Origin of the sequence: Streptomyces sp. CB00316 (assembly GCF_001905595.1) — a bacterium.
Lineage (GTDB): Bacteria > Actinomycetota > Actinomycetes > Streptomycetales > Streptomycetaceae > Streptomyces.
In genome coordinates this window covers 226931-333856 of record NZ_LIXI01000010.1, presented here as the reverse complement: position 1 = coordinate 333856, position 106926 = coordinate 226931, and the positions used below count along the sequence as shown (strand labels likewise).

Annotated in this window: 81 protein-coding genes and 7 pseudogenes (1 of these 88 running past the window's edge); 41 read left to right on the top strand and 47 right to left on the bottom strand. The window is 70.5% G+C overall.

The window, feature by feature from the left end:
• On the top strand, positions 1-328 hold a 328-nt coding region (locus tag AMK21_RS26870), incomplete at its 5' end, for an integrase core domain-containing protein (RefSeq protein ID WP_143194884.1).
• Positions 329-355: 27 nt separating this feature from the next.
• On the opposite strand, the pseudogene AMK21_RS37215 reads toward AMK21_RS26870, so the two are convergent.
• Together AMK21_RS37215 and AMK21_RS26860 are read right to left on the bottom strand one after the other, a co-directional pair.
• Positions 356-678 (bottom strand): annotated as a pseudogene (locus tag AMK21_RS37215) (transposase family protein); the annotation flags it as partial.
• The gene (locus AMK21_RS26860) at positions 663-956 is read right to left on the bottom strand and encodes a hypothetical protein (RefSeq protein WP_073881769.1); all 294 of its coding nucleotides are present in this window, start codon (positions 954-956) and stop codon (positions 663-665) included. The gene AMK21_RS26860 and the pseudogene AMK21_RS37215, both read right to left, overlap by 16 nt.
• A gap of 479 nt (positions 957-1435) precedes the next feature.
• On the opposite strand from AMK21_RS26860, the gene AMK21_RS26855 reads away from it, so the two are divergent.
• Together AMK21_RS26855 and AMK21_RS26850 are read left to right on the top strand one after the other, a co-directional pair.
• The gene (locus AMK21_RS26855; protein WP_420712524.1) at positions 1436-7639 is read left to right on the top strand and encodes an RHS repeat-associated core domain-containing protein; all 6204 of its coding nucleotides are present in this window, start codon (positions 1436-1438) and stop codon (positions 7637-7639) included.
• Positions 7640-7769: 130 nt separating this feature from the next.
• Positions 7770-8408 (top strand): hypothetical protein, encoded by a 639-nt coding sequence (locus AMK21_RS26850; RefSeq protein ID WP_073881768.1) that lies wholly within the window; start codon positions 7770-7772, stop codon positions 8406-8408.
• 40 nt (positions 8409-8448) lie between these two features.
• On the opposite strand, the pseudogene AMK21_RS26845 reads toward AMK21_RS26850, so the two are convergent.
• A pseudogene (locus AMK21_RS26845) lies at positions 8449-8814 on the bottom strand (transposase); the annotation flags it as partial.
• Positions 8815-8927: 113 nt separating this feature from the next.
• Between AMK21_RS26845 and AMK21_RS26840 the strand changes: the two are divergent.
• A complete protein-coding gene (locus tag AMK21_RS26840; protein WP_073881766.1) occupies positions 8928-9683 on the top strand; it encodes an IS5/IS1182 family transposase in 756 nt (251 codons plus the stop codon).
• Between the two features lie 238 nt (positions 9684-9921).
• On the opposite strand, the gene AMK21_RS26835 is transcribed toward AMK21_RS26840, so the two are convergent.
• Both AMK21_RS26835 and AMK21_RS26825 read right to left on the bottom strand, forming a co-directional pair.
• Complete coding sequence (locus AMK21_RS26835; RefSeq protein WP_073881765.1) at positions 9922-11214, bottom strand: IS256 family transposase; 1293 nt, start codon at positions 11212-11214, stop codon at positions 9922-9924.
• Between the two features lie 433 nt (positions 11215-11647).
• Complete coding sequence (locus tag AMK21_RS26825) at positions 11648-12586, bottom strand: hypothetical protein (RefSeq protein WP_073881764.1); 939 nt, start codon at positions 12584-12586, stop codon at positions 11648-11650.
• A 129-nt stretch (positions 12587-12715) separates the two neighbouring features.
• Between AMK21_RS26825 and AMK21_RS36330 the strand changes: the two are divergent.
• From AMK21_RS36330 to AMK21_RS34920, 3 genes and pseudogenes are all read left to right on the top strand, one after another.
• Positions 12716-13238 (top strand): annotated as a pseudogene (locus AMK21_RS36330) (transposase family protein); the annotation flags it as partial.
• A 114-nt stretch (positions 13239-13352) separates the two neighbouring features.
• Positions 13353-13778 (top strand): hypothetical protein, encoded by a 426-nt coding sequence (locus AMK21_RS34925; protein WP_143194883.1) that lies wholly within the window; start codon positions 13353-13355, stop codon positions 13776-13778.
• A 43-nt stretch (positions 13779-13821) separates the two neighbouring features.
• Positions 13822-14664, top strand: coding sequence for a hypothetical protein (locus tag AMK21_RS34920; RefSeq protein WP_143194882.1), 843 nt, complete (start codon positions 13822-13824; stop codon positions 14662-14664).
• Between the two features lie 627 nt (positions 14665-15291).
• Here AMK21_RS34920 and AMK21_RS26805 read toward each other — a convergent pair.
• Positions 15292-16821: a helix-turn-helix domain-containing protein gene (locus AMK21_RS26805; RefSeq protein WP_073881761.1), complete on the bottom strand. Its 1530-nt coding sequence runs from the start codon at positions 16819-16821 to the stop codon at positions 15292-15294.
• A gap of 157 nt (positions 16822-16978) precedes the next feature.
• Positions 16979-17830 (bottom strand): alpha/beta fold hydrolase, encoded by an 852-nt coding sequence (locus AMK21_RS26800; RefSeq protein WP_073881760.1) that lies wholly within the window; start codon positions 17828-17830, stop codon positions 16979-16981.
• A gap of 195 nt (positions 17831-18025) precedes the next feature.
• Between AMK21_RS26800 and AMK21_RS26795 the strand changes: the two genes are divergently transcribed.
• The 3 genes and pseudogenes from AMK21_RS26795 to AMK21_RS26785 all read left to right on the top strand — a co-directional run bounded on the left by AMK21_RS26795 (position 18026) and on the right by AMK21_RS26785 (position 22072).
• Positions 18026-20812, top strand: coding sequence for a hypothetical protein (locus tag AMK21_RS26795; RefSeq protein ID WP_073881759.1), 2787 nt, complete (start codon positions 18026-18028; stop codon positions 20810-20812).
• Positions 20813-20893: 81 nt separating this feature from the next.
• Positions 20894-21215 (top strand): annotated as a pseudogene (locus tag AMK21_RS36325) (hypothetical protein); the annotation flags it as partial.
• A gap of 266 nt (positions 21216-21481) precedes the next feature.
• A complete protein-coding gene (locus tag AMK21_RS26785; protein ID WP_073881758.1) occupies positions 21482-22072 on the top strand; it encodes a hypothetical protein in 591 nt (196 codons plus the stop codon).
• A gap of 211 nt (positions 22073-22283) precedes the next feature.
• Here AMK21_RS26785 and AMK21_RS26780 read toward each other — a convergent pair whose 3' ends face one another.
• From AMK21_RS26780 to AMK21_RS26765, 4 genes are all read right to left on the bottom strand, one after another.
• Positions 22284-22928, bottom strand: a complete 645-nt coding sequence (locus AMK21_RS26780) for a hypothetical protein (RefSeq protein WP_073881757.1) — start codon at positions 22926-22928, stop codon at positions 22284-22286.
• A gap of 17 nt (positions 22929-22945) precedes the next feature.
• Positions 22946-23983, bottom strand: coding sequence for a TniB family NTP-binding protein (locus AMK21_RS26775; RefSeq protein WP_073881756.1), 1038 nt, complete (start codon positions 23981-23983; stop codon positions 22946-22948).
• The gene (locus tag AMK21_RS26770) at positions 23980-25497 is read right to left on the bottom strand and encodes a transposase family protein (protein ID WP_234422061.1); all 1518 of its coding nucleotides are present in this window, start codon (positions 25495-25497) and stop codon (positions 23980-23982) included. The genes AMK21_RS26775 and AMK21_RS26770 overlap by 4 nt, the downstream gene beginning before the upstream one ends.
• A gap of 362 nt (positions 25498-25859) precedes the next feature.
• The gene (locus AMK21_RS26765) at positions 25860-26612 is read right to left on the bottom strand and encodes a TnsA-like heteromeric transposase endonuclease subunit (protein ID WP_073881754.1); all 753 of its coding nucleotides are present in this window, start codon (positions 26610-26612) and stop codon (positions 25860-25862) included.
• Positions 26613-26928: 316 nt separating this feature from the next.
• Between AMK21_RS26765 and acnA the strand changes: the two genes are divergently transcribed.
• Positions 26929-29646, top strand: a complete 2718-nt coding sequence (gene acnA / locus AMK21_RS26760) for an aconitate hydratase AcnA (RefSeq protein WP_073881753.1) — start codon at positions 26929-26931, stop codon at positions 29644-29646.
• Between the two features lie 97 nt (positions 29647-29743).
• Here acnA and AMK21_RS26755 read toward each other — a convergent pair whose 3' ends face one another.
• Positions 29744-30304 (bottom strand): FxLYD domain-containing protein, encoded by a 561-nt coding sequence (locus tag AMK21_RS26755; RefSeq protein ID WP_073881752.1) that lies wholly within the window; start codon positions 30302-30304, stop codon positions 29744-29746.
• Between the two features lie 45 nt (positions 30305-30349).
• Here AMK21_RS26755 and AMK21_RS34915 point away from each other — a divergent pair, with 45 nt between their 5' ends.
• Complete coding sequence (locus AMK21_RS34915; protein ID WP_143194881.1) at positions 30350-30550, top strand: hypothetical protein; 201 nt, start codon at positions 30350-30352, stop codon at positions 30548-30550.
• Positions 30538-31155, top strand: coding sequence for a histidine phosphatase family protein (locus tag AMK21_RS26750; RefSeq protein ID WP_073881751.1), 618 nt, complete (start codon positions 30538-30540; stop codon positions 31153-31155). The genes AMK21_RS34915 and AMK21_RS26750 overlap by 13 nt, the downstream gene beginning before the upstream one ends.
• Before the next feature lie 60 nt (positions 31156-31215).
• Here the strand turns inward: AMK21_RS26750 and AMK21_RS26745 are convergent, their stop codons facing one another.
• Positions 31216-35088 carry a GH92 family glycosyl hydrolase gene (locus AMK21_RS26745; RefSeq protein WP_073881750.1) on the bottom strand — a complete coding sequence of 1291 codons (3873 nt, stop codon included), beginning with the start codon at positions 35086-35088 and terminating at the stop codon, positions 31216-31218.
• A 511-nt stretch (positions 35089-35599) separates the two neighbouring features.
• Here AMK21_RS26745 and ngcE point away from each other — a divergent pair.
• The 9 genes from ngcE (at position 35600) to AMK21_RS26700 (ending at position 47740) form a co-directional block, all read left to right on the top strand.
• Complete coding sequence (ngcE, locus tag AMK21_RS26740) at positions 35600-37045, top strand: N-acetylglucosamine/diacetylchitobiose ABC transporter substrate-binding protein (protein ID WP_073881749.1); 1446 nt, start codon at positions 35600-35602, stop codon at positions 37043-37045.
• A gap of 49 nt (positions 37046-37094) precedes the next feature.
• Positions 37095-38015 carry a carbohydrate ABC transporter permease gene (locus AMK21_RS26735; protein WP_073881748.1) on the top strand — a complete coding sequence of 307 codons (921 nt, stop codon included), beginning with the start codon at positions 37095-37097 and terminating at the stop codon, positions 38013-38015.
• On the top strand, positions 38015-38965 hold the full coding sequence (locus AMK21_RS26730; RefSeq protein ID WP_073881747.1) for a carbohydrate ABC transporter permease: 951 nt from the start codon (positions 38015-38017) through the stop codon (positions 38963-38965). The genes AMK21_RS26735 and AMK21_RS26730 overlap by 1 nt, the downstream gene beginning before the upstream one ends.
• A gap of 237 nt (positions 38966-39202) precedes the next feature.
• Positions 39203-40402, top strand: a complete 1200-nt coding sequence (locus AMK21_RS26725) for an ROK family transcriptional regulator (protein ID WP_073881746.1) — start codon at positions 39203-39205, stop codon at positions 40400-40402.
• 120 nt (positions 40403-40522) lie between these two features.
• Positions 40523-41635, top strand: a complete 1113-nt coding sequence (locus AMK21_RS26720) for a sugar ABC transporter substrate-binding protein (protein WP_073881745.1) — start codon at positions 40523-40525, stop codon at positions 41633-41635.
• A gap of 275 nt (positions 41636-41910) precedes the next feature.
• Complete coding sequence (locus AMK21_RS26715) at positions 41911-42699, top strand: ATP-binding cassette domain-containing protein (protein ID WP_026241920.1); 789 nt, start codon at positions 41911-41913, stop codon at positions 42697-42699.
• The gene (locus AMK21_RS26710; protein ID WP_073881744.1) at positions 42696-44006 is read left to right on the top strand and encodes a sugar ABC transporter permease; all 1311 of its coding nucleotides are present in this window, start codon (positions 42696-42698) and stop codon (positions 44004-44006) included. The genes AMK21_RS26715 and AMK21_RS26710 overlap by 4 nt, the downstream gene beginning before the upstream one ends.
• A gap of 164 nt (positions 44007-44170) precedes the next feature.
• A complete protein-coding gene (dxs, locus tag AMK21_RS26705) occupies positions 44171-46084 on the top strand; it encodes a 1-deoxy-D-xylulose-5-phosphate synthase (RefSeq protein ID WP_073881743.1) in 1914 nt (637 codons plus the stop codon).
• 189 nt (positions 46085-46273) lie between these two features.
• On the top strand, positions 46274-47740 hold the full coding sequence (locus AMK21_RS26700) for an amino acid permease (RefSeq protein ID WP_073881742.1): 1467 nt from the start codon (positions 46274-46276) through the stop codon (positions 47738-47740).
• Here the strand turns inward: AMK21_RS26700 and AMK21_RS26695 are convergent.
• Together AMK21_RS26695 and AMK21_RS26690 are read right to left on the bottom strand one after the other, a co-directional pair.
• Positions 47737-48156, bottom strand: a complete 420-nt coding sequence (locus AMK21_RS26695) for an NTP pyrophosphohydrolase (RefSeq protein ID WP_073881741.1) — start codon at positions 48154-48156, stop codon at positions 47737-47739. The genes AMK21_RS26700 and AMK21_RS26695 overlap by 4 nt on opposite strands.
• A 37-nt stretch (positions 48157-48193) precedes the next feature.
• Positions 48194-49273, bottom strand: a complete 1080-nt coding sequence (locus tag AMK21_RS26690) for an LCP family protein (protein WP_073881740.1) — start codon at positions 49271-49273, stop codon at positions 48194-48196.
• Positions 49274-49460: 187 nt separating this feature from the next.
• Here AMK21_RS26690 and AMK21_RS33900 point away from each other — a divergent pair.
• A pseudogene (locus AMK21_RS33900) lies at positions 49461-49990 on the top strand (NAD-dependent epimerase/dehydratase family protein); the annotation flags it as partial.
• A gap of 192 nt (positions 49991-50182) precedes the next feature.
• Here the strand turns inward: AMK21_RS33900 and AMK21_RS26680 are convergent.
• The 5 genes from AMK21_RS26680 to AMK21_RS26660 form a co-directional block, all read right to left on the bottom strand.
• A complete protein-coding gene (locus tag AMK21_RS26680; RefSeq protein WP_073881739.1) occupies positions 50183-52312 on the bottom strand; it encodes a 3-hydroxyacyl-CoA dehydrogenase NAD-binding domain-containing protein in 2130 nt (709 codons plus the stop codon).
• Positions 52309-53535, bottom strand: coding sequence for a thiolase family protein (locus AMK21_RS26675; RefSeq protein ID WP_073881738.1), 1227 nt, complete (start codon positions 53533-53535; stop codon positions 52309-52311). The genes AMK21_RS26680 and AMK21_RS26675 overlap by 4 nt, the downstream gene beginning before the upstream one ends.
• A gap of 276 nt (positions 53536-53811) precedes the next feature.
• A complete protein-coding gene (locus AMK21_RS26670) occupies positions 53812-55086 on the bottom strand; it encodes an HRDC domain-containing protein (protein ID WP_073881737.1) in 1275 nt (424 codons plus the stop codon).
• Positions 55087-55202: 116 nt separating this feature from the next.
• Entirely contained in the window at positions 55203-55865 is a 663-nt protein-coding gene (locus AMK21_RS26665) for a response regulator transcription factor (protein ID WP_003965521.1), read from the bottom strand.
• A 213-nt stretch (positions 55866-56078) separates the two neighbouring features.
• Positions 56079-56738, bottom strand: coding sequence for a DUF3000 domain-containing protein (locus AMK21_RS26660; protein WP_073881736.1), 660 nt, complete (start codon positions 56736-56738; stop codon positions 56079-56081).
• A gap of 92 nt (positions 56739-56830) precedes the next feature.
• Between AMK21_RS26660 and hemE the strand changes: the two genes are divergently transcribed.
• Complete coding sequence (gene hemE, locus AMK21_RS26655; RefSeq protein ID WP_073881735.1) at positions 56831-57916, top strand: uroporphyrinogen decarboxylase; 1086 nt, start codon at positions 56831-56833, stop codon at positions 57914-57916.
• Between the two features lie 31 nt (positions 57917-57947).
• Here the strand turns inward: hemE and AMK21_RS26650 are convergent, their stop codons facing one another.
• On the bottom strand, positions 57948-59336 hold the full coding sequence (locus AMK21_RS26650) for an FAD-dependent oxidoreductase (protein ID WP_073881734.1): 1389 nt from the start codon (positions 59334-59336) through the stop codon (positions 57948-57950).
• A gap of 67 nt (positions 59337-59403) precedes the next feature.
• Positions 59404-60405, bottom strand: coding sequence for a DUF4349 domain-containing protein (locus AMK21_RS26645; RefSeq protein ID WP_073881733.1), 1002 nt, complete (start codon positions 60403-60405; stop codon positions 59404-59406).
• A gap of 126 nt (positions 60406-60531) precedes the next feature.
• On the opposite strand from AMK21_RS26645, the gene hemG reads away from it, so the two are divergent.
• Together hemG and hemQ are read left to right on the top strand one after the other, a co-directional pair.
• Positions 60532-61995 (top strand): protoporphyrinogen oxidase, encoded by a 1464-nt coding sequence (hemG, locus tag AMK21_RS26640; RefSeq protein ID WP_073881732.1) that lies wholly within the window; start codon positions 60532-60534, stop codon positions 61993-61995.
• Between the two features lie 4 nt (positions 61996-61999).
• Entirely contained in the window at positions 62000-62728 is a 729-nt protein-coding gene (gene hemQ / locus AMK21_RS26635) for a hydrogen peroxide-dependent heme synthase (RefSeq protein ID WP_073881731.1), read from the top strand.
• Between the two features lie 142 nt (positions 62729-62870).
• Here the strand turns inward: hemQ and AMK21_RS26630 are convergent, their stop codons facing one another.
• The 6 genes from AMK21_RS26630 to AMK21_RS26605 form a co-directional block, all read right to left on the bottom strand.
• The gene (locus AMK21_RS26630; protein ID WP_073881730.1) at positions 62871-64436 is read right to left on the bottom strand and encodes an alpha/beta hydrolase; all 1566 of its coding nucleotides are present in this window, start codon (positions 64434-64436) and stop codon (positions 62871-62873) included.
• Between the two features lie 142 nt (positions 64437-64578).
• On the bottom strand, positions 64579-65610 hold the full coding sequence (locus tag AMK21_RS26625) for a TIGR04222 domain-containing membrane protein (protein WP_073881729.1): 1032 nt from the start codon (positions 65608-65610) through the stop codon (positions 64579-64581).
• A 5-nt stretch (positions 65611-65615) separates the two neighbouring features.
• On the bottom strand, positions 65616-66911 hold the full coding sequence (locus tag AMK21_RS26620) for a DUF692 domain-containing protein (RefSeq protein WP_073881728.1): 1296 nt from the start codon (positions 66909-66911) through the stop codon (positions 65616-65618).
• 110 nt (positions 66912-67021) lie between these two features.
• Positions 67022-67768, bottom strand: coding sequence for a DUF4142 domain-containing protein (locus tag AMK21_RS26615; protein WP_199863294.1), 747 nt, complete (start codon positions 67766-67768; stop codon positions 67022-67024).
• 136 nt (positions 67769-67904) lie between these two features.
• Positions 67905-68630 carry a haloacid dehalogenase type II gene (locus AMK21_RS26610; RefSeq protein WP_073881786.1) on the bottom strand — a complete coding sequence of 242 codons (726 nt, stop codon included), beginning with the start codon at positions 68628-68630 and terminating at the stop codon, positions 67905-67907.
• Positions 68631-68665: 35 nt separating this feature from the next.
• Positions 68666-69418, bottom strand: a complete 753-nt coding sequence (locus AMK21_RS26605) for a peptidyl-tRNA hydrolase (protein WP_073881726.1) — start codon at positions 69416-69418, stop codon at positions 68666-68668.
• A gap of 71 nt (positions 69419-69489) precedes the next feature.
• On the opposite strand from AMK21_RS26605, the gene AMK21_RS26600 reads away from it, so the two are divergent.
• Entirely contained in the window at positions 69490-70164 is a 675-nt protein-coding gene (locus AMK21_RS26600) for an AIM24 family protein (protein WP_073881725.1), read from the top strand.
• A 111-nt stretch (positions 70165-70275) separates the two neighbouring features.
• On the opposite strand, the gene AMK21_RS26595 is transcribed toward AMK21_RS26600, so the two are convergent.
• The 5 genes and pseudogenes from AMK21_RS26595 to zapE form a co-directional block, all read right to left on the bottom strand.
• Positions 70276-70767, bottom strand: a complete 492-nt coding sequence (locus tag AMK21_RS26595; protein ID WP_234422057.1) for a hypothetical protein — start codon at positions 70765-70767, stop codon at positions 70276-70278.
• Positions 70768-71066: 299 nt separating this feature from the next.
• Positions 71067-71780: a polysaccharide deacetylase family protein gene (locus tag AMK21_RS26590; protein ID WP_234422060.1), complete on the bottom strand. Its 714-nt coding sequence runs from the start codon at positions 71778-71780 to the stop codon at positions 71067-71069.
• A gap of 254 nt (positions 71781-72034) precedes the next feature.
• Positions 72035-73439, bottom strand: a pseudogene (locus AMK21_RS26585) (alkaline phosphatase PhoX).
• Positions 73440-73610: 171 nt separating this feature from the next.
• Complete coding sequence (locus AMK21_RS26580) at positions 73611-74036, bottom strand: OsmC family protein (RefSeq protein WP_073881723.1); 426 nt, start codon at positions 74034-74036, stop codon at positions 73611-73613.
• 110 nt (positions 74037-74146) lie between these two features.
• Positions 74147-75241: a cell division protein ZapE gene (zapE, locus tag AMK21_RS26575; protein ID WP_079181262.1), complete on the bottom strand. Its 1095-nt coding sequence runs from the start codon at positions 75239-75241 to the stop codon at positions 74147-74149.
• 37 nt (positions 75242-75278) lie between these two features.
• Between zapE and AMK21_RS26570 the strand changes: the two genes are divergently transcribed.
• The 4 genes from AMK21_RS26570 (at position 75279) to msrB (ending at position 78678) form a co-directional block, all read left to right on the top strand.
• The gene (locus AMK21_RS26570; RefSeq protein WP_079181261.1) at positions 75279-76139 is read left to right on the top strand and encodes a pyrimidine reductase family protein; all 861 of its coding nucleotides are present in this window, start codon (positions 75279-75281) and stop codon (positions 76137-76139) included.
• Between the two features lie 205 nt (positions 76140-76344).
• Positions 76345-76797: an indole-3-glycerol phosphate synthase gene (locus AMK21_RS26565; protein ID WP_199863293.1), complete on the top strand. Its 453-nt coding sequence runs from the start codon at positions 76345-76347 to the stop codon at positions 76795-76797.
• 68 nt (positions 76798-76865) lie between these two features.
• Positions 76866-78260 carry a UDP-N-acetylmuramate--L-alanine ligase gene (gene murC / locus AMK21_RS26560; protein WP_073881719.1) on the top strand — a complete coding sequence of 465 codons (1395 nt, stop codon included), beginning with the start codon at positions 76866-76868 and terminating at the stop codon, positions 78258-78260.
• Between the two features lie 10 nt (positions 78261-78270).
• Positions 78271-78678 carry a peptide-methionine (R)-S-oxide reductase MsrB gene (gene msrB, locus AMK21_RS26555; RefSeq protein WP_073881718.1) on the top strand — a complete coding sequence of 136 codons (408 nt, stop codon included), beginning with the start codon at positions 78271-78273 and terminating at the stop codon, positions 78676-78678.
• A gap of 111 nt (positions 78679-78789) precedes the next feature.
• Here the strand turns inward: msrB and AMK21_RS26550 are convergent, their stop codons facing one another.
• Entirely contained in the window at positions 78790-79263 is a 474-nt protein-coding gene (locus tag AMK21_RS26550) for a hypothetical protein (RefSeq protein WP_073881717.1), read from the bottom strand.
• A gap of 391 nt (positions 79264-79654) precedes the next feature.
• Here AMK21_RS26550 and AMK21_RS26545 point away from each other — a divergent pair, with 391 nt between their 5' ends.
• Entirely contained in the window at positions 79655-80497 is an 843-nt protein-coding gene (locus AMK21_RS26545; RefSeq protein WP_073881716.1) for a DUF6461 domain-containing protein, read from the top strand.
• Between the two features lie 229 nt (positions 80498-80726).
• On the opposite strand, the pseudogene AMK21_RS26535 reads toward AMK21_RS26545, so the two are convergent.
• Positions 80727-80931 (bottom strand): annotated as a pseudogene (locus AMK21_RS26535) (helix-turn-helix transcriptional regulator); the annotation flags it as partial.
• 152 nt (positions 80932-81083) lie between these two features.
• Between AMK21_RS26535 and AMK21_RS26530 the strand changes: the two are divergent.
• Entirely contained in the window at positions 81084-81548 is a 465-nt protein-coding gene (locus AMK21_RS26530; protein WP_073881715.1) for an ATP-binding protein, read from the top strand.
• 36 nt (positions 81549-81584) lie between these two features.
• Here the strand turns inward: AMK21_RS26530 and AMK21_RS26525 are convergent, their stop codons facing one another.
• The 3 genes from AMK21_RS26525 to AMK21_RS26515 form a co-directional block, all read right to left on the bottom strand.
• Complete coding sequence (locus AMK21_RS26525) at positions 81585-81944, bottom strand: hypothetical protein (RefSeq protein ID WP_073881714.1); 360 nt, start codon at positions 81942-81944, stop codon at positions 81585-81587.
• A gap of 99 nt (positions 81945-82043) precedes the next feature.
• Positions 82044-84140 (bottom strand): DUF6571 family protein, encoded by a 2097-nt coding sequence (locus tag AMK21_RS26520; protein ID WP_234422056.1) that lies wholly within the window; start codon positions 84138-84140, stop codon positions 82044-82046.
• Positions 84141-84283: 143 nt separating this feature from the next.
• Positions 84284-86722, bottom strand: a complete 2439-nt coding sequence (locus AMK21_RS26515) for a GTPase-associated protein 1-related protein (protein ID WP_079181260.1) — start codon at positions 86720-86722, stop codon at positions 84284-84286.
• Positions 86723-86949: 227 nt separating this feature from the next.
• Between AMK21_RS26515 and AMK21_RS26510 the strand changes: the two genes are divergently transcribed.
• The 3 genes from AMK21_RS26510 to AMK21_RS26500 are packed head-to-tail and all read left to right on the top strand — an operon-like array spanning position 86950 to position 89577.
• Entirely contained in the window at positions 86950-88431 is a 1482-nt protein-coding gene (locus tag AMK21_RS26510) for a hypothetical protein (protein ID WP_073881712.1), read from the top strand.
• Positions 88432-88460: 29 nt separating this feature from the next.
• Positions 88461-88790, top strand: coding sequence for a hypothetical protein (locus AMK21_RS26505; RefSeq protein WP_073881711.1), 330 nt, complete (start codon positions 88461-88463; stop codon positions 88788-88790).
• A 1-nt stretch (position 88791) separates the two neighbouring features.
• Positions 88792-89577: an inositol monophosphatase family protein gene (locus AMK21_RS26500; protein ID WP_073881710.1), complete on the top strand. Its 786-nt coding sequence runs from the start codon at positions 88792-88794 to the stop codon at positions 89575-89577.
• A gap of 88 nt (positions 89578-89665) precedes the next feature.
• On the opposite strand, the gene AMK21_RS26495 is transcribed toward AMK21_RS26500, so the two are convergent.
• The 8 genes from AMK21_RS26495 to AMK21_RS34535 form a co-directional block, all read right to left on the bottom strand.
• Positions 89666-90997, bottom strand: a complete 1332-nt coding sequence (locus AMK21_RS26495; RefSeq protein ID WP_073881709.1) for a protein kinase domain-containing protein — start codon at positions 90995-90997, stop codon at positions 89666-89668.
• Positions 90994-91893, bottom strand: coding sequence for a protein phosphatase 2C domain-containing protein (locus AMK21_RS26490; RefSeq protein ID WP_073881708.1), 900 nt, complete (start codon positions 91891-91893; stop codon positions 90994-90996). Before AMK21_RS26490 ends, AMK21_RS26495 begins: the two co-directional genes overlap by 4 nt.
• Positions 91890-92552, bottom strand: a complete 663-nt coding sequence (locus AMK21_RS26485; protein ID WP_018514556.1) for a vWA domain-containing protein — start codon at positions 92550-92552, stop codon at positions 91890-91892. The genes AMK21_RS26490 and AMK21_RS26485 overlap by 4 nt, the downstream gene beginning before the upstream one ends.
• A gap of 85 nt (positions 92553-92637) precedes the next feature.
• On the bottom strand, positions 92638-92784 hold the full coding sequence (locus AMK21_RS35555; RefSeq protein WP_199863292.1) for a hypothetical protein: 147 nt from the start codon (positions 92782-92784) through the stop codon (positions 92638-92640).
• 61 nt (positions 92785-92845) lie between these two features.
• Positions 92846-94495, bottom strand: coding sequence for a TRAFAC clade GTPase domain-containing protein (locus AMK21_RS26480; RefSeq protein ID WP_073881707.1), 1650 nt, complete (start codon positions 94493-94495; stop codon positions 92846-92848).
• On the bottom strand, positions 94492-97059 hold the full coding sequence (locus tag AMK21_RS26475) for a GTPase-associated protein 1-related protein (RefSeq protein WP_073881706.1): 2568 nt from the start codon (positions 97057-97059) through the stop codon (positions 94492-94494). The genes AMK21_RS26480 and AMK21_RS26475 overlap by 4 nt, the downstream gene beginning before the upstream one ends.
• Positions 97056-98327, bottom strand: coding sequence for a TRAFAC clade GTPase domain-containing protein (locus AMK21_RS26470; protein WP_073881705.1), 1272 nt, complete (start codon positions 98325-98327; stop codon positions 97056-97058). Before AMK21_RS26470 ends, AMK21_RS26475 begins: the two co-directional genes overlap by 4 nt.
• Position 98328: 1 nt before the next feature.
• Complete coding sequence (locus AMK21_RS34535; RefSeq protein ID WP_073881704.1) at positions 98329-100572, bottom strand: tetratricopeptide repeat protein; 2244 nt, start codon at positions 100570-100572, stop codon at positions 98329-98331.
• A gap of 685 nt (positions 100573-101257) precedes the next feature.
• Between AMK21_RS34535 and tdh the strand changes: the two genes are divergently transcribed.
• The 3 genes from tdh (at position 101258) to AMK21_RS26450 (ending at position 104546) form a co-directional block, all read left to right on the top strand.
• Positions 101258-102286, top strand: a complete 1029-nt coding sequence (gene tdh, locus AMK21_RS26460) for an L-threonine 3-dehydrogenase (RefSeq protein WP_073881703.1) — start codon at positions 101258-101260, stop codon at positions 102284-102286.
• 93 nt (positions 102287-102379) lie between these two features.
• Positions 102380-103579, top strand: a complete 1200-nt coding sequence (locus AMK21_RS26455) for a glycine C-acetyltransferase (protein WP_073881702.1) — start codon at positions 102380-102382, stop codon at positions 103577-103579.
• 43 nt (positions 103580-103622) lie between these two features.
• On the top strand, positions 103623-104546 hold the full coding sequence (locus AMK21_RS26450; RefSeq protein ID WP_073881701.1) for a LysR family transcriptional regulator: 924 nt from the start codon (positions 103623-103625) through the stop codon (positions 104544-104546).
• Positions 104547-104664: 118 nt separating this feature from the next.
• Here AMK21_RS26450 and AMK21_RS26445 read toward each other — a convergent pair whose 3' ends face one another.
• Complete coding sequence (locus AMK21_RS26445; protein WP_073881700.1) at positions 104665-105057, bottom strand: VOC family protein; 393 nt, start codon at positions 105055-105057, stop codon at positions 104665-104667.
• Between the two features lie 80 nt (positions 105058-105137).
• On the opposite strand from AMK21_RS26445, the gene AMK21_RS26440 reads away from it, so the two are divergent.
• Entirely contained in the window at positions 105138-105785 is a 648-nt protein-coding gene (locus tag AMK21_RS26440) for a nucleoside/nucleotide kinase family protein (protein ID WP_107429996.1), read from the top strand.
• Positions 105786-105911: 126 nt separating this feature from the next.
• Positions 105912-106926, top strand: the 5' portion of a protein-coding gene (locus AMK21_RS26435; protein WP_073881699.1) for an aminopeptidase P family protein. It continues 125 nt past the right edge of the window; only the first 1015 of its 1140 coding nucleotides appear in the window; the start codon lies at positions 105912-105914; its stop codon lies off the right edge, out of view.

The following is a 106926-nucleotide window of genomic DNA, read 5'->3' as shown; positions in this document are numbered from 1 at the left end:
GCAACGACCGGTTGAATCCGGTCAGTACACGAGTTCCCGGCTCGCCGAGCACCTGGACGCCGCCGGCATCGCGGCCTCGATCGGCTCGGTCGGCGACGCCTACGACAACGCCCTCATGGAGAGCACGATCGGCCTGTTCAAGACCGAGCTGATCAAGCCCCGACGTCCATGGAAGACGCTTTCCCAGGTCGAACTCGCCACCGCCGAGTGGATCGACTGGTACTGCCATCGCCGACTCCACGGTGAGATCGGGCACATCCCACCAGTTGAATACGAAACCAACTACTACCTCGCGACCGCGGAACCCCAGGTCACCACCACAATCTGAAGTCTCTACAGAACTCCGGAACGGTTCAGTAGTTGAGCACCGCAGTTTGCGGAGGAGTCGCCAGGACTTGAGAGTCGCCATGGCCTGTTCGCCGAGGCAGCGGATCTTGGCGTGGCTGCTGTTGTGATGGCGCTTCCATCTCTTCAGGCGGCGACCCCCCGGAACGAGATGCGCCGGCTCTGGCACGCCTTGTCCGCCCAGCACTTGAGGCCCGCATTGGTGAGTGCGTCGACGATGCCGTGAGTACGCGCGGCGGTCAGGTCGTGCGTTGAACCTGGAAGCGCGGGCGAGGCCCACAGCAACCGCCCGAACGGGTCTGTCAGGACCTGGACGTTCATGCCGTGGCGTTTTGTGTGTCGCCGTCCAGCCGCAGCCACGACGACGACCGCCCACTGCCGGCGTTGCGGGTGCGGACTTCCAGCGTCACGGTGACTGTTGCGGCCGGGTCGGTCCAGGTGATGCCGAGCATGCTGAACGGCTTCGCGTTGCCCTGCTTCAGTGCCCCGCTGCGGCCATCCCCGCTCGCCCGCAGCGGGGCGGTGCGGGTATCGGCCTTTACCGGGCCGGGCTTGGCGTCCGCTGTGGTGCTTCCCACGGGGCTGCCGGTCGCGGACTGGAACACCAGCACACCGGATATACCCGTCGCCACGACAGCAGCCGCGCCCCCCTACGATTCTTCGCCGCTTCACGCAACCCCACCCCCTTCAACTGATCCGTCCGCACCCAAGCGGGCCAGAGCCCAGTGGCCTGCGCACGGCGCGCGCCTGAAGGGAACACACGTCTCTCGCACGAGCCCCTCGTGCGTGCTCACACCAGGCTGATGCGCTCCTTTCACCAGCGCATCCAAGTGCTAGCCGTGCACCAGACCAGATAGGCAAGAGATGAATGTCACTTCACTTTTAGGGACCTTGAAGTCGATCTTGCCGCTCTTGTCTCAGTTCTCTGCCTTTTCTCCCCCGATACCTTCACATCTACATCGCATGAGTGATGGAGATGTGTCTACGAGATCGAGGGATCGTGACGATTCATATACCTGCGCCGGAGAAGCGCGGGCGGCCTTGGTCCGGGGGGAGTCTGCGCTACATAGCGGGGAGTCTTGCCGTGGCCCTGTCCGTTACGTTGCTCGACGGCACCATCGCGATGGCCACCCAGCGCCAGGTGCCTGCCGCACCGGAGAAGCCGACTGCCGTCACGCAGGCTGCGGACATTCCGTCCGCTCGTGTGGCCGCCCGTCTGTCGGGCAAGCGGGTGGAGGTGCTGTCGGAGCGTACGGAGACCTCCACGACCTGGGCGAACAAGGACGGTTCGCTCACCACCGAGCTGACGGCCGGTCCGGTCCGCTTCGAGGACGGGGCGACCGGCGAGTGGCGCGATGTCGATCTGGACCTGGTGGCGGTGGCCGGCGGCGCGGTGGAGCCGAAGGCGCACCCGGAGGGGTTGAAGCTCTCCGGCCGCACTGGAACCCTGGCCGCTTCGCTGAAGGCGGCACAGGCGGCGAAGGCCACCGATCTGGTGACCCTCGGCGAGGGCGACGAGCAGATCACGCTCCAGTGGAAGGGCGGCCTGCCCGCCCCGAAGCTGGACGGTAACCGCGCCGAGTACGTCAACGCCGTGCCCGGCGCGGACGTCGTGGTCGAGGCGACGCGTACCGGGTTCGAGCAGTACGTCGAGATCAAGCAGAAGCCCACGACCGACGGCTACACCTACACACTGCCGCTGAAGGCCAAGGGCCTCAAGGCCGCGCAGCAGGCCGACGGCAGCGTGGTGTTCACGGACAAGAAGAACAAGAAGACCGCGGTGATGCCCGCGCCGGTGATGTGGGACTCCACCGTCGACGAGGCCTCCGGTGAGCACACCCGCCGCGTTCCGGTGGCGATGAAGGTCGTGAAGAGGGGGACGGCCATCGACCTGGTCGTCACGCCCGACCCGGAGTTCCTCGCCGACCCCGCCACCAAGTACCCGGTCATCGTCGACCCGTCCACGTCGGCGCTCTCCAACGTCTTCGACACCTATGTCCAGCAGGGCGAGACCCGCGACTGGTCCACCGACACCGAACTCGACCTGGGCAATCCGGGCACGAAGAACGCCGACGGCACCCCGCGCACCGCCCGGTCGTTCATCTCCTGGAACACCGCGCCGATCTCCGACGCGCTGGTGATGGACGCGAAGTTGTCCCTGTGGAACTTCCACTCCGCCAACTACACCGGCACGTCCTGCCCCACCCAGCCGTGGGAGGTGTGGTCCACCGGGGCCGCCTCCACCTCCTCGCGCTGGACGGCCCAGCCGGCGTGGACCGCGAAGAAGGCCACCTCCTCGGAAACTCTGGGCAATCCGTCCTGCTCGACCCAGCCCGACGGCTGGATTAACGCCAACGTGACCACGATGGTCCAGGAATGGGCCTCCGCGAAGGCATCCCGCTCCCACATGGGCCTGCGCGCTACTGACGAAAGTGTCACGGGGCAGTGGAAGCGGGTCAACTCTGCCAACGCCGCCACCAACCCGCCCAAGCTGGTCGTCACCTACAACTACCGGCCCCGCACCGGCACGAAGCAGGAAGCCGGTCCGCCGTTCTTCTCCTACGGCGGCGCCTACACGGTCAACACGGTGCGCCCCACCCTGCGCGACACGTTCGTCGACCCGAACGGTGACAAGATCCAGGGCGCTTACCAGATCTTCGACGACGCCACCAACACCCAGGTCGGCGAGGTCCTGCGCTCCGGGTTCGTGGCGTCGGGGCAGCCGGCCCCGGTGACCGTCCCGGCGGGGGTGCTGGCCAACGGGAAGACGTACAAGTTCCGCAGCAGCCCGTACGACGGGACGCATTACAACCTGGGCTGGTCGGAGTGGAAGACCTTCACGGTCGACACCACCGCCCCCTCCGCCCCCACAAAGATCGTCTCGACCGACTATCCGACCGGGCAGTGGGTCAAGGGCGCCGGCCAAGCCGGCACTTTCACCGTCACCCCGCCTGCGGGTAGCGACCACAACTGGCTGGAGTGGTCACTGGACGGGCTGACCTGGACCAAGGTCGCCACCGGCGGAACCTCCGGCACCAAGGCCATCAGCGTCACCCCGCCGAAGGACGGCACCCACACTCTCCAGGTGCGGGCGGTCGATAAGGCCGACAACAAGTCCGAGGCCATCGACTACACCTTCCACGCTGGTCCGGGTGGCTTCGTGCAGCCCGCCGAGGGTGTGCGCACCGCGCGCCGCCTGCCGCTGGTCGCGGAGGCGGACGGCGGAAAGTACGACAAGGTCTCCTTCTCCTGGCGCCGCTCCGAGGCCGACCCGTGGGCGCGGATCCCGGCCGGGAACGTCACTTCCGGCGGAACGCCGCTCACCACCTGGCCGGTGGCCCTGCAGAACGGGCGCAACGCCGACCTTGTCTGGAACGCCGCCGACACCGTGAACCCCGACGGCACCGTCCAGATCCAGGCCGAGTTCACCGGACCGAGCTCCGCCACGGGCAGCACCCAGCCGCTCACCGTCGTCGTAGACCGCAACGCCCAGGGCGCCGCGCCCGGCCGTGTCGGGCCGGGCGCGTTGAACCTGCTGACCGGTGAGTACACGCTGTCCGAGTCCGAGGCTTCCCACTTCGGGATGTCGGTCAGCCGCACCGCCTCCTCGCTGACCCCCGATCTGGGGGCGGAGCAAGACGGACAGGTACCGGTCTTCGGCAAGCAGTGGTCCGCGGGGATGAACGCGGAAACGACCGAATCCGACTACACGCACGTCCGCAGGATCTCCGACACGGCGGTGGCCGTCGTGACGGGTGCTGGCGACTCCGTCCACTTCACGGCGAACGCGGCGAAGACCGCCTGGATCGCCGAGCCGGGGTCCCCCAAGCTGACCCTGAAGGGCACCGTCACGGGCAGCTTCACGCTGACCGACACCGACGGCTCGGTCACAGAGTTCAGCAAGCTCGACGCGGCGTCCACCGTCTGGAACGTCTCGTCGACCATGCTCGACGGCAAGGACGACTCGACGGTCACCATGCTCTCGGAGACGGTGACCGTGGACGGCAAGAAGCTGGCCCGTCCACACCGTGTGATCGCGCAGGACTCGGCCGTGCCCGCGGCGACGTGCGCAACGACGCCAGCCACCAAGGGCTGCCGCGTCCTGGAGTTCGTGTACGCGACCTCCACCACGGCGACGGGCTCGACCCTCGGTGATTACACCGGTCAGGTCAAGGAGATCCGACTGTGGGCGACCGCGCCGGGTGCCGCCTCCGCGACGGCCAAGACGGTCCAGTCGTACGCGTACGACAACCAGGGCCGACTGCGGGAGACCTGGCAGACGCAGATCTCGCCCGCGCTCAAGACGAGCTACGGGTACGACGCCGCGGGCCGGGTTACGACCTACACCGCTCCCGGGCAAATGCCCTGGACCCTCACCTACGGCAAAGCGGGAACCTCTCCCACAGCCAGTGAGGGCATGCTCCTCAAGGCGTCCCGCGCCGCGCTGAAGCCCGGCACGGTCGACACCGTCGAGGGCCAGGCCGTGACGAGCGTCGTCTACGAGGTACCGCTGACCGGCTCCGCCGCGCCGCACAAGATGGGCGCCGCCGACGTGAAGGCATGGGGACAGGGCCAGGCCCCCACCGACGCCACCGCCGTCTTCCCCGCCGACTCCGTGCCTGCCGGTCACATCGGCAACCAGCTGACCGCGGCCGACTACCGGCGGGCCGGCATCCACTACCTGGCCGCTTCCGGCGACCTGGTCAACGTGGCCGCCCCGGGCGGCCACATCTCCGCCTCGGAGAACGACCGCTTCGGCAACACCGTGCGCGGGCTGACCGCGGCTAACCGCTCCCTCGCTCTCGGCCTCACGGTTGAGGACCGGGACATCCAGGCCGACCTCGGCATCGCCCAGCTCACCAGTGCGGAGCGGGCCGAGCTGCTCTCGTCCCGGTCGGTCTACAACGCCGCCGGCACACGCAAGCTGGAGGAGTTCGGACCACTGCGCCGAGTCGAGCTGACCGCCGACCTCAAGTCGGGCACCACTGTGCTGGTTCCCGCGGGTACCTCCGTGACCGCCCGGCCCTGGACGGTCAACGAGTTCGACACGGGCCGTCCCACCGACGGGACCGCGACGATCAAGGACCAGGTCACCAAGACCAGCACCGGTGCCCAGGTCCGTGAGCACCCGACCGTACACGGCGAGACCCGCCAGACGCAGACCGTCTTCGACTGGGCCAAGGGCGTCTCGGTCAAGACCATCCAGGACCCCGGTGGCCAGGCGCTCACGACCGAGACGGTCCACGACGCCCAAGGCCGGGTCGTCAAGCAGCTGATGCCCGGCTCCAACGGCACCGACGCGGCCACCCGGGTGACCACCTACTGGTCCGCGACGGGCGTCGGCGCCTGCCAGGGCCGCCCTGAATGGGCGGGCAAGGCATGCTCTACCGGCCCGGCAGGCGCGGTCACCGGTGGCGGTTCCAACCCGGCGCACCTGGTGACGAGCACCACCGAGTACGACTGGTGGGGCAACGCGGCGAAGACAGTGGACACCGCCAACGGCGTCACCCGTACCACCACGACCACGCACGACGTGGCGGGCCGCCCCGCCCAGGTCTCGATCACCGGTGGCGTGGGGGTGGCTGTTCCCCAGGTCTCCATCGAGTACGACCCGGCCAACGGCGAGGCGGTCAAGTCCGTTTCCTCCACTGGCGGGACGATCACCCGGGTCTACGACAAGCTGATCCGTCTGATCTCCTATACGGACGCCGATGGCGGCCGGACCCAGGTGCAGTTCGATGCCCTGGACCGTCCGCTCAAAGCCACCGACTCCGTGCCGTCCACCGTGAACTTCTCCTACGACCACGCGGCCGAGCCGCGCGGTCTGCCGACGAAGACCAGCGACTCCGTGGCCGGCGACTTCACCGCGGCATACGACGCCGACGGCGGCGTGGTGAGCGAGAAGCTGCCGGGCGGCTACTCGCTCGCTCAGACCAGGGACACAGCAGGTTCCGCGATCGCGCGAACCTACACGCGCGACAGCGACGGGATGGTCGTGTTCTCCGACCGGACCAGCGAGTCCGTGCACGGCCAGGTGACCGCGCAGGCGGCCTGGTCCGACCAGAAGTACACCTACGACAAGGTCGGTCGCCTCAGCACCGTCAAGGACACCGCGGACACCGTCTGCACCACCCGCTCCTACGGTTTCGACCAGCGCAGCAACCGCACCTCCCTGACGGCCGCGACCGGTGCGCCCGGCGCCGACTGCCCCACCACCGGAGGAACCACCAAGACCCACACCTACGACTCCGCCGACCGAGCCAGGGACGCGGGCTGGACGTACGACGCCTTCGGCCGCACCTCAACCTCGCCCGACCACGGCACGATCGGCTACTACGCCAACGACCTCGCCCACCAGCAGACCGCGAACGGCAAGCGACAGACCTGGCAGCTGGACTCCGACCTCCGCTTCCGCTCCTGGAAGGCCGAGACCGGCAGCGGCAGCAGCTGGACCCAGACGGCGTCCAAGCTGAACCACTACGACAGCGACAACGACAACCCGCGCTGGGTCGTGGAGGACACGGCAACCGGCGCGGTGACCCGCAACGTCGAGACCGTCACCGGCACGCTCGGAGCGACCACCGACAAGACCGGCAACACGGTGCTCCAGCTCACCAACATCCACGGTGACATTGCGCTGCAGCTACCGCTCGACGCCGACAAGGCGCCGGTAGCACTCGACAACGACGAGTACGGCAACGCGCGCTCGGGCCAGCCGCAGGCACGATACGGTTGGCTGGGCTCACAGCAGCGCCCCGCCGACACACCCAGCGGCCTCATGCTCATGGGCGTCCGCCTCTACGACCCGTCCCGCGGCCGGTTCATGCAGACCGACCCGGTGTACGGCGGTTCGGCCAACGCCTACGACTACTCCAACGCCGACCCGTGCAACTCCACGGACACCAACGGCCTGTACCCGAAATGCGGCACCCGTCGCATCCAGAACGGCTACGGGATGCGCATCATCACCAGTAAGCGTGGTGGCGGCATCGCGAAGAACGGCTACCGGTACATGGGTTACTACATCAATGTGCAGGTGACGGGCTTCGCCAACCGCTACCTGGCGAGGAACGCCACCCAGGCCGAGACCTGGGGCGTCAAGCCGGGACGGAGCAACAAGATGGTCAAGCTCCAGAGCAAGAAGAGCTGGTACACCCCGCTGAAGCTCCAGTGGGCGGTCCACTACAACATCCAGGTGAAGCCCGGCACCCGCATTTGGTCGGGCGGTATGGTCGCGGTCTTCGGCTACAACGGATACGTCTCGAACATGACGGACAACTGCATGGCCAAGTGAACTGCCTGGCCTGGTGTTGAATGGGTGGCGCGTCCCACAGGGGTGCGCCACCTCCGTCTTTTCCGTACAGTCCGCAGAGGGCCGTACGCAGCCCGGAGGTGGGGAACGGAGAGTGATGGAAGGCAAAACGATGAGGCGACCGCTGGCCGCAATCGCCCGGGAGGCCCTTAGCTCCGGCCCCACGGTGGCCGCCGCTACCGGCCCGGTCGTCGCGGATGTCTGGACCGAGGACGACCTCGGATTCGTCCTGCTCGTCCACCGCAGAGACGACGGGTACCTCGCGGAGGAGCTGTTCTACTCCCTGCGCAGCTCCGACGAAGACACTGAAGCGGCAGGCTGGGCCGACTGCGACCACCTCGGCGGCGGACTGCTGGGTTTTGATCCGGCGGACCCAGCGGCGCGAGAGGAGATCCTCGCCCGCCGCGCGATGGCGGTGGTCACCGAATCCGAATCCCTGGTGCACACCGGCAGGGTGCCCGAGGACGACGGCGACGAACTCGTCCGTGTTGCGGAGCTCTTCGTCACCCCGGAGGCCGAAAGCCTCGAAGTGGAGAACCTGACCAGGCCCTCCCGCCACATGCGTCGTCTCTTCTTCCCATTGGCCCTGGTCGTCCTCCTCCCCGGTGACCGCCTGCGCATCCGCGCGGTCCGTGCATCCGGGACCGGGTACACAGCCGTCGGCGACGACCTCGAGCTGGCGCACCCGCCAGGTCCGGCGCCGGACGGCGGCAGCCCAGGCTGGTATCTGACGGGTCCGCAGCAGCCTTAAGAGGGCGTTTGAAGTAGGCGGATTACCCCTTGATGCCCTGTTATCTTCCTGTGGTCTCGCCCGTTATGCGCCTGGCGGGGTTGTCGATCGAGGCGATGTGGATCATGGCTTCGGAGCTGGTGGTGAGGGTCTCGTAGTCGCGCGCGAGGCGGCGGTGCATCATGATCCAGCCGATACTCCGCTCGACCACCCAGCCGCCTTTTCGCGACGTGGAAGCCGCGCTATTCGGGGTTATGGTTGACGACTTCGACGTCGTTCCGAGGCGGGCGCCGTGCTCGACGACGGCGTTCTTGAAGCCGGTGTCGACCCAGCTTTTCGCGATGGTCGGGTAGGCCGCTTTGGCCTGGTCGAGGAGGCGTATTCCCATGGCGTTCTCGGAGAGGCCGGCGCCGGCGACGGTCACGGATCCGATTCCAACCTGACGACGGTGTCCGTCACTTGGGCGGCTCTGCGGCGCGATGAAGCTCCCGGTCGGAGGTGTCACGACCAAGATCCACCGCGCCCCACCAGGAGCTGCGCGTGCTTGTCTACCCGTGGTCAATTGATCTGTCCAGCCGCACGCTGCGCTACCTGAGCGCTCAACTGCATGCCCGGCGGCGGGAGGTCGGAACGCGCTGGCGGCGTCTGCCCGCGGGCCGACAGGCCCTGCTCGCCTTGGCCCACCTGCGATGCGGCGATACCTATGCCCAGCTCGCCGCCGGGTTCCGCATCGGCATAGCGACCGTCTATCGCTACATACGCGAGGTCATCGACGTTCTGGCCGCCCTCGCCCCGACCCTGACCGAGGCGATGAAGATCATCCGGACCAAGGCGTTCGTGATCCTGGACGGCACCCTCCCGCCGATCGACCGGATCGCCGCCGACACCCCGTACTACCCCGGCAAACACAAGCGCCACGGCATGAACGTCCAGGTCCTCACCGATCCGTTCGGACGGCTGCTGTGGACGTCACCCGCCCTGCCCGGGTCCGTCCACGACCTGACCGCCGCACGGACCCACGGGATCATCGACGCGCTCGCCGCGGCCGAGCTGAAGTGCTGGGCGGACAAGGCGTACCAGGGAGCCGGCCACCCCGCCCGCGTCCCGTTCCGAGGCCGCCGCCTCAAGCTGTGGAAGCGTCGGCACAACAGCATGCACGCCAAGATCCGCTGCCTCGGCGAGCAGGCCATGGCCACTCTGAAGGGCTGGCGCCTTCTGCGGAAGCTCCGCTGCAGCACCAACCGCATCACCGCGATCGTCCAGGCCGTTCTTGCCCTTCACCACGCGTTAGCGTGAGGTTGGAAAAGGCTCACTGGTTCAGCAACAACAAGGCCAAGGGACGCGGCTGGTTCAAGTGCAGTCTTTGGACCTGCTACCTCGACCCCGGTGACATAATCGTGGTCACCTGGGAGGCAATGGCCACGCTGTCTGGGAAGAAGCACGCCTGGAGCGCGGGGCAGACATTCTCCGGCGGGGGGCGCTATCACCGACCGTGGGTCTGTCAAACGAACGGTGTAACTCGGGCTGTTGAGGGTTACTGGCGTGCTGCGGAGAGTCGGCCGTCGAAGGTGATGTCGAAGGCGTTCAGCGCTGTCTTCCAGCGCATGGTCCAGCGGGCTTGGCCCTTGCCGGTCGGGTCGAGCGACATGATCGCCATGTAGACGCACTTCAGGGCGGCCTGCTCGTTCGGGAAGTGGCCGCGGGCCTTGACCGCCCGTCGGATCCGCGCGTTGACGGACTCGATCGCGTTGGTGGTGCAGACGATGCGGCGGATCTCGGTGTCGAAGCGGAGGAAGGGAGTGAATTCCTCCCAGGCGTTCTCCCAGAGCCGGACGATAGCCGGATACTTCTTGCCCCACGTGTCGGCGAACTCGGCGAACCGCTCGAGGGCCGCGTCCTCGGTTGCCGCGGTGTATACGGGCTTGAGGACACGCGCGATCTTGTCCCAGTCCTGGCGGGCGGCATAGCGGAAGGAGTTCCGCAGCAGGTGGACCACGCAGGTCTGCACGATGGTGCGGGGCCAGACGGTGTCGACGGCGTCGGGAAGGCCCTTGAGCCCGTCGCAGACGAGCATGAGGACGTCGTTCACGCCGCGGTTCTTGATCTCGGTGAGGATATGCATCCAGTGCTTGGCGCCCTCGCCGCCGTCACCGGCCCACAGCCCGAGGATGTCCCGTCGGCCCTCGGCCGTGACCGCCAGAGCCACGTAGATGGGGCGGTTGGCGACCGCACCGTCGCGGATCTTCACGTGGATGGCGTCGATGAACACCACCGGATAGACCGCGTCCAGGGGCCGGTTCTGCCATTCGGCCATGCCCTCGAGGACCTTGTCCGTGATCGTGGAGATCGTCTGACGGGATACGTCGGCGCCATAGACCTCGGCCAGGTGGGCCTGGACCTCGCCGGTCGTCAGACCCTTCGCCGCAAGGGAGATGACCATCTCGTCCACGCCGGACAGACGCTTCTGCCGCTTCTTGACGATCTTCGGTTCAAAGCTGCCTTCCCGGTCCCGGGGCACGGTTATCTCCACCGGGCCGACATCGGTCAGCACGGTCTTGGCGCGGGTGCCGTTACGTGAGTTGCCGCCGTTCTTCCCTGCCGGATCGTGCTTGTCATAGCCGAGGTGGTCGGTGATCTCGCCCTCGAGGGCGGACTCCAGGAGTCGCTTCGTCAGCTGCTGGAGCAACCCACCCTCGCCGGTCAGCTGAAGGCCCTCGGCCTGAGCCCGGCCCACCAGCTCGTCAATCAGCCGGTCGTCCACAGACTTCGCCGGCACCGCCCCGGACGGCTCTACCGACTCGGCCTCTGTCACGTTGTTGCTGGTCATCGATGCATCTTCCATGATCAGGAGTTACACCGAACGTTTTACAGTCCCGGTCCCGGACCCTGAACGGCCTGACGAAGCAGGGGCACAGTCACGACGAACTCGCCCGGCAGATCCTTGCCGTGCAGTTCCACGGCTACGATTCGCAATCGTGGCGGCCGATCCCGTACACACTGCCCTCCCAGTCCTTCGCCTTCTACCTGGTGCGCCGCGCCATGTCCCGTGACGCGGTGATCGTCCTCGGGTGCATCGCGGCCACCTGGAAGATCGCCGTGCCGGAGCTGGCGTCGTATCCACATGTGGTGACGCCGAAACAAAACCGGAGCGTGCAGATCAGCCGGGGCAACTTCAGCCCTGAGGACTTCGAGCGGATCGAGCACGCCCTCAAGAGCTGGGCGCGCACCGCGGTGCGGTGCGCGCCCAGGGGGAGGGGCGGTCAGAGGCCGGCACGCGCTTCGGCCAGCTTCACGTCCGCCGCACGCATCTCCCCGCATGCCTGCGGGTGCTTCTGATCCATCTCCTCAAGCCGTACCGGCGACTTGCACAGAGCCGTGGTCGCCTTCAGGTCCAGTTCGGCGTCGAACTCGTACGGCTTTTGCGAACCGATCGGCGCCGGTCGCGGTGACGACTTCACATGCGCCATCGCCGCGATCTTTCCTTCGACCCCGCCGAAGTAGATCCACAGCCGGTCGCCGTCCCTCATTCGCTTCAGCGGCTTCCCGAGCCACCACTCGGTCGGACCGGAGTCTTCGCGCGCCAGCCTCGCGACCCGCGCTGGGGTGGAGGGGCCGTTCTCGATCGTGTCGCGCTCCGGGTCCAGGCAGTACAGCCAGTCCCGAGGGCTGACGACCTGGTAGACGGCGCGTCCGCCTCGGTTCGGAATCTTTTCCAGCACCTCCTGCTCAGTCAGCGCCCGCAGCAGTGCGCGGGCCCGCTTGTCGTCGATCTCCCAGCCGTAGCTGTTCATGGTGGCGACGACGCGGGCCGCGTCCCACTCTCCGTCCTCGCCGGTCACCCGGCTCTCCAGCACATCCACCTGGGTCAGCCGTGTCTGATTGCGTGGCCGGCCGTGCCGTTCCAGCAGGTCGTACAGCTTTGCCGCGCCCATGCTCGCGGCGATGCCGAGGGCGCTCCGGTCCACGGTGCCGCTTTCGTCGACCGCCACGATGGCCCTTTCCCGCCAATCCTCCAGGCCCTCAAGCAGTCTGGTCACGGCTTCGATGTCCCGCCACAGATCATGAGGCGCAGCCTGCTCCGACAGCAGCACCTTGTCTTGCAGTGCGGCGCGCACCACTCGAGCGAGCTGGTCGGAGGAGATCACGACGCTCTCCTGGCTTCCGTCGTCACCGAAATTAAAGCCAACCCGCGTCGCCATGGCGACTCCTTTTCTCTGAATTGGAGAGGAGGTTACATCCTGCTTCTGTCGGCGCGCCACCGCTTCGACGGCACTGGGCAGTTGGGGCGTCCCGAAGTGACCGGTTAGGCCGCGGGCGCGGCCCGGCGTGAGGCCATCGAGGTCCTGGCCGCCCGCGCCCCGACCATGGCCGAGGCCATGAAGACCGTTACAGCCAAGGCGTGCGTCATCCTGGACGGCACACTGCTGCCCATCGACAAGATCACCGTCGACACCCCGTACTACTCGGGCAGACATAGACGGCGCGGCATGAACGTTCAGGTCCTCACATTCGGCCGACTGCCGTGGGCTTCCCTGGTCCTGCCCGGCTCCACCCCAAGACCTGACCGCTGCCCGCTAGCGCGGGATCGTCGACGCACTCGCCGCCACGGGACTCAAGTTGTGGGCGGGACAGGGCGTACCAAGGCGCCGGACGGCACATCCGAGTCTCCTTCCGGGGCCGTCGGCTCCAGCGCTGGAAGCGACGGCGCAACAACAGCCACGCCAAGATCCGGTGCGTCGGCGAGCAGGCCATGGCCGTCTTGAAGGGCTGGCGCCTCCTGCGGAAGCTCCGCTGCGGAACCAACCCGACTTCGTGAAGGCCGTCCTCGTCCTTCACTACGCCTCAACGTGAGGTTGGAAAAGGCTCAGTATCTAGAAGAGGCTCCCCGCCGCTACAAGGCCAGCTAGGCTTCTCGGTCAAGTAGTCGCACGAAGCTGGCGGAAGCACAACTTAAGGGGAACTCTCGTGCTAGACCCTGTAACCGCTGCAATTGTGAGTGGCGCGGCCGCCAACCTTGCCGCCACCGGCATCAGCTACGGCGTTTCTCGTTTCAGTGACGGAGTGCAGAGCGCACGCGGACGTCTTTGCAGGGCCCTTAGTCGTGCCACCGATGAAGATCAAGCCGACGCTCTGAATACATACGACAGCGCAACGGCTCAACTGGTATTGCGCTTGACCGGAGAGCAAGACATTCCTCTTGCAGAAGCTGAACTGACCACCCTGCTGAGGCTGATTCTCACCAGCTATGCCGAGCGCTACCCACAGGCTCGACCAGCCATTCAGAGTCTCGCCGCCCCAGCGGCTGATTCTGCGTCGATCACACAAACCGGGTACGACCGGGCAACAGTCGTCGGCAAGGTTGATGGTGGCCTCACCATCAACCACGGATAGAACCTCAGGGGATGTGACCAACGAGCTCGTACACGGACCCAGCATGAAAGTCATTCACTGGCCCTACATCCGCGATCACCTCGATGCCATCGGGGAGCACAGTCCGGATCTTGCCGGAACTCTCGAGTGGGCGCTCTATACGGATGAAGAAGAGAAGACGATCAGACTCACAGGAGATGATCGCGATCGCGACGAAGGGCAGCGGCACCAGTCTTGCGACACGGTGGTTGCCATCCGTCAAGCAGCCGAACTGCTCGGCACCCTATCCGAACTTCAAAAACTGGCGCGAAATACCCTCAAGCAACAGGATTTTGGAGATATTGAGCAACATAGAGAGGGTATTACTTCCGAAATTACCGCGATCGCCACAGGTGCAGCAGGTACCCTCACTGCACGCATGATCGACTTCTCTCCAGCAGCGCTGCGTGCCGAGGTTGCTCAGCTCTACAAGCATGGCCCTCGAGAACTGATTCGCGCGAGCCTCGCTACGGTGTTCGAAGATGCGCGCATTCTGCGTGATCTTGCCCGCGAAGCGGCGGGACCGTTCCAGGCCAGCACTGAAGGTGAAGCCGCGTATATCGCCCGCATCACCCGTGCCGAGCTGGAAAACAGCGAGAACTCCCTGGCCGACGCTTGGGCGTATCGGCTCGCCTTGTACGTGGTCGCCTACCCCGAGGCCCTGCCCACTCTTGTCGATTTCACCGACGGTTCCCTTCTCTACGAACATCCTGGTGGGGCCCCAACCAGAGTGAACCTTCGGCCTAGTGGTGATGAGCAGGAAACCGCGCCCATCCATCAGACCGCGAACCACCGAGCCGCCTCGGTCGGAACCGCTCAGACCGTGAATATCAATCACTACAGCCCTACCGATGAGAAGGACGCTTAGTCGCTGTAGCTACGGAGCCAGATGAGTTGGAATTGCATCCTGCCCTGACCTCGCTCCTCGCGACGGGGCAGTCGCGCTAAACCGCTGAGCCCTCGGATTCTAATTCCGCTCGCCGACGGAGATCCGCACGGGTTTGCTGCGCGGTGGGCGGTAGGACAAACGACTGTTGCTCTGGCAGTGCCTACCTCGGGGGCTACGCGATGCGAAACCGGTCCAAGTCTGCGGTTGAGTCTGCTTTCCTGACCGTTCAGGACCCCGCGAAGCACATGGGCATCTCGGTGAACACCCCCCTACATCTGGCGCCACAGTTGACAAGGGCCGCCCTGCTTAAGGATGGGGACGTTGGGCAGATGGCGGGTCCCCTCGTCGATCAGACGTGGTCGTCTTGACGCGACCGGCATCGGACGTCGCGAGGTCGCTACGGCGACAACTCTGCGTAAAGAGTGATGGCCTATCAGGTTATTCTGACGCACCGTCATGCAATCAAAATCATCTTGCACGTGCGTTGCACAAGGTGCTGAAAAGCAACAGTGATCAGTGAAGGGCCGTGAAGGTAAGTATTCGCAGGTCAGATGGCACGTTGCTGTGTTGTGCCCCCTGGGCTCAAGGGGCACAACACCCCGCCCCTCAGATGTCCCGGAAGATCTCGATCTGTGCCCCCACCGAGTTGAGCCGCTCCGCCAGCTCCTCGTACCCCCGGTTGATGACATAGACGTTGCGCAGTACGGACGTCCCCTCGGCCGCCATCATCGCCAGCAGCACCACCACGGCGGGCCGCAGGGCGGGCGGGCACATCATCTCTGCGGCGCGCCAGCGGGTGGGGCCCTCGACCAGGACCCGGTGCGGGTCGAGGAGTTGGAGGCGGCCGCCGAGGCGGTTGAGGTCGGTGAGGTAGATCGCGCGGTTGTCGTAGACCCAGTCATGGATCAGGGTCTGGCCGTGCGCGGAGGCCGCGATGGCGGCGAAGAACGGGACGTTGTCGATGTTGAGGCCGGGGAACGGCATCGGGTGGATCTTGTCGATCGGCGCCTCCAGCTTGGAGGGCCGGACCGTCAGGTCCACCAGCCGGGTGCGGGCGTTGTCGGCCGCGTACTCGGGGGTGCGATCGCAGTCGACGCCCATCTCCTCCAAAACCGCGAGCTCGATCTCCAGGAACTCGATCGGCACCCGGCGGATGGTGAGTTCGGACTCGGTCACCACCGCGGCGGCCAGCAGGCTCATCGCCTCGACCGGGTCCTCGGAAGGGGAGTAGTCCACGTCCACGTCGATCTGCGGGACCCCGTGCACGGTGAGTGTCGTCGTGCCGATGCCGTCGACCCGGACGCCCAGCGCCTCCAGGAAGAAGCAGAGGTCCTGGACCATGTAGTTGGAGGAGGCGTTGCGGATGACCGTCGTGCCGTCGTGGCGGGCGGCGGCCAGCAGCGCGTTCTCGGTCACGGTGTCGCCGCGCTCGGTCAGCACGATGGGACGGCCGGGGGAGACCGAGCGGTCCACCTGCGCGTGGTACAGCCCCTCCGTGGCGGCGATCTCCAGGCCGAACCGGCGCAGCGCGATCATGTGCGGCTCGATCGTGCGGGTACCCAGGTCGCAGCCGCCCGCGTACGGCAGGGTGAACTGCTCCATCCGGTGCAGCAGCGGGCCCAGGAACATGATGATGGAGCGGGTGCGGCGCGCGGCGTCGGCGTCGATCGCCTCCATCTCCAGCTGTGCGGGCGGCACGATCTCCAGGTCCACGCCGTCGTTGACCCACCGGGTGCGCACCCCGATGGAGTTCAGCACCTCCAGGAGCCGGAACACCTCCTCGATCCTGGCCACCCGGCGCAGGACCGTGCGGCCCTTGTTCAGGAGCGAGGCGCACAGCAGCGCGACACAGGCGTTCTTGCTGGTCTTGACGTCGATGGCGCCGGAGAGTCGGCGACCGCCGACGACCCTCAGGTGCATGGGCCCGGAGTAGCCGAGCGACACGATCTCGCTGTCGAGAGCTTCTCCGATGCGGGCGATCATCTCAAGGCTGATGTTCTGGTTGCCGCGCTCGATGCGGTTGACGGCGCTCTGGCTCGTGGCGAGCGCCTCGGCCAGCTGCGTCTGTGTCCAGCCCCGGTGCTGCCGGGCGTCACGGATGAGCTTGCCGATGCGTGCGAGGTAGTCGTCTGACATGGCGGCAGGTTATCTCAGATATGAGATGAGGCTGGTGTGGGGGTGTGCCGTTCGAGTGAGGAGTGAGGGGAGTGCAACGGTCGCCCGCGCCGCCATCGTCCCCCGGGCGGGGCGATGGGGCGCGGGACGTGCGGCCGTACGGGGCGCGGGGGCCGGATCAGCCGGCCCGGGCCGCCAGCCACTCCAGCGCCTCCACGCCCGCGCCGAGCACGGAGATGTGCCCGTCCGCCGGGCGCACCCGCAGTTCGGCCGTCTGGCTGCGGTCGGCGAGCCATCGGCTGTGGGCGGCCGGTGCTATCCGGTCCTGGCCGCCGTGGAGCAGGAGCAGGGGCGCGGTGACCCGTACGGGGTCGAAGCCCCACGGGGCGACGTACGCGAGGTCGTCGGTGATCAGGCCGTCCGGCCCGCCCTCCAGGGCCGGCCCCACCACCTGGTCGAACCAGGACCACGTACCGGCCAGCGCTTCGTGGTCGGCGGCGGTGAACATCTCCGGGTCGTACCCGGCGCCCGCCTCGTACGCCTCCTTCGCCGCACGCCCCTCGGCCGCCGCCCGCAGGGAGGCCGCCGAGGACGGCACCATGCCCGCGAACCAGTCGAGCCCCTCGGCGTCGTACGGGGCGAGCCCCGCTGCCGTCGCCACCCCGGTGACCCGGTCGGGCAGCAGCGCGCCGCAGGCCAGCGCGTGCGGACCGCCGCCGGAGTGCCCCAGGACGGCGAACCGGCCGATGGCCAGCGCGTCGGCGATGGCCCGCACGTCGGCGGCGGCCGACGCGATGTCCCGGCCGGGGAGCGGGGACGAACCGCCGTAGCCGGGACGGTCGTACGACACCCAGCGGACGGACAGCTCCGCGGCGGCGGGGAAGAGCGGCGCGGGCGGTGAGCCGATGTTCGGTGTGCCGTGGTGCCAGAAGACGACGAGCCCGTCGTCCGGGCCGCCGTCGCCGCCGGTGTCGTACACATGGACCCTGCGGCCGTCGCCCAGCCGCAGATCGCTCTCCCTGACCCTCACTCCGCCACCCTTCCGTCACGCAGAACGCATCCGCCGCCCGACCCTACCGACCGCCTGCGACAGCGGGCCCCCGGATCACTCCGCCCGCAGAGGCAACCCCCAGGTTCGCCTCCCCGTCTCGATCTCCGAGAGCGCGTTCGAACCGGAACAGACCACCGGAACGGACGCGCGCACGAACAGGGTTGAGGAGGAGCTTTGATACGTGGCCGGAGAGCATGGGCCACCGCGATAGCGGTGCTGACGGTGGCGGGGGTGGCGCCGACGGGGGCGTACGCCGCCCCGGCGCCGCCGGAGATACCCGGCGCCACCGCGACACCCCAGCCCGGCGACGCGCTGCCGCCCGGCTGGCGCATCGCCGGTGAGGACGGGCAGAGCCACCTGGAGTGGCGTGCGCCCGAGCCGGTCCCCATGGGCGACGCCCGCGTGGAGTTCCGCGCGAACGGCGAACTCGTGGGCGTACCCGAACCGCAGGACGACGGCCGGACCTTCCGGCTCCCCATGGACGAGGTCCGCACCGCCGACCTCGGCGGCCTCGCGGTCGAGGCGGCCGGGCGCCGGCTCGACGAGGCTCCGGGCGCGGGCGCCCGCCAGGCCAAGCCGCCCGCCCCGAAGCTCCCGCCCAAGCTGCCCGCGGGAGCCGTCGACCCGGGCAAGCCCGGCAAGTACGCCACCACCACCGGTGAGTACAACCTCGCCTCCGTCAAGCTCCCGGGCTTCCCCGCACCGGTCGAGATGCGCGGTGTCGTCGTCGCCCCGAAGAAGGCATCCGGCAAGCGCCCGATCGCCCTCTTCCTGCACGGCCGCCACTCCACCTGCTACATCCCCGGCAAGAACGAGGAGACCTCCGGCGACTGGCCCTGCGCCAAGGGCAGCAAGCCGATCCCCAGCCACCGGGGCTATCTGCGCGACCAGAAGCTGCTGGCCTCCCAGGGGTACGTGACCGTATCCATCTCCGCCAACGGCATCAACGGCCAGGACTGGAACGCCGAGGACGGCGGCGCGCAGGCCCGCTCCTCGCTGATCCGCAACCACCTCGGCCGCTGGGCCGACTGGGCCGCCAAGCCCTCCTCCGCGCCCGCCGCCGTACGCAAGGGCCCGAAGACCGACCTGTCCCGGGTGCTCCTCGTCGGACACTCGCGCGGCGGCGAGGGCGTCAACCGCGCGGTGATGGACAGCCTGTACAAGCCGTCGGCCGCCCAGGACGGCTACCGGTCCAAGGCCCGCTGGAAGATCCGCGGCACGGTCCACATCGGCCCCACCATCTTCGGCCAGAACCCGGTGCCGGACGTCCCCTCGCTGACGATCCTGCCCGGCTGCGACGGTGACGTCTCCGACCTCCAGGGCCAGGTGTTCACGGACGGCACCCGAGGTGTCAGCCGGGGCAAGGCGCTGCACAGCTCGGTCTACATGGTCGGCGCCAACCACAACTACTTCAACAGCGAGTGGACGCCCGGCCAGGCCCAGGCACCGGCGAACGACGACTTCTGGCGCGAGCCCGAGTCGCCCGACCCGCTCTGCTCGCCCGGCGCCGCCGGACGGCTCTCCGCCAACCAGCAGCACAAGGCGGGCGCGACCTACATCGCCGCCGCCGCACGACTGTTCGTCGGCGGTGACGACCGCGTACGTCAGCTCGTCGACGGCACCGGCCGGCGCGCCCCCTCCGCCGACCCGGCCCGCGTGCTGACCCACGCGGTCGGCGGCAACCGGGGCGCCGGCTTCCTCCCCGACGACCCGCGGGGCGCGCTCAAGGTCAGCGGCGCCAAGCTGTGCGACGCCGTCGCCCCCGGCCGTACCGCCTGCCTGAGCGAGAGGGACCCAGGCTCCTCGCCGCACTTCGCGCAGTGGCGCCCCGAGCACGAGGCCGGCCGCCGCGCGGTCGCCCTGGACTGGAAGAAGCCGGGCACGGTCGCCCGCGTCACCTTGAAGAAGCCGGTCTCGGTCAAGGGCGCCAAGAGCCTCGCGCTCCGCGTCGCCGTACCCCCGAACACCCGCGGCACCCGCTTCGACGTGCATGTCAAGGACGCCACGGGCAAGCGGGCCAAGCTGGGCAGCGTCCGGATCGACGGCCTCCCCGGCACCGACCGCACCACCTCGTACTGGGCCCGGGAGGTCCGCGTCCCGCTGACCGCCGCGACCCGCGCCAAGCTGAACCTCGGCAAGATCGCCTCCCTGGAGCTGACCCCGAAGTCCCGCTCCGGCAAGGCCTGGCTGATGGACGCCTGGTCGTGGCAGCCCGGCACGCCCGCGGTGAAGGCCGCGCCCCTCGCCCGCGTCGACATCGGCCGTCTCACGGTCAAGGAGGGCGACTCGGGCTTCCGGACGTACCAGGTGCCCGTCCGCACCACCGGCAAGAACGCCGGAGCGGTCCGGCTGTACGTCGTCGACCCGGAGACCGGCAAGTCGGCCGGCCGGCTGGTCAAGGTCGGCCCCGGCACCGCCGGGATCAAGGTCAAGGTGAAGGTCGAGGGCAACAAGCGCTACGGCTGGGACAAGCCCCACGACATCCTGGTCAAGGCGGTCCGGGGAACGGTCATCGGCGCCGACGCCGGCGGCGTCATCGCCGTGAACGACGACCCGATGCCGAAGGTGAGCATCAAGCCGGTGACGGCCGACGTCACCGAGGGCGCGCCGCTGACGTGGCGCGTCTCCCTCTCGGAGAAGGCGGACATCGAGATCTGGGCCCTGGCCCAGCTGGTCCCCGTCACCGGCGGCCGGCCGGAGCTGTCCACGGCCGACGTCGACCAGGAGTGGCTGTCCCAGCTCGTGGAGAGGATCCCGAACCCGGCGGTCCCGCTCTCGAAGGTCGAGTACGGGACGCTGTGGACGACGGTCCCGGCGGGCGAGAAGTCCGCCGACCTGACCGTCCCGACCATCCGTGACCAGGTGAAGGAGCCGGCCGAGTACGTCCGCTTCCAGCTCACGGACGACGAGGGCGCGCCGCTGGGCCCGCCCTTCGAGGGCATGGTCCGCGACGCGCCGTAGTCCTGCCTGCTGTACCGCGTCCGGCCCCTCCGCGACCCTGTGGAGGGGCCGGACCTCTGTGCAGGCCGCAGGGCTGTCCGCCTCAGCGTGGTCAGCGAGCTGGTCGCCCTCCTGACCATCGGCCTGGTCCGTCCGTGGGGCGAGGTCGTACCGTGCTGGATCCCGCTGATCGGCGGGCGGAGGGTCCGCCCCTGGCCGCCGTCGTCCCCGCGGGGCCGGGCGCGGCGGGCCTGACCCTGATCCGGGCAAACACTCCCCTCTGGTGGACCTACCCGCACGCGGACATGACGGCCACCGGGAACCTGGTCGTCGGCATCCTCTGTCAGCCGCTGTTCCTCTGGGCCCGCTGGCCGCCGTCACGCTCTCCTACCACCGTCGGCATCGCGTCCGGCGGCGCGGGTAGGAGTGAGGAAGGGTGTCCTTTGACAGCGAAGATAGTCGGGCGCGATTTCCTGACCTTGGGCGACTAGGTTCGATGGCAAACGATCACTCTCGGGCAGTGCCCCTTGTGGTTAGGGGGTGCCGGTAAGAACGCTGTCACCAGCCGCAAACGGCGGTGATCAGTCCTTCGCTGAGTTGCCCGTCAACTCCGTCCGGCCGTGGGCTTCGGAGCTCAGATTCTTCTCAAGTTGGCGGCCACCCGGCATCCAGCCTGGCAGCGTGGGTGGTATGGGTCCCGTCGACTGGGGAAGCGTCCCCACCTGGTTCAGCGCCATAGGCACCACAGGCGCCCTGTTCGCGGCCGTCGGAATCATCGTCCGCGATCACCGCAAGACCGACCGTGCAGATGCTGCCCGAATCGCCTGCTGGTTCGACAAACCCGACGTCGAGTACGCAGACCGGACCGTACGCACTGGCTCACTACGCATTCACAACGCCGCCGACCGGCCCGTCTTCGCGGTACGCGTTATCGTCGGCCCACACGCGTACGGATACGTACAAGAGCCGGTCGCCCAGGTGCTCCTGCCCGGGAAAAAGACAGAACACGACGTCCCGTTCTGCCGTTGGGGAGACGGCCCGACCTCACTCGGGCCTGTCGTGGTGTATTTTCGCGACGCCGACAACATCGAATGGGTACGCGACTTCCATAAGGGGACCCTCTACCGCCGATACCGGCGCCGTCGGCGCATACGCGGCTACCTGCTTCGCCAGTGGTGGCTGACCAAGGAGCACAGGTGGAAGGTGCTCAACCCGAGGTTCCGCCGCAGTATCGCCCCCTACCGGCATCCCGACTGGCGCGAATCCCCCGACGACCTCTGACTCGCGGGAAGACAACACCGGAGTAAGCCGCCGACCAGCCGCCAGCCGCACAGGTCACCACCTTCATCTTGCGGCTGGTGGCAGCGTTCTTACCGGGACCCCAATAGATGCGGTGACGCCAGCACGAGCATGAACGGCAGCGCGGAAGACCCACACAAGGTGGCTTCTGATCTCACCTTGGCTGGACCCCCTCTTGGCTCGCCTCCCGAAGTCACTGAAATTGACCGTTTGGAGAGCGGGGGTGATCTTTCGCGGCAATCTGCCGTCGGCGGCAGTACTGATGGACGAACCGGCGGAGCATCGTGTAGGACACGGACTCCTCGTAGTAGTCCATGAGCCTCAGCCATATCTGTTTCGGTCCGAGGCCCTCGTCCGCCATGGCCCCGATGGCCTTGATGAGGTCGCTGTCGAAGCCTCCATAGCTTCGGTCGACTCCGCGGGGAGGCGGTTGCATCGTGTCCAGGGCAAGGCGGACGAGGCGTCGGGGAACTCGGTGCCGCAGAGCCAGGTCCTGGATTGTGTGGCCTCGGCGGGCGTCGATGTAGATGAGCAGGGGGAGGTTGGGATCGTCGGCGAAGGGGTCCGTTCGCGCTGTGCGCGGGTTGGGTTTCATGCGGCCGCGCGGGGAGCAGGCGTCAGCGAGGGCCCGGTCCAGGGACTCCTCGGAACGTCCGGAAACGGCGGCCAGGCGGTCGAGCTGAGGCTTGCCGAACCAGAAGGGCGGCCCATTGAGGAAGCAGTGCAGATAGCTCGGCTTGAGATGGTTCGCGCGTGCCAGGCGGCGGACGTAAGAGTCGGTGATCTCACCGGCGTGAGGGCGTAGTCGAACGGGCAGTGGAGCCAGCGGGCGGGGCATCTCGGGCGCTGGGGGAGTCACTTCAGGAGGCCCTTCCCCGGGGCTTCCGCAGCATGGTCCAGGGGGATGGCGTCGAGCCCTGCCTTGGTCACGCGCTCGGTGCCGTTGAGGATCGCGTCGATCGCGGCGCCCCGAATCGCGTGGGACAACGCGCCGATCATGCCGTCGGTTCGTTTGTGGAGGTACCGGTCCAGCTTGACCAGGCTGACCGGTGGATGGTCGTGCAGGAGAAGGGTCTCCTCCATGGTCGCGACCAGGCCCTTCCACTCGGCGCCGTAGGGGAAGGGGCGGGTGGGGACGAGTGTGAACCGGCTCGCGATCTGGGCACCGCGGGTGCCGGCCAGCAGTTCGCTGGTTTCGAGGTTGATGCCCGCGTAGACGAACGTCGCGGGGAGACGTTCCGAGAAGTACTTCAGAGTGTCGGAGACCTCGGCACCAGCTCGTGTGATCTGCGAAACGTTGTGGATTTCGTCGACCAGGACCAGCCCGGTGCGGGTATCCGTGCAGACGCCGACCACTGCTTCGATGATGTCGGTCATGTTCGATCTGGCCCTGACTGGCAGACCCAGGAAGCGCGCGAACTCAGCCGCGATCATGCGCGCGGTCGCTGCGGGCGGGACGGTGATGTAGAGCACCGGGATGCGGTCCGCGACGTTCGGGTGGCGGGCCCGGTCGAGGAGTTCGTGGGCGAGCCCGAGCTGAGTGAGGGCGCTGGTCTTGCCGGTGCCGGGCAGTCCGGAGACCATCAGGCCGCGGCGGGCGCTGATCGCGTGCCGGTTGAGCAGGACCAACCGCCGCCCACAGACCACCGTCTTCTCGACGAACGAGGTGGCGACCACGAGCATGCGGGCGTGATGGTCGAGCCGGTCCTCGTCGTAGAGCGCCCGCTCGACCGGAGACAGACCGTTCAGCTCGGCCGGGGTCAACAGCACGGGGGGATTGGGCGGGCCGACGGCGAACCTCCGCCACCCCTCCAGGGTGGTCAGTTGCTCGTTGGCCTTGGCATCGGCTTCTTGTAGCGATGTGCGTCCGGTCGCTGGTTCGGAGATGGTCACGGACGCCTCCAGGGGTTGGCAAGCGGGTCGAACAGTCCCAGCGGGATGACCTTCGCGGACTCGGTGTCCGCCTGGTCGTCCTGGACCGCTTCGGCGGTGATCGGATCGGGGACCGGCCGGTCGGAGGCCGTGGCCCGGGTCCGCGCGGCGACGCGCCGGGACCGTTTTGCCCCACGGCCCTTCATCTGGGCAGGTCCGTCGTGTGTTCGCCGCAGCAGGTCCGCGGCGACATCGGCGATCTGCTCCTCGGTCCCTCCTGAGACCTGGTCACGGGCGTGGTCCCAGGCCATCTCGCCGAACGGGACGCCGACACGGTGCAGGTGTTTCCAGAACACCGTGATCCACCGGGCTGGCTCGCTGAGGCGGTCGCGTACCCAGACCCGGGAGACGTCGTAGGGGTCGTAGTGGATCTCCCACAGCCCCTTCTTCTCCGCCACCCCGGAGTGCTGGCGGCGCAGCGGGGTCAGCTCGGCGTCGTCGTAGGTGCGGTGGTTGATCCGGATGCCGTAGGAGTTGATTGCCTGCCAGCGTTCGGGCAGCAACTCGACGTAGTCCTCGCCGCTGAAGAGGGCCGGGATGTAGCCGCACGATTCCAGCAGCATCGCGTACTTCTCATTCGGCGTGAACGCCCGCTTGGGTGAGTCCGGGTCCCGCAGTGCGTCGTGCCGGCGGTTTTGCCAGATGACGATCCACTCGTCCAGCAGGCCCTGGAGCTCGGGCAGGGACCACAGCGGTCCGTTCTCCAGGCCGCGGCCCCGGCGGTCCACCGAGCGGCCGGTGTAACCCGCGACGAACTGCGCGAACAGCGTCGCCACCGAACCCAGCGTCTTCTCGATCGCACCCTTCTCGAAGGGGGACGCCTTGTGCGTCGGCTGGAGGCTGATTCCCAAGTAGCGGCAGGAAGCACGGAAGTTGTTCGAGATGAAGACCTTGCCGTGGTCGCAGACGATCGTGTCCGGCACGATCACTGGCCTCGCAGCCGCGTGCTCCAACCGCTCGTCCAGGGACATCAGCCGCCGGTGCGGCAGCACAGATCTCGACATCCGAAGTGCATCTGACCAGCCAGGACGCATCATCTCAGGGGTGATACTCCGGGCCAGCAGCGCGGATGCGTCGGCCGCCTTCGTCGTCGGCCGCAGGACTGCGGCGGCCAGTGACCTGGTCGCCAGGTCGATCATGGCGGTCAGCTCGACCTTCTCAGCAATGCCGTCGTCCAGCCGGACCAGGACGTCCAGCGGCGTGGAGTCGATCTGCATCCACTCGCCCGGCGCGCAGGCCGGCACCTCTCCGAACGGCCTTGCCGGACGAGCGTTCAGCGACCGGCGTGTGGTCGCCGAGCCCGTCGCATGGGTGCCGGTGGCTAGCTTGTCGAACAGCCGGTAGAGCGTGCGCTGCGAGGGAACCTCGATGTCCGGCGCGTCCTCCCGCATGGCGAGGATCTGGGTCGCTCGCCAGACCACGAAGCCGATCGTCCTCGACGACGCCTCGGCCGTCTCGTCGATCGCCTGCTGCATCGCCTCGACCACCGCCGGGGCCACCCGGCCGAAGGACGGCATCTGCTTGGCCGACCGGCCGTCGGCCAGTCCGACCAGCCCGTCCCGCTGATAGCGCTGGCGCCGCTGCTTGACCCCGCTAGCCGTCATCGCGTGCCCGGCCGCCGTCAGCTCGGCAGCCTTGGCCCGCTCCCGCTGAGCCAGCGAGTTCCGCTCCGGGTCGAACTCCGGCCGCAGCACCCTCCCCGCAGGAGCATCCGGCGGCAAGCCGTCCAGCACCTCCAGAATGTGCCTCTCCCACCAGCGTGCCTGCTCCGCAGCGGTCTGCGGGAACTCCGCGATCCTGGCCGACGCAGGCACCTGCCGTTCCTTCCCGGCCCCCGTCACTGAACACTTCCGTCCGCCAGGCGCACGACGGTGGACGGCCCCAGCAGCCCGGCCGTCAGCCCCTCGGCGGCCAACTCGCGCAGCCAGAGGAGATGGAACAGGACGGGGAGCGTCTCAAGCCGTTCACCGGCCGCATCCGCACCGGCCATCAACGGGGCCGGTTCCGCGAATAGCTCCCGGAGACGATCCACGACCGGCCCGCGCCGACACCGGGGATGCCGGTAGCGCGACAGCCACCGCACGTTCGCCAGCAGCACTTCCTCCGGAACCCCGACCCGCTCGAAGCTCCATCCCGCCTGACGGCAGGCCCGGCGCGTCACCTCGAACGCCTCCGCGTCCCTCGGTTCGATCCGCTCATCGGCGCGGACGTCGACGACCACCGCCGAGCCGTCCGCGCGACGTACGAAGTAGTCCGGCGCGTGCCGACGCTCCCGCTCGCCGTCGTGCCAGTGCAGCCAGAACGGCTGCGAGGCGATCCCCGCCACCTCGGGATCGAAGTCCATCAGCACAAGCCGGTCCCGTTCCAGCCAGGACTCGAAGCCGACGTGCCGCCCGGTCGTCGCCGCCCAGTACCAGCCCGGGAAGTGACGCTCACCTCGCGACCAGCGAAACGGCCGCACTGCGGCCACGTCCTCGAACCGTGTCGTCGCGCAGTCCAGCAGCGGACGCCGCCGAGACTCGCGTACCGCATCCACGTACGACAGCTCGACGTACGGCTCGGCAAGATCCATCCCCACCGGTACGGCCATCCAGCACCCCCAGGACGTCACCTCGTACGACTAGGTTCGCTGGCAAGGAAGCCGGAACGACTGGGTTCGCTGTCAAACGCCTCGATTGGATGACAGCGGTCAAAGGGCACCTGGGCATGACCGGGCGGCGGCTATGTACTAGAGTTATCTCGACATCGAGATATCTGCCGAGGCGCACCGCAGCCGCCGCCCGGTAAGGCATGCCTAACTAAGCCTTACCTTAGCGGATGGTCGGGGCCGTAGGCGGCACAACGCGGCGCCCGCTGCCAATGAGGCGCGGCGCGGTAGAACGCGCACATTGAAGAAGGAGACTGTCGTGTCGGCGAACAGCTTCGACGCCCGCAGCACGCTGCGCGTGGGCGACGAGTCGTACGAGATCTTCAAGCTGGACAAGGTAGAGGGCTCCGCGCGCCTCCCGTACAGCCTGAAGGTCCTGCTGGAGAACCTGCTCCGTACCGAGGACGGCGCGAACATCACCGCCGACCACATCCGTGCCATCGGCGGCTGGGATTCCCAGGCGCAGCCCAGCCAGGAGATCCAGTTCACGCCGGCCCGCGTGATCATGCAGGACTTCACCGGCGTGCCGTGTGTCGTGGACCTCGCCACCATGCGTGAGGCCGTCAAGGAGCTCGGCGGCGACCCGGCGAAGATCAACCCGCTGGCCCCGGCCGAGCTGGTCATCGACCACTCGGTCATCGCCGACAAGTTCGGCACCAAGGAGGCGTTCGCCCAGAACGTCGAGCTGGAGTACGGCCGCAACAAGGAGCGCTACCAGTTCCTGCGCTGGGGTCAGACCGCCTTCGACGAGTTCAAGGTCGTCCCCCCGGGCACCGGCATCGTCCACCAGGTGAACATCGAACACCTGGCCCGTACGGTCATGGTCCGAGGCGGCCAGGCCTACCCCGACACCCTCGTCGGTACCGACTCGCACACCACCATGGTCAACGGCCTCGGTGTGCTGGGCTGGGGCGTCGGCGGCATCGAGGCCGAGGCCGCGATGCTCGGCCAGCCGGTCTCCATGCTCATCCCGCGCGTCGTCGGCTTCAAGCTGACCGGCGAGCTCCCGGCCGGCACCACCGCCACCGACCTCGTGCTGACCATCACCGAGATGCTCCGCAAGCACGGCGTCGTCGGCAAGTTCGTCGAGTTCTACGGGCAGGGCGTCTCCGCCACCTCCCTCGCCAACCGCGCCACCATCGGCAACATGTCGCCGGAGTTCGGCTCCACCGCCGCGATCTTCCCGATCGACGACGAGACGCTGAAGTACCTGCGCCTGACCGGCCGCGACGAGCAGCAGGTCGCCCTCGTCGAGGCGTACGCCAAGGAGCAGGGCCTCTGGCTGGACCCGGCCGCCGAGCCGGACTTCTCCGAGAAGCTGGAGCTCGACCTCTCCACGGTCGTCCCCTCCATCGCCGGCCCGAAGCGCCCGCAGGACCGCATCGTCCTGGCCAATGCCTCGCAGCAGTTCGCCCAAGACGTGCGCAACTACGTCGCGGACGAGATGGAGGCGAGCAAGGAGTCCTTCCCGGCCTCCGACGCCCCGTCCAACACGCCGAACGGCGCCCCGTCCAAGCCGGTCACCGTCACGGCCCCCGACGGCTCGACGTACGAGATCGACCACGGCGCCGTCACCGTCGCCGCGATCACCTCCTGCACCAACACCTCGAACCCGTACGTCATGGTCGCCGCCGCGCTCGTGGCGAAGAAGGCGGTCGAGAAGGGCCTGACCCGCAAGCCGTGGGTCAAGACCACCCTCGCCCCGGGCTCGAAGGTCGTCACCGACTACTTCGACAAGGCGGGCCTGACCCCGTACCTCGACAAGGTCGGCTTCAACCTCGTCGGCTACGGCTGCACCACCTGCATCGGCAACTCCGGCCCGCTGCCGGAGGAGGTCTCCAAGGCGGTCAACGACAACGACCTCGCCGTCACCTCGGTGCTCTCCGGCAACCGCAACTTCGAGGGCCGGATCAACCCCGACGTCAAGATGAACTACCTGGCGTCCCCGCCGCTGGTCGTCGCGTACGCCATCGCGGGTTCGATGAAGGTCGACATCACCAAGGACGCCCTCGGCGTCGACCAGGACGGCAAGCCCGTCTACCTGGCCGACATCTGGCCCACCGAGGCCGAGGTCAACGACGTCGTGGCGAACGCCATCGGCGAGGACATGTTCAACAAGTCCTACCAGGACGTCTTCGCGGGCGACGCCCAGTGGCAGGCGCTGTCGATCCCGACCGGCAACACCTTCGAGTGGGACTCCGAGTCCACCTACGTGCGCAAGCCCCCGTACTTCGAGGGCATGACGATGGAGACGACCCCGGTCGAGGACATCACCGGTGCCCGGGTGCTCGCCAAGCTCGGCGACTCGGTCACCACCGACCACATCTCCCCGGCCGGCGCCATCAAGGCCGACACCCCGGCCGGCAAGTACCTCACGGAGCACGGCATCGAGCGCCGTGACTTCAACTCCTACGGCTCGCGCCGAGGCAACCACGAGGTCATGATCCGCGGCACGTTCGCCAACATCCGCCTGCGCAACCAGATCGCGCCGGGCACCGAGGGCGGCTACACCCGCGACTTCACCCAGGCTGACGGCCCGGTGTCGTTCATCTACGACGCCTCGCAGAACTACCAGGCCGCCGGCACCCCGCTCGCGATCCTCGCGGGCAAGGAGTACGGCTCCGGCTCGTCCCGTGACTGGGCCGCCAAGGGCACCGCGCTCCTCGGTGTCAAGGCCGTCATCGCCGAGTCCTACGAGCGCATCCACCGCTCGAACCTCATCGGCATGGGCGTCCTCCCGCTCCAGTTCCCCGAGGGCCAGAACGCCGAGACCCTCGGTCTCACCGGCGAGGAGACCTTCTCCTTCACCGGCGTCACCGAGCTGAACAACGGCACCACCCCGCGCACGGTCAAGGTCACCACCGACACCGGTGTGGAGTTCGACGGCGTCGTCCGTATCGACACCCCCGGCGAGGCGGACTACTACCGCAACGGCGGCATCCTGCAGTACGTGCTCCGCAGCCTGATCCGCAAGTAGGCGGACCAGGACGACCGAGTGGAAAGGGCCGCACCCCGGGTTCTCCCCGGGGTGCGGCCCTTCGGCGTCACAGCGCACCGGACACGGCCCCGGAGCCCTACATCGGGTCCCGCGTCACCTGCTTGACGCGGCACTTCGTGCCCGTCGGCACCTCGCCGACTCCCTGCGCCTCCACCTCCACCGACGCGCCGGGGGCCACGTCGTCGGTGGTCGCGACGCCGTCGGTCAGCACCGCGCCCTTCGCATCCAGGAACTCGACGAACACGACGTAACCCGCCGGGCTCCCGCTCCCGTTCACGATCTTCAGATCGGCGTGCGGCCAGCCGATCAGCGAGTCCCGCGTGCACTTCGTGACGGTGACGTCCCCCTCGGCGGCCGGCCCGGACGCGACGGGCTCGGGCTCCTCCTCCACCGGCTCCTCCTCGTACGGCTCGGAGGAGGGCGCCTCCGACCGCGCGGGCGGCAGCGCGATGGAGTCCGAGACCGAGTCCATCAGGGAGTAGACCAGCGCCACCAGCGCCCCCGCCACGACCAGTCCACCGCCCACGGCGAGCGACACGATCAGCCCCGTGCGCGGCGTGCCCGGCGGTGCGGCGGGAGGCCCCCAGGGCGACGGCTGCGGCTGTTCGGGCGGCGGAGGCGGCGAGTTGTCGGACATGGGGTCCCCCCACGGGATGTCGGTCAGGTGAGGGACTTACGGTACGTGGCTCCACCGCCCCACCACCCCACTGATCCTGTCAGTAACAGCAGCAGCACCGGCAACACCAGCACTGACGGCAACACCAGCACCGACGGCAACACCAGCACCGACGGCAACACCAGCACCGCCGGCATCATCGGCAACGTCGGCGCCACCCCCGTACCACCCGTACAGAAAGTGAACGGACCACCATGGGCGAGCTGATCCTCATCCGGCACGGTGAGACCGAATGGTCCCGCTCCGGGCAGCACACGAGCTGGACCGACCTCCCGCTGACCGCCACCGGCCGGCGCCAGGCCCGCGCCCTCGTGCCGCTGCTCGCCGAGCGGAACATCGGGCTCACCCTCGTCAGCCCCTCGATCCGGGCCCGCCGCACCGCCGAGCTGGCCGGGCTCCACGCCCCCCGGGTCACCCCCGAGCTGCGGGAATGGGACTACGGCGGCTACGAGGGCATCACCACCCAGGCGATCCGCCGCACCCGCCCCTTCTGGAACCTCTGGACCGATGGCGTCGACCCCGGCTCCGACGAACACCCCGGCGAGAGCCCCGCCGAGGTCGGGCAGCGCGCCGACCAGGTGCTCGCGGGCGTCCGGTCGGCCGCCGAGGGGATCGGGAGCGCGGACATCGCGCTCGTCGCCCACTCGCACTTCCTGCGCGTCCTCACCGCCCGCTACCTCGGCCTGACCCCGGCCGAGGGCCGGCTCTTCCAGCTCGCCACCGGGGCCGTCTCCAGGCTCGGCACCGAACACGGCCGGCCCGTCGTCGCCGCGCTCAACGTCGCCCTTCCCGAGAGCCTGCACGAGGCCTGAAACGCCGACGGCCGGTGCCCCGTGCTCGGGTACCGGCCGCCGACGTGCGTCACGCACAGGTCAGGAGAGCAGCTCCACCTCCGCCAGCGTCGCCGGACCCGTCAGCACCAGCCGGTACTGCGCGTACGCGCCGGGCTGGTCCACCGAGAAGGCCCGGGTCTGCTTGTCCCAGGCGAAGGACTGGCCGGAGCGGCGGTCGAGGTCCGTCCACTTCCTGCCGTCGGGCGAGCCCTGGAGCGTCCAGCCCGTCGGGGCCTTGTCCGCCGCCGACGACGTCAGCGTGTACTGGAGCGCTTTGGTGGACGCGCCGGCCGGCAGCTCGACGGAGGTGACATCCGCCGCCGTCGCCGAGGTGTTGTCGAACAGCGCCCCGTCGCCCTTCAGCACATCGCCCTTGGGGGCCGGGGCCTTGTCGTCCTGCTGGATGGAGACCGGGGCCGCGTCCTTGCCCGTGCCCCAGGCGGACGGCTTCGGACCCATGTCGAACTCCAGCGTGCCGCCCTTGGCCAGCACGTCGTGCGGGAGCGCGGTGGAGGTCCACTTCTTGCCGTTGACCTTCACGCCCTGCACGTAGATGTTCTTCGCGCTGTTCTTGGGGGCCTTGACGGTCAGCTTGCGGCCGTTGTCCATGCGGACGGTGACCTTCCTGAACAGCGGTGAGCCGATCGCGTACTCCCCGCTGCCCATCACCAGCGGGTAGAAGCCGAGCGCCGAGAAGAGGTACCAGGCCGACTGCTCGCCGTTGTCCTCGTCGCCGTGGATGCCCTGCCCGATCTCGCTGCCGACGTACAGGCGGCCCAGCACCTCGCGGACCTTCTCCTGCGTCTTGTACGGCTGCGAGGCCGCGTTGTACATGTACGTGGCGTGGTGGGCGACCTGGTTGCTGTGCCCGTACTGGCCCATCCGCACGTCACGCGCCTCGGTCATCTCGTGGATGACTCCGCCGTAACTGCCGACGAACTCCGGGCCCGCCGTCTCCGGCGTCGAGAAGTACGTGTCCAGCTTCTTGCCGAGCCCCGCGCGGCCGCCGTACAGGTTGGCCAGGCCCCGGCTGTCCTGCGGGGCGGTGAAGGCGTAGCCCCAGCCGTTGGTCTCGGTGTAGTCGTAGCCCCATACGCGGGGGTCGTACTGGTCCGACGGGAGGCGCCAGTCGCCGTTCGGCTTCCTGCCCTGGAAGAAGCCCGCCTTCTCGTCGAAGAGCTTGACGTACTTCTGCGCCCGGTTCAGGAAGTAGGCGGACTCCTCCTTGTACCGCGCCTTCTTCGTCTTCTTGTAGAGCGCCTCGCCCATGCGCGCGATGCCGTAGTCGTTGAGGTAGCCCTCCAGCGACCAGGAGAGGCCCTCGTGGGTCGCGGTGTTCGCGTAACCCGTGAAGACGGAGGTCTCCATGCCCTTGCGGCCGACGCCGGCGGAGGGAGGGGCCACCGTGGCGTTCTTGACCGCCGCGTCGTACGCCGCCTCCGCGTCGAACTTCACGCCCTTGACGTAGGCGTCGGCGAAGGCCACGTCCGAGCTGGTGCCGGTCATCAGGTCCGCGTAACCGGGGGAGGACCAACGGGAGGTCCAGCCGCCGTCCTTGTAGTGCTGGACGAAGCCGTCCACCAGCTCGCCTGCCTTCTTCGGGGAGAAGAAGGAGTAGGCGGGCCAGGTCGTGCGGTAGGTGTCCCAGAAGCCGTTGTTGACGTACACCTTGCCGTCGACGATCTTCGCGCCGGTCTGCGTCGGGGTGTCCGTGCCGGCCGGCTTGGAGAAGGGGCTCGCGTACTTGTTCTTCCCGTCGACCTTCTCGTGGCCGGAGTTCGGGTAGAGGTAGAGGCGGTAGAGGCTGGAGTAGAGCGAGGTGAGCTGGTCGGCGTCGGCGCCCTCGACCTCGATCGTCCCCAGGACGTCGTCCCAGGCCGCCTGCGCCGTGCGCTGCACCTTCTCGAAGGACGTGGACTCCGGGATCTCCGTCGCCAGGTTCTTCTTCGCCTGGTCGACGCCGATCAGCGAGGTCGCCAGACGCAGGTTGACCGTGCGGTCCTTGCCCGCGTCGAAGCGGAAGAAGCCGGTGACGTCGTCGCCCCCGCCGCCCTTCAGCTTGCCGCTGTCCGTCACCGGCGCGTCGAAGACGCCGTACACGAACATGCGGGTCGCCCCGGTGGACAGGCCGCTCTTCACGTCCGTGTAACCGGAGAAGGAGCGGGACCTGGCGTCCAGAGTCAGACCGCCGGCGTTCGACACGTTGTCGAAGACCAGGCCGGCGTCCGTGCCGGGGTAGGTGAACCGCATCCGGGCCGCGTGGTCCGTCGGCGCGATCTCGGTCTTGAGGCCGTTCTCGAACGTGACGCCGTAGTAGTGGGGCTTCGCGATCTCGTTCTCGTGCCGGAACGGCAGCGCACGCGCCGTGCGGGCGGCGTCCGGGGTGCCGGCCGCGGCCGTGGGCATCACCTGGAAGGTCTGCCGGTCGCCCATCCAGGGGCTCGGCTCATGGCTGGCGCTGAAGGCCTGGAGCGTGGGGAGGTTGTCCTCGTTGTTGCCCCGGTGGTAGTCGTACAGCCAGCTCAGCGAACCGGCGTTGGTCACCGGAGTCCAGAAGTTGAAGCCATGGGGGACCGCGGTGGCCGGAATGTTGTTGCCGCGGGAGAAGCCGCCGCTGGAGTTGGTGCCGCGGGTGGTCAGCGCGTAGTCCGAGAGGTGCGCCTTGCGCTTCTCGGGTGCCTTCGGGGCGATCGCGATGTCGTCGACCCAGCCCTGGAACTTCGCCGGTCCCTTGGGGGAGTCGTACGCCACCAGGATCCGGTCGACCGTCTTGCCCGCCGCCACCGTGCCGATGCGGGAGGCGACCTTGTTCCACTGGTTGACGTACAGGCGCTTGGCGTCGGCCTGGCCCTGCGGGGTCAGCAGTCCGCCGTGGCTGTCGGTGGCCTTCAGCCCGCTCAGGTACGTGCCGTCGGTGAAGGCCAGGTCCACCGCGATGTGGGTCGCGGGGTAGTTGAGGTCCGTCTCGCCCATCTGCGGATAGACGAGGTAGGAGAGCTCGGTGTCCTTGGTGACGGCCGTGTTCACGTCGAAGACCTTGTTGTACGAGTACGCGCGGCCGTCCGGCGTGTGCGTACCCGCGTAACGCAGTGCCTTCCTTCCGGTGAATCCCGCACCAGCCTTCGCGGTGGGCGAGCCGGAGGGGCCGCGGTCGGCCTGGCTGCGCATCTCGTCGGGGACGGGATCGGAGGTGTCACCGTTCGAGAACTGAACGTCGGCGAGCTGGAGGATGTCCGGCGTGCCGTTGTTGGCGGTGATCTCCAGGCGGAAGTGCCGGTAGGCGGTGCCGGAGGCGAAATCGTACGACTTGGTCTCGTGCCGCTTGGCGAAGCTCTCGCCCGTGCGCCGGTCGAGGTCGGTCCACTCCTTGCCGTCGGCGGAGCCCTTGAGCGTCCAGTCCTTCGGGTCGCGCGGGGCGTGGTCGTTGGCGGAGGTGAGCGCGTACGTCACCACCTCCACCGGCTCGTCCAGGTCGAACTCGACCCAGCCGGTCTTCGCGAACGCCAGCCACTTGGAGCCCGGTTCGACGTCGACCAGGTTCTCCTTGACCTCGCCGCCAGCGGTGTTCTCGGCGCTGGCGAGGACGTCGGTCACCCGGCCGGTGACATTGCCCGGTATTCCGGCGGAGAATCCGCCGTCGACACCCGATGAGCGCTCTGTGCCGTCCGGTCCTTCTTCTACCGTGTTGCGCCAGTCCGGCTGCTTCTCGTCCGCCTCGAACGAGGAGCGGAACGTCCTTTCGCCGGAAGGCTTCTGCGGCACCTGGGACGGGCCGGCGACGGCGGCCGTGGGGGCCGCGAGGGCCAGGGCGAGTGATGCCGCGAGGACGGCGGCCGTGCGGCTCCGTCTCGTACGGGCGGCGCTGCTGAAGACCTTTCCAGCGCCATGGTGGAGACCTCGTGGTGGCTGCATAACCGAGCCGTTCCTCCCCGGAGCGTGCTTGGACAACGTTGTCATAGCGGGATGCAAGGTCCAGTAGGGAGCCAAGTGAGAGGACGTGTCAAGGGTGTTGCCGAAGGCGCGCGGTGCGAATCGGCCGTAACGGGAAAAAGCTGCCCCTGGGCGAGGGCGTGAGGTGCCGAGGAGTCCACGAGGTCTCAACTCGGGAAAGACTGCCGTCCCAACGTGCATTCGATCTTGCTCAGTTGGCGACAAGTGGACTATACCTGTCGCCATCTGCACAGCCGTTTCCGACGGATGCGCACACGGGGGAACGAGGAGACATTCGCGGGGGAGTCATGGACGCCCTGGCGGTACGGTTCTCCGACCACCCCCACTCCGCCGGTTCTTCATCTCCGGTACACCTGCATACCTGCACGACCCGAGCGCAACCGACCGCGGTGGCGGGGCCCTTCGCCTGAGGCGAATTTTCGACGGGTGACCGGTACACCGCCTGAGTCCTGGAGAAGGCGAGGACTTGAGCATGGGATCCACCTCCGCTCAGAACAATGAGGGCCTTGGCCGTCGCGATCTGATCAAGCGTTCTGCCGCACTCGGCCTGATCGCTGTTCCGACGATGAGCTTCCTGTCCGCCTGCGCGAGCGGCGACAGCGGCAGCGACGACAAGGTCGAAAAGGGCGAGAAGACCGACAAGAACCCGCTGGCCGTCAACGGCAGCGCCCCGCTGGAGATCGTCATCTTCGACGGCGGGTTCGGCACCAAGTACGCCGAGGACGCCCGGGACGTCTACAAGAAGACCTACCCCGAGGCGCAGATCAAGTTCTCGGCGACGCAGAAGATCCAGTCGGTCCTCCAGCCGCGCTTCAACGGCGGCACGCCGCCGGACCTGATCGACAACTCCGGCGCCCAGCAGATGGACATGGGCGTCCTGGTCGGCAAGAAGCAGCTCACCGACCTCACCCCGCTGCTCGACGCCCCCTCCATCGACGACCCCGCCAAGACGGTCCGCGACACCCTGCGGCCGGGCATCGTCGAGATGGGCCAGTTCGACGGCGACCCGGTCTGGATCATGTACTACGCGTACACCGTCTACGGCGTCTGGTATTCGCAGACCGCGCTGGACAAGCTCGACGCCACGTACCCGGAGACCTGGGACGACATGCTCGCGCTCTGCGCGAAGGCGAAGAAGAAGGGCATCGCCGGCTGGACCTACCCCGGCAAGCACCCCTACTACATCCCGTTCTCGCTCTACCCGTTCATCGGGAAGATCGGCGGCGTCGAGGTCCTGAACGCCATCGACAACCTGGAGCCGAAGGCCTGGGAGCACCCCGCGGTCAAGGCCGCCTTCGAGGCGTACTACGAGCTCTACGCCAAGGGTTACGTCCTCAAGGGCACCCCGGGCCTGGACCACCGCGGTTCGCAGGGCGCCTGGGCCCGCGGCAAGGCGCTGTTCATCCCGAACGGCTCCTGGGTCGAGAACGAGGAAGCGGCGATCATCCCCAAGGACTTCAAGCTGTCCGTGGGCGCTCCCTCCAGCCTCGACTCGTCGGACAAGCTGCCCTTCGGCACCATCTGGGCGTCCGGCGGCGAGCCGTTCATCGTCCCGTCCAAGGCGAAGAACCCCGAGGGCGGCATGGAGCAGCTGCGCATCATGCTGAGTGAGGCCTCCTCCAAGTCCTTCACCACCAACACCAAGTCGCTCTCCGCCTTCAACGGCGGCACCGACGGCATCGAGCTCTCCGACGGCCTGAAGTCCGGTGTCGCCGCGCTGGAGAAGGCGGGCACCAATGTGGTCAACCCCCGCCTGCAGGACTGGTACGTGAAGCTCCAGAAGGAGCAGATCGGCGTCGCCGCGCTCGGCGAGATGATGGCCGGCCGCGCCACCCCGGCCGAGACCATCAAGAAGATCCAGGCCTTCGCCGACGCGACCGCCAAGGACCAGTCCATCAAGCACTTCAAGCACGCGTGATCACGCGTCACCAGCGGCGGCAGCTCGGGGAAGGTCGGAGTCGGTAACGATGCAACACGGTAAATACCGGTTCATAATCGGGTTCCTGGTGGTCCCGATGGCGTTGTACGTCATCTTCGTCATCTGGCCCTTCATCCAGTCCATCTACTACTCGTTCACGGACTGGACGGGGCTGAGCCCCGACTTCAAGATGGTCGGGTTCGACAACTACACCAAGATGCTCGACGACGACATCTTCTGGAAATCGCTGCAGCACAGTGTGCTGCTGGCCGTTCTGCTGCCGCTGGTGACGCTGGGCCTCGCGCTCTTCTTCGCCTTCATGCTCAACGTGGGTGGCCGGCGCCGCAAGGGCGCCGCCATCGCGGGCGTCCGGGGCTCGGGCTTCTACAAGATCGCCTACTTCTTCCCGCAGGTGCTCTCGATCGCGATCGTGGCCATCCTGTTCCAGTTCGCCTTCGACCCGGCCCAGGGCATGATCAACGGCACGCTCAAGGCCGTGGGCTTCGACGACGTACCGGACTGGCTGGGCGATCCGAACCTGGCCCTGTGGGTCATCATGGGAGTCCTCGTCTGGTGCACCACCGGCTTCTTCGTGGTGCTGTTCTCCGCGGGCATGGCCTCCATCCCCAAGGACTTCTACGAGGCCGCCCTGCTGGACGGGGCGAGCCGCTTCACGACCTTCTTCCGGATCACGCTCCCCCTGCTGTGGGACACGGTCCAGTCCGGCTGGGTCTACATGGGCATCCTGGCGCTCGGCGCCGAGGGCTTCGCCATCGTCCACATCATGAGCGTCGGCCCCGGCGGGCCCGACTACTCGACCACCGTCCTGCCGCTGTACGTCTACCAGTCGGCGTTCCGTGACGGACAGGCGGGCTACGCGACCACGATCGGTGTCGCCCTGCTCCTCGTGACCCTGGCGTTCGCCGCCATCGTCATGCGGGTGGGCCGGCGCGAGCGGCTGGAGTTCTGATGAAGACCACTGACACCCCTCCCTCCGGTGCCTCCGGGCCCTCCTCCGGCACCGACGCGGCCAAGGTGCCCGCCCAGCGCACCGGCCCGGCCGCCAAGGGCTCGCCGGCCCCCGCGAAGAGCAGCGAGGGCCAGGTCCTCAACGTCTTCTCGCACGGGATGCTGATCCTGTGGGCGATCATGGTCGTCCTGCCGCTGTTCTGGGCGGTGATGTCGTCGTTCAAGACCGACTCGGACATCTTCAACACCCCCTGGTCTCTGCCGAGCTCGCTGAGCTTCGACGCCTGGGGCCGGGCCTGGAGCCAGGCCCACATGAGCGAGTACTTCCTCAACACCATCCTGGTGGTGGGCGGGTCGCTCGTCGGCACCCTGGTACTCGGGTCGATGGCCGCCTATGTGCTGGCGCGCTTCGAGTTCCCGGGCAACCGCTTCATCTACTTCTTGTTCGTCGGCGGCATGAGCTTCCCGATCATGCTGGCGCTGGTCCCGCTGTTCTACGTCATGGACAACATGGGGCTGCTGAACACGATCCACGGCCTGATCCTCGTGTACATCGCCTACTCGCTGCCGTTCACCGTGTTCTTCCTGACCTCGTTCTTCCGTACGCTGCCGACCTCGGTGGCGGAGGCGTCGATCATCGACGGGGCCTCGCACACCCGGACGTTCTTCCAGGTGATGCTGCCGATGGCCAAGCCCGGCCTGATCAGCGTCGGCATCTTCAACTTCCTGGGGCAGTGGAACCAGTACATGCTGCCGACGGTGCTCAACACCGACCCGGAGAAGCGGGTGCTCGCCCAGGGCCTGGTGGAGCTGGCCTCCAGCCAGGGGTACAAGGGCGACTACTCCGGCCTCTTCGCCGGCCTGGTGATCGCGATGCTCCCGGTGCTGGCGGCGTACATCATCTTCCAGCGCCAGGTCGTCTCCGGTCTGACGGCGGGTGCGCTCAAGTAGGTCACGCGTCCGCAGAAGAAGGTCACATATCCACGACGGCCCGGTGCCCCGGCGGAGAACTTCTCCGCCGGGGCACCGGGCCGTCGTGGGGTGCGCGGGTGCTCAGGTCTTGACGGAAGGTACCCCCGAACGGTCAGCTTAGAGTTCACATGTTGGAGGAAGCCGGGGTGTCATCGCTGCTGCCCCGGCCGGGGCGGTCCTCTGGACCGCCCGCCAAGGGCAGGAGTGGATGAGTCGATGGAGACTCCCGGGTCGCAGACATCGCTGCACAGGGCCAATCTGGAGCGGGTCGTACGCGCCGTACGTATGGCGGGGTCGCTCACCCAGGCGGAGATCGCCCGGAGCACCGGGCTCTCCGCGGCCACGGTCTCCAATATCGTCCGGGAGCTGAAGGACGGCGGAACGGTCGAGGTCACGCCCACCTCGGCGGGCGGACGCAGGGCCCGCAGTGTCTCGCTCAGCGGTGACGCGGGCATCGTCATCGGCGTCGACTTCGGCCACACGCACCTGCGGGTCGCCGTCGGCAACCTGGCCCACCAGGTGCTGGCCGAGGAGTCCGAGCCGCTGGACGTCGACGCGTCGTCCGCCGAGGGGTTCGACCGGGCGGAAGTGCTGGTCAAGCGGCTGATCGAGGCCACCGGAATCGGCCCGGACAAGGTCATCGGCGTCGGCCTCGGCGTGCCCGGACCCATCGACGTCGAGTCCGGAACGCTGGGCTCCACCTCGATCCTGCCGGGCTGGACGGGCATCAACCCCAGCGAGGAGCTCTCCGGCCGCCTCGGCGTCCCGGTGTACGTCGACAACGACGCCAACCTCGGGGCCCTGGGCGAGCTGGTCTGGGGCAGCGGGCGGGGCGTCAAGGACCTCGCGTACATCAAGGTCGCCAGCGGCGTCGGCGCCGGTCTGGTGATCGACGGGACCATCTACCGGGGCCCCGGCGGCACGGCCGGCGAGATCGGGCACATCACGCTCGACGAGTCGGGCCCTGTCTGCCGCTGCGGCAACCGCGGCTGCCTGGAGACCTTCACCGCCGCGCGCTACGTCCTGCCCCTGCTCCAGCCCAGCCACGGCCCGGGGCTCACGATGGAACGGGTGGTCCAGCTGGCCCGTGAGGGCGATCCGGGGTGCCGGCGGGTGATCGGCGACGTCGGCCGCCACATAGGCAGCGGTGTCGCCAACCTGTGCAACCTGCTCAACCCCAGCCGGGTCGTGCTCGGCGGCTCGCTGGCGGAGGCCGGGGAGCTGGTTCTGGGGCCCATACGGGACTCCGTGTCGCGTTACGCGATCCCCAGCGCCGCCCGGCAGCTCTCCGTGCTCCCCGGGGCTCTGGGCGGCCGTGCCGAGGTGCTGGGCGCCCTGGCCCTCGTGCTGAGCGAGATGGGGGATTCAACCCTTTTGGAGAGCACTCTCCCCGCAGCGACTCCTGTCTTCACTTAGATAACGAATGGCACCGTTGTCATCTCGTTAAGGATTTACTCCTTGACGCTGGCGCTGCGGCCGAGTTGACTTCCAGCCACCTCGGCCGCAACGTCGCGGCCTCGTCAGGGAGGTTCGAGAATGAACACGCGTATGCGTCGTGCCGCCGTTGCCGTTGCCGCCACCACGATGGCGATCTCGCTGGCCGCTTGCGGGAGCGCCAAGGAGTCCGGTGACAAGGCCGAACAGGGCTCGGAGAAGAAGGGCGACGACCTGAAGATAGGTCTGCTCCTCCCCGAGAACCAGACGGCCCGTTACGAGAAGTTCGACCGTCCGATCATCGAGAAGAAGATCGGCGAGCTCACGGACGGCAAGGCGAAGGTCATCTACGCCAACGCCAAGCAGGACGCGCCCACCCAGGCGCAGCAGATCGACACCATGATCACCAACAAGGTCGACGCGCTCATCGTCGGCGCGGTGGACGCCAAGGCGATCGAGAACAGCATCAAGAAGGCCAAGGCCGAGGGCATCCCGGTCGTCGCCTTCGACCGCCTCGCCGAGGGCCCCATCGACGCGTACACCTCTTTCGACAACGAAGAGGTCGGCCGCGCACAGGGCACCGCGCTGCTGGAGGCCCTGGGAGACAAGGCCGACGGCGGCACGATCGTGATGATGAACGGCGCGATCACCGACCCGAACGCCGCGCTCTTCAAGAAGGGCGCCAAGTCGGTCCTCGACGGCAAGGTGAAGTACGGCAAGGAGTACGACACCAAGGAGTGGAAGCCGGAGAACGCCAACGCCAACATGGAAGCGGCGATCACCGCGCTCGGCAAGGACAAGATCGACGGCGTCTACTCCGCCAACGACGGCATGGCGGGCGGCATCATCACCGCCCTGAAGGCCGCCGGTCTGCCGAAGCTCCCCCCGGTCACCGGCCAGGACGCCGAGCTGGCGGGCGTGCAGCGCATCGTCACCGGTGAGCAGTTCATGAGCGTCTACAAGTCCTACCCGGCCGAGGGCATCGTCGCCGCCGAGATGGCCGTCGCACTCGCCAAGGGCGAGAAGCTCGACTCGATCGCCACCTCGAAGGTCGACAACGCCAGCCAGAAGGACATCCCGACGGTCCTCGTCCCGGTCATCTCGCTGACCAAGGACAACATCAAGGACACCGTCGTCAAGGACGGCATCTGGACGCTGGACGAGATCTGCTCGGGCAAGTACAAGGCCGCCTGCGACAAGATCGGCCTGAAGTAGGCCCCTGGGGGCGTCCGGCCGGTCACGGCCGGACAGGGCGCCCCCCGCCGTACGCCCGACGCGTCCTCGCGAAGGCGCCACGGCATCCCCGCCGCGCCCGCGCCCGCCGCACACCGGCCCGCGCGCCACGAAGCCTGTCCGGTGTCCTGCCCACCAACCGTCCCGCTACCGGGCGGGGCGCCGGACGGAACGCTTCCCCCTGTTTCTTTTCTTCTGCTCGACCGCCGCGCCTTCCCCCGCGCGCGGCATCCCCCGCCGGTCAGGCGGCGAAGGAGATGGTTCACGTGACCGCTACGCCCGTGTTGGCGTTGCGAGGGGTCTCCAAGCGATTCGGTGCCGTCCAGGTACTCACCGATGTAGAGCTTGAGGTCCACGCCGGTGAGGTGGTCGCCCTGGTGGGCGACAACGGCGCCGGTAAATCAACGCTGGTCAAGACGATCGCCGGAGTGCACCCCATCGATGAGGGAGTCATCGAGTGGGAGGGCAGGGCCGTCCAGATCGACAAGCCGCACGACGCCCAGAACCTCGGCGTCGCGACCGTCTATCAGGACCTCGCGCTGTGCGACAACATCGATGTCGTCGGCAACCTCTACCTGGGCCGGGAGCTGCGCAAGTTCGGCATCCTGGACGAGGTGGAGATGGAGCGCCGCTCCCGCGAGCTGCTGTCCACGCTCTCGATCCGCATCCCGAGCGTCCGCATCCCGATCGCCTCGCTCTCCGGCGGCCAGCGCCAGACGGTGGCCATCGCCCGGTCCATGCTCGGTGAGCCCAAGCTCGTCATCCTCGACGAGCCGACCGCTGCCCTCGGCGTCGAGCAGACCGCCCAGGTACTCGACCTCGTCGAGCGGCTGCGCGAGCGCGGCCACGCGGTCATCCTCATCAGCCACAACATGGCCGATGTGAAGGCCGTCGCCGACAAGGTCGCCGTGCTCCGGCTGGGCCGGAACAACGGTGTCTTCGATGTGAAGACCACCTCCCAGGAAGAGATCATCTCCGCCATCACGGGCGCCACGGACAACGCCGTGACCCGACGTGCGGCGCGCAACGCGGAGGTTTCCAAGTGACCACCGACAAGTCCGCGACCTCGCTGGACAAGACCGCCGCCCCGGCGGACGCGCCGGTCGGCAACCCGGACGCGGCCGAGGGCGCCGCCACGGTCGTCGACCCCCGCCTGCTCATCCGTGAGCAGGGCTTCGCCGGCTACATCACCGAGTTCAAGCGCAAGATCAGCGGCGGTGACCTGGGCTCCATCCCGGTGGTCGTCGGCCTCGCGATCATCGCCATCGTCTTCCAGAGCATGAACTCCGAGTTCCTCTCCGCGAAGAACATCAGCGACATCGCCACCAGCATGGTGGCCACCGGCATGATGGCCGTGGGCATCATCTTCGTCCTGCTGCTCGGCGAGATCGACCTCTCGGTCGGCTCGGTCAGCGGTGTCTCCGGCGCCCTCGTCGCGGTGCTCAGCGTCACCCAGGGCATGAACGAGTGGCTGGCGATCCTCGTCGCCGTCGTCAGCGGCGCGGTGATGGGCGCGATCCACGGCTTCTTCTTCGCCCGGATCGGCGCACCGGCCTTCGCCGTCACCCTGGCCGGCCTGCTGTTCTGGCTCGGCTTCATGCTCCAGCTGCTCGGCGACTCCGGCACCATCAACCTGGACGGCGACGGGGTGGTCGGCAAGCTGACCACGTACTACTTCACCGATGTCGCCGCCGCCTACGGGCTCGCCGCGATCGCGGTCGTCGGCTACTTCGCCGCCGCGTTCCTGGACACCCGCCGCCGTGAGGCCGCGGGCATCCCGTCCCGGCCGATCGCCGACATCGCCGTGCGCACCGGCGTCCTCGCGGTGTTCGCGTTCGCCGCGGCGTACATGTTCAACCAGTACCGCGGCCTGCCGCTCGCCCTGGTGCTCTTCCTGATCGTCCTGGTCGCCACGGACTTCCTGCTGCGCCGCACGGCATACGGGCGGAAGATCTTCGCGCTCGGCGGCAGCGTCGAGGCCTCCCGGCGTGCCGGTATCAACGTCACCGCGATCCGGATCTCCGTCTTCTCCATCGCGGGGACGTTCGCGGCGATCGGCGGCCTGTTCTGGGCCTCCAAGATCGCGGCGGCCAACCAGGGCTCCGGCACCGGCGACCTGCTGATGAACGTCATCGCGGCGGCCGTCATCGGCGGCACCAGCCTCTTCGGCGGCCGCGGCCGCACGTGGAACGCGCTGCTCGGTGTCATGGTGATCGTCTCGATCCAGTACGGACTGTCGCTGGAGGGCATCGCCACGCCGATCCAGTACATGGTCACCGGCGCCGTGCTCCTGGCCACGGTCGTCATCGACTCCGTCACCCGTAAGACCCAGAAGACCGCAGGCCGCGCCTGACCGCGGATCCGCGCAGGTGCCCGGCGCCCCACGGGGGTGCCGGGCACCTGCGCGTCCCCGGCCGGCCGCGTTCGAACACAGGCTCCCGATGCCGGGGCCCGGTAGTGGAACATTAGACTCATCGGATCGGCACGCTCGATCAGCTCAAACGCAAGGAGGCACGGGTGGATCTGCTGACCCGCATCAAGGGACCGCGCGACCTGGACCGGCTCAGCCTCGGTGAGCTGGAGGAGCTCGCGGAGGAGATCCGCACCTTCCTCGTGGACGCGGTGTCCAAGACCGGCGGACACCTCGGCCCCAACCTGGGCGTCGTCGAGCTCACCATCGCCCTGCACCGGGTATTCGAGTCGCCCCAGGACAAGGTGCTGTGGGACACCGGCCACCAGGCCTACGTCCACAAGCTGCTCACCGGCCGCCAGGACTTCTCCCGGCTCAAGAGCAAGGGCGGCCTCTCCGGCTACCCCTCCCGTGCCGAGTCCGAGCACGACATCATCGAGAACAGCCATGCCTCCGGGGTGCTCGGCTGGGCCGACGGCCTGGCCAAGGCGAACGAGGTCCTGAAGAAGGACGACCGCGTCGTCGCGGTCATCGGTGACGGCGCGCTCACCGGCGGTATGGCCTGGGAGGCGCTGAACAACATCGCCGCCGCCAAGGACCGCCCGCTCGTCATCGTCGTCAACGACAACGAGCGCTCGTACGCTCCGACGATCGGCGGCCTGGCCAACCACCTCGCCACCCTCCGTACCACCGACGGTTACGAGCGGTTCCTGGCCCGCGGCAAGGACATCCTGGAGCGCACGCCCGTCGTCGGCCGCCCGCTCTACGAGACCCTGCACGGCGCCAAGAAGGGCCTGAAGGACTTCATCGCGCCGCAGGGGATGTTCGAGGACCTCGGCCTGAAGTACGTCGGTCCCATCGACGGCCACGACATCGAGGCCCTGGAGTCCGCGCTCCAGCGCGCCAAGCGCTTCGGCGGCCCGGTCATCGTGCACTGCCTCACCGAGAAGGGCCGCGGCTACACCCCGGCCCTCCAGGACGAGGCCGACCGCTTCCACGCCGTCGGCAAGATCCACCCGGACACCGGTCTGCCGATCTCCACCTCCGGCCTCGACTGGACCTCGGTCTTCGGCGAGGAGATGGTCAAGCTCGGCCACGAGCGCGAGGACATCGTCGCGATCACCGCGGCCATGCTCCAGCCCGTCGGCCTCGGCAAGTTCGAGGAGGCCTTTCCGGACCGGATCTACGACGTCGGCATCGCCGAGCAGCACGGCGCGGTCTCCGCGGCGGGCCTCGCCACCGGCGGTCTCCACCCGGTCTTCGCGGTCTACGCGACCTTCCTCAACCGCGCCTTCGACCAGGTCCTGATGGACGTCGCCCTGCACAAGTGCGGCGTCACCTTCGTCCTGGACCGGGCCGGCATCACCGGCACGGACGGCGCCTCGCACAACGGCATGTGGGACATGTCGATCCTCCAGTGCGTGCCCACCCTCCGCATCGCCGCGCCGCGCGACGCCGACCAGGTCCGTGCCCAGCTGCGCGAGGCCGTCGCCGTCGACGACGCGCCCACCGTGGTCCGCTTCTCCAAGGGCGCGGTCGGCCCGGCGGTCAAGGCCGTCGGCCGGGCCGGTGGCATGGACGTCCTGCGCGAGCCGAAGGCCGCCCGCCCGGACGTCCTGATCGTCTCCGTCGGCGCGCTCGCCCCGATGTGCCTGGAGATCGCCGATCTGCTGGACGCCCAGGGAATCTCCAGCACCGTCGTCGACCCGCGCTGGGTCAAACCGGTCGACGAGGCCCTCGCCCCGCTCGCCGAGCGCCACCGCGTCGTCGTCACCGTCGAGGACAACAGCCGCGCCGGAGGTGTCGGTTCCGCCGTCGCCCAGGCCCTGCGCGACGCCGACGTCGACGTACCGCTGCGCGACTTCGGCATCCCGCCGGTCTTCCTCGACCACGCCTCCCGCGGCGAGGTCATGGCCGAGATCGGACTGACCGCCCCGGACATCGCGCGCCAGGTCACCGGTCTGGTCGCCAAGCTGGACGGCCGCTTCGAGAGCCACGCGGTGGAGCCCGCCCGCGACTGACCCGCGTACCTCTCCGTAGGGCCGACGGGCCGGGAGAACCGCCCCTGTACGGGTGGTTCTCCCGGCCATTCGCATGAAACGGGCCAGATGGCGTGATCGCGCGCCACCCGCTCCCCATCATGGCGTTCACAACGAGTGCGTGGAGGTACGCAGGTGAGCGCGCAGGTCACACCACCCCGCGGAAGGGGCATGTTCCGCACCAAGTCCGTCGAGCAGTCGATCCTTGACACCGAGGAGCCCGAGCACGCGCTCAAGAAGTCCCTTTCCGCCCTTGACCTGACCGTCTTCGGCGTCGGTGTCATCATCGGAACCGGAATCTTCGTCCTCACGGGCAAGGTCGCCAAGGAGACGGCGGGCCCCGCGACCGCCCTCGCGTTCGTCGCGGCGGGTGTGGTGTGCGCCCTGGCCGCTCTCTGCTACGCCGAGTTCGCCTCCACCGTCCCCGTCGCCGGCTCCGCGTACACGTTCTCGTACGCGTCGCTCGGCGAGCTGGTGGCCTGGATCATCGGCTGGGACCTGGTGCTGGAGTTCGCCCTGGGCACGGCGGTGGTCGCGGTCGGCTGGTCCGGCTACGTCCGCTCGCTGTTGGACAACGTCAACTGGACTATGCCCGAGGCGCTGTCAGGACCCGATGTGGCGGAGGGGTTCGGCTTCGACCTGCTGGCTTTCATCCTGGTGCTGATCCTGACCGCCATCCTGGTCGTCGGCATGAAGCTCTCCGCCCGGGTCACCGCGGTCGTCGTGGCGATCAAGCTCGGCGTGGTCTTCATCGTGATCATCGCGGGCCTCTTCTTCGTCAAGGCCGAGAACTACAGGCCCTTCATCCCCCCGGCCGAGAAGCAGCCCGCCGGTTCCGGCTGGGACGCCCCGCTGGTGCAGCTGATCTTCGGCTACGAGCCGACCAACTTCGGCATCATGGGCATCTTCACCGCCGCCTCCATCGTCTTCTTCGCCTTCATCGGCTTCGACGTGGTGGCCACGGCGGCGGAGGAGACCAAGCTGCCCCAGCGCGACATGCCGCGTGGCATCCTCGGTTCGCTCATCATCTGCACGGTGCTCTACGTGGTGGTCTCGATCGTGGTCACCGGCATGCAGCACTACAGCGAACTCTCCGTCAGCGCCCCGCTCGCGGACGCCTTCAAAGCCACCGGCCATCCGTTCTACGCGGGCGTGATCAGCTTCGGTGCGGCGGTCGGTCTGACCACGGTCTGCATGATCCTGCTGCTCGGCCAGACCCGGGTCTTCTTCGCGATGAGCCGTGACGGCCTGCTGCCGCGCTTCTTCTCCAAGACGCACCCGCGCTTCCGCACCCCCTACCGCCCGACGATCCTGCTCGGCGTGCTGATCGCGATCATCGCCGGGTTCACGAGCATCGACGAGCTGGCCACCCTGGTGAACATCGGCACGCTCTTCGCGTTCGTCGTCGTCGCGCTCGGCGTCCTGGTCCTGCGCCGCACCCGCCCCGACCTGCCCCGCGCCTTCCGCACCCCGTGGGTGCCGGTGCTGCCGATCGCCTCGGTGGCCGCCTCGGGCTGGCTGATGCTCAATCTGCCGCTGGAGACCTGGTTCCGGTTCGCCGTGTGGATGGCGCTCGGCGTGCTCATCTACTTCGTGTACGGGCGTTCCCACAGCCTGCTGGGCAAGAAGGGCCGTTAGGGTGTGTCCGGCCCTGATCCGCCTGAGGCTCCCTGGGGCCGTACCGTACGGGGCCCGACGCACCGGGCCCCGTACGCCTCGACCCGCTGCCGCAGCCCGCGGTCGGCGGTGACGACGACGCAGCCGCGCTCCGGGGCTGCGGACGCCGCCAGTTCGGCGATCAGGTCGTCACCGCTGCCGGGGGCCGGGGCGACCTCGACCCCGGCGACGGACTCGACGCCCCGGGCCGCCCCTTCGACGACGAGCACGATCCGGGCGGGATGGGGCAGCCCCGGCAGCCCGTCCGCCGCGTACGGGACCAGGGAGTCCCGCAGTCGCTCCGCCGCCCCGCGCCGGTCGCGCCACCAGCCGTCGGGCACGGACCCGACCACGTTGGCTCCGTCCACGATCACCAGTACCGTCGCCTCCTCGCTCATCCCGGCAGGGTGCCACGGGGAGCGGCGCGATGTACCGTCAGCCGCCGGTTGCGGGGGACTTCTTCGCCTCCTCGGGGATCGCCGTGTCCTCGCGGATCGCCTTCCACAGCTGACCGGCCTGCGGCTCGGCGGCGACCACGCGGTTCGGGTCGACCTTGTCGTACGCCACCGGCAGCATGATCGTCTCCATCGATGCCGGGTCCACGCCGTTCATGGAGCGGCCGAACTCCGCAAGCGAGGTGAGCGAGGCGAGCCCCGAGTCGGTGGTGAGCGACTTGGTGACCGAGTTGGCGATCTTGTACGAACTCGCCGGACTGCCCAGCAGATCCTGCGACTTGACCTCGCTCAGCAGAGCGATGAGGAACTGCTGCTGGAGCCCGATGCGGCCGAGGTCGCTGCCGTCGCCGATGCCGTGCCGGGTCCGGACGTACGCGAGGGACTCGGTGCCGTCCAGCCTCTGCGGGCCTGCGGTGAGGTTCAGCCCGCTCGCCTTGTCGTCGATGTCCTGCGGTACGTCGACGGTGACGCCGCCGATGGCGTCGACCAGGTCCTTGAACCCGGCGAAGTTGATCTCCAGGTAGTGGTCGATGCGGACGCCGGACATCTTCTCCACCGTCTTCACCACACAGGCCGGACCGACTTGGGCGTAGACGGAGTTGAACATGACGCGGTCCTTGGCGGGCACCGTCGATCCGCCGTCCTTGACGCACTCGGGCCGGGTCACCAGGGTGTCGCGCGGTATGGAGACGGCGACGGCCTTGGAGCGGCCCTCGGGTATGTGGACGACCAGCGCGGTGTCGGAACGGGCGCCGCTGAGGTCTCCGCCGCCGCCCAACTCCCTGTTCTCCGCGCCGGCTCGCGAGTCCGAGCCCAGGACCAGCAAATTCTGCCCACTGGTGGGGAGCTTCTCCGGGCGGTCCTCGCCGAGCGCCTTGTCGATGTCGACGCCCTTGATGTTGCCGTCGAGCTGACTGTAGAGCCAGTAGACGGTGCCGCCGCCCGCGAGCAGCAGGACGAGCAGGACACCGAGCGTGATCTTCAGGCCGCGGCGGCGCCTGCGCGGTTTCGCCGCGCGTCGGGAGGCGCGGGGGCGGGGTGTCGTCTCGTCGTGCCTCATTGTGCTCGAGTCCTCAAATCTCTTCGCCCAGGGGAGCAGGGGAGCAGGGGAGTACGGGGGACTCGGGTGGGGGAGTGTGACCGGTCCGTGAATGTTCGACTGACCGAGCACTATAGAACAGATGAGCCCTGGCGCGGAGGGGCCGATGCGGATAAAGGGGCAGGGGTACGTCGAACTTTATTCGCTCATGACCTGGTTGATAACGGGCGGTGCAGGCTACATCGGGGCTGACGTCGTGCGCGCCATGACGGCGGCCGGTGAGCCCGTCGCGGTCTACGACGATCTCTCCACCGGAGACCGTGCGCGCGTTCCTGTTCTCCTCGTCGGCGGCCGTGTACGGCATGCCGGTCGTGCAGCGGGTGATGGAGGAGACGCCGTGCGCCCCGGTCAACCCGTACGGGGAGACCAAGCTGGCCGGTGAGTGGATGGTGCGGGCGGTGGGGCGGGCCCACAAAATGGCTACCGCCCCGATGCGCTACTTCAACGTGGCGGGCGCGGCGGCCCCCCACCTCGTCGACCCCGGTGTCTTCAACCTCGTGCCCATGGTCTTCGAGAAGCTCACCCAGGGTGCGGCGCCGGTGGTCCTAGGGTCCCGGAACGGATCTGACGGTCAACATCGGCCGCGGGGAAGGCGTTTCGGTACGCGAGACGATCGACCTGATCGGCGAGGTGAGTGGGTACGGGCCCGCCGCCGAGCCGGTCTCCGCCCCGCGCAGGGAGATCGAGAAGGCCGGTGGTCTACGACCCCTTCCACGGCCACCTGGGGTACGACTGGTTCGACTACGTCCTCGATCCGGGCACCGGACCGGGAGTGCTGCGCACCACGGCACCGCGACGCTGACGCAGTACAGAACGCAAAGGGGCCCGGCTCACCGTACGGTGAGCCGGGCCCCTTCCCGCAGTCAGTGGCTAGGCAGGCACGCTCGCCACGCCCTGCGCCAGGAACGGCTTGCCGTTCACCCGCTGGGAGACGCCCTCACGGTCCAGGTACGGCGTGATGCCGCCCAGGTGGAAGGGCCAGCCCGCACCGGTGATCAGGCACAGGTCGATGTCCTGCGCCTCGGCGACGACACCCTCGTCCAGCATCAGGCTGATCTCCTGCGCCACCGCGTCGAGCACGCGGTCGCGGGTCTGCTCCTCGGTGAGGACTGTGTCGCCCTGCTTGAGGAGGGCGGCGACCTCGGGGTCGAGGACCGGCGCGCCGGAGTCGTAGACGTAGAAGCCGCGCTTGCCGGCCTTGACGACCGCCGCGAGGTTCTGCGAGACGGTGAAGCGCTCCGGGAAGGCGCGGTTCAGGGTCTCGGACACGTGCAGGCCGATCGCCGGACCGACCAGCTCCAGGAGCACCAGCGGGGACATCGGCAGGCCGAGCGGCTCGACGGCCTTCTCCGCGACCTCGACCGGGGTGCCCTCGTCGATGACGTTCTGGATCTCGCCCATGAAGCGGGTGAGGATGCGGTTGACGACGAACGCCGGGGCGTCCTTCACCAGGACCGCCGTCTTCTTCAGCTTGCGGGCCACACCGAACGCCGTCGCCAGCGAGGCGTCGTCGGTCTGCTCGCCGCGGACGATCTCCAGCAGCGGGAGGATCGCGACCGGGTTGAAGAAGTGGAAGCCGACGACCCGCTCGGGGTTCTTCAGCTTCGACGCCATCTCTGTCACCGAGAGCGAGGAGGTGTTGGTGGCGAGGATCGCGTGAGCCGGGGCGACCGCCTCGACCTCCGCGAACACCTGCTGCTTGACGCCGATCTCCTCGAAGACGGCCTCGATGATGAAGTCCGCGTCCGCGAAGCCCTCGGCCTTGTCGAGCACACCGGAGACCAGGCCCTTGAGGCGGTTGGCCTTGTCCTGATTGATGCGGCCCTTGCCGAGCAGCTTCTCGATCTCGGCGTGGACGTAGCCCACACCCTTGTCGACGCGCTCCTGGTCGATGTCCGTGAGGACGACCGGGACCTCCAGGCGGCGCAGGAACAGCAGCGCCAGCTGCGAGGCCATCAGGCCAGCGCCCACGACGCCGACCTTGGTGACCGGGCGGGCCAGGTTCTTGTCCGGGGCACCGGCCGGGCGCTTGGCGCGCTTCTGGACCAGGTTGAAGGCGTAGATGCCGCTGCGCAGCTCGCCGCCCATGATCAGGTCCGCGAGCGCCCGGTCCTCGGCGTCGAAGCCGGCGGAGAGGTCGCCGTCCTTCGCCGCCGCGATGATGTCCAGCGCGCGGTACGCGGCCGGGGCGGCGCCGTGCACCTTGGAGTCCGCGATGGCCCGGCCGCGGGCGACGGCCGCGTCCCAGGCCTCGCCGCGGTCGATCGCGGGGCGCTCGACGGCCAGCTCGCCCTTGAGGACGGACGCGGTCCAGATCAGCGACTGCTCCAGGAAGTCCGCGCCCTCGAAGATCGCGTCGGCGATCCCGAGCTCGAAGACCTGCTTGCCCTTGAGCTGACGGTTCTGGTTGAGCGAGTTCTCGATGATCACCGAGACCGCGCGGTCCGCGCCGATCAGGTTCGGGAGCAGCGCGCAGCCGCCCCAGCCGGGGACCAGGCCGAGGAAGACCTCGGGCAGCGAGAACGCCGGGATGGCGGTGGAGACGGTGCGGTAGGCGCAGTGCAGACCGACCTCGACACCGCCGCCCATCGCCGCGCCGTTGTAGTACGCGAACGTCGGGACCGCGAGGCCGGCCAGGCGGCGGAATACGTCGTGGCCGCCCTTGCCGATGGCCAGCGCGTCCTCGTGGCGGCCGAGCAGCTCGACGCCCTTGAGGTCGGCGCCGACGGCGAAGATGAACGGCTTGCCGGTGATGCCGACGCCGGTGATGGTGCCGTCGGCGGCCTCCTTCTCGACCTGGTCGATCGCGGCGTCCAGGTTCGCCAGCGACTGCGGTCCGAAGGTGGTCGGCTTGGTGTGGTCCAGGCCGTTGTCCAGCGTGATGAGCGCGAACCGCCCGCCACCGGACGGCAGGTCCAGGTGGCGTACGTGCGCCTGCGTGACGACCTCGCCCGGGAACAGCTCGGCCGCACCCTTCAGAAGCTCAGTGGTGGAGCTCACTTGTTGCCTCCGTCAGCGTTGAAGTGCGGGTTCTCCCAGACGACCGTCGCGCCCATGCCGAAGCCGACGCACATCGTCGTCAGGCCGTAGCGGACCTCGGGCTGCTCCTCGAACTGCCGGGCCAGCTGCGTCATGAGCCGGACACCGGAGGAGGCCAGCGGGTGGCCGTACGCGATCGCGCCGCCGTACTGGTTCACACGGACGTCGTCGTCGGCGATGCCGTAGTGCTCCAGGAAGGCGAGCACCTGCACGGCGAACGCCTCGTTGATCTCGAAGAGACCGATGTCGTCGATGGTCAGACCGGCCTGGGCCAGCGCCTTCTCCGTCGCCGGGATCGGGCCGTAGCCCATGACCTCCGGCTCGACGCCCGCGAAGGCGTAGGAGACCAGGCGCATCTTGACCGGGAGGCCCAGCTCGCGGGCGACGTCCTCGGCGGCGAGCAGGGAGGCGGTGGCGCCGTCGTTGAGACCCGCGGCGTTACCGGCCGTCACGCGGCCGTGGGCGCGGAAGGGGGTCTTCAGGTTGGCCAGGGACTCCATGGTGGTGCCCGGGCGCATCGGCTCGTCGGCGGTGACCAGGCCCCAGCCCGTCTCGCCGGCCTCGGCGTTGGTGCGGCGTACCGACACCGGTACGAGGTCCTGCTGGATCTTGCCGTTGGCGTAAGCCTTGGCGGCCTTCTCCTGCGAACGCACCGCGTACTCGTCGGCGCGCTGCTTGGTGATCGTGGGGTAGCGGTCGTGCAGGTTCTCCGCCGTCATGCCCATGAACAGGGCGGACTCGTCGACCAGCTTCTCCGACACGAACCGCGGGTTCGGGTCGACGCCCTCGCCCATCGGGTGGCGGCCCATGTGCTCGACGCCACCGGCCACGACGACGTCGTACGCGCCGAAGGCGATGGAACCGGCCGTCGAGGTGACGGCGGTCAGCGCGCCCGCGCACATGCGGTCGATCGAGTAGCCGGGGACGGACTGCGGCAGACCGGCCAGGATCCCGGCGGTACGGCCGAGGGTGAGGCCCTGGTCGCCGATCTGCGTGGTCGCGGCGATGGCGACCTCGTCGATCTTCTTCGGGTCCAGGTCCGGGTTGCGGCGCAGCAGCTCCCGGATGGCCTTCACGACGAGATCGTCGGCGCGGGTCTCGTGGTAGATGCCCTTCGGGCCCGCTTTGCCGAACGGGGTGCGGACGCCGTCGACGAAGACGACGTCCCGGATGGTACGAGGCACGATGGCTCTCCTCCAGGGTGCGGGATGGCACTGCTGCGGGGCACGCCCGTGGGGCGCACCGCCTGCCCTCATGCTACTTGCGGGTAACCAGACTGCCCACCCCTCATGGCCGGAGCGTCGAAGGTCACATCGCCCGGGAACCCGCCGAAGCGACCTGCGAGACGGCGGAAGAGCCTGTCGAACCTGGCGTGATTTCGACCATCGGTGCGGATTGCGAACAGGGCCCGGACAGCGGAAAGCCCCGGCCGGCGACCGGGGGTGTCCTCCGCACAGGGATCAGGTGCTGGTGTCGAGGGCCCGGACGAGCAGCGGCCCGACCTGCTCGATCTGCCAGTTCCGGGCCCCGTACGCCGCGAGCGTGTCCTCGACGGCGCTGGGCGTCAGGATCTTCGGCGGCTCCCAGCAGACCCGGCGCACGGTGTCCGGGGTGATCAGGTTCTCCTGGGGCATGTGGAGCCGCTCGGCCAGCTCGGAGACGGCCGCGCGGGCCGCCGAGAGCCGGGCCGCGGCCGCGGGGTCCTTGTCGGCCCAGGAGCGCGGGGGCGGCGGCCCGGCCGGCTGCTGGCCCGGCTGCGGCAGCTCCGACTCCGGCAGCGCCTTCGCCCGCTCCACCGCCGCCTGCCACTGCTCCAACTGACGGCGGCCCATCCGGTGGCCGAATCCCGGTAGTGCGGTGAGCGCCTGCAGGTTGGCGGGCAGGGCCAGTGCCGCCTCGACGATCGCGGCGTCGCCGAGCACCTTGCCGGGGGACACGTCGCGGCGCTGGGCCACCTGGTCCCGGGCGTTCCACAGCTCGCGGACGACTGCCATCTGACGGCGGCGGCGCACCTTGTGCATGCCCGAGGTGCGCCGCCAGGGGTCCATGCGGGGCGGGGCGGGCGGCGCCGAGGCGATGGCGTCGAACTCCTCCCGGGCCCACTCCAGCTTCCCCTGCCGCTCCAGCTCGTCCTCCAGCGCGTCGCGCAGGTCGATCAGGAGTTCCACGTCGAGCGCGGCGTACCGCAGCCAGGGCTCGGGCAGCGGGCGGGTGGACCAGTCGACGGCGGAGTGGCCCTTCTCCAGGGCGTAACCGAGGACGTTCTCCACCATGGCGCCGAGGCCGACGCGCGGGAAGCCCGCGAGCCGTCCGGCCAGCTCGGTGTCGAAGAGCGAGGTGGGAGCCATGCCTATGTCCCGCAGGCAGGGCAGGTCCTGGGTCGCGGCGTGCAGGATCCACTCGGAGCCGGTCAGGGCGGTGGACAGTCCCGTGAGGTCGGGGCAGCCGACCGGGTCGATGAGCGCGCTGCCCGCGCCGTCGCGGCGCAGCTGCACGAGGTAGGCGCGCTGGCCGTAGCGGTAGCCGGAGGCCCGCTCGGCGTCGACGGCCACCGGGCCGGTGCCCGCGGCGAAGGCCGCGACCACCCGGGCGAGGGCGTCGTCGGAGGCCACCACCGGGGGGATGCCCTCGCGAGGTTCCAGCAAGGGGATCGGCGCCGGGGCGACGTCGTCCGGGGGAGCGCCCCCGGTGGTTCGCAGTGAACTGTCTGCTGCGGTCTCTTGGGCGTCGGTCACGCGTCAAGGGTATCTGTGTATACGCGCCACCCGTCGACGGAACGTTCCGTCGACGGGTGGCCATGCGCGTATTCCAGCCGGAGACGCATCGGTGCACGTCCCGGCGGGGGTGGGGGTCAGTGGATGATGCCCGTCCGCAGGGCGACGGCGACCATGCCCGCGCGGTCCCCGGTGCCGAGCTTGCGGGCGATGCGGGCGAGGTGGGACTTGACGGTCAGGGCGGAGAGGCCCATCGAGACGCCGATGGCCTTGTTGGACTGGCCTTCGGCGACCAGGCGAAGCACCTCCACCTCACGTCCGGACAGTTCGCGGTAGCCGCCCGGGTGGCTCGGGGACCCGGGGGGCCGGCGGTGCATACGGGCGGCATTGGCGCCGATGGGGGCGACGCCAGGGCGGGTGGGGTGGCCGATGTTGGTTCGGGTGCCGGTGACGACGTAACCCTTCACGCCGCCCGCGAGGGCGTTGCGAACGGCGCCGATGTCGTCGGCGGCGGAGAGGGCGAGACCGTTCGGCCAGCCTGCGGCGCGGGTCTCGGACAGCAGGGTCAGCCCGGAACCGTCGGGCAGGTGGACGTCGGCAATGCAGATGTCGCGCGGATTGCCGACGCGGGGACGTGCCTCCGCGATGGACGACGCCTCGATGACGTCACGTACTCCGAGGGCCCACAGATGGCGGGTGACGGTGGAACGGACGCGCGGGTCGGCCACGACGACCATGGCCGTCGGCTTGTTCGGGCGGTAGGCGACCAGGCTTGCGGGCTGCTCAAGGAGAACGGACACCAGGCCTCCTGGGGGGAGTGGCGGGACGGGGGCCGGCTCGGGGGATGAAGCCGGGGCGAACCGTGCTTGAAGGGTCATTGACCTCTTCGGCAGCAGACCCGTCCTCCTTTAGAGGAAGATCACGATTTGATGAGTAACAATTCGGGCAAATAGGACGCGCGATCGATTGTACGAAAAGAGAGTCGGCATGTGTGCGAAATGGGTGACGGGGTGTTACGAAACCTGCGGCCCGCGCCGCTGCGGCAGCGTCACCACCGCGGCTTCCGTCGGGTCCGACGGCGGCAGCCCCGCGATCTGGCAGAGCAGATCACCCCAGGCCATCAGGTGCGATGCCGCGTCCGGCACCCCGCCGCGCCCCTCGCGCGGCGTCCACGAGGCCCGGATCTCGATCTGCGTCGCCGGACGGCGCGCGGACAGCGCACCGAAGTAGTGCGATCCGGCGCGTGTCACCGTCCCTCCGGCTTCCCCGTACGACAATCCGCGCGCGTCCAGCGCCCCGGTCAGCCAGGACCAGCACACCTCCGGCAGCAGCGGATCGGCGGCCATCTCCGGCTCCAGCTCGGCCCGCACCAACGTCACCAGCCGGAAGGCGCCCTGCCAGGCGTCGTGCCCCGCCGGATCGTGCAGCAGGACGAGCCGGCCGTCCGCGAGATCGTCCTCGCCGTCGACCACCGCCGCCTCCAAGGCGTACGCGTGGGGCGCCAGGCGCTGCGGGGGCCGTGTGGTCTCCACCTCCAGCTCCGGGCGGAGCCGGGCCGAGCGCAACGCGTCGACCGCAGACCGGAACGCGGGCGGACCGGAAGTACCCTCCGCACTGTCCTTGCTGTCAGCGCCATCGGAATGATCGGAAAATTGTCCCTGAGCCGGAGCCATGCCGGGAAGAGTAGGCGGAACGCGCGCCTCGTGCAGGGAGAGACACCCGTGCGGCGCCGGGCTCCTTCGCCATGCGTGCGAAGATTTGGTGCGTGAGTGCCAACACCAGCCCCACGGGCCAGCAGACGACGACCGCCGCCAGCAACGACGCCACGCAGGACTCGGCGTTCCTGAAGGCATGCCGGCGCGAACCCGTGCCGCACACGCCGGTCTGGTTCATGCGGCAGGCGGGGCGCTCGCTGCCCGAGTACCTGAAGGTCCGCGAGGGCATCGCGATGCTCGACTCCTGCATGATGCCGGAGCTGGTCACCGAGATCACGCTCCAGCCCGTACGCCGCCACAAGGTCGACGCCGCGATCTACTTCAGCGACATCGTGGTGCCGCTGAAGGCCATCGGAATCGACCTCGACATCAAGCCCGGCGTCGGCCCCGTCATCGCCGAGCCCATCCGCACCCGCGCCGACCTGGCCCGGCTGCGCGACCTCACCCCCGAGGACGTCCCGTACGTCACCGAGGCCATCGGCATGCTCACCGCCGAGCTGGGCGCCATCCCGCTCATCGGCTTCGCCGGGGCTCCCTTCACCCTGGCCAGCTACCTCGTTGAGGGCGGCCCCTCGCGCAACCACGAGCGCACCAAGGCCATGATGTACGGCGACCCGCAGCTCTGGGCCGACCTCGTGGACCGGCTCGCCGAGATCACCGGCGCCTTCCTCAAGGTCCAGATCGAGGCCGGCGCCTCCGCCGTCCAGCTCTTCGACTCCTGGGTCGGCGCCCTGGCCCCCGCCGACTACCGCCGCGCCGTGCTCCCCGCCTCGGCCAAGGTCTTCGACGCCGTCGCCCCGTACGGCGTCCCCCGCATCCACTTCGGCGTCGGCACCGGCGAGCTCCTCGGGCTGATGGGCGAGGCCGGGGCGGACGTCGTCGGCGTCGACTGGCGGGTCCCGCTGGACGAGGCCGCCCGCCGCGTCGGCCCCGGCAAGGCGCTCCAGGGCAACCTGGACCCGGCCGTGCTCTTCGCGCCGACCCCGGCCGTCGAGGAGAAGACCCGCGAGGTGCTGGACCAGGCCGCCGGTCTGGAGGGCCACATCTTCAACCTGGGCCACGGCGTCATGCCGACCATGGACCCGGACGCGCTCACCCGGCTCGTGGAGTACGTGCACGAGCAGAGCGCGCGCTGACGGCAGGCGTATCGCGGCGCGGGAGGCCTCGTCAGCTTCCCGCGCCCCGCACCGCCGCCACCGTCTTGCGGGCCGCCACCAGGACCGGGTCCCAGACCGGCGAGAACGGCGGGGCGTAACCGAGGTCCAGCGCCGTCATCTGCTCCACCGTCATCCCGGCCGTCAGCGCCACCGCCGCCACGTCCACGCGCTTGGCCGCCCCCTCGCGGCCGACGATCTGCACCCCGAGCAGCCGCCCCGTACGCAGCTCCGCGATCATCTTCACCGTCATCGGCTTCGCCCCCGGGTAGTACCCCGCCCGCTGCGTCGACTCGATGGTCGCCGTGACATAGCGCAGCCCGACCGCACGGGCGTCCTTCTCCCGCAGCCCGGTCCGGGCGATCTCCAGGTCGCAGACCTTGCTCACCGCCGTACCGACGACACCCGGGAACGTGCCGTAGCCGCCGCCGACGTTCGACCCGATGACCTGGCCGTGCTTGTTGGCGTGGGTGCCCAGCGCGATGTGCCGGCTGCGGCCCGCCACCAGGTCCAGGACCTCCACGCAGTCGCCGCCCGCCCAGATGTTCTCGTGGCCCACCGCCCGCATCGCCAGGTCGGTGAGGAGGCCGCCGTGCGGCCCCACCGTGAGACCCGCCTCCCGGGCCAGCTCCGCCTCCGGCTCCACGCCGATGCCGAGGACGACCACATCCGCCGGGTAGGTCCGCTCCTCCGTCGCCACCTCGCTGACGCGGCCGTCCGGACCCGTGAGGATCTTGGTGACGGAGGCGCCGTTGACCGTGGTGATGCCGAGCCCGTCCATCGCGTCGTGGACGAGCGCGCCCATGTCCGGGTCGAGCGTCGCCATCGGCTGCTCGCCCCGGTTGAGGACCGTCACCTCGAAGCCGCGCCTCAGCATCGCCTCGGCCATCTCGACGCCGATGTACCCGGCGCCCACCACGACCGCCCGTCGGCGCCCCTCGGAGCCCACGGAGTCCAGCGAGTCCAGGAGCGCCTGCCCGTCGCCCAGGGTCTGCACCCCGTGCACGCCCGGTGCGTCGATGCCGGGCAGCTCCGGGCGGACCGGACGGGCCCCGGTGGCGATCACCAGCTTGTCGAAGCCCGTCCAGTACGCGTCCCCGCTCTCCCGGTCCAGCGCCCGCACCCGCTGCCCCGCCACGTCGATCTCCGTGACCTCGGTGCGCATCCGCAGATCGATGTCCCGCTCCCGGTGCTCCTCGGGCGTCCGGGCGATCAGGTCGTCCGGCCCCTCGACGTCCCCGCTCACCCAGTACGGGATGCCGCAGGCGGAGTACGAGGTGAACGCGGAGCGCTCGAAGGCGATGATCTCCAGCTCGTCCGGCCCCTTCAGCCTGCGGGCCTGCGACGCGGCGGACATGCCCGCCGCGTCGCCGCCGATGACCACGAGTCGCTCCGCTGCCATGTCCGGGTCCCTTTCGCCGTGCCGGCCGTGTCAGCCGTCAGGGAGCCCAGGCTACGGCGCCGGGGCCTCAGGCGGCCGGAGTGGTCTCCGGCTCCGGCTTCGGTGCCGGCGGGCCCGTACGGGCCCGCCGGCGCGCGCGCAGCACCCGCCACAGCACCAGCAGCAGCGCGGCCGTCACCAGGAACGGGGCCGAGGCGCCGATCGCCACCGCGATCCACCGGAACATCGTCACGAACGCGTCCCAGCCGCCGCCCAGTGCGTCCATGAACCCCGGGTCGTCGTCCGTCCCGTCCTTGCGCGGGGCGTCCGGCTCGGTCAGCTCCAGCGTGATCGTCGCCAGCGAGGTGCGGTCCTCCAGGCTCGACTGCTGGGCCAGCAGCGACTCCAGATCGGCCTGACGGCTGCTCAGCTCACCCTCCAGGGCGACGACATCGGTGATCTTCTCCGCCTGGTCCATCAGCTCCCGTACCCGCTTCACACTCGCGCGCTGGGTGGCGATCCGGCTCTCCACGTCGACGACCTGGTCGGTGACGTCCTTCGCGTTCGAGGAGCGGGAGAGCAGCTTCCCGGAGCCGGTGAGCTTGCGCAGCACCTCCTGGTAGCTGTCCTGCGGTACGCGCAGCACGAGGTTCGAGGACTCGTGCCGGTCGTCGATCCGCTCGGTGTTCTCGGACGCCACCAGGCCCCCGCTCGCCTCCACCGCGCTCCGGGCGGCGGCGGCCGCCTTCGGTGCGCTCTTCACCTCGACGAGGAGCTCGGCGGTCCGGATGACATGGCTGCCCGCGGCCCCCGGCTTCGGCGCCTTGTCCTCCTGCTTGCCGTCCTCCGCCTCCGCCTTCGCCCCCGCCGGAGCGGCGGACGCCGCCGCGCCCTCCGGGGCGTACTGCTCGTCCACGAGCCCCTTCTGCGCGCCGGCCTTGAGGTCGCTCGACCCCGCGCTCTCGTCGGACGCGCTGCCGCCGGCGCCGCAGCCGCCGACGAGCAGCACCGCGCCGAGCGCACCTGCCGCCAGGGCGGCACGGAGACGGGAGCGGCGGTGGTGGAAGCGGTGATCGTTATCGCTGTTCATAACAGGTCCCCCCAGGACGCGTGTTGATACTGCCGGTTCGACGTGGGCCCTCCCGAACCGGTTTCCGGCCGTGGGTTTCGAAGTGGTCACGGTCGGTGCCCGGAAAGGGTTTGAGAGAGTGGACCCATGCAGCGTTCACATCAGGATGCGGACCCGTCCGCCCGCCACGTCGTCGTCATCGGCGGAGGCATCGCCGGACTGGCCGCCGCCCACCGCCTGGTCGCCACCGGCCTGCGGGTCACGCTCCTGGAGGCGACGGACCGGCTCGGCGGCAAGCTCATGACCGGCGAGGTCGCGGGCGTCCAGGTCGACCTCGGCGCCGAGTCGATGCTCGCCCGCCGCCCCGAGGCGGTCTCGCTGGCCGAGGCGGTCGGCCTCGGCGACCGCCTCCAGCCGCCCGCCACCGCGACCGCCTCCCTCTGGACGCGCGACGCGCTGCGCCCGATGCCCAAGGGGCACGTCATGGGCGTCCCCGGCGACCCGGCGGCCCTCGACGGGGTGCTGTCCCCCGAAGGCCTCGCCCGGATCGCCGAGGAGCGCGACCTCACCCCGACCCCCGTCGGCGACGACGTGGCCGTCGGCGCGTACGTCGCCGACCGGCTCGGCCGCGAGGTCGTCGACCGCCTGGTGGAGCCCCTCCTCGGCGGGGTCTACGCGGGCGACGCCTACCGGATCTCGATGCGGGCCGCCGTACCGCAGCTCTTCGAAGCGGTGAAGGAGGGCGGCCCACTGCTGGAGGCCGTCCGCCGCATCCAGGAGCGCGCGACGGCCCGGCAGCAGGCCGGCCCCGTCTTCCAGGGCATCGAGGGCGGCATCGGCACCCTGCCGGACGCGGTGGCCAACGCCGTACGGGTCGCGGGCGGCGCGATCCTCACCGAGACACCCGTCCTCGGCCTGACCCGGACGGACGCGGGCTGGGCGGTCCGCACCGACAACGGGGTGATCACCGCCGACGGCATCGTCCTGGCCACCCCCGCCTGGTCCGCCTCCACCCTGCTCGCCGCCGAGTCCCCGGCCGCCTCCGCCGAGCTGACCGGCGTCGAGTACGCGTCGATGGCACTGGTCACCCTGGCCTTCCGCCGTACCGACATCGAGGCGTACGAAGCCCTGCGCGGCCGCTCCGGCTTCCTCGTACCGCCTGTCGACGGCCGCACCATCAAGGCGTCCACCTTCTCCAGCAACAAGTGGCAGTGGGTCGCCGACGCCGCCCCCGACCTCTTCGTGCTCCGCACCTCCGTCGGCCGCTACGGCGAGGAGGACCACCTCCATCGCGAGGACGGCGAACTCGTCGCCGTTTCCCTGCGCGACCTCCGAGCGGCCACCGCACTTGCCGCACGCCCCGTCGACACCGAGGTCACCCGCTGGATCGGCGGACTGCCGCAGTACCCGGTCGGCCACCACAACCGGGTCGCCCGCATCCGCGACGAGGTGGCGAAGCTGCCCGCCCTACGGGTCTGCGGCGCGGTCTACGACGGAGTCGGCATCCCCGCCTGCATCGCGAGCGCGCAGCGCGCGGCCGACGAGATCGCGGGGGAGATCATCGCCACGCCCACCCTGGTTCAGGGCACCGGGAGCGAGGCGGGACAATAGCCGTATGAGTGCTCCTGAGACTGTGACATCCAGCAAGAGTCCGAACGCCGGAAAGAAGGCCAAGGACCTCAACGAGGTCATCCGCTACACCCTCTGGTCGGTCTTCAAACTGCGCGACGCACTGCCGCTGGACCGGGCGGGGTACGCGGACGAGGTCCAGGAGCTGTTCGACCAGCTCGCGGCCAAGGACATCACCGTGCGCGGCACCTACGACGTCTCGGGTCTGCGCGCGGACGCGGACCTGATGATCTGGTGGCACGCGGAGACCTCGGACGAACTCCAGGAGGCGTACAACCTCTTCCGCCGCACGAAGCTCGGGCGCGCTCTGGAACCGGTCTGGTCGAACATGGCCCTGCACCGGCCCGCCGAGTTCAACAAGTCGCACGTCCCGGCGTTCCTCGCCGACGAGACGCCCCGCGACTACATCAGCGTCTACCCCTTCGTCCGGTCCTACGACTGGTACCTGCTGCCCGACGAGGACCGCCGCCGCATGCTCGCGGACCACGGCAAGATGGCCCGGGGCTACCCCGACGTCCGCGCCAACACCGTCGCCTCGTTCTCGCTCGGCGACTACGAGTGGGTCCTCGCCTTCGAGGCGGACGAGCTGTACCGCATCGTCGACCTGATGCGTCACCTGCGCGCCTCCGAGGCACGGCTCCACGTGCGCGAGGAGGTCCCGTTCTACACGGGCCGCAGGAAGAGCGTCGAAGACCTGGTGGCCGGGCTCGCATAGCCAGCGAGTTCCCGCACCACCCCAACCCGGAAGATCAGAAGACGGGCACCAGGCACCGACCGTGCCGCCCGCCGTTCCAGCGACACCGGGTTCGGCTCGAGGGCCCTGCCGGAGTGCACTCCGGCAGGGCCCTTCCGCTTTCCTAGTCCAGCGAGACGGGGTTCGGCTCCGCGCGCGGGGCGCACTCCGCGTCCCCCGCCGGCGTCGCGCCCGTCAGCAGATAGCGCCGCAGATGGTCGTCCACGCAGGTGTTCCCGGCCCCGCCGACGCCGTGCGTCCCCGCGTCCCGCTCGGTCACGAGCACCGCGCCGCGCAGCCGCCGCTGGAGCTCCAGGGCCCCCTTGTACGGGGTCGCCGCATCGCGCTCCGCCGCCAGGATCAGCACCGGCGGCAGCTCGCCCCACCCGGTGGAGACGTCCCTGGGCTGCTGCCGGGGCGCGGGCCAGAAGGCGCACGGCAGGTTGGTGAAGGCGTTGTCCCACGTCTGGAACGGGGCGATACGGGCGAGGTCGGTGTGGTCGCGGTCCCACACCTCCCACTCCTCGGGCCAGGGCGCGTCGTTGCACTCGATCGCGGTGTAGACGGCCCGGGCGTTCTCGTCGTCCTTCGCCGTGATCGCGCGCGGCGACATCTGGGTGACCAGCGGCTCCGCGTTGCCCCGGACGTACTCGGAGAGGGCGGTGGCCCGCATCGCCCAGTAGTCGTCGTAGTACGCCGCCTCCCGGAACGCCGCGTGGAACTGCCCCGGCCCCACCTTCCCGCCCGCCGGCTTTGCGGCGAGAGCGGTGCGGACGTCGTCGTAGTGGCGCTGCACGGCCTCGGGCGTGGAGCCGAGCCCGTACACGTCGTCGTGCTTGGCGACCCACCGCCGGAAGTCCTCCCAGCGGGACTCGAAGGCCAGTGACTGGTCGAGGTTGGAGCGGTACCAGATCTGCTCCGGGTCCGGGTCGACCGCGGAATCGAAGACCATACGGCGTACGCGTGAGGGAAAGAGGGTCGCGTACAAGGAACCCAGGTACGTGCCGTACGAGGCGCCCATGAAGGTGAGGCGCTCGTCCCCGAGGGCTGCGCGCAGCACCTCCAGGTCACGGGCGTTGTTGAGCGAGGTGTAGTGGCGCAGCGCCTCGCCCGCGTGCTGCTCGCAGCCCCGCGCGTACGCCCGGGCCTCGGCGATGCGCCGCTCCTTGTACGCGGCCGTGGGGTGGGCGGGGGAGTCGGTGGGGCTCTGCGCGAAGGCGGCGGGGTCCTGGCAGGAGAGGGGGGCGGAGGCGCCGACGCCGCGCGGGGCGTAGCCGACCATGTCGTACGCCTCGGCGACCTCCTTCCACTCGGACATCTCGCCCATCAGCGGGAAGGTGATGCTGGAGGCGCCGGGGCCACCCGGGTTGTAGACGAAGGACCCCTGCCGGCCGGCCACCGGTCCGGTGGCGAGGGCGCGGCTGACGGTGAGGTCGATGGTCCGCCCGTCCGGCCGCGCGTAGTCCAGCGGGACGCTGACGGTGCCGCACTTCAGGATGTCCGGCAGCATCTCCTCCTCCGGACACGCGCCGAAGGAGATCCCGGCGGCCGCGGCGCGGGCCGCCGCCACCGCCGTACCGCGCTCCTCGGCTGAGGCCTGTCCGCGGCCGTCCTGGGCGGTGGCGGGGACGGCGGCCAGGGCGGACAGGACCAGGGAGCCGATCGTTGCGTACAGCGGTACTGCTCTCACGGCGGGACCTCTCTGCGGACGCGGAGAGGGGATGGTGGGGTGCGGGACGGGTGAAGTACAGCACCGGGCCGGTGTGTTGCGGGGAACGACCCGGTTGCCGTACTCCCTCTACCGTTCGTGTTTCAGGAGCACCGGTCGCGGTTCAGGAGCTGCTGCCGCAGCTGGAGCCGCCCGAGCTCCCGCCGCAGCTGGACCCTCCCGAGCTGCCCCCGCAGCTGGAGCCCGAGCCTCCGCAACTGGATCCGCCCCCGCAGCCACCTCCGCCCCCGCCCCCGCCTCCGCAACTCGTGTACCCGGGGCCCGCGTCCGCGCACCACACCGTGGTCGCCGCGAAGGCCGTCGCCCCTGCCGTACCCCCCACGTACCCGGGCGACCGGCGCCCCGAGAAGCCGGCCCGCGACCGGCGGGTCCGCAGGTGCAGCCGTGCCGCCGCGATGAGCTGGGCCTGGAGCACGGGGTCGGGGAGTGCGCGCAGCCCTCGGTTGGCGACGAGGTGCGGCGGCGTCAGCACATAGGCGTTCGCGGCCCGGAACGCCTGCGCGGCCCGGCGGCCCGCCCGGGTGATCCGGTTGGCGGCGGACGCGGCCACGACGAACCCGCCGATCCCGCCGAGCAGGATCGCGGGCAGCATCTTCAGGACGAACGGGAACGACATGTCGTACGGGTCGTCGAGCGACATGTACTGGACGACCGTGAGGATGATGGAGAGCGGGAACGCGACGAAGCAGCTCACGCCCTGGATCAGCGCCCACCGCCGTACGGGACGGCTGTCGGCGGGCCGGACGAGCAGCCCGCGCTGGGCCAGCCCGTCGCCGATCTCCTGCACCGCCGGGTGGTGCATCACCGCCTCCCGCACCGTGTGCAGCGCCCCGCTCGGCGCGGCCGACAGTGCTTGCAGCACGGCGCGTTCCACCGGATCCTGCGCGTGCGCACGCTGTACGGAGATGATGCCGGGGCCGCCGACGAGCACCCGGCCGTCCGCGTACAGCGCGGTGAGCGCGGTGTCCGTGACCCTGGCCGGGCCGCCGTTCAGGAACGCCGCCTCGTAGAGGTCGTGGACGGCGGGGGAGGGGCCGGCCGACGGGCGGCGGGACCGGGAGACGGCCACCTTCGCCAGGAGCAGCACGGTGGAGAGGACGACCGCGAGGGTCAGTACCAGTGCGAGCGTGTTCATGGCGGTCACTTCCCTGCGAGGACGGCACGCGCCGCCCGGACGATACGGGTGGTCCGGCCCGGCGGGCGGGGCCCGGAGCGGTCCTCCCACCAGTGCGTCAGCCGGCGCTGCGCCACGGGGTCGGGGAGGCCGCCGTGGACCAAAATCCGCTCCACGAAGTGCAGGGCGTCGCGCCGGTAACCGTCGCTCATCGGACGGGACCTGGCGTAGTCGAGGAAGGCGGCGCGGTAGCCGTCGCCGAGGATCTCCGGCAGCTCGGGCGCCACCTTGGCGACGACATCGGCGCGCTTGGCGGCCAGCGCCCGGCTCTGCACGCGCAGCCGCCGGTGGTCGAAGCCCTCGGGCGCCGGGGTGCCCGCGACGAGCGCGGAGAGCAGTGCGGTCTGGGCGACGGCGGTACGGTCGCGGGCTCCGGGGCGTGCGGGGCCGGGCGGGGCGGTCGTCTCCGTCCAGGTCCCCGTACGGGCCCCGCTCGGGCCGCCCGCCGCCCGCAGCGTTCCCCGGATCGTCTCCAGTTCGGCCGCCAGCTCCGCTCCGGGCGGGAAGGCGTCGTCGCGCTCCAGCAGGACGCCCGGCGGGTCGACCCGGGAGCGCAGCTCGGCCAGCACGTCCAGGACCGGGGCGGTCACCGGGTGGGCGTGCGTGTCGTGCCAGACGCCGTTCTTCTCGACGCCGCCCGCCACATGGACGTACGCGATGGCCTCCACCGGCAGCTCGTCCAGCGCCTTGACCGGGTCCTCGCCGAGGTTGACGTGGTTGGTGTGCAGGTTGGCCACGTCGATCAGCAGCCGCACCCCGGTCCGCTCGACCAGCTCCGCCAGGAACTGCCCCTCCGTCAGCTCCTCGTCGGGCCAGGAGACCAGCGCCGCGATGTTCTCCAGCGCCAGCGGCACGGGCAGCGCGTCCTGGGCGATCGCCACGTTCTCGCAGAGCACCTCCAGCGCGTCCCAGGTGCGCGGCACCGGCAGCAGGTGGCCCGCCTCCAGCCTCGGCGACGCGGTAAGCGGCCCCCCGGCCCGTACGAACGCGATGTGCTCGGTCACCAGCGGCGTACCGAGCAACTCGGCCCGCGCCGCCAGACCGGCGAGCCGCTCGGCGTCCGGGCGCTCCGCGCCGCCCAGGCCGAGCGACACGCCGTGCGGTACGACGGTCACGCCCCGTTCCCTCAAGCGCACCAGGGAGTCCGGGAGGTGGTCGGCGCAGAGGTTCTCCGCCACCACCTCGACCCAGTCGACCCCCGTGAGCGCCTCCACCTCGGCCGCGATCTCCGGCCGCCAGCCGATTCCGATGCCCAGCTTCATGGTGTCCCCCTCCTCCGCTCTGTCCCGGGGTGATGGCCCCGGCGAGCGGCGTCCAACCCGGACAGGGGGACGTTCAGAGGAGGATTTGAGGTTCCGGGGCCCCGGTGTCGTTACGGCATCGGAGGCATGGTCGGTGGCACCGGGCGCGAGGTGAACGACTGGTCGCCGGTCGGCGTCACCGGCACCGGCACCGGCGGCACCTGCCCGCCCTGCGGCATGGACGGCCCCGAGGGACTGGCGGTGGACCCGCCGGCCGCCTCGCGCGCCAGGGCGTCGAAGTCGACGAAGCCGGTGCCCTCCAGCATGGTGATGTGGTCCAGCACGGTCTGGTTCGCGTCGCTGGCGAGCTGCCGGATCAGGGTGTTGCGGGTGGTGTGCCGGACCTGGCCTATCAGGCCGAAGACCTTGCCGTGGGCGGCCCGCAGGATGTTGGCGAACTTCCGCTCGTACTCGTCCCCGCTCGCGGCAGTCAGCTCCGCGAGCCAGGCCTGCTGCTGCTCGGTCGGCTGGTTGGGCAGCTCGACCCCGAGCTTCGCGGCCACGTCTCGGGCCCGCCGGTCCAGGTCCGTGTGGCCGACGACCAGGTGGTCCCCGGCGGCCTTCGTCGCCTCGCTGGGCGCCCGCTCGATCGCCTGCTGCCCGGCAGGGAGCTCCCACAGGCCGGCGAGCCGCACCTTGACCAGGAAGTCGCGGTCGGTCGCGGAGAGCGGGCCCCACTGGGTGGCGACACTGGAGGCGTTCAAGTTCGCCTCGCCGGTGCCCGAGCGGTCCGCGTAGGACCAGACGGGGAAGGCGAGTGCGCCCACCGTGGCGACCAGTGCCGCGATGATGAGGGCTGTTCCGTTGATGCGTCGCAACAAGGTTTCTCCCGGGACGAGGCGTGACAGCGTCGATCAGGCGTCAATCAACCGCCGACCGACCCGCCGTGCAGGCTACTTGGCGGTAATGCCGATGGGGCGGTATCGGGAGATACGCAGTCGGGCGCAGAAGTGTTCAGCCGCGGGCGGACCGTTTCCGGCTGTGCGGAGTGTCGAGCTGGTCGGCCAGACCGGCCAGACCGGCCAGCCCGTCGGCGTACAGGTCGAACCGGTCCGACGCGGTGGGCGGGTCGCCGACGGGCCGGGCGACATAGGCGGTACGCAGCCCGAGGCGCTGGGCGCCGCGCAGGTCCCAGGCATGCGCGGCGACCATCAGCAGCCGCTCCGGCGGCAGCCCGGAGACGGTGACGGCCAGCCGGTAGACCTCCGGGTCCGGTTTGTAGGCCCGGGCGTCCTCGGCGGACAGGGCCTGGTGCCAGCGCAGTCCGGCGTGGGCGTTGAGCCCCAGCAGCGCGGTCCGGCTCGCGTTGGAGAGCCCGAGGATCGGGAACCGCTCTGCGAGTCTGGCGAGCCCCGCGAGGGTGTCGGGCCACGGCGGCAGCCGACGGGCCGACAGGGCCAACGCCGCCACGGCGGCCGGGTCGTCGACTCCGGCGGTCTCGGCGACGAGCCGGGCGGCTTCCCGGTCGAGGGCGTCACTGGTGAGGTAGGGCCGGTCCCCGTCGAGGACGCGGCGCTGCTCGCGCTCGATGTGCTGCTGCCACAGCAGCAGGAGCGGCTCGGTCCCAGCACCGTCGAGCGACGGGTCGAGTGCACGGATCCCGGCACGGAGCCCCGCGGGTTCGTCGACGAGGGTGCCGAGGACGTCGAAGACGAGGGCGTCGATGTCCAACTCCCCCATGGACTTGGTCTCCTGGTCTCCGAGGTGGTGTGCGTTCACCGGCGGGTCCGTACGCCCGGGAGCGGGCAGAGACGCAGGCCCTCCTCCGCCACGACTGTGGGCCCCGGCGCGATCTCGGTGAACCCCGCGTCGCGCACCACCGGCAGGCCGCTCGTGGTCAGCTCGCGCCAGCGCTCCGGTGTGGCCGTGACCACGGAGAGCGGGAACCCCGCCTCGCGCCACGCCTTGCGCTCGGTGTCGGACAGCTCCCACCAGGCGAGTTGGGCACCGTGGCCGACCTGCGCCATCGTCTTGCCCGCCGACATCTCCAGCTCCGGGTTGAGCCACAGCACAGGGCCCTCGGGGTCGGGGGCGGCGGGCGGCTCGGGGTCGTCCAGCTCGGTGCCCGACACCTGGAGCTTGGCCAGCTCCTTGGGCCAGCCGTCCAGGGGGATCGGTGGGTACACCCGTACCTCCGCGCTCCCGCCCGTCACCGTGATCCCCGGCAGCGCGGCCGCCTTGCGCCACTCCGCGCCGCGCGCCCGGCGCACCACCTTGCGGATGCGGGCGTCCTCCCAGTCCCGCATCGCTCCGGCCCACTCGCCCTCGCCCGTGGACCGCTCGTCGGACAGGATCATGAGCACCGCGCGGGCGGCGGTGCGCAGGGCATCGGTCCGGGCGGGCGGGGCGGCCTTCTCCAGGTGCACCACCAGGGGGAGCACGTACTGCGGGGCCTCGTCCCGGTCGGTGGGACCGTGGTGGAAGGGGCTCGGGGAGACGGGGCTCTGGGAGGTGTCGTCGCTGCTCACCGTCCCAGTCTGCCAGGCGGCGGGTGTCACCTTCTTGGCTTGACGGGCCGGTCCGGGTGAGGATGCTCCGTATGAAGAGCGATCTCTTTTCCAGCGAGCACATGGCCCAGCCGGCCACCGCCCCCGGCATGACCCTGCAGAACTCCAAGTCGATCAAATACGCCGTCAACGGGGAGATGCACGCCCGCCAGGGCTCGATGATCGCCTTCCGCGGCAACCTCCAGTTCGAGCGCAAGGGCCAGGGCATCGGCGGCATGCTCAAGCGCGCGGTAACCGGCGAGGGCCTCGCGCTCATGGCCGTACGGGGGCAGGGCGAGGCGTGGTTCGCGCACGAGGCCGCCAACTGCTTCATCCTGGAGATGGACCAAGGCGACCAGATCACCATCAACGGCCGCAACGTGCTCTGTTTCGACGCCACCCTCTCGTACGAGATCAAGACCGTGAAGGGTGCCGGAATGATCGGCGGCGGTCTCTTCAACAGCGTCTTCACGGGCTACGGCAAGCTCGGCCTGATGTGTGAGGGCACCCCCATCGTGATCCCGGTGACGGGCGCCCAGCCCGTCTACGTGGACACGGACGCGGTCGTCGGCTGGAGCCAGCAGCTCACGACCACCCTGCACCGCTCCCAGAGCGTCGGGTCGATGGTGCGCGGCGGCTCGGGTGAGGCCGTGCAGCTGATGCTCCAGGGCGAGGGATTCGTCATCGTGCGGCCCAGCGAGGCCCGGCCGGAGAAGGCGACCGGCTGACCCGGTGCGAGCCGGGTCCGTCGACCGCGCACGCCCGGCGTGCCGTTGCCCGGTCATCCCTGACCGGGCAGCCCGGCACGCACGTGGGACCACGGAGGTCCGGGCGTCCCCTCAGTCCTGCTGCTCCAGGGAGTCCGCGAACGCGCGCAGCGCGTCGGCCAGTTCCTTCTTGGTGGGCAGCTGATCGACCTTCTTCTCCAGGTCGTCGATGCGCCTGGCGACCTCCGCGAGATCGGCCGGGGTCGTCGGCGTGGGGCCGGGCCCGCTCGTGGGCACCGGCCCGCTGGGGCTGGAGCTGGGTTCGGATCCCCCGGTTTCTCCGGAACCGCCGCCGTCCGTTCCCCCGGAGCCGCTGACGGTGCCGCCGTCCGACCCGCCGGAGCCGCTGACGGTGCCGCCGTCCGACCCGCCGTCCGTTCCGCCGGAGCCGCTGACGGTGCCGCCGTCGGAGCCACTCGAGCCGTCAGGCGGGGTCTCGCCGGGCACCGACGACGGACTCACGGGCCCGCCGTCCGAAGTACTCGCGGCCAGCGCGCCGCCCACCCCGAACACCCCTACCGCGGCGGCAGCGATCAGCGCCACCGCCACTCTATTCGAACGCATGTTCCTTATTGCTGTCATATCTCACACAGTAGCCATCGCACCTGGCGGACGGGCGGATTCCCGCGGACTCGGCCGCCAGAGCCCCCGGGTCACTCCGGCCGGCGGGAGCTCTTGATGGCCTCGACGAAGTCACCGCGCTCGAACCCGGGTACGTGTGCTCGTCGGTGACGGCCTCGTGGCCGATGCCGAGGACATCCAGCCCGCCTTTCCGTGATGGGAGGGTTGCTTCTCCCGGCTGCCAGGCCTGGCCCCGTGACGTACGCCGGGGCCGGACCCTGTCCGTTCGGCCGTGGGGTCCATCAGCCCTCCATCAGCTCCGACACCTTCACGAACCGGTAGCCCCGCTTTCGCAGCTCCGGAACGATTCTGCTGATCGCCTCAGCGGTGACCGGCGCCGCGCTGCGCGTGCAGTGCATCACCACCAGCGACCCCGGCCGCACCTCGTCCAGCACCTGCTCGGCCACCGCCCCCGCGTCCGTCGCGAACGCGTCACCGCTCACCACGTCCCACTGCACCGCCGTCACGTCCGCCGGGGTCAGCGCGCGCAGGGCCGCGTCGTCGTAGCAGCCGCCGGGGAAGCGGAAGTACGGCACCACGTTCCGTACCCCGGCCTGCCGGAACGCCGAGAAGGCCCGCTCCACATCGCGGGCCATGGCGTCCTTCGCGACCACCGGCAGGCCGTAGCAGTCGGCGGTGAAGGCGTAGTGGCTGTACGAGTGGTTGGCGACCTCGAACAGGTCGTCCGTGCCGATCCCCTTCGCCTGCGCCGGGTACTCCTCCGCCCACCGCCCGGTCATGAACACGGTCGAGGGCACCTTCAGCCGCCGCAGCAGCGCGATCAGCTCCGGGTTGTCGAAGCGCTCGCCCGCCTTCGCCCTGGGGCCCTGATCGGCCGTCATATCCGCGTCGAAGGTGAGCGCCACGACCTTCTCGGCCGCGGCCTCCTCCGCCGGGCCTCCGCCCGTCGGCCGCCGCTCGTAGACCGGGGTGCGCCCGGCGGGGCCGGGGGCCATCGTGGGCGGCTTCTTCGGGAGTACGGAGGCTGCAGCGGGAGCGGGAGCCGTAGGGGGAGGGGTAGGCGTGGGTGCGGGGGCGCCGCCGCCCTCGCACCCGGCCAGGGCGCCGCCGAGCAGCACCCCCGCGACCGTCAGGCAGAGCGTCTTCCGTTTCCGTGCAGTAGTGATCACTCACGGAACGTATCCGACATTCTGCTTATCGGCTTATACCGGCACCCCGGTATGGCGGCCCCTTCTGCACCGCGGGCCCCTCAGCGCCAAGGCCCCGTCACCGCGAACGTCGTCCCCGGCGTGTAGCAGTTCACGTACATCGTCGAGTCGTCCGGCGAGAACGTGACCCCCGCGAACTCGCCCCATTCCGGCTCCTCGGGCGTCCCGATGTTCTGCCGCCCGCGCGCCATCGTGTACACCTCGCCCCGCCGGGTCACCCCCAGCACGTGCTGCGCGCCACCGCCGTCCTCGCAGACCATCAGGCCCCCGTCGGAGGCCAGGCAGATGTTGTCCGGGGACTCGCCGGGGAGCTGGATGTCGGTGTCCGGGCCGAAGACCACGACCAGGGTGAGCCGGCGCTTCTTCGGCTCGTACCGCCAGACCTGGCCGTAGTGGTCGGCCGCCGAGCCCTCGTCACTGCGGGCGAAGCTGGAGACGAAGTAGACGGACGAGCCGCCCCAATAGCAGCCCTCCAGCTTCTGGGCGTGCGTGATGCCCTTCCGGCCGAAGTCCTGGAGCCGGATCGGGGTCTCGGCCGCCAGCGGGTCCGGTACGGGCACCCACCCGACCCGGTCGAAGCTCGCCCCGGTCTCCTGGACCACGGAGAGGTCCGGCAGTCCCGGTACCCGCATCGCCTCCAGCACCCCGCCCGCCCGCAGGGAACCGGTGCCGCCGAGCGGCTTCTCGGGGAGGAAGCGGTAGAAGAGGCCGAACGGCTTGTCGAACGCGTCCTCCGTCTCGTACACGATCCCGTTCTTCGGGTCGACCGCGATCGCCTCGTGCTGGAAGCGGCCCATCGCGGTCAGCGGGACGGCCCCGGTGCGGCGCGGGTCGGCGCCGTCCACCTCGAAGATGAAGCCGTGGTCCTTGGTGTATCCGTTGGTCCCGGCCTTGTCCTCGGTCTCCTCGCAGGTCAGCCAGGTGCGCCAGGGGGTGGGCCCGCCCGCGCAGTTGACCGCCGTTCCGGCGATGGCGACCCGTTCGCCGAGGACCTTGTTCCGGCCGTCGAGCTCCAGGGACGTACAGCCGCCCCTGGCCGCCGGGTCGTAGGTCAGGCCCGCGACGGTCGGGACGCCGGTCTTCGCGGTGTGCCGGTTCTCGTGGTTGCGGGACGAGGTGGACCCGGCCGTGGCGGCCCGCGAGGGCGATCATGCCGTCGTGGTTGCCGGGCACCACGCCCTCGCCGGAGCGCAGCGGGTCGCCTTCCCGGGACAGTACCCGGTAGCGGAAACCTTTCGGCAGGTCGAGCAGGCCGTCCGGGTCGGGGACGAGGGGGCCGTAGCCGCCGTGGCCGCGGGCGGCGGCCGTGCCCGCGAAGAGTTCGGAGAAGGCCCCGGTGAAGGCGATCGCGGCCGCTGCGCCGCTGCCTGCCAGGGCCTGTCGTCGTGTCGCGGTGTGCCGGGGCGCGGGCGCTGCGGTCGTTGTGTTCCGGGTTTCGGATGACATCAGGCAACTCCCTGTTGGCGGACAGGTGACGTGACCCGCATGTGTGTAGCACGCACTAAGGCGCGGGGGAACCATGCGCGCCCCCGCGCCTCGCGTTGCAGCTGGGACGGCCCGGCCGGGGCCGCCGAAGCACCGGCCGGCGCTCGTGGGCTCCGCCCGGGCCGCGCGGGGTCAGGCCAGGGAGGCCGACAGCGTGATCGTCGTGCCCGTCAGCGCCTGGCTGACCGGGCAGTTCGCCTTGGCGTCCTCGGCCGCCTTCACGAAGCCGTCCTCGTCGAGGCCGGGGACCTCGCCCTCGACGGTGATGTGGACGCCGGTGATGCCCGTACCGGGCTGGAAGGTCACCTCGGCCTTGGTGTTCAGCTTGGTCGGCGGGGTGCCGGCCTTGGCGAGCCCGTTGGAGAGCGCCATGGAGAAGCAGCTGGAGTGCGCGGCCGCGATGAGCTCCTCGGGGCTCGTCCTGCCGTTCGGCTGCTCCGAGCGGGCCGGCCAGGAGACGTCGTACTCACCGATGCCGGAGGAGTCGAAGGTGACGATCCCCTTGCCCTCGATCAGGTTGCCTTCCCAGACCGTGTGCGCCTGACGCGTGGTAGCCATACTGGATCCCTTCAAACGGTGTATGCGGTTGTACGGGAGTCGTACGCGGTTGTACGCGAACGGAGTTGCGGGCACGCCGCCGAACGGGCACCCGGTGTCACCCCCCGAACCTACTGCGCCACCAGGCCCTTCGCGTCACGTGCCAGTGCCGTCAGCCGCGAGATCGCCCGGAAGTATTTCTTCCGGTACCCGCCGTTCAGCATTTCGTCGCTGAACAACTGGTCGAACGGCACCCCGGAGGCCAGCACCGGCACCTCCCGGTCGTACAGCCGGTCGGCCAGCACCACCAGGCGCAGCGCGGTCGACTGGTCGGGCACCGCGCTCACCCCGGTCAGGCAGACCGCGCCCAGCTCGTCGGTCAGCGCCCCGTACCTGCTCGGGTGCACCCGCGCCAGGTGCTCCAGCAGCCCCGGGAAGTCGTCCAGCGACGCGCCCGGCGTGGCGTACGCGGAGCGGGTGACCTGCTCGTCGGAGTACGGCGGCGGGGCCTCGGGCAGCCCGCGGTGCCGGTAGTCCTCACCGTCGATGCGCAGCGGGCGGAAGTGCGCGGACAGGCCCTGGATCTCGCGGAGGAAGTCGGCGGCGGCGAACCGGCCCTCGCCGAGCTTGCCCGGCAGCGTGTTCGAGGTCGCGGCCAGCGCCACCCCGTGCTCCACCAGCCGGCTGAGCAGCGAGGAGACCAGGACGGTGTCGCCCGGGTCGTCGAGCTCGAACTCGTCGATGCAGAGCAGCCGGTGCCCGCTCAGGGTCTGCACGGTCTGCTGGAAACCGAGCGCACCGACCAGGTTCGTCAGCTCGACGAACGTACCGAACGCCTTCAGCGACGGCTCCGCGGGCGTGGCGTGCCAGAGGGAGGCGAGCAGGTGGGTCTTGCCGACGCCGTAACCGCCGTCGAGATACACCCCGCGCGGCCCGGTCGGCGCGGCCGGCTTCTTGCTCCCGAACCACTTGCGGCGTCCGGTACCCGTCGCGTGCGACCCGCCGAGCCCGGCCGCGAAGCCCGCGAGGGCGGTGACGGCCTCGCTCTGGCTGGGCTGGTTCGGGTCGGGTACGTAGGTGTCGAAACGCACCGAATCGAAGCGCGGCGGCGGCACCATCTCCGCCACCAGACGGTCGGCGGGGACGCGCGGCTCGCGGGCGCACAGGGACAGCGGGGCCGTTTCGGCAAGGGGGCTCTGCCCCGGAAACGCGGTGGAGGACGACACAACTCTCCACCTTAAGGCCCGTGCCAGACTGCACCCCATGCGAAGCCTGTTCCCTGTGACGGACCTGACAACGAGCACCTCGGGAGGCGAGGACCCGTCCGGGCCGCTCGCCTACCGTGAGGACCGCGAACCCGGCCGCGAAGGCCGTGCCGACCGCGAGTGGAGCCTCGACGAGCTGGCCGACGCGTACGCCTACCCCACGGACCTCCCCGCCGCAGGGCCCGGGAGCTTCTGGCTGCGCGCCAACATGGTCTCCACCCTCGACGGCGCCGCCCAGCACGACGGCCGCTCGCAGCCCATCTCCTGCGCCGCCGACATGCGGATCTTCGGCACCCTGAGGGCCCTGGCCGATGTGGTGATCGCCGGAGCCGAGACCGTACGTCTGGAGGGGTACCGCCCGGCCCGCGCCCGGGAGGCCTTCGCGGCGCGGCGGGCGGCGGCCGGGCAGGGACCCGCGCCCGCCGTCGCGGTGGTGACCGGCTCGCTGGACCTGGACTTCTCGCTGCCCCTGTTCACCGAGCCGCTCGTCCCGACCCTCGTGGTGACCGGTGCCGGGGCTCCCGCCGACCGGATCGCCGCGGCCCGCAAGGCGGGCGCGGAGGTGGTGATCGCCGGCGAGGGCACCCGGGTGGACCCGGCGCGCGCGGTGCGCGAGCTGGCGGACCGGGGTCTGCGGCGGCAGCTGACGGAGGGCGGTCCCCGGCTGCTCGGCCAGTTCGTGGCGGCGGGGGCGCTGGACGAGCTCTGCCTGACGCTCTCGCCGATGCTCACGGCCGGGGACGCGCAGCGGATCGCGGGAGGCCCCGGAGTGATCGTGCCGGAACGTTTCGCCTTGGCGTCCCTCCTGGAGGAGGACGGGTTCCTCTTCGGGCGGTACCGACGGAGGGGTGTGCGGTGACCGAGGGGAGGGACCTGCGGTAACCGGGGGAGGGACACTTAGCGGAATTACCCGTTCCGGTTAGCTTCGGCTGGGCACACTTACCTCTGCAGTCCCCGTGGAAGCACGGGGAAGGATGGTTTCAGCAAACGACCGCCGACGGCCGAGCCGGCTGTCGGCGAGACGCAGAAGCGGAAGGGCGCCTGTCGTGTTCACAAGCGTTTTGATGATCGAGAAGCCGCTCACTCCGGAGGACGTGGACTTCGTCACCACCCTCCACGGCGAGGAGCGGATCTCGTTCGTCGTTCTGTTGCAGCCGCGCGGCGACCAGGCCGATGCCCTGCTGCGCGCGATCGACGACGTGGCGATGGGGGAGCTCAGGGAAGCCGTGCGCGAGGGTGAGGAACCGGAGGGCAAGGAGGCCCGCGAACCCGCCGAGATCGGCCTGGAGTACTCGCTACGGGCCCTGCGCGAGGCGGGGGCCGAGGCGGTCGGACAGGTGATCGAGGCCCACCCCCTGGACAAACTGACCACCGTCGTGGAGGAGGCGAGCGCGGACGAGGTCATCGTCCTGACCGCCCCGCACTACGTGGAGGAGTTCTTCCACCGCGACTGGGCCTCGCGGGCCCGGCACAAGGTCGGCGTCCCGGTGCTCAAGCTCTTCGCGCACAGCGAATAGGCTGGCCTCGCGGTCCGGGTTGGCCCTCGGCCGCGACTCGAAATCCGAACCGACGCGCAGGAGCACAGATGGCACCCGGCATTCCCGCCGCCATGGAACGACCGCACTTCATCGGCATCGGCGGCGCCGGAATGTCGGGCATCGCGAAGATCCTCGCCCAGCGCGGAGCGAAGGTGGCGGGCAGCGACGCCAAGGAGTCCGCCACCGTCGGGTCGCTTCGGGCGCTGGGGGTGACCGTGCACATCGGGCACGAGGCCCGGCACCTGGCCGACGACGCGTCCTGCGTGGTCGTCTCCAGCGCCATCCGCGCCGACAACCCGGAGCTGCTGCGCGCCGCCGAGCTGGCCGTCCCGGTGGTGCACCGCTCCGACGCGCTGGCCTCCCTGATGAACGGCCTCCGGGCCATCGCGGTCGCCGGAACCCACGGCAAGACCACCACCACGTCCATGCTGGCCGTCGCCCTCTCCTCGCTGAGCCTGGCCCCCTCGTACGCCATCGGCGGCGACCTGGAGGGCCCCGGCACCAACGCCACGCACGGTGAGGGAGACATCTTCGTCGCGGAGGCGGACGAGAGCGACCGCAGCTTCCAGAAATACGACCCCGAGGTCGCGATCGTCCTCAACGTGGAGCTGGACCACCACGCGAACTACGCCTCGATGGACGAGATCTACGACTCCTTCGAGACGTTCGTCGGCAAGGTCGTCCCCGGCGGCACCCTGGTCATCTCCGCCGACCAGCCCGGCGCGGTCGAGCTGACCCGCCGGGTCCGCGACCTCTCGGACCTCAAGGTCGTCACGTACGGCTCCGCCGAGAACGCCGACGTCCGCGTCCACAAGGTCACCCCGCGCGGCCTGACCAGCGAGGTCACGGTCCTGCTCAACGGCAAGTTCCTCACCTTCACCGTCTCGGTCCCCGGCAGCCACTACGCCCACAACGCGGTCGCCGCCCTCGCCGCCGGGGTCGCCCTCGGCATCCCGGCGCACAACCTGGCCTCCGCGATCGGCAGCTACACCGGGGTCAAGCGCCGCCTCCAGCTCAAGGGCGAGGCGGCGGGCGTGCAGGTCATCGACTCGTACGCGCACCACCCCACCGAGATGACCGCCGACCTGGAGGCCATGCGCGGCGCCGCCGCCGACGCCCGCATCCTGGTCGTCTTCCAGCCGCACCTGTTCTCCCGTACCCAGGAGCTGGGCACCGAGATGGGCCAGGCCCTCGCGCTGGCCGACGCCTCCGTGGTCCTGGACGTCTACCCGGCCCGCGAGGACCCGATCCCGGGCGTCACCAGCGTCCTGATCATCGACGCGGCGAAGGCAGCCGGCGCCGAGGTCACCGCCGTCCACGACCAGGCGGACGTCCCCGCCGCCGTCGCGGGAATGGCCAAGCCCGGTGATCTCGTTCTCACCATGGGAGCGGGCGACGTCACCGACCTCGGCCCGCGCATCCTGGACCACCTGTCGAGCTGAGGAGCGAGCCGTGCCGTACGACGTCGAGAAGCCGGACGAGCAGTGGCGGGCGGAGCTGTCCCCGGCCGAGTACCAGGTCCTGCGCCAGGCCGGCACCGAACCCGCCTTCCGTGGCGAGTACACCGACACCAGGACGGCGGGCGTCTACTCCTGCCGGGCCTGCGGGGCGGAGCTGTTCCGCTCCGACACCAAGTTCGAGTCGCACTGCGGCTGGCCGTCCTTCTACGACCCGAAGGACACGGACGCGGTCGAGCTGGTCGAGGACCGCGCCCACGGCATGGTCCGCACCGAGGTGCGCTGCGCCCGCTGCGGTTCGCACCTGGGCCATGTCTTCGAGGGCGAGGGCTACCCGACCCCCACGGACCAGCGCTACTGCATCAACTCGATCTCGCTGACGCTGGCACCGGACGAGAGCTGACGCCGCAGGGCGTCCCTGACAGCCGAGTGCCCCGGCCCGGACTCTGAGGTTCCGGTGGCCGGGGCACTGTCATGGGGCCGCCCGCCCCGAAGGGCGCGTCCCCTTCGACTGTCATTCGCCGTCGTCACTCTTCTCGGCCGCCTCGGACCGCAGCAGCGGGTGGATCACCCCGGGGAAGACCCGGGCCCGTACGACCTCCTCGGCCGACCCGCCCTGCACGACGGTCTCCGCGACACCCCAGGGCCGCCCGGCCAGGCGGACGGTCAGGGTGTACGAGGAGGAGCAGCCGGTGCACTCGTAGCGGTCGGCCCAGATCTCGACCTCGGTGGTGGAGCCCGGGTAGCGCTTCACATGGCGGTGGAGGGCGTGGCAGTGGTCGCAGGTCTCACCGGGCTCGCAGGTCCCGCCGCACGGACAGGGCACGTCAAAGGTGTCGGCGGGCTTCCAGCGCTGCACGAGGACGGCCTCGCGGGTGGCGCCCATGTCCTTCATGGCCTTGAGGTTGCGGGCGGCGACGTTGTACGACTCGCCGGTGGCGGCCATCCGGTCGCGGATGACGTCCTTGCGTCCACGGTTGGTCGTCATATCGGCTCCTCCTGGGGTTCACGCAGCCCGCCAGGAGGCCCACGAGTCAATCAGTACCTCTTTACGTTACCCGCCCGGCACCGGCGCCCGGACCGGGCGGGCGTTCTGCGGTCGGTGAGGCTAGAAGTTCGAGGTGCCCCTCGCCCACCACAGTGTCATCGTGTCTTCTGTCGGATCGAATCGGCGACTCAAGCACAGAATCGTCTTGGACGCCGCCCGGCCGGGCGGCGTCCAAGCGATGGCTGGGCGTGACGTTCCGAACGTCAAAGACCCTCGTTCGGATTCGCGACGGACACGTATACCTCCCGGAAGGTGCCGCCCGTCTGAGACCGCGTGTGCTGTGGATGCGTCCAGCCTGGCGTTGTCGGAGGCATCAGGCACACTGCGCCGTATGAACTCGGTGACCGCGCACGACTACGCCTGGACCCATACCTCGCCGCTCTTCCGCCACATGATGGGCAGCGGATACACCCTGACCCTGGTACGGGGGCGGACCCCGCGCGAGGTGCTGCGTGCGATGGAGGCGGAACCGCGCGGCACCGGGCAGGGAACGGCCGGGCTGATCGAGGCGGACGGCGCTCACCGCGCCGAACGGGAGGACGGCTACTGGGACGATTCCTACGTCGCGGGCGCCTTCAGCGCTCCGGGCGAGAACGGCGACTGGACACTCGTCCTCGCCTTCGATGGCGGACTGGGGCTCGCGGTGCCGTGCGTGGAGGAACTGTCGAAGGACGGCCGGATCGTGGCGCACTCGACCAACGGTGGCAAGCCCATCGACCTCTTCCACTGGTTCGAGGACAGCGAGCTCCGCACCACGTTCGAGTTCCCCTGGTCGCGCGACGGCAACACCCCCGATGAACTGGTCCGCGTGCTGCAGGAGGTCGGCGCGCCTCTGACCTCCGAGGGAGAGCACGACGAGCGCGCCCCGGACGTCGACCGGAAGGCGGCGGTTCTCGCTCTGGCCGAGAGGCTCACCGGCGTACGCCTCACCGAGTCCCTCCTCCAGGACGCCGTGTACGAGCTGGGGCTCGTCCCCGAACAGCCCGCCGAGGAGTGGACCGGCCCGGTCATCGACATCCCCGATGCCCACGTGGCGCGCCTGCACGCGAAAGTGACCCACCAGGAGATCGCGACGGCGCCGGACCGCGCAGGGGCGGAGGCGAACACGCGAGTGGTGATCACCTTCAAAGAGTCGTCGGTCAAGGGCCGTTCGGAGCGCGAGACAGGTGAGTGAGGAGCGGGCGAGTGCGTGCAGTGCGCCTCGGTGGCGATGGCGACGTCGCTCACCGAGGACGACCTGATCAGCCCTGCGGGCGTGCCTGCTGCGTCCGGGTCAGTTGGCCGTCGACCGGCGCAGGATCTCGACCGTGCTCGTGAGCCAGCGGGTGACCGCTGCGCGTTCCACGTCGTCCACGAGGCCTTGCATCGCCTCGGCCAACTGATGCGCACGCGCGGGCTCCGAGGCCCTGCTCGATGGAGGCGACGGTCTCGGGGGAGCACCCGACGAGCGGAGCGAACTGCTCCTGCGTCAGGCCCGCCCGCTTGCGGAAGTTCTTGACGACTTCTCCGAACATCTGGAGGCTGTACTGCGGTTCGGGTTCGCCGCTGCGTCCGCCGCCGTTGCTGAAGGTCCCGTACGTGCTGTCGATGCTCCGTGCCGTGCGTCATGTACGGCCACCTCCCCGTGCGCTGTCCTGGTTCGTAACCCGTTCACGCTCACGGAACGTGATCCGTACTGTCTACCCTTCGCACCCGTACGCTGACTCAGCGTACGGGTCGGTGACCTGGTGGCGGGCGTCCGAGGCCCGCAATCTGGAGGCATGGAAGCACCTACGAGGACCCAACCCGATGTAACCGTACGTGTGTTCAGGCGGCGGTTCAGCTCGAATCCGCGCGGTGCCCGGCTCGCCCGCCGCGTCGGGCTCTACCAGTTGCACACCTGGGGCATCCCGTACCTCAGTGACGCCTCGGAGTCGGCGGCCCTGATCATCGGAGAGCTGACGGCCAACGCCGTGACCCATGGGCGGGTCCCCGGCCGCGACTTCGAGCTGTGCCTGCGGCACGCGCCCGGCGACCGGGAGACTCTCGGGGTGCTGCGGATCGAGGTGTCCGACACCCGTACCGAGTGCCGGCCCCCCGGGCCCGGCGAGATCACCGCACCGGAGGACGGGGACGACGGCGGGCGCGGCATGCTGATCGTGGACGCGCTGGCGGACCGCTGGGCCGTCGTCGACCGCGAACCGCCCGGTAAGACGGTCCGTGCGGAGCTGGACCTGCTGTACTGACCGCCGTCGGCGGCGGGGGCCCCGGTGGCGGTGCGGTCAGCGGTCGGAGTAGCTGAAGTCGCCCATGGTCCAGGCGCTGACGTCCTCGATCGCCACGCGGTACATCCCGCCCGTCTCGGGGATGCCCACCGAGCCCTGCAGAATCCGCGCCACGTGGAAGTGCAGATGCGTGGGCTGCCCCTCCTTGCGGGCGGCGGCGGTGAAGGCGGCGGAGAACTCGCTCAGCTGGGCCGAGTCCGCCAGGACCTCCGACACCCGCTGTCTCCATACGGCCTCGGGGGCCAGCCGGCCGGTGATGACGGCACCCCCGGCGACGACGGTCAGCGACATCTGGTTGCTGTTTCCGGACTCCACCAGGGCGGCGACATCAACGAGCAACTCGTCAGGCTTCGACATGCACACGATTCTAGTCGGCGGCTCCGGCCCTGTGGTGTGGCCCCGCCCGGCCCGTTCGCACCGCCCGCGCGCTCCGGCCGGGCCAAGCGCTCTGCACCGTCATGCGCACTTGAGCTCCTTCTGAGCGAAGGCGGTGAACTGGCTGAGGAGGCCGGGGAGGGTTTTGCGCTCGTTCTGGCCGCGGGCGCCACTCAGATGGATCCGTAGTTCCACGTATTTCGCGCCGACGAGATCAATGATTCGATTCGTCCACTTTGCATTTTCCGCGATGCCTTCGTTGTACTCCTCGTTCTCGTGCGTCTTCAGTTCGACGATCGCGTGCGCCCTCGCCTCGGACATCATTCCTGCGATCTCGCCGCCGGAATGGACGGCGTTACGGATCGCCTCGCCCATATCAGTATGGCGCTCGGGGTGGCTGAATACATCGCTCACCAGTGCCGTCGTGTAGGCCTGCTGCGCATGGGAGATCGCACCATAGGCGTCGGGATCCTGGCCGACCGAGCCGAGGAACCTCGTCATCAAGTGCTTCTCGAATTCGGCCGGTTCGCCGAACGGCTTGATCTGGCCCGCCGCGTTCTCGTCGGTCGCCTGGAGGTCCGGCATGTACTCCGCCGCCATGTTGCCGAACTGCGGGGCCAGTGCGCTCAGTGGGGCTTCCGGGTCGCCCGCCTTGGCCGATACGAGTTCTGGGTTCGCGCCGATCTTCTCGACGACCTTTTCCATGACGCCGCTCATGTCCTTGGTGTGGCGTACCGGAGGTGCGTCGTCGTCGCCGGGGACGCGGCCCGTGACCGCCGCCTCCAGGGCGTTGCCCATGGCCCTCTGGCCGACCGAGGAGCCGCTGTCGGCCGTGGTGTCGTACCAGTCGTCCGTCGGCTTCTTGTCGAGCAGGTAGTCGACGACGCTCTGCGCGTCCTTGCCGCTCGTCACCTTGTCCTGCAGGGTGACGATGCCGTCCTTGTTGGTGTCCTCCCGCAGACCCTCGCTGAAGAACTCCGCCGACGCCGTGGGGTGCCTGCTCATGGCCTCCATGAGGCCGGTGACCGGGTTGAAGCCCCTTCCGCCCTCCGTGCCCAGGTTGATCGCCATGTTCTGGTCGTAGGGCAGATTCTGGGACCAGATCCCGGGGTTCTTCTTGTCCATGGCGATCATGTCCCGGCCGACCGACGTCAGGAACTGCTGGTCGTACGTGCCACTCCGCAGCAGTGCGCCGAGGGCTTGATAGCCGAAGACCTTGGTGCCGACGCCCGCGAAGCCGGAGACATCGATCTCCTTGCGGCCCGCCTTGAGCAGTTGCGTGGTCCAGGTGGCATCCAGGTGGTTCGGTACCGACGTCGTGGTGGCCAGGCCGAGCATCGCCCCCATGTCGCTCTGGATGTTGCGGACCACGCTCACCCGGTCCTGCCCGGCCGGGCCGAGGGACGTGGAGTCCAGGGACATCCGCGTGAATGCCTCCAGTGTGCCCTCAGCCCCCAGCTTGCGGTAGAAGGCGGTGGCGAACTCGGGGTCGTTGCGGTTGTCGTCGATGATCTCTTCGAGTTTGCGCAGCGCCTCGACGTTACGGGCTGTGCCGCCTTCTCCCGTGACCTGCTTCAGCAGCTCCGACGCGTGGCCCACCTGCTCCGCGTCGAGTGACTTGTACGTGGGTCGGCTGAAGTCGTGCTCGCTCTTGATGTTGGCTTCCAGGGCACGTTTCAGGGACTCGTCGGCATCGGAGCAGTCCTCGACGAGCCGGTCGATCCTCTTCTGCCAAGAGGTGATGGCAGCCTTCTGCTTGCGCAATGCCTCTGGATAGTCCGGGTCGTTACGCGCGCCCGGGAAGTTCTCCAGGTCGTGCCGGGCTGACACCTTGCCGGTCGCGCTGACCATCACGCCGGCTGCGGGGCCCTCTTCGTCGCGAATGGCGACCAGTGTCTTCTTGGCGTACGCGAAGGAAGTGTGGGCGTCCACCAGGAGGGACTTGATGCCCCGCGCCTGGGCCACCGCGTCGTCGAACTCCGCTGCCGTCTTTCCGATGAACGCCTTGGTGACGCCCGCGTTGACGCCTTCCCAGGACGCCTTGCTCGCCCTCGCCTTCATGCCGTTCCGGGCGTCTTCGGCGAGTTTCTCCAGCTTGGTCACCATCGTGGTCCAGTCGTCGACTGCTGTCTTCAGCTTGCCGACAGGTGCGTGCACCACATCGTCGAAGTTCAGCACGGTTCCCCCATGAACGGCTGGTCGGAGCGCGGCGGAGCGGAGTCACCCGCCAGGCGCCAGCTTATCCGGAGCGCGGATGAGCAACGTTTGCATGTGTGATGTGCGGCGAAGGTCGACCGGTTGAGGGGACGCCCTCTGCCCCCTCAGCCCCGCCGTACCCGCCCCGCGATCCGCCGCCCCAGACGGCCCAGCGAGCGTGACCGGTTCCAGTCGCGGAAGGCGTTCGCCCGGCCGCTGCTGCCCGTCCGGCCCACCGTCTCCTCCACCTCCGCCACGGCCTCCGCCGTCATCCCGCGCACCGCCGGGCGCAGCACCTCGTCCAGGAGGGCGGCGGCCGTGGTCGTCCAGGCTGTGCCCGCGTGGGGGTGGGCGGTCCAGTTGGTGAAGCAGTCGGCCGCGTAGGCGGGGTGGGTGCGCAGGCGTGCGCGGGTCGGCTCGGCGCGGGCCGCGCGGTCGTAGGCGGCGATCAGGTCGGCGTCGTCGCTGCGGACGAAGGCGTACAGTTCCGCGCCCGGCCGGTCCGGTGCCAGCAGACGCTCCACCAGGGCCGTGAACGCCCGCTCCTGGACCGCAGGTTCGAGCGGGGCGGCCCGGTCGCGCAGGGTGCGGACCTGCTCCGTCCAGCCGGGTTCCGGTGCGCCGGTGCGCAGGTCGCGGCAGAGTTCGAGGAGCTGGAGCGCGGCGCGCTCGCGGCCGCCGATCTCCTGCGGGAAGGCCCGCAGCAGGTCGTGGGCCAGCGCGGTGCCGTCCTCCGTGTCCGCCGGGGCGCCGAGCGCCGCGTCGACCAGCCGGGCCCACGTCCCGGCCGCCCGGTGCGCGTCCGAGGTCGCCGCCTCCAGCAGCAGCCGGGCCTCCTCCACCGTGGGCGCCCGGTCCTCCCAGACCAGGCCCACGGCCGTACGCAGGACCAGCGGCTCGGCGAACGGGGAGAGGCCGGCCGCCCGCAGGACCCGGTGCCAGACAGCCGTCCGGTCCCGGCCGAGGGTCGTCATCGCCCCCGGCACCTCGGCGCACATCCGCAGGTGCGGCAGGGACTGTGTCCCGGTGAACGGCAGCGCGACCCGCTCCAGGAGCCGGGCCACCGCCCCGGGGTCCTCCGGCGCGATCCGGTCCAGCGTGCCCAGCAGCGCCGTCCGTACGTCGAACTGCTCGTCCAGCAACTCCAGGAGGGCCGGGGCGAAGGCGGGGGTCCCTTCGGACCCGTCCACCTCCGTCAGGATCGCCCGGACCAGCCGGTCGACGGCCTTCGGTAGTACCTCTGTGCCGTTCACGCCCAACAGCCTTGCCACTCGCAGCAGTTGTACGGTCCGTGCCACCGGCCGCGCCCCGCCCGCACCGCTCTCCAGCTCGGTCAGGATCTCCGGGCCCAGCACTCCCGCGATCGCCTCCCCGTCCGGGCCCACGAACGCGTCCCGGCGCGGCAGCTCCAGCGAACCGTTGCCGCCCCGCACCGCCTCCGTCACCAGCATCGCGGCGAGCGGTGCGGTGACCGAGGCCGGGCACCGCCCGTCCAGTGCCCCGAACAGCCGTCCCACCGCGTCGAACTCGGAGCCCGTACGGTCATCGATCCCCGGCGACGTCAGCGCCTCCACCAACTGGCCGGTCCGCTTCGCGTCCAGCACGTACGGCCGCTCCGCCGCCCAGCCGGCCGCCGCCGCACGCTCCTCGGGACCCAGCGCGACCCCCGCGCACAGCGCGATCACGGCCAACGGCCCGGCGGCGAAGGGTTCCCCGGGCAGCCCGCGCGCCTCCTCGAACAGCTCCGGCGCCCGGCTCCGCCACACCCGGGCCGCCGTCCGCGCCCACGCGTCCGGCGCGCCGTCCACCGGGGGCCGGTCCGCGCACACATGGACCCGCAGCCCCGCCTCCCGCGCCACCGCCGCGTCCTCGGGCAGCGCACCCACCACCCGCAACGCCGAAGCGCCCGGCCGCCGCGTGTACGTGGTGAACGTCAGCCGCTCCACGTTCTCCCTCGGCAGGGTCACCGCCGCCAGCCCCAGCCAGCGCGCCACATCCGCGCTCTGCCTCTCCACCAGCACCACCGGCCCGCCCGCCTGGGCCACATCCTCGCTCGCCCGGCGCAGATCGGCGAGCACGGCCGCCAGCCACGGACCCCGCGACACGGCGAAGTCGTCGAGCCCTTCCCGTACGGGCGCGGGGCCCGGCGGCAGCATGCCGAGCGGGTCGGACAGCCCGCCGCCGCCGACCGGCGTCGCGGAGACCCAGTGCGGCGAGCGCCATGCCTCCACCGGCAGCCGGTCGCCCGGCAGCGGGACGCCCGGGGGTATGTGCACCGCGTGCGTGTGGAACCGGACGGGCGCCGTGCCGTCGCCGCGCGCCGGAGCCGTACGGCCGACGAAGCGGCTGCCGTCGGACAGGACCGCGTACGTGAACGCCTGCGGCAGCGAGCGGAGTTCGGCGTCGGCCGGCCGGTGCGGGACTCCGCCGGGGAGCGCGTACCCGACCAGCGGCTCCATCTCCGCGAGCAGCGCCGCCGACACCCCCGGCCCGACCGCCGTGAACCGGCCCGCCGCCTCGTCCCCCGGCGCGGCGGAGATGTGGTGCACCTGTGCAAGGCTCAATTGTCGGCCCTCTTCGTCCTGCCGCGACCGGGTCCCCGCTCCACCCACACGCGACCGGGTCGGGGGAGAAGTCCACGGCCGCGGGGGCGACGTTATCAAGGACGGGGGCGGTATCCCTACGCTGCGTCAGGTGCTGGCCCCAGGGCCGTTCCAGGACACGTGAGCGGCCGTTGTGTAGAAGACTGTGGGGGGTGCGCCGGCCCGGGCGCGCCGGAAGGGGGGAAACGATGCGGCAGGTGCCCAGTCTGCCCACGTACGACAAGGACGCGACCACCAGACTGCTGTGCTCGTCGGTGCACCTGGACGACGCGTTCGCCCGGTACGCGCACCAGGAGCTCTCGGGGGACCGTCTCACCGCGACCGGCCTGCCGCTGGGCGTGAACCTGCTGGCCCTGGCCCGCCACGCGAGCCGTGCGACCGGGCGGACCGACCTCCGCGACCGCAGGCTGGCCTGGCTCTGCGCGGTGTGGTGGCTCGCCGTGCTGAGCGTGATCGGCGGCCTGGTGAGTGGTGCGCCCGGCCTGGCGGAGGCGGCATTCGCCGTGCTGCTGCTCGTGCTCGGCTGTACCTGGTGGCTGGTGCGCCGGGCCGAAGCCCAGGCCCGCGGCGACGCCCTCGCCGTGCGTTACTCCGCCGCCGCCCGCCCCCAGGACCTCGCACCCGAGGTGGCCGACGAGGCCGAACGGCGGCTGCGCGGGCTGCGACGCCCGAACATGGTGCCGTACACCCAGAGCGCGGAACGGCAGAACCCGTTCGTCGGCAGCGGGGACAAGATCAAGGAGACGGTCTGGCAGCCGATCGACATCAGCCGCCCCGCCGACGCGCCCGGCGGCGGCAAGGCGACCCTGGTCCCCTTCGACGCCGTCGACCTCCACACGTACCTGGCAAGGGAGTTGGGGAACCTCGCCGGTCTCGAAGGGCTCCGGGCGCAGAACCGGCTCTACGTGCTCGGCCCCCAGGTCTTCTACCTCGGCGACGAGGTGCTGCCCGACCGGCTGCGGCCGCCCAACAGCGAGATCCCGCCGCCGCTGGTCAAGGCGGGGCTGCTCAAGCCCGGCGCGGGGATGCGGACCTACCTCAGCCTGGAGCGGGTCGGCGAGGGCGGCCGGGTCATCGTCTCCATGCACCTGCGGGCCCGACTCCAGCACCCCAGCCTCTCCTGGGAGGTCGCGGCCTACTGCATCCCGCCGCTGCACGCCCGCTACTACGGCGCGGACTACATCCCGCGCGACGGGTTCGAGCGCTGGTGGAGCCTGTTCCGGTTCGCCACCTCGCACACCTGGTCCGGGCTGACCGGCGCCCCCGGGCGGGTCGGACGCCGTAACGCCGAACTCAAGCGGCGCGCCCGCGAGCTGGAGAAGGCGCGCAAGGAGATCACCAAGAAGCACGCGCTGCACGACTACGGCACCACGGACAGCCTGCGCGAACGGGTCGCCTCCTGGGACCAGTTGGGGCACTCCGAGCGCACCGACTCGCAGGACTTCCTGCACCGGCTCCAGCAGGGCGTGCTCATCGCGACCGAGCGGTTCCTGAAGGACCACAACGTGGACACCAGCTCCTTCGACCAGGCCCAGCAGGTCATCAACACCCAGACGTACAACATCTCCGGCGACATCACCGGACCCGCCAACATCGGCAACAACGGACAGATCTCCGCCGCCTACGGGCAGGGAGCCCAGGCCCCGGCGGCCGCGGGCCCCACTCCCTGAGCCCGCACCCACCGATCACCAGGAGCGACATGAGCACGTACAACTTCCACGGCGACATCTCCGGCCCGAGCAACTTCGGCGACCACGGAAAGATCGAGGTCGCCTACGGCACACCCCCGGCCGAGGCGCTGAAGCTGGCCGCCGACCTCGTCCGGCTCGTCCGCCAGGAGGCGGGGCGGCCGGAGCTCGCGGCGCAGGCGGAGATCGTGCGCGGCGAGCTGGTCCGGGCGGGGGAGGAGGGGCGCCCCGCCGACCAGGGGCGGATCCGACAGGCGCTGGAGACGCTGACGGTGGGGCTCGCGGCGGGCAGTGGCGGGATCGCCCTGGCCCAGGAGATCGGGCGCCTGGTCGGGCTCTGAGATGGCACCCACCGATGTCGACGTCGCGATAGCCGGGGCGCGGGCCGGCGCCGATGTGGTCCGCGGCCTGTACGGCCGGCGGCTCACCCGGATCGACAAAGGCGCCGGGGACTTCGCCACCGCCGCCGATGTGGCGGCCGAGGAGGCCGTCCTCGATGTGCTCCGCGCCGCCCGGCCCGGTGACGCGGTGCTGGGCGAGGAGGGCGGGCAGCAGGGGGCCGGTCCTGCCGAGGCCGTACGCCAGTGGCTGGTCGACCCCCTGTGCGGCACGCTGAACTACGCCGTGGGCAACCTGCTGGTCGCCGTCAACGTGGCGCTGCGCGACGGGGCGGCGGCGGTGGCCGACCCTTTCGGCGGCGAGGTCTACTTCACCGACGGGCAGAGGGCCCACGTACGGCAGGACGGGGCCGACGACGCGCTGCTGGCGCCCACCTCCGCCACCCGGCTGGTGGACGTCAACCTCGATCCGCCGTTCCCGAGCGCCCCGGGGTTCCGTGCCGTGGAGCTCCTGGCCCACCCCGGGTTCGCCGAACGCTTCCGGCCGCGCGTCGTCTCCACGACCCTGGCGCTGGCCTGGGTCGCCGCCGGAAGGCGCGCCGCGTACGTCACCGACGGCGGCGACCTCTCCGGGAGCGTGCACTTCGCCGCTGGTATCGCCCTGTGCCGGGCGGCCGGGTGTGTCGTCACCGGGGTCGACGGCTCCCCGGTCGGCGAGGGCCACGGGCTGGTGGCCGCCGCCGACGAGGAGACCCACGGGCTGCTCATGTCGATGATCCGCGGCAGCTGAAGCCGTGACGTGCCCCCCGGAGCTCCAAGGCTCCAAGGCTCCAGGGCTCCAGGGCTCCAGGGCTCCAGGGCCACAGGGCCACAGGGTGTCACTTCGCGTGGACCGCCGCCTGCGCGCCGCCCAGGTCGAGCCGCAGGCCCGCCCGGAGCGGGACCGTCTGGCCCGGGGCGATCTCCTGCGATGTGCCGTCGGAACGCGTCCCCGTCCAGCTCGTCGACGACCGGTTCGCCAGCCCGAACTTCCCCGGCCTGCTCGGGTGTTCGGTCAGCTCGGCCACCAGTGTGGCGTCGCTGTAGTCGTGCCGGGTCGGCTCCGGCGCCAGGTGGTGTTCGTGCACCCGGGCGTTCCGGCGCAGCCGGACGTGGCGCTCGGAGCGGGGCGGGGGCGTGATGATGCTGAGCCGGGGCGGCAGGATCAGGGGGCTGCCGCAGGACCAGCACGTCCCCGCCGTGTTCGCTGTGGGCTGCGTCATGTTCTGGCGGCCGCAGTCGGCGCAGTCCACGATGGCGTCCAGGACCGACCGCAGCGCGTCCCGCCACTGCGACTCGCGCACCCGGGCGGTCGGCTGGTGCAGGCCCACGGTGAAGTTGTGCGTGAACAGGTCCTGGAGCGCCGGGGGAGCCGCCGCCCAGGTGTGCAGGACGGTGGACTGCTCGACGGGGTCGGGGGCGTTCGCCTGGTCGACAGGGTCGAAGACGAACAGCGGCTGCTTCCCGTACAGCCGCTTCTCCGCCGCCTCGTCGAGGCAGTGAATGTCCAACTCCCGCCTGCCCTTCAGCGGGTGATGATTCATCAACAACATGAACAGCAGCACCGACAGCGAGTGGAGGTCGGACTGGGTGCCCGGCCTGGCCCCCGCTTCGCCGCGCACCAGCTCGGGCGCCATGAACTCCATGGTCCCCGAGATACCGGTGGTGTCCCCCTCGACCACGGCGTTGTCGTTGTCGCAGACCAGGACGTCACCGGTGGCCGGGTCGAAGAAGATGTTGCCCCAGGAGATGTCCCGGTAGGCGATCCCCCGCGAGTGCAGGGCCTGGTAGGCCTCCACCGTGTAGAGCGCGGCGGCCAGCAGAGCGCGCGGCGTGGTCCGCAGCCTGCGGCGGAAGAGATCGGGCAGCCCCTTGAACCGGTCCGGCCGCAGATCCATCAGATAGCCGAACGCGCCCGTGGTCGACGGCACGTACGCCGTCGGCCACAGGAAGCGGTCGTCGTCGAAGTCCCGGGCGACCAACTCCTTCACGATGTCGGACTGCTCGGGCGTAGCGCAGGACGGGTAGTACCACTTCAGGGCGCGCTCGCCGGACGCGGTCGCCACCCGGTACACCTCCCCCTGACCGCCGGCACCGAGCATGTCGATGACGCGGACGGACTCCCCGTCGTCAGCGGTGAGGAGTGTTCCTCCGTCGAGCATGCCGGTCATGCGTCACTCCGTGGTCTCTCTGCCGCGGCGCCGTGGTCCGCCGCGTCGGGGCCGGGCCGCCGGGCGGCGACCAGGGTCGTGTCGTCGCCGGAGTAGCGGGCCGCCTCGGCCAGCCACCCGGGCAGGGCGTCGCGTACGTCGTCGGGTCCGCCGTCCTTCGCGAGGCGCTGGTCGAGCCCGGTCATGAACTGGGCGAAGCCCTCGTCGGAGGCGAAGCTCTTGGAGAGGCCGTCGGTGGACAGGGCGACCAGCCGCGGAGTGCGGTTCCGCGCGACGACCGGCGCCCAGTGCACCCGGATCATCTTCCAGGCCTGCCGGCTGCAGAGGGACTCCGTCTCGTCGCCGAGATCCGCCTCCACCGGAGCCAGCGGCAGCACGATCGCCCCGTCGGCGTCGATCACCGTCAGCTCACCGTCACCCAGCTGCCAGGCCGCGAACATCTGCGGGGTGAGCACCGCACCGACCAGCGTGGCCCCGTACAGCAGCAGCTTCTGCCCCTTGTGCGGCGGCTCGGCCGCCGGATTCACCGTCTCCGGGTAGCGGTCCCAGTGGGCGAGCACCTGCTCCTGCCAGGCGGCCACCAGCTGCCGGGGCAGCTCGTTGCGCGCGTAGTTCATCAGCCAGCTCAGACTGTGCGTCGTCCCGTCCGGGCCCTCGGAGCGCGCCAGTTCGGCGAACCTGCGGGCCTGGACGGCGAACAGGTCGACCGCGCACCGCGCACCGATGTGGCTGCGGGCGTGCGCCGCCGAGCCATGGCCGTCCGCCACCGAGAGGATCAGTGGATCGCCCTGCGACCCGGATCCCTCGGCGACGTACCAGTCCTGGTTGATCTGCTTGTTGACCCCCCGCACGCTGTGCTCGAGCGTCTCCCACAGCGGCCGCTCAGGAGCGCTCACCAGACGTCGTCATCGTCGTCGTCCAACTGCGGGGGCGCGTAGGGCGGTTGCTTGACCGTGGCGTCGGTGGGGGCCGCCACCGGCTGGGAGGCGGCCTTGACCGCGGCGGTCGAGGCCCAGCGGATCGCCGCCGCCAGCTGCTTGGGGCTGTTGGCGTCCAGCGGCTGGAGCTCGGGGTTGCCCAGGAACTCCTGGAGCACGCTGCGGTCCGCGTCCGCCCCGATCGCGATGGCCACCCGCACGGCCTTCTTGCCCCACGGGGTGGCGTCCAGCGCCCGCAGACCAGACTTCCAGTCGTCCGTCGGCACCCCGTCGGAGACCAGCGCCAGCACCGGCTTCAGGGCCCGCTGCGGCATCGGCGGGGTCTGGAACTCCCGGGAGACGACCTCCAGCGCCTCCCCCAGGTTGGTCATGCCGTCGACCTGGACGTCCTGCCAGGTGAAGTCGTCGACCGGCACCGGGTCCTTGTGGTGCCACCGCGCCTCCGTGGAGAACGTCAGCGTACGCAGCAGGAGTTGGGCCGCCGGGTTGTCATGGGCCACCGACCGCATCTCGGGGACGGCTTCCCGGATCGCGTAGTTGAGCTGTCCGATCTTCTCGCCCTGCATGGAGTAGGAGCAGTCCAGCAGCCAGATGAAGTGGACCGGCCGGTTCGCCATGGGACCGCCGGGGATGTCACTCACTCGAAGCCCTCCTTGTCATGGTGTGTGATACGTCGTGCTGTCGGGGAAGATCGGGGTGCTGTCATTCGCTCAGCCAACCGGGCAGCAGGTCTCCGAGGTGCACCAGCCCCCAGCCCAGGAGCCCGCCGAGCGTGAGCACGGAGGCGATGACGAGCAGGGCGAGGAGCAGCCGACGCCCCCGCGCGATGTTCGGTGTGACGACCGGCATGGGCGTGGACCGTCCCTCTCTTCTCGGACGTGACCGACCTTAACGACCACGCCAGGCTCCGTCAGCGGGTTGAACGATCTTGTACGGGGGCGTCGCGCGGGCCGGGCACGGACGGGGCCGCCCGGTCGGCCGCAGGGCCCTCGGAAGAGCCTTGGGAGAGCAGCTTGCCGACCCGTAGGCCCGTGCGGGCCAGAAGCCACAACACCGCCTCCGCCGCCCGCTGCTGCTCGCTCACCAGGGGTCCCGTACCGGTGGCCGCGTAGGCGCTGAGCGCCCAGTACCGCCGGGTCCGGAAGCGGTGCCCCAGGTCCCGTACGAGCGGGTCCAGGCCGATCGTGGCCAACCAGGGGCCGATCCCCGTCGCGGGGACCCGCAGGCGCTCGATCCGGTCGAGCACATCCCGCTTGGTGACCACCACCGCCAGCGGCAGTCGGCCGCGCCGACGCCGTCCGGTCAGCGCCGAGAGCTCGCCGGTGAACGTCTGGTACGTCTGCCACGGCCCCGGCTCCGAGGGGTTGGCCGCACGCGCCAGCTCCTCCTCGGCGGCCGAGAGGGACCGGCGCACCTGGGGCTCGGCCAGGACGTCGACGACCAGGACCACCCCGTCCGCGTGGGCCAGGTACTCCTGGCGGCGCGTGGAGTCCACGTCGTACAGGGACTCGCCCATCGGGTCGTAGAGGTAGACCAGCCGGTGCCTGCGGCGGTGGGTGACCCGCAGCATCAGGGCCCGGGGCTGGCCACCCTGGGTCTTGCGCACCCAACCGACCTGCTTGAGCTGCCCGTTGAGGTCCAGGACGTCGCGGCGGTCGTCGTCCGTCGCGAACGTGACCTTCAGCGCGCTCCGGCCGGCCGTCGCGTGCAGCCCGGAGACCGCCGCCGCCATCAGCATCGTCTTGCCCGACGAGGTCCCGCCGATCACCGGCACGTGCACGGTCCGCAGCCGCCCGATCCCGGCCGGGAGCGACCGGTCGCAGTGCGGGCACTCGACCGCGAGCCGGTCGCGGCCGGCCAGGGACACGGTGGTGAGCCGGCGCCTGCACGCGCAGACGTGCCACAGCGCGCCGAACCGGCCCGGCCGCAGCTCCCGGTGTGCCTTGCCGCAGCCCGGGCAGCGGTGCACGGCGAGCGGGAAGGCCTGGTAGCAGCCCGGGTAGGGGCACTTCATCCGGACCCGCCGCACCAGCGCACCGGCCCGGTCCGCCCCGCGCAGGACGGCGACCCCGGCCGCCGCCACCAGCCACACCAGGCCCACCAGCAGCCACATCACGAGGTGGACCAGCACCAGGACCGCCGAGGCGAAAAGCGCCCCGGTGATCGCGCCGAGGGCGGTGCCCGGGGCCAGGAGGCGGACGACGAAGCGGGCGATCCAGTGGCCGAACCGGTAGCCGGTGGACGGCTGGTGCCCGGTGAACATGCGGCGGGCGGTGACCGCCATCCAGCGGCCCAGCAGCCGGTGCCGTAGGGCCGAGGCGGCGGCGCGGGTGGAGGTGTACGCGTCCACCCACATCAGCTGCGACCAGTACGCGCGCTGCGCGGGCTCGGTCCCGACGAGGGGGATCCGGGGATCGGGCGTGCCGGGCGTCCGGGGGCCCAGGACCTTCGCGGAGGCGCGCAGCGCCAGGAAGAGGAACTCCCAGAACGCGCGGAAGAGGCACACCCCCGCCCAGACGGCCACCGTCAGCCAGAGCGCCGCTGTGAACAGCCCGCTCATCGGACGCCACCGTCCCGGTACCGGTCGTCGGAGCTGGAGCTGGAGCTGGAGCTGGAGCCGGAGCTGGAGCTGGAGCTGGAGCTGGAGCCGGAGCTGGAGCTGGAGCCTCGGCGGTGGGGTGCGGCTTTGCCCAGGCGGCCGTCCCGCCCGCCGAACCGCAGCCCGAGCCGGCCCAGCGCTCCGGGCCGGTTCCAGGCGCGGAAGTCCTCCGCGTGCCGTGCGCCCCTCTTGGCGAGGGCGGCTTCGACGGCGGCCAGATCCTCGGCGGCCAGCGCCCGAGCGGCCGGACGCAGCACCCCGTCCAAAAGGGCGCTCCGGACCTTGCCCCAGGCCCCGCCCGCCTGGGGGTGGGCGTTCCAGTCGACGAAGCGGTCCGCGAAGTAGCGCGGGTCACCCAGCAGTCGGCCGTGGTCCGCCTCCTCGCGGGCGGCCCGCTCGTAGGCCGCGCAGAGGTCGGTGTCGCCGCTGCGGATCAGGTCGTCCAGCTCGCGGCCCGCCCCGGGGCCGGTCAGCAGCCGCCGGGCGAGGCGGCCGCAGACGTGGTCCAGCACCGTCGGGTTCACCGGTTCGGCGGCCCTGCGCAGGCCGAGGAACCGGTCCACCCAGCCGGGCCCCGCGCCGCCCGCCCGCAGGTCGCGCGCGAACTCCAGCAGCAGGAGCGCCGCCCGGTCGCGTGGCGCCAACTGCGTGGAGAAGGCCGCGAGGAGCTCGTGCGCGAGTTCGTCCGCGTGCGGGTCTCCCGGCCGGCCGTTCAGCGCAGCCGTGACCAGGAAGGGCCAGGTCTCCGCCGGGCGGTGGACGTCGGCCCCGGTCTCGGCGAGGACGTACCGGGCCTCCTCCGGCGTCGGAGTGTCGGACCCCCACACCAGACGGAAGGCGACGCGCAGGAGCGGCGGATGCGCGAAGACGGAGACCCGTGCCGACTCCAGCACGGCACGCAGCTCACCGTTCCGGTCGCCGCCCCCGCCCCCGGCCGGGCCACGGGCCTTCCAGCCGCACATGCGCAGATACGGCAGCGCCTCCCGGCTCCCCAGCTCCACCGGAGCACGCTCCAGCAGCACGGTGACCGAGGCGGGACCGGCCAGGGCCGCCGCGTCCAGCTCCCGCAGCAGGGCGGTGTGCAGGTCGGGGCGGTCCGTCAGCGTCTCGTGGAGCTCACCTCCGTACGCGGACGGATCGGCCAGCAGCGCGGCTGTCAGCCGGTGTGCGAGCCGGGTGACGAGGTCGGAGCAGTCCACCGCGAGGAGACCGGCCACCCGCAGCAGCCGCAGCGGACGCGCGAAGCCGCCCGCCGTGTCCGCGATCCCGGCCCGCAGCTCCGGGCCCAGCTCGGCCGCCAGCTGCCGGGCCACCTCGTCGGTGAGGGCGCCACGGTCCGGCGGGCGTACCGGCTCGGCCGAGCGGACGGTGGCGGTGAGCAGGCGGGCGGCGAGCGGGGCGGCGGTCCCCGGTCGCAGGTTCCCGCCGACTCGGGCGAACAGCTCGGCCAGGGCGGCGGTTTCGGCCGCCGGTACCGCCTCCTCCTGCCGGGGCGCCGCCAGGGTCTGTACGAGCCCGTCCAGCTCCTGCTCGTCCAGCTCGGCGGGGTGTTCGCACGCCCATAGGGCGGCCGCCGTGCGGTGCGACGACGGCAGGTCGATCCCGGCGCACAGGGCGAGAGCGGAGGCGGGTCCTGCCGTGAAAGGCTCTCCCGGCAGGCGGTGGGCGTGCTGGAAGAGTTCGAAGGCGCCGGCCGACCAGATCCGGGCGGCGGCCAGCGCCCAGGGGGCCGGTTCCGATCCGTCGGGGCCGGGCGCCGGCCCGTCCGGGGAGGGCGGGGCGGAACAGTCGTGGACCCGGTAGCGTCGCCCGGAGCCGGAGAGCCCGTGCGCGTCGTCCGGCAGCACGCCGACGATCCGCTGCCCGGCGAGGTGCGGGCGCCGGGTGTACGTGGTGAACGTCAGCCGGTGGGCGGCCTCCCGAGGCAGCGCCGCGCTTGCCAGGGCCACCCAGCGGGCCACATCGGCACTGTCCCGCTCCACGAGGACGACCTGGGGCGCCGTCTCGTCCTCGGCCTGGCGCTGGAGGTCGGTGAACACGGCGGCCAGCCAGGGCGCCCGGGAGGCGGCGAAGGCGATCAGTCCGGCCGGGTCCAGCAGGGTGGAGGGCGGCAGCGCGGCCAGGGCCGGCGGGGTGCCTCCCTCCGGGGTTGACGCGGCCCATCCGGGGGACTCCCAGGCGCTGACGGGCAGGGCTCCGTCCGGCAGTTGCTGCCCCGGGGCCAGGTGCACGGCGTGGGCGTGGAAGTTGCCCCAGCGGCCGCTGTAGTCGGCGCCCGTGTAGACCGTACGGGCCAGCAGCCGGCTGCCGTCGGACAGCTCGCTGTAGCTGAACGCCCGTGGAAAAGCTTCGAGTTCGGCTGTGGAGGGGCGCGAGGGTGCGTCGCGCGGCGGCTCGTAGCCGATGAGCTGTTCGGCCTCGCGGAGCACCGACTGCGGCAGCCCCGGGGTGAGCGCGGTGAAGCGGAACCCCGAGCCTTCCGGGCCGGGCGGCGCCGAGGTGTAGTGCAGCTGTCCCAGGCTCATGCGTCGGCCTTCCCCATGCGGTCCCGGCTCTCCCGTTGCTCCTCCGGCCTGCTCCTGCGCACCGGGACCAGGCCGCGCCGCCCCAGCAGCCACAGCAGCGGGTCCTCCACCCGCAGCGGCTGCGGGCCGGACTTCGGGGCGTCGGCCGGTGCGTCGGCGGGCGGCGGTGCGCCCAGCGCCGAGAGGCCGAAGTACGACAGCTCGGCGAAGTCGTTCTCCAACTGCCGGCAGAGCACCCCGGAGTCCCAGTCGCTCAGCAGGGACCGCAACTCCTCGTGCACGGCCAGCCGGTCGTCGTCGTCCAGTTCGCCACCGGTGTGGGTGGCGTTGCGCAGCAGCGGTGAGTGCGCCCCCAGCAGCGCCCGCAGCGCGTCCGTCTTCGTCACCGCGACGGCCATCGGTGTGGTGACCCGGCCCCGCGACACGCTCCGTCCGTGGGAGCGGAGTTGGGCGGCGAGGTCGGAGGCGATCTGCTGCGGGGACGTCTCGACCGCGGGCAGCGGCGGCCCGTCGGCGGACGCGCCGCGGTCACGCACCGAACCCATCTGGAGCGGGTCGACGAGCAGGATGATCCCGTCGGCGGCGGCCAGGTACTGGGTGTAACGGGCCATCGCCTCCGCGCTCTTGAGGTCCTCGCCCGCCGCGTCGAAGAAGACCAGCGTGGTGTGCCTGCTGCCCTTGGCGAACCGCCCCCGGCGCGGCACGCTCAGCCGGTAGAGCAGCGGGTCGTTGAAGCCCATGGCGGCCGGACGCGTCGTGTCCGGGAGCCGCAGCCGCTCGTACAGGTCCTCCTCCATCTCCCGGTCACGGCGCTGGGTCTCGGCGCCCATCGCGGGCAGCGAGATGTTGTACTCCCGGCCCACCCGGCCCCGCAGTTCGTTGACGAGCACCGAGACGTAGGTGCTCTTCCCGGAGGCCTTGGCGCCGACCAGGGCGATGATGCGACTGTCCTGGTCGCAGTACTCGCTGGGGAAGTCGTTGTGGCAGCGGCGGCAGACCCGTACCGACGTGGCCACCCCGCACTTGGGGCACGGCTGGCGGGCGGAGGTGCCGCGCAGGGTCGCCAGGGTGCGGGGCGCGGGGAAGACCGGGCCCCGCAGCCGCCGGGACGGCGGCAGGCTCGGGCCCATGAAGTCGGCCCACGCGTCGTCGGGTTCGGCGTCGCACGGGGCGCCGCCACGTACCCCGGTGGCCATCATCAGACAGCGGTAGGGCAGGCGCGCGGCCGGTGCGCGGTCGAAGCAGTAGGGACAGATGACGGTCGTCATGTCAGCGCACCACCAGGGTCGTGGGAGAGGGTTCGTCGAGGCGTACGTCGGCGGCCCCTTCGCCGAGGAGGAAACCGCGCAGGGCGTACGGGGGCCGGAGGCCGGAGGGCACGGGCAGCTCGACGGGGCTGCCGGGGCTCAGGGTGCCTGCGTCGACCCGGAGCAGGGTCGTGCCGTCCGTGTGGGTGCGCGGCCGGAGGGGATCCCGGCCGTTGCCCGGCCTGGCCACCAGAACGAACTCCGGCAGATCGGCCGGGAGTTCACCGGGGCAGGACAGGGTGACCCGCAGCAGCGAGGGCCCCCGGCGCAGCGCCCGGCGGGCACCGGGAACGATGCGGTAGCTGACGGCGATGTCCGCCGGGACGCGGGTCTCGCCGCCCGGCGGAGGGACGACCACCGCGTCCGCCGTCCGGGGCGCGGCGGAAAGGGTGACGGAGAACGCGGAGGGTGCCACGTCCACGTACAGCCCTTCCCGCACGTAGGTGCTGCGGGCCACCACCCGGTGCACGGTGCTCGTGCCGTCCTGGTCCACGGTGGCCGCGACCTCGCCCGCCTCCGCAGGCCAGTCGAACGTGACGCGGGCCCGGCCCCCGCCCACCCGCTCAACCCGGACCCCCGCCACGGCGGGCGGGCACTCGACGACCAGGCCCGGCCCCGCCACCGCGCGCGGGCCGAGCACGGCCAGGGCGGACACGTGGGTGACCGAACCCGGAGGCGGCACCAGACCACCGCCCGCCCCCGCCTCCCAGGGCAGCGGGGCGGGCCAGGGGCGCGCCGGGTCGTCGGTCAGCTCGGCCCCCGGCTCCGGCGGCCCGGCCGGCCAGGCGACCAGGCGTACGTCGGCGTCCTCCCCGCCGCTCCAGGAGAACCGGACGGCCCCCTGACCGACGCTCGCGTCGAGCCGGTCCACCGGGGTGGGCCAGGGATCGACGGAGACGGGGTGCTCCGCGCCCGGGGACTCGACGACGGCCCCGTCCGGCGACCGGTAGCGGCAGTGGACGCGGAGCACATACGCGCCGACACCCAGGCCGGTCGCGGTCAGCGCCCCCGAACGCGCCGCGACGCCGTCCACCGGGCCCTCGGGGCCCACGAGTTGAACCCGTACGCCGAGCGCGCCCGAAGGCTCGGTCCAGGTGGCCTCGACCCGGCCCCGGCCCGTGGTGGACCGCAGCCCCGACACGTCCGGGGCGACGAGCAGCACGTCGGAGACGACGGGCGGGCCGTCGATCCGGCCGTCCCGCAGAGGTAGGGCGGCATAGCGGACCTCCTGGCCGAACGGGGGACCGGGGTCCACCCAGCCGCCCGACGCGGAGGCCTCCGCGATCTCGGTGATCCGGGTCGGGCCACCCGGCACCCGGGTCAGCCGGATGACCCGCCGGCCGTTCGCCGCGTCGTCGGCCAGGGGCGCCGGGGAGAGCGCCACGGTCACGCTTTCCGGCGCGGGGCGGACCGCCAGCACCTCATGGGGCTCGGCAGGACCGCCCTCCCCCGGCCGATGCAGCCGCACCAGGCCGAGCAGGGCCCGGGGGCAGTCGGAGGCCAGGCGGGCGGCCAGGAGAGTGCGGTCCTCGGCCGCTCGGAGGTCGCCCGATCGCTCGGCCTCCCGCGCCGCGTCGAGGGCGTCGTCGGCCTCCTTCACCCGCTCGGCTATCTCCGCCAGCCGTCGGCGCAGCAGCGCGTCGCCTCCGCCGCCCGCCGGAAGCAGGGCCGCCAGCCCGGCGGCGCACCGCACCTTCCCGTCGGCCCACGCGTCCTCCAACTCCTCCACCGCACGCCGCTGTTCACCGTCCAGCCGGAGGTGGGCCGCGGCCACGCGGACGAGGGCACCCGCCTCCTGCGGGCAGACCCCGAGTGCGACGGCGGTGCCGGGGTCGGAGCCCTGCGGGTGGGCCTGGAGAAGTTCGGCGAGCTGGTAGAGGAGGATGCGGCGCAGGGCGGCGGGGTCCTGGAGCTGCACCGCCTCCAACTGGGCGAGGAGCGGCCCGTACGCCCCGCCGCGCGCGGCGGCCACCTGACGCAGCCGGTCGGCGCCGATGTGCTGCCAGCGGCGCGCTCCACCCTCCTCGAAGATCCCGTCGAGCACCCGCAGCACCCGCCCGTGCTCGACCAGAGCGTCGCCGATGTGGCGTAAGCCCAGGGCCCGTTGCTGAGCGACCAGTCGGCCGTACCCCGGGACGAGCGGGGAGAGCGGCAGCCCGCGCAGGGCACGGCGCAGCCCGAGGTCGTGCCCGAACTCCAGCCCCACCGTGCGCCCCCGTGCTCACCGCTCATGCTCCCACCACCCATCCCAGCAGATCCGGGGCCCGCGCGACGGCGTTTCACCATCTTGCGGCCCGAGCGAGATCGGCAAGGGGGCGGCGGCCGGGGGCCGCCGCCCCCTGCTCCCGGTCCGGGGCCGTCCTTACGCCAGCGGCTCCACCCACACATTCCGGTAGCGGATCCTGCTGCCGTGGTCCTAGAGCTTGATCGCCCCCGCCCCCGCCCCCGCCCCCGCCGTCGCGGTCTCGGCCGTGGTCAGTCAACAACACAGGTCTCGACACGCCAGGTCCGGCATCCGGGCGGGATCTTCCTCTACCGGATCGCGGGGGCCGCCCTCGCATGCTGGGCCCGTACGGCGAGCCGCGACCGCGGAACGAAGGCCCGCGGACGGCACCGGTCCGTGAAGCGTTACCCAGGCGTGAAGATCTCCTGCGACCCCGCTTAAGAAATCCTCGATGGACCGGGGACACCGCCGTACGGCAGCCTTCTGGGTGACGGCCGGGGACGGCGCGTGGAGCCGCACGGGCGTGTTCCGTCCCGTCCCGCCGTACCCCCGCCCCCACCATGGGGGTGGAACCCCCGAAGACCACCCCGGGCCGCAGGGCTCCTCCGACAGGCCCCAAGGCCCGGGGTACCCACCACCCGCGTACCACGTGCAGGGAGCCGCAGCCGTGAAGGCACTCGTCAAGCAGAAGGCCGAACCGGGACTGTGGCTGATGGACGTGCCGGAGCCGGACTACGGCCCCGGGGACGTCCTGATCAAGGTCCTGCGTGCCGGGATCTGCGGCACCGACCTGCACATCCGCGCCTACGACGGCTGGGCCCAGCAGGCGGTCACCACCCCGCTGATCCTCGGCCACGAGTTCGTCGGCGAGGTCGCGGCCCTCGGCTCCGACGTCGCGGACATCGCGGTGGGCGACCTGGTCAGCGGCGAGGGCCATCTCGTCTGCGGCAAGTGCCGCAACTGTCTCGCCGGACGCCGCCACCTCTGCCGCTCCACTGTCGGCCTGGGGGTCGGCCGGGACGGGGCGTTCGCGGAGTACGTGGTCCTGCCCGCCTCCAACGTGTGGGTGCACCGGGTCCCCGTCGACCTCGACATCGCGGCGATCTTCGACCCGTTCGGCAACGCCGTACACACCGCGCTCTCCTTCCCGCTGGTCGGCGAGGACGTCCTGATCACCGGCGCCGGCCCGATCGGCATCATGGCCGCCGCCGTCGCCAAGCACGCAGGCGCCCGCAACGTCGTCATCACCGACGTCAGCGAGGCCCGCCTCGCCCTCGCCCGCAAGGTCGGCGTCAGCCTCGCCCTCAACGTCGCGGACCGCACCATCGCGGACGGCCAGCGCGAGCTCGGCCTGCGCGAGGGCTTCGACATCGGCCTGGAGATGTCCGGCCGCCCCGAGGCGATGCGCGACATGGTCGCGAACATGACGCACGGCGGCCGGATCGCGATGCTCGGTCTGCCCGCCGAGGAGTTCGCCGTCGACTGGTCCCGGATCGTCACCTCGATGATCATCATCAAGGGGATCTACGGCCGCGAGATGTACGAGACCTGGTACGCCATGTCCGTCCTGCTGGAGGGCGGCCTGGACCTCGCCCCCGTGATCACCGGCCGGTACGGGTTCCGCGACTTCGAAGCGGCCTTCGACGACGCGGCGAGCGGCCTCGGCGGCAAGGTCATCCTCGACTGGACCGTGTGAGTCGACTGGACCGCCTGGGCCGTCTGCCCCGTCGAACCGACCCGTCGAGCTTCTTCTCGAACCTCTTCTCGCATCCCTTCTAAGGAATCCAGCATGTTCGAATCCGTACGCGACGATCTGCGCACCACCCTCGACGAGATCCGCGCCGCCGGCCTGCACAAGCCCGAGCGCGTCATCGGCACCCCGCAGTCCGCGACGGTGGCCGTCACCTCCGGCGGCCGTGCCGGTGAGGTCCTCAACTTCTGCGCCAACAACTACCTGGGCCTCGCCGACCACCCCGAGGTCATCTCCGCCGCCCATGAGGCGCTGGACCGCTGGGGCTACGGGCTCGCCTCGGTCCGCTTCATCTGCGGAACCCAGGAGGTCCACAAGGAGCTGGAGGCGCGGCTGTCGGCCTTCCTCGGCCAGGAGGACACGATCCTCTACTCCTCCTGCTTCGACGCCAACGGCGGCGTCTTCGAGACGATCCTCGGCCCCGAGGACGCGGTCATCTCCGACGCCCTCAACCACGCCTCCATCATCGACGGCATCCGGCTCTCCAAGGCCCAGCGCTTCCGCTACGCCAACCGCGACATGGCCGACCTGGAGAAGCAGCTCAAGGAGGCGTCCGGCGCCCGCCGCCGTCTGATCGTCACCGACGGCGTCTTCTCCATGGACGGGTACGTCGCCCCGCTCCAGGACATCTGCGACCTCGCCGACCGCTACGACGCGATGGTCATGGTCGACGACTCGCACGCCGTCGGCTTCGTCGGCCCCGGCGGCCGTGGCACGCCCGAGCTGCACGGCGTCATGGACCGGGTCGACATCATCACCGGCACCCTCGGCAAGGCGCTCGGCGGCGCCTCCGGCGGCTACGTCGCGGCCCGTGCCGAGATCGTCGCCCTGCTGCGCCAGCGCTCGCGCCCGTACCTCTTCTCCAACTCCCTCGCCCCGGTCATCGCCGCCGCCTCCCTCAAGGTCATCGACCTGCTGGAGTCCGCCGGCGACCTGCGCGACCAGCTCAACGCCAACACCGCCCTCTTCCGCACCCGGATGACCGAGGAGGGCTTCGACATCCTGCCCGGCGACCACGCCATCGCCCCCGTCATGATCGGGGACGCGGCGAAGGCGGGCCGGATGGCGGAGCTGCTCCTGGAGCGCGGTGTGTACGTGATCGGATTCTCGTATCCGGTCGTCCCGCAGGGCGCCGCGCGCATCCGTGTCCAGCTCTCCGCCGCCCACTCCACCGCCGACGTCAACCGCGCCGTGGACGCCTTCGTCGACGCCCGGGCCGCCCTGGCCGCGGAGGCGTGACCACCAGGTCGGGGCCTCGGCCGCGACCTGGGACAATGGGCACATGATCGATGCGCGGCGGCTGCGAATCCTCCGTGCGGTGGCCGACCACCGCACGGTGACCGCGGCCGCCGCCGCGTTGTACCTGACGCCCTCCGCCGTCTCCCAGCAGCTCGCCGCCCTGGAGCAGGAGACCGGCCACCGCCTCGTCGAACGCGGCGCGCGCGGCGCCCGGCTCACCGCCGCCGGGGAGATCCTCCTCAGCCACGCCAACGTGGTCCTGGCCCAGCTGGAGCGAGCGGAAGCGGAGCTGGCGGACTACAGTGCGGGCGTCGCCGGTACGGTCACGGTCGCCGCGTTCGCCACCGGCATCGGCCTCGTCCTCGCCCCCGCCCTCACCGAGCTGGCCCGCACCGCGCCCGGCATCCGGGTCAAGGTCCAGGACGCGGAGGGCGACGCGAGCGTCCCGATGGTGCTGGACCGGCAGGTGGATGTGGCGGTGGCCGTCGAATACCGGGGCGCGCCCGCCGAGGACGACCGGCGCCTCACCCGGGTCCCGCTCTACTCGGAGCCGTTCGACGCGGTGCTGCCGGTGGACCACCGCCTCGCGGGCCAGGACCAGGTGGCGGTCGCCGACCTCGCCAAGGATCCGTGGATCGGGCCGTACCCGGGCAACCCGTGCCATGAGGTGGTGGTCCTGGCCTGCGAGTTCGCCGGGTTCGAGCCGCGCCTGGAGCACTCGTCGGACGACTTCCGGGCGGTGGTGGCGCTGGCCGGGGTGGACGCGGGGGTGGCCCTGGTGCCCCGCTCGGCGCTGCGCGGGATGGAGCTGACCGGGGTGGTCGTCCGCCCCGTGGAGGGCAGCGCCCCCACCCGCCGCGTCTTCGCGGCCGTCCGCCAGGGGGCCGAGGGCCATCCGCTGATCCGGCCGGTGCTGGACGCGATGGAGGCGGTGGCGGTACGGGAGGCGGGGCTGGCCCGGGCGTGAACAGCTCGTGCGAGTCGGCGTGCCGCTCGGCCGGGGCGGCGCTCGCCGCGGCCTCCGTGGCCTCATGCTCGGCGGAGGATCCCCGGCCGCGCCTCAACTGTGGGCCGCAGGGCGACGGTCACTCCGCCGGCTGCAGCAGGTCCCAGCGGTTGCCGTACAGGTCCTCGAAGACCGCGACCGAGCCGTACGTCTCGTGCCGGGGCTCCTCCAGGAAGCGCACCCCCGCCGCGCTCATCCGGGCATGGTCGCCGGCGAAGTCCTCGGTATGCAGGAAGAATCCGACCCGGCCGCCCGTCTGCGCCCCCACGATCGCCTCCTGCGCCCCGTCCTTCGCACGGGCCAGCAGCAGCCCACCGCCGAACGCCGCCCCGCGCGGGCGCACCACCACCCAGCGGGAGCCGTCGCCCCGGTCGGTGTCCTCGACCAGCTCGAAGCCGAGAGCGTCGCGGTAGAAGGCGAGGGCCTCGTCGTAGTCGCGGACGACCAGGGTGACCAGGGCGATGTGGGACATGGGGTTCCTTCCACGGTGTCGGGTAGTTCAGTTATACGTAACACTAACGCTTCCCGTCCCCGCCCCCGGACAATGCCCCCATGGACATCCTGGATGCCACGACTCCGGGCGGCCTCGCCGACGTGACGGCCCGGGCGCGCCGCCTCAGCCAGACCGGCGGGCGCCGCATCCTCGGCATCGCCGGACCACCCGGGGCCGGGAAGTCCACCGTGGCGCAACGGCTGGCCGAGGCCCTGGAGGGGCGCGCCGCCCTCGTCCCCATGGACGGCTTCCACCTCGCCGGCGCCGAGCTGGACCGCCTGGGCCGGGCCGACAGGAAGGGTGCCCCCGACACCTTCGACGCGGCCGGGTACGCGTCCCTCCTGCGGCGGCTGCGCGACCCGGACCCGGACCACGTGGTGTACGCCCCCGCCTTCGACCGGGCCCTGGAGGAGCCGGTCGCCGGGGCCCTGGCCGTACCGCCGGACATCCCGCTCGTCATCACCGAGGGCAACTACCTGCTGCTCGACGAGGGGCCGTGGGCGCCGGTGCGCGGGCTGCTGGACGAGGTCTGGTTCCTGGACCTCCACCCGGAGGTCCGGGTGCGCCGGCTCGTGGAGCGCCATGTGCGGTACGGGAAGCCTACGGCGTACGCGCGGGCGTGGGTGGAGCGCTCCGACGAGGTGAACGCCCGGCTGGTGGAGAGCGGCCGGGACCGGGCCGACGTGGTGGTACGGCTGCCGTCGTGACCGGGCTGCCCGCCGGGTGGGGTGTACGCCTTTGAACCTGCTCGCGTACGCCCCGCCCGGCGGGCAGGATGCTGGAAGCCACGTCCTGCCGCACCCCCCGCACCCTCTCAACGCCAGGAGGCCCCGATGCCCAGCCCGAACCCGCCCGCGCCGCACCCCGTGCCCTTCACCGCCGAGGTCTACCGGGCCCGGATGGCGAAGGCGGCCGAGTCCGCCGCCGAGGCCGGGCTGGCCGGGGTGGTCGTCGCACCCGGACCCGACCTCGTCCACCTGACCGGCTACCAGCCCGTCTCCACGGAGCGCCTGACCCTCCTCGTGCTGCGGGCCGGGGAGGAGCCCGTCCTGGTCGTCCCCACGCTGGAGGCACCCGACGCGGCGGTCGCCGCCGGGGCGCCCGCCCTCGCCCTGCGGGACTGGACGGACGGCGTGGACCCGTACGCGGTGGCCTCTCCGCTGCTCGCGCCCCAGGGCCGCTTCGGCGTCAGCGACAACGCCTGGGCCATGCACCTCCTCGGCCTCCAGCGGGCCCTGCCCGACACCACGTACACCGCCCTCACTGAGGCGCTCCCGATGCTCCGGGCGGTGAAGGACGCCGCCGAGCTGGAGCGCCTGACGGCGGCGGGGGAGGCGGCGGACGCCACGTACGAGGAGATCCTGAAGGTGCGGTTCTCCGGTCGCCGGGAGATGGACGTGGCCGCCGATCTCGCCGCGCTGCTGAGGCACTTCGGCCACTCCCAGGTCGACTTCACCGTCGTCGGCTCGGGCCCCAACGGCGCCAACCCGCACCACGAGGCGGGTGGGCGCACCATCGAGCACGGCGACATGGTGGTCCTGGACTTCGGAGGCCTGAAGCACGGGTACGGCTCCGACACCTCCCGTACGGTCCATGTCGGCGAGCCCACCGCCGAGGAGCAGCGGGTCCACGACATCGTCCGCGAGGCCCAGCGGGCGGGCTGCGCCGCCGTCCGGCCCGGCGTCGCCTGCCAGGAGATCGACCGCGCCGCCCGCGCGGTGATCACCGAGTTCGGCTACGGCGACCGGTTCATCCACCGCACCGGCCACGGCATCGGCGTCACCACCCACGAACCCCCGTACATGATCGAGGGCGAGGAGCAGCCGCTCGTCTCCGGCATGTGCTTCT

Excerpts from the sequence above, each read along its gene's own strand:
- AMK21_RS26480 (WP_073881707.1), bottom strand. The coding sequence starts at position 94,495 with ATGAGCGGGCTGTTCACAGCGGCGCTCTGGCTGACGGTGGCCGTCTGG.
- AMK21_RS26690 (WP_073881740.1), bottom strand. The coding sequence starts at position 49,273 with ATGAGGCACGACGAGACGACACCCCGCCCCCGCGCCTCCCGACGCGCG.
- AMK21_RS26500 (WP_073881710.1), top strand. The coding sequence starts at position 88,792 with ATGGCACCCACCGATGTCGACGTCGCGATAGCCGGGGCGCGGGCCGGC.
- AMK21_RS26570 (WP_079181261.1), top strand. The coding sequence starts at position 75,279 with ATGCGAAGCCTGTTCCCTGTGACGGACCTGACAACGAGCACCTCGGGA.
- AMK21_RS26765 (WP_073881754.1), bottom strand. The coding sequence starts at position 26,612 with ATGGCCGTACCGGTGGGGATGGATCTTGCCGAGCCGTACGTCGAGCTG.
- AMK21_RS26470 (WP_073881705.1), bottom strand. The coding sequence starts at position 98,327 with ATGACGACCGTCATCTGTCCCTACTGCTTCGACCGCGCACCGGCCGCG.
- AMK21_RS26730 (WP_073881747.1), top strand. The coding sequence starts at position 38,015 with ATGAAGACCACTGACACCCCTCCCTCCGGTGCCTCCGGGCCCTCCTCC.
- AMK21_RS26475 (WP_073881706.1), bottom strand. The coding sequence starts at position 97,059 with ATGAGCCTGGGACAGCTGCACTACACCTCGGCGCCGCCCGGCCCGGAA.
- AMK21_RS26550 (WP_073881717.1), bottom strand. The coding sequence starts at position 79,263 with ATGACGACCAACCGTGGACGCAAGGACGTCATCCGCGACCGGATGGCC.
- AMK21_RS26715 (WP_026241920.1), top strand. The coding sequence starts at position 41,911 with ATGGTTCACGTGACCGCTACGCCCGTGTTGGCGTTGCGAGGGGTCTCC.
- AMK21_RS26455 (WP_073881702.1), top strand. The coding sequence starts at position 102,380 with ATGTTCGAATCCGTACGCGACGATCTGCGCACCACCCTCGACGAGATC.
- AMK21_RS26580 (WP_073881723.1), bottom strand. The coding sequence starts at position 74,036 with ATGGCTACCACGCGTCAGGCGCACACGGTCTGGGAAGGCAACCTGATC.
- AMK21_RS26595 (WP_234422057.1), bottom strand. The coding sequence starts at position 70,767 with ATGCGTTCGAATAGAGTGGCGGTGGCGCTGATCGCTGCCGCCGCGGTA.
- AMK21_RS26785 (WP_073881758.1), top strand. The coding sequence starts at position 21,482 with ATGGGTCCCGTCGACTGGGGAAGCGTCCCCACCTGGTTCAGCGCCATA.
- AMK21_RS26495 (WP_073881709.1), bottom strand. The coding sequence starts at position 90,997 with ATGACCGGCATGCTCGACGGAGGAACACTCCTCACCGCTGACGACGGG.
- AMK21_RS26660 (WP_073881736.1), bottom strand. The coding sequence starts at position 56,738 with ATGGCTCCGGCTCAGGGACAATTTTCCGATCATTCCGATGGCGCTGAC.
- AMK21_RS26620 (WP_073881728.1), bottom strand. The coding sequence starts at position 66,911 with ATGAAGCTGGGCATCGGAATCGGCTGGCGGCCGGAGATCGCGGCCGAG.
- AMK21_RS26850 (WP_073881768.1), top strand. The coding sequence starts at position 7,770 with ATGAGGCGACCGCTGGCCGCAATCGCCCGGGAGGCCCTTAGCTCCGGC.
- AMK21_RS26835 (WP_073881765.1), bottom strand. The coding sequence starts at position 11,214 with ATGACCAGCAACAACGTGACAGAGGCCGAGTCGGTAGAGCCGTCCGGG.
- AMK21_RS26720 (WP_073881745.1), top strand. The coding sequence starts at position 40,523 with ATGAACACGCGTATGCGTCGTGCCGCCGTTGCCGTTGCCGCCACCACG.
- ngcE (WP_073881749.1), top strand. The coding sequence starts at position 35,600 with ATGGGATCCACCTCCGCTCAGAACAATGAGGGCCTTGGCCGTCGCGAT.
- AMK21_RS26695 (WP_073881741.1), bottom strand. The coding sequence starts at position 48,156 with ATGAGCGAGGAGGCGACGGTACTGGTGATCGTGGACGGAGCCAACGTG.
- AMK21_RS26600 (WP_073881725.1), top strand. The coding sequence starts at position 69,490 with ATGAAGAGCGATCTCTTTTCCAGCGAGCACATGGCCCAGCCGGCCACC.
- AMK21_RS26625 (WP_073881729.1), bottom strand. The coding sequence starts at position 65,610 with ATGAACACGCTCGCACTGGTACTGACCCTCGCGGTCGTCCTCTCCACC.
- AMK21_RS26700 (WP_073881742.1), top strand. The coding sequence starts at position 46,274 with ATGTTCCGCACCAAGTCCGTCGAGCAGTCGATCCTTGACACCGAGGAG.
- AMK21_RS26755 (WP_073881752.1), bottom strand. The coding sequence starts at position 30,304 with ATGTCCGACAACTCGCCGCCTCCGCCGCCCGAACAGCCGCAGCCGTCG.
- AMK21_RS26770 (WP_234422061.1), bottom strand. The coding sequence starts at position 25,497 with ATGCAGCAGGCGATCGACGAGACGGCCGAGGCGTCGTCGAGGACGATC.
- AMK21_RS26525 (WP_073881714.1), bottom strand. The coding sequence starts at position 81,944 with ATGTCGAAGCCTGACGAGTTGCTCGTTGATGTCGCCGCCCTGGTGGAG.
- AMK21_RS26780 (WP_073881757.1), bottom strand. The coding sequence starts at position 22,928 with ATGCCCCGCCCGCTGGCTCCACTGCCCGTTCGACTACGCCCTCACGCC.
- AMK21_RS26805 (WP_073881761.1), bottom strand. The coding sequence starts at position 16,821 with ATGTCAGACGACTACCTCGCACGCATCGGCAAGCTCATCCGTGACGCC.
- AMK21_RS26505 (WP_073881711.1), top strand. The coding sequence starts at position 88,461 with ATGAGCACGTACAACTTCCACGGCGACATCTCCGGCCCGAGCAACTTC.
- AMK21_RS26735 (WP_073881748.1), top strand. The coding sequence starts at position 37,095 with ATGCAACACGGTAAATACCGGTTCATAATCGGGTTCCTGGTGGTCCCG.
- AMK21_RS26510 (WP_073881712.1), top strand. The coding sequence starts at position 86,950 with ATGCGGCAGGTGCCCAGTCTGCCCACGTACGACAAGGACGCGACCACC.
- AMK21_RS34920 (WP_143194882.1), top strand. The coding sequence starts at position 13,822 with ATGAAAGTCATTCACTGGCCCTACATCCGCGATCACCTCGATGCCATC.
- AMK21_RS26650 (WP_073881734.1), bottom strand. The coding sequence starts at position 59,336 with ATGGCAGCGGAGCGACTCGTGGTCATCGGCGGCGACGCGGCGGGCATG.
- murC (WP_073881719.1), top strand. The coding sequence starts at position 76,866 with ATGGCACCCGGCATTCCCGCCGCCATGGAACGACCGCACTTCATCGGC.
- AMK21_RS35555 (WP_199863292.1), bottom strand. The coding sequence starts at position 92,784 with ATGCCGGTCGTCACACCGAACATCGCGCGGGGGCGTCGGCTGCTCCTC.
- AMK21_RS26645 (WP_073881733.1), bottom strand. The coding sequence starts at position 60,405 with ATGAACAGCGATAACGATCACCGCTTCCACCACCGCCGCTCCCGTCTC.
- AMK21_RS26745 (WP_073881750.1), bottom strand. The coding sequence starts at position 35,088 with ATGCAGCCACCACGAGGTCTCCACCATGGCGCTGGAAAGGTCTTCAGC.
- AMK21_RS26485 (WP_018514556.1), bottom strand. The coding sequence starts at position 92,552 with ATGGCGAACCGGCCGGTCCACTTCATCTGGCTGCTGGACTGCTCCTAC.
- AMK21_RS26530 (WP_073881715.1), top strand. The coding sequence starts at position 81,084 with ATGGAAGCACCTACGAGGACCCAACCCGATGTAACCGTACGTGTGTTC.
- AMK21_RS26725 (WP_073881746.1), top strand. The coding sequence starts at position 39,203 with ATGGAGACTCCCGGGTCGCAGACATCGCTGCACAGGGCCAATCTGGAG.
- AMK21_RS26450 (WP_073881701.1), top strand. The coding sequence starts at position 103,623 with ATGATCGATGCGCGGCGGCTGCGAATCCTCCGTGCGGTGGCCGACCAC.
- hemG (WP_073881732.1), top strand. The coding sequence starts at position 60,532 with ATGCAGCGTTCACATCAGGATGCGGACCCGTCCGCCCGCCACGTCGTC.
- AMK21_RS26440 (WP_107429996.1), top strand. The coding sequence starts at position 105,138 with ATGGACATCCTGGATGCCACGACTCCGGGCGGCCTCGCCGACGTGACG.
- AMK21_RS26610 (WP_073881786.1), bottom strand. The coding sequence starts at position 68,630 with ATGGGGGAGTTGGACATCGACGCCCTCGTCTTCGACGTCCTCGGCACC.
- AMK21_RS26750 (WP_073881751.1), top strand. The coding sequence starts at position 30,538 with ATGGGCGAGCTGATCCTCATCCGGCACGGTGAGACCGAATGGTCCCGC.
- AMK21_RS26590 (WP_234422060.1), bottom strand. The coding sequence starts at position 71,780 with ATGGCCCCCGGCCCCGCCGGGCGCACCCCGGTCTACGAGCGGCGGCCG.
- hemQ (WP_073881731.1), top strand. The coding sequence starts at position 62,000 with ATGAGTGCTCCTGAGACTGTGACATCCAGCAAGAGTCCGAACGCCGGA.
- AMK21_RS26445 (WP_073881700.1), bottom strand. The coding sequence starts at position 105,057 with ATGTCCCACATCGCCCTGGTCACCCTGGTCGTCCGCGACTACGACGAG.
- AMK21_RS26565 (WP_199863293.1), top strand. The coding sequence starts at position 76,345 with ATGATCGAGAAGCCGCTCACTCCGGAGGACGTGGACTTCGTCACCACC.
- AMK21_RS26545 (WP_073881716.1), top strand. The coding sequence starts at position 79,655 with ATGAACTCGGTGACCGCGCACGACTACGCCTGGACCCATACCTCGCCG.
- AMK21_RS26825 (WP_073881764.1), bottom strand. The coding sequence starts at position 12,586 with ATGGCGACGCGGGTTGGCTTTAATTTCGGTGACGACGGAAGCCAGGAG.